This window comes from Bacillus sp. FSL K6-1366 (assembly GCF_037976695.1).
Classification (GTDB): domain Bacteria; phylum Bacillota; class Bacilli; order Bacillales; family Bacillaceae; genus Bacillus; species Bacillus subtilis.
In genome coordinates this window covers 57672-173014 of sequence record NZ_CP150268.1, presented here as the reverse complement: position 1 = coordinate 173014, position 115343 = coordinate 57672, and the positions used below count along the sequence as shown (strand labels likewise).

General features: G+C 43.7%; 76 protein-coding genes, 1 tRNA gene and 1 riboswitch (2 of these 78 cut by a window edge). Of the genes, 54 read left to right on the top strand and 23 right to left on the bottom strand.

The annotated features are described in order from the left end of the window. The 5 genes from MHI44_RS00755 to MHI44_RS00735 all read left to right on the top strand — a co-directional run. On the top strand, positions 1–110 hold the 3' portion of the coding sequence (locus MHI44_RS00755; protein WP_003231406.1) for an N-acetyltransferase. 646 nt of this gene lie to the left of the window's left edge; 110 of the gene's 756 nt are visible here — the last part of the coding sequence; its start codon lies beyond the left edge, outside the window; it ends in the stop codon at positions 108–110. A 39-nt stretch (positions 111–149) separates the two neighbouring features. Then, complete coding sequence (locus tag MHI44_RS00750; protein WP_128992965.1) at positions 150–305, top strand: hypothetical protein; 156 nt, start codon at positions 150–152, stop codon at positions 303–305. Between the two features lie 24 nt (positions 306–329). Further along, entirely contained in the window at positions 330–818 is a 489-nt protein-coding gene (locus MHI44_RS00745; RefSeq protein ID WP_004399262.1) for a YdhH/YoaO family protein, read from the top strand. A 122-nt stretch (positions 819–940) separates the two neighbouring features. After that, positions 941–2119: an oxalate decarboxylase gene (gene oxdD / locus MHI44_RS00740; RefSeq protein WP_131227486.1), complete on the top strand. Its 1179-nt coding sequence runs from the start codon at positions 941–943 to the stop codon at positions 2117–2119. A 232-nt stretch (positions 2120–2351) separates the two neighbouring features. Further along, complete coding sequence (locus tag MHI44_RS00735) at positions 2352–2657, top strand: membrane protein (RefSeq protein WP_004399414.1); 306 nt, start codon at positions 2352–2354, stop codon at positions 2655–2657. Positions 2658–2997: 340 nt separating this feature from the next. On the opposite strand, the gene MHI44_RS00730 is transcribed toward MHI44_RS00735, so the two are convergent. Next, the gene (locus MHI44_RS00730) at positions 2998–3681 is read right to left on the bottom strand and encodes an SOS response-associated peptidase (protein WP_004399422.1); all 684 of its coding nucleotides are present in this window, start codon (positions 3679–3681) and stop codon (positions 2998–3000) included. A 256-nt stretch (positions 3682–3937) separates the two neighbouring features. After that, positions 3938–4975, bottom strand: coding sequence for a polysaccharide lyase family 1 protein (locus tag MHI44_RS00725; protein ID WP_004399365.1), 1038 nt, complete (start codon positions 4973–4975; stop codon positions 3938–3940). Between the two features lie 172 nt (positions 4976–5147). Between MHI44_RS00725 and MHI44_RS00720 the strand changes: the two genes are divergently transcribed. After that, positions 5148–5825 carry a YoaK family protein gene (locus MHI44_RS00720; RefSeq protein WP_004399503.1) on the top strand — a complete coding sequence of 226 codons (678 nt, stop codon included), beginning with the start codon at positions 5148–5150 and terminating at the stop codon, positions 5823–5825. Between the two features lie 269 nt (positions 5826–6094). Continuing rightward, positions 6095–6793, top strand: coding sequence for an expansin ExlX (gene exlX / locus MHI44_RS00715; protein WP_003231419.1), 699 nt, complete (start codon positions 6095–6097; stop codon positions 6791–6793). Between the two features lie 36 nt (positions 6794–6829). Here the strand turns inward: exlX and hpaB are convergent, their stop codons facing one another. Beyond that, a complete protein-coding gene (gene hpaB / locus MHI44_RS00710; protein ID WP_003231423.1) occupies positions 6830–8281 on the bottom strand; it encodes a 4-hydroxyphenylacetate 3-monooxygenase, oxygenase component in 1452 nt (483 codons plus the stop codon). Between the two features lie 324 nt (positions 8282–8605). Between hpaB and MHI44_RS00705 the strand changes: the two genes are divergently transcribed. Then, complete coding sequence (locus tag MHI44_RS00705) at positions 8606–10291, top strand: methyl-accepting chemotaxis protein (RefSeq protein ID WP_339202675.1); 1686 nt, start codon at positions 8606–8608, stop codon at positions 10289–10291. Between the two features lie 114 nt (positions 10292–10405). Here the strand turns inward: MHI44_RS00705 and MHI44_RS00700 are convergent, their stop codons facing one another. Then, positions 10406–10699: a YozQ family protein gene (locus MHI44_RS00700; RefSeq protein ID WP_003231427.1), complete on the bottom strand. Its 294-nt coding sequence runs from the start codon at positions 10697–10699 to the stop codon at positions 10406–10408. A 43-nt stretch (positions 10700–10742) separates the two neighbouring features. Next, positions 10743–10865 carry a hypothetical protein gene (locus MHI44_RS00695; RefSeq protein ID WP_003241887.1) on the bottom strand — a complete coding sequence of 41 codons (123 nt, stop codon included), beginning with the start codon at positions 10863–10865 and terminating at the stop codon, positions 10743–10745. 248 nt (positions 10866–11113) lie between these two features. Between MHI44_RS00695 and MHI44_RS00690 the strand changes: the two genes are divergently transcribed. From MHI44_RS00690 to MHI44_RS00670, 5 genes are all read left to right on the top strand, one after another. Continuing rightward, on the top strand, positions 11114–11239 hold the full coding sequence (locus tag MHI44_RS00690) for a hypothetical protein (protein ID WP_257475318.1): 126 nt from the start codon (positions 11114–11116) through the stop codon (positions 11237–11239). A gap of 317 nt (positions 11240–11556) precedes the next feature. Next, positions 11557–12552 carry a LacI family DNA-binding transcriptional regulator gene (locus MHI44_RS00685; RefSeq protein ID WP_038829997.1) on the top strand — a complete coding sequence of 332 codons (996 nt, stop codon included), beginning with the start codon at positions 11557–11559 and terminating at the stop codon, positions 12550–12552. A 481-nt stretch (positions 12553–13033) separates the two neighbouring features. Next, positions 13034–13963 carry a TIM barrel protein gene (locus MHI44_RS00680; RefSeq protein WP_095843737.1) on the top strand — a complete coding sequence of 310 codons (930 nt, stop codon included), beginning with the start codon at positions 13034–13036 and terminating at the stop codon, positions 13961–13963. 17 nt (positions 13964–13980) lie between these two features. Next, a complete protein-coding gene (locus MHI44_RS00675; RefSeq protein WP_038829982.1) occupies positions 13981–15147 on the top strand; it encodes a Gfo/Idh/MocA family oxidoreductase in 1167 nt (388 codons plus the stop codon). Positions 15148–15204: 57 nt separating this feature from the next. Further along, positions 15205–16641 (top strand): sugar porter family MFS transporter, encoded by a 1437-nt coding sequence (locus MHI44_RS00670; protein ID WP_046381499.1) that lies wholly within the window; start codon positions 15205–15207, stop codon positions 16639–16641. A 77-nt stretch (positions 16642–16718) separates the two neighbouring features. On the opposite strand, the gene MHI44_RS00665 is transcribed toward MHI44_RS00670, so the two are convergent. Together MHI44_RS00665 and MHI44_RS00660 are read right to left on the bottom strand one after the other, a co-directional pair. Then, positions 16719–17039 (bottom strand): hypothetical protein, encoded by a 321-nt coding sequence (locus tag MHI44_RS00665; protein ID WP_003241898.1) that lies wholly within the window; start codon positions 17037–17039, stop codon positions 16719–16721. 108 nt (positions 17040–17147) lie between these two features. Beyond that, complete coding sequence (locus MHI44_RS00660) at positions 17148–19190, bottom strand: molybdopterin oxidoreductase family protein (protein ID WP_339202672.1); 2043 nt, start codon at positions 19188–19190, stop codon at positions 17148–17150. A gap of 147 nt (positions 19191–19337) precedes the next feature. Then, positions 19338–19429: riboswitch (SAM riboswitch) on the top strand. A gap of 83 nt (positions 19430–19512) precedes the next feature. Here MHI44_RS00660 and MHI44_RS00655 point away from each other — a divergent pair. From MHI44_RS00655 to MHI44_RS00625, 7 genes are all read left to right on the top strand, one after another. Then, positions 19513–20547: a 2-hydroxyacid dehydrogenase gene (locus MHI44_RS00655; protein WP_339202670.1), complete on the top strand. Its 1035-nt coding sequence runs from the start codon at positions 19513–19515 to the stop codon at positions 20545–20547. A gap of 17 nt (positions 20548–20564) precedes the next feature. Next, entirely contained in the window at positions 20565–22028 is a 1464-nt protein-coding gene (locus MHI44_RS00650) for an FGGY-family carbohydrate kinase (RefSeq protein ID WP_339202668.1), read from the top strand. 93 nt (positions 22029–22121) lie between these two features. Further along, positions 22122–23366 (top strand): MFS transporter, encoded by a 1245-nt coding sequence (locus MHI44_RS00645; RefSeq protein ID WP_106073465.1) that lies wholly within the window; start codon positions 22122–22124, stop codon positions 23364–23366. Positions 23367–23760: 394 nt separating this feature from the next. Next, positions 23761–24312 carry a MarR family transcriptional regulator gene (locus MHI44_RS00640; protein WP_014479988.1) on the top strand — a complete coding sequence of 184 codons (552 nt, stop codon included), beginning with the start codon at positions 23761–23763 and terminating at the stop codon, positions 24310–24312. Between the two features lie 15 nt (positions 24313–24327). Further along, complete coding sequence (locus MHI44_RS00635) at positions 24328–25266, top strand: ABC transporter ATP-binding protein (protein ID WP_069322625.1); 939 nt, start codon at positions 24328–24330, stop codon at positions 25264–25266. A 9-nt stretch (positions 25267–25275) separates the two neighbouring features. Further along, a complete protein-coding gene (locus MHI44_RS00630) occupies positions 25276–26022 on the top strand; it encodes an ABC transporter permease (protein ID WP_069322624.1) in 747 nt (248 codons plus the stop codon). Continuing rightward, entirely contained in the window at positions 26016–27008 is a 993-nt protein-coding gene (locus tag MHI44_RS00625; protein WP_069322623.1) for an ABC transporter permease, read from the top strand. Before MHI44_RS00630 ends, MHI44_RS00625 begins: the two co-directional genes overlap by 7 nt. A gap of 139 nt (positions 27009–27147) precedes the next feature. Here the strand turns inward: MHI44_RS00625 and MHI44_RS00620 are convergent, their stop codons facing one another. The 3 genes from MHI44_RS00620 to MHI44_RS00610 all read right to left on the bottom strand — a co-directional run bounded on the left by MHI44_RS00620 (position 27148) and on the right by MHI44_RS00610 (position 28870). After that, the gene (locus MHI44_RS00620) at positions 27148–27681 is read right to left on the bottom strand and encodes a GNAT family protein (RefSeq protein ID WP_339202662.1); all 534 of its coding nucleotides are present in this window, start codon (positions 27679–27681) and stop codon (positions 27148–27150) included. 43 nt (positions 27682–27724) lie between these two features. After that, on the bottom strand, positions 27725–28495 hold the full coding sequence (locus tag MHI44_RS00615; RefSeq protein ID WP_085187593.1) for a hypothetical protein: 771 nt from the start codon (positions 28493–28495) through the stop codon (positions 27725–27727). Positions 28496–28561: 66 nt separating this feature from the next. Then, positions 28562–28870 (bottom strand): DUF948 domain-containing protein, encoded by a 309-nt coding sequence (locus MHI44_RS00610; protein WP_339202660.1) that lies wholly within the window; start codon positions 28868–28870, stop codon positions 28562–28564. 150 nt (positions 28871–29020) lie between these two features. Here MHI44_RS00610 and MHI44_RS00605 point away from each other — a divergent pair, with 150 nt between their 5' ends. The 4 genes from MHI44_RS00605 to proB all read left to right on the top strand — a co-directional run bounded on the left by MHI44_RS00605 (position 29021) and on the right by proB (position 32557). After that, positions 29021–29737 carry a 3-ketoacyl-ACP reductase gene (locus tag MHI44_RS00605; RefSeq protein WP_004399223.1) on the top strand — a complete coding sequence of 239 codons (717 nt, stop codon included), beginning with the start codon at positions 29021–29023 and terminating at the stop codon, positions 29735–29737. Positions 29738–30035: 298 nt separating this feature from the next. After that, positions 30036–30404, top strand: a complete 369-nt coding sequence (rtp, locus tag MHI44_RS00600) for a replication termination protein (protein WP_003220337.1) — start codon at positions 30036–30038, stop codon at positions 30402–30404. 147 nt (positions 30405–30551) lie between these two features. Then, positions 30552–31445, top strand: coding sequence for a pyrroline-5-carboxylate reductase (gene proC / locus MHI44_RS00595; RefSeq protein WP_010886524.1), 894 nt, complete (start codon positions 30552–30554; stop codon positions 31443–31445). After that, positions 31442–32557, top strand: a complete 1116-nt coding sequence (proB, locus tag MHI44_RS00590) for a glutamate 5-kinase (protein WP_042975927.1) — start codon at positions 31442–31444, stop codon at positions 32555–32557. Before proC ends, proB begins: the two co-directional genes overlap by 4 nt. A gap of 51 nt (positions 32558–32608) precedes the next feature. On the opposite strand, the gene gltC is transcribed toward proB, so the two are convergent. Continuing rightward, complete coding sequence (gene gltC, locus MHI44_RS00585) at positions 32609–33511, bottom strand: glutamate biosynthesis transcriptional regulator GltC (RefSeq protein ID WP_004399246.1); 903 nt, start codon at positions 33509–33511, stop codon at positions 32609–32611. Between the two features lie 146 nt (positions 33512–33657). Here gltC and gltB point away from each other — a divergent pair, with 146 nt between their 5' ends. Beyond that, a complete protein-coding gene (gene gltB, locus MHI44_RS00580) occupies positions 33658–38220 on the top strand; it encodes a glutamate synthase large subunit (protein ID WP_339202657.1) in 4563 nt (1520 codons plus the stop codon). Positions 38221–38236: 16 nt separating this feature from the next. Further along, a complete protein-coding gene (gene gltD / locus MHI44_RS00575; RefSeq protein ID WP_014479972.1) occupies positions 38237–39718 on the top strand; it encodes a glutamate synthase small subunit in 1482 nt (493 codons plus the stop codon). A gap of 56 nt (positions 39719–39774) precedes the next feature. Here the strand turns inward: gltD and MHI44_RS00570 are convergent, their stop codons facing one another. Then, entirely contained in the window at positions 39775–40764 is a 990-nt protein-coding gene (locus MHI44_RS00570) for a zinc-binding dehydrogenase (RefSeq protein ID WP_339202655.1), read from the bottom strand. A 127-nt stretch (positions 40765–40891) separates the two neighbouring features. On the opposite strand from MHI44_RS00570, the gene yofA reads away from it, so the two are divergent. Continuing rightward, positions 40892–41749, top strand: a complete 858-nt coding sequence (gene yofA / locus MHI44_RS00565; RefSeq protein ID WP_014479970.1) for a LysR family transcriptional regulator YofA — start codon at positions 40892–40894, stop codon at positions 41747–41749. A 101-nt stretch (positions 41750–41850) separates the two neighbouring features. On the opposite strand, the gene ggt is transcribed toward yofA, so the two are convergent. Next, complete coding sequence (gene ggt, locus MHI44_RS00560) at positions 41851–43614, bottom strand: gamma-glutamyltransferase (protein WP_181217109.1); 1764 nt, start codon at positions 43612–43614, stop codon at positions 41851–41853. A gap of 184 nt (positions 43615–43798) precedes the next feature. Here ggt and MHI44_RS00555 point away from each other — a divergent pair, with 184 nt between their 5' ends. The 3 genes from MHI44_RS00555 to MHI44_RS00545 all read left to right on the top strand — a co-directional run bounded on the left by MHI44_RS00555 (position 43799) and on the right by MHI44_RS00545 (position 45015). Then, entirely contained in the window at positions 43799–44029 is a 231-nt protein-coding gene (locus tag MHI44_RS00555) for an excisionase family DNA-binding protein (protein WP_003231472.1), read from the top strand. A gap of 315 nt (positions 44030–44344) precedes the next feature. After that, positions 44345–44890 (top strand): site-specific integrase, encoded by a 546-nt coding sequence (locus MHI44_RS00550; protein ID WP_003231473.1) that lies wholly within the window; start codon positions 44345–44347, stop codon positions 44888–44890. A gap of 52 nt (positions 44891–44942) precedes the next feature. Then, positions 44943–45015 (top strand) — tRNA-Arg (locus MHI44_RS00545). 93 nt (positions 45016–45108) lie between these two features. On the opposite strand, the gene iseA is transcribed toward MHI44_RS00545, so the two are convergent. Beyond that, positions 45109–45654: a DL-endopeptidase inhibitor IseA gene (gene iseA, locus MHI44_RS00540; protein ID WP_004399558.1), complete on the bottom strand. Its 546-nt coding sequence runs from the start codon at positions 45652–45654 to the stop codon at positions 45109–45111. A gap of 285 nt (positions 45655–45939) precedes the next feature. On the opposite strand from iseA, the gene MHI44_RS00535 reads away from it, so the two are divergent. The 20 genes from MHI44_RS00535 (at position 45940) to nrnB (ending at position 99946) form a co-directional block, all read left to right on the top strand. Then, positions 45940–47331, top strand: coding sequence for an MATE family efflux transporter (locus tag MHI44_RS00535; protein ID WP_004399508.1), 1392 nt, complete (start codon positions 45940–45942; stop codon positions 47329–47331). 133 nt (positions 47332–47464) lie between these two features. Then, positions 47465–48442 (top strand): aldose 1-epimerase, encoded by a 978-nt coding sequence (galM, locus tag MHI44_RS00530; protein WP_080529381.1) that lies wholly within the window; start codon positions 47465–47467, stop codon positions 48440–48442. A gap of 33 nt (positions 48443–48475) precedes the next feature. Next, positions 48476–49951, top strand: coding sequence for a D-alanyl-D-alanine carboxypeptidase/D-alanyl-D-alanine-endopeptidase (dacB, locus tag MHI44_RS00525; RefSeq protein ID WP_339202653.1), 1476 nt, complete (start codon positions 48476–48478; stop codon positions 49949–49951). 381 nt (positions 49952–50332) lie between these two features. Next, entirely contained in the window at positions 50333–58018 is a 7686-nt protein-coding gene (gene ppsA, locus MHI44_RS00520; protein ID WP_339202651.1) for a plipastatin non-ribosomal peptide synthetase PpsA, read from the top strand. Positions 58019–58042: 24 nt separating this feature from the next. Further along, positions 58043–65725, top strand: coding sequence for a plipastatin non-ribosomal peptide synthetase PpsB (gene ppsB, locus MHI44_RS00515; RefSeq protein WP_339202649.1), 7683 nt, complete (start codon positions 58043–58045; stop codon positions 65723–65725). A gap of 16 nt (positions 65726–65741) precedes the next feature. Next, complete coding sequence (ppsC, locus tag MHI44_RS00510; RefSeq protein ID WP_339202647.1) at positions 65742–73409, top strand: plipastatin non-ribosomal peptide synthetase PpsC; 7668 nt, start codon at positions 65742–65744, stop codon at positions 73407–73409. A 25-nt stretch (positions 73410–73434) separates the two neighbouring features. Continuing rightward, positions 73435–84246, top strand: coding sequence for a plipastatin non-ribosomal peptide synthetase PpsD (ppsD, locus tag MHI44_RS00505; RefSeq protein ID WP_339202645.1), 10812 nt, complete (start codon positions 73435–73437; stop codon positions 84244–84246). Positions 84247–84253: 7 nt separating this feature from the next. Beyond that, positions 84254–88093 carry a plipastatin non-ribosomal peptide synthetase PpsE gene (gene ppsE / locus MHI44_RS00500; protein ID WP_339202643.1) on the top strand — a complete coding sequence of 1280 codons (3840 nt, stop codon included), beginning with the start codon at positions 84254–84256 and terminating at the stop codon, positions 88091–88093. Positions 88094–88200: 107 nt separating this feature from the next. After that, positions 88201–88593, top strand: coding sequence for a DUF1360 domain-containing protein (locus tag MHI44_RS00495; protein WP_014476970.1), 393 nt, complete (start codon positions 88201–88203; stop codon positions 88591–88593). A 135-nt stretch (positions 88594–88728) separates the two neighbouring features. After that, positions 88729–90261, top strand: a complete 1533-nt coding sequence (locus tag MHI44_RS00490) for a glycoside hydrolase family 10 protein (RefSeq protein ID WP_181217100.1) — start codon at positions 88729–88731, stop codon at positions 90259–90261. Positions 90262–90344: 83 nt separating this feature from the next. Next, complete coding sequence (locus MHI44_RS00485; RefSeq protein ID WP_041055511.1) at positions 90345–90497, top strand: hypothetical protein; 153 nt, start codon at positions 90345–90347, stop codon at positions 90495–90497. After that, a complete protein-coding gene (locus tag MHI44_RS00480; RefSeq protein ID WP_003245257.1) occupies positions 90487–90792 on the top strand; it encodes a DUF5367 family protein in 306 nt (101 codons plus the stop codon). The genes MHI44_RS00485 and MHI44_RS00480 overlap by 11 nt, the downstream gene beginning before the upstream one ends. 90 nt (positions 90793–90882) lie before the next feature. Beyond that, the gene (locus MHI44_RS00475) at positions 90883–92025 is read left to right on the top strand and encodes an acyl-CoA dehydrogenase (protein ID WP_160221624.1); all 1143 of its coding nucleotides are present in this window, start codon (positions 90883–90885) and stop codon (positions 92023–92025) included. 43 nt (positions 92026–92068) lie between these two features. Beyond that, positions 92069–93718 carry an AMP-binding protein gene (locus tag MHI44_RS00470; RefSeq protein ID WP_213407783.1) on the top strand — a complete coding sequence of 550 codons (1650 nt, stop codon included), beginning with the start codon at positions 92069–92071 and terminating at the stop codon, positions 93716–93718. A gap of 9 nt (positions 93719–93727) precedes the next feature. After that, on the top strand, positions 93728–95062 hold the full coding sequence (locus MHI44_RS00465) for an acetyl-CoA carboxylase biotin carboxylase subunit (protein WP_339202642.1): 1335 nt from the start codon (positions 93728–93730) through the stop codon (positions 95060–95062). A 14-nt stretch (positions 95063–95076) separates the two neighbouring features. Next, positions 95077–95298 carry an acetyl-CoA carboxylase biotin carboxyl carrier protein subunit gene (locus tag MHI44_RS00460; protein WP_021479784.1) on the top strand — a complete coding sequence of 74 codons (222 nt, stop codon included), beginning with the start codon at positions 95077–95079 and terminating at the stop codon, positions 95296–95298. A 32-nt stretch (positions 95299–95330) separates the two neighbouring features. Then, entirely contained in the window at positions 95331–96230 is a 900-nt protein-coding gene (gene ldeG, locus MHI44_RS00455; RefSeq protein WP_072174029.1) for a hydroxymethylglutaryl-CoA lyase, read from the top strand. Positions 96231–96250: 20 nt separating this feature from the next. Further along, the gene (locus tag MHI44_RS00450; protein WP_339202638.1) at positions 96251–97033 is read left to right on the top strand and encodes an enoyl-CoA hydratase; all 783 of its coding nucleotides are present in this window, start codon (positions 96251–96253) and stop codon (positions 97031–97033) included. A 10-nt stretch (positions 97034–97043) separates the two neighbouring features. Then, on the top strand, positions 97044–98579 hold the full coding sequence (locus MHI44_RS00445; RefSeq protein WP_339202636.1) for an acyl-CoA carboxylase subunit beta: 1536 nt from the start codon (positions 97044–97046) through the stop codon (positions 98577–98579). A 167-nt stretch (positions 98580–98746) separates the two neighbouring features. Next, positions 98747–99946 carry an oligoribonuclease NrnB gene (gene nrnB / locus MHI44_RS00440; RefSeq protein ID WP_015251991.1) on the top strand — a complete coding sequence of 400 codons (1200 nt, stop codon included), beginning with the start codon at positions 98747–98749 and terminating at the stop codon, positions 99944–99946. A 49-nt stretch (positions 99947–99995) separates the two neighbouring features. Here nrnB and MHI44_RS00435 read toward each other — a convergent pair whose 3' ends face one another. From MHI44_RS00435 to MHI44_RS00425, 3 genes are all read right to left on the bottom strand, one after another. After that, the gene (locus tag MHI44_RS00435) at positions 99996–100592 is read right to left on the bottom strand and encodes a DedA family protein (RefSeq protein ID WP_003231529.1); all 597 of its coding nucleotides are present in this window, start codon (positions 100590–100592) and stop codon (positions 99996–99998) included. A gap of 72 nt (positions 100593–100664) precedes the next feature. Further along, positions 100665–101558, bottom strand: a complete 894-nt coding sequence (gene galU / locus MHI44_RS00430) for a UTP--glucose-1-phosphate uridylyltransferase GalU (RefSeq protein ID WP_014479952.1) — start codon at positions 101556–101558, stop codon at positions 100665–100667. A 6-nt stretch (positions 101559–101564) separates the two neighbouring features. Continuing rightward, positions 101565–102011: a GtrA family protein gene (locus MHI44_RS00425; protein ID WP_014479951.1), complete on the bottom strand. Its 447-nt coding sequence runs from the start codon at positions 102009–102011 to the stop codon at positions 101565–101567. A 594-nt stretch (positions 102012–102605) separates the two neighbouring features. On the opposite strand from MHI44_RS00425, the gene xynD reads away from it, so the two are divergent. Then, positions 102606–104147, top strand: a complete 1542-nt coding sequence (gene xynD, locus MHI44_RS00420) for an alpha-L-arabinofuranosidase (RefSeq protein ID WP_339202634.1) — start codon at positions 102606–102608, stop codon at positions 104145–104147. A 130-nt stretch (positions 104148–104277) separates the two neighbouring features. Continuing rightward, positions 104278–105546, top strand: a complete 1269-nt coding sequence (gene xynC, locus MHI44_RS00415; protein WP_015251993.1) for a glucuronoarabinoxylan endo-1,4-beta-xylanase XynC — start codon at positions 104278–104280, stop codon at positions 105544–105546. A gap of 258 nt (positions 105547–105804) precedes the next feature. Here the strand turns inward: xynC and MHI44_RS00410 are convergent, their stop codons facing one another. The 3 genes from MHI44_RS00410 to MHI44_RS00400 all read right to left on the bottom strand — a co-directional run bounded on the left by MHI44_RS00410 (position 105805) and on the right by MHI44_RS00400 (position 109335). Next, positions 105805–106068, bottom strand: coding sequence for a YnfE family protein (locus tag MHI44_RS00410; protein ID WP_003231535.1), 264 nt, complete (start codon positions 106066–106068; stop codon positions 105805–105807). Positions 106069–106135: 67 nt separating this feature from the next. Then, positions 106136–107635, bottom strand: coding sequence for an endo-1,4-beta-glucanase EglS (gene eglS, locus MHI44_RS00405; protein ID WP_003231540.1), 1500 nt, complete (start codon positions 107633–107635; stop codon positions 106136–106138). A gap of 302 nt (positions 107636–107937) precedes the next feature. Continuing rightward, entirely contained in the window at positions 107938–109335 is a 1398-nt protein-coding gene (locus tag MHI44_RS00400; RefSeq protein ID WP_021479777.1) for an alanine/glycine:cation symporter family protein, read from the bottom strand. Positions 109336–109845: 510 nt separating this feature from the next. Between MHI44_RS00400 and MHI44_RS00395 the strand changes: the two genes are divergently transcribed. After that, positions 109846–110199 carry a hypothetical protein gene (locus MHI44_RS00395; protein ID WP_003245190.1) on the top strand — a complete coding sequence of 118 codons (354 nt, stop codon included), beginning with the start codon at positions 109846–109848 and terminating at the stop codon, positions 110197–110199. A 25-nt stretch (positions 110200–110224) separates the two neighbouring features. After that, positions 110225–110350, top strand: coding sequence for a hypothetical protein (locus tag MHI44_RS00390; RefSeq protein WP_003231548.1), 126 nt, complete (start codon positions 110225–110227; stop codon positions 110348–110350). Between the two features lie 46 nt (positions 110351–110396). Here the strand turns inward: MHI44_RS00390 and parC are convergent, their stop codons facing one another. The 3 genes from parC to MHI44_RS00375 form a co-directional block, all read right to left on the bottom strand. Beyond that, on the bottom strand, positions 110397–112817 hold the full coding sequence (gene parC, locus MHI44_RS00385; protein ID WP_014479945.1) for a DNA topoisomerase IV subunit A: 2421 nt from the start codon (positions 112815–112817) through the stop codon (positions 110397–110399). A gap of 3 nt (positions 112818–112820) precedes the next feature. Continuing rightward, complete coding sequence (gene parE / locus MHI44_RS00380) at positions 112821–114788, bottom strand: DNA topoisomerase IV subunit B (protein WP_014479944.1); 1968 nt, start codon at positions 114786–114788, stop codon at positions 112821–112823. Between the two features lie 399 nt (positions 114789–115187). Further along, positions 115188–115343 carry the 3' end of a CoA-binding protein gene (locus MHI44_RS00375; protein WP_003245606.1) on the bottom strand. The gene runs 252 nt beyond the window's last position, so the window shows 156 of its 408 coding nt (coding positions 253–408); its start codon lies beyond the right edge, outside the window; the stop codon is at positions 115188–115190.

The window sequence follows — 115343 nt, the reverse complement described above, 5'->3', positions numbered from 1 at the left end:
AGTCACCAGCTATTTGGACAACTTTTAGCGTTTTTTTTGATGGGAGATTTGTGACTCACGAGATCATGAGTATAAATAAATTTGAAAAGTTACTTAATACACTAGCTTGATTTTTAATAATAAAAAGCCATTTTAAGGTTCTTGACTCAATGAAACAAAAAATGCATTTAAGAGCTGTTATACGTTTTAATCTTGTCTTTAGAGAGCACTTTAATTTAAGTCAAAAGTTTAGACAGTCATCTGTTAGATCATTAGCCCTTTCTTATTTTCTTTTCGGTAACATTTTGATCGTATTTTCCTACTAAAAAGTTAGGAAAGTGAGGAAAAACATGAGAAAAAAGAACAATATTAAGAAATGGCTATTGATCATTGCTGGATTCTTGATCATCTGCATCATCACATTATTTGTAATGGTGTCAGGGAACAAAGTGAAATATGAGGGCAGCGGGAAAAGCGGACTGTGGATGTCTAACCTTGAAAAATCAGACAAAACTTCAATTGGACCCAATTATTTTCTAAATCTATATTGGCAGGGGAGTAAGAAGGAAGAAAAGTGGACTGTTGTTGAAAGAATTACTCTGTATGTAGATGGCGAAAAGTATCAAGATGATAACGTAGATGAGTACGACTTATCAGAGTACACAGGTGATGAAATGCCGGGTGGGGGACGCATGGAGGACCATATTTCCACCTTTGATTATATGCCTGAAGATGAAGTGATAGGTCATGATGTATTAGTAAAAGTGGAGTGGAGGACAGGCCAGAAAAAACAGACAGAAGCAATCAAATTACATAAGAAGCCATGGTATAAAAAATAGTTTATTTGATGTATTTGTGATCACATTGGTGGTCACTTTTTTATTTGCGGATTCCTAGGCACAGCAATCTAAGATTCTGCATAGGCTGAAATAAAATCTTGTTCATTTCTAAAACGAGGTGCATGCTGTTGGAACAACAACCAATCAATCATGAAGACAGAAACGTGCCGCAGCCTATTCGAAGTGATGGAGCTGGAGCTATTGATGCAGGCCCGCGAAATATGATGCGGGATATTCAAAATCCGAATATACTTGTTCCGCCTGTTACAGATGAAGGTATGATTCCTAACTTGAGATTTTCATTCTCAGACGCTCCCATGAAATTAGATCATGGCGGCTGGTCAAGAGAAATCACTGTAAGACAGCTTCCGATTTCGACTGCGATTGCAGGTGTAAACATGAGCTTAACTGCGGGAGGCGTCCGTGAGCTTCATTGGCATAAGCAAGCGGAGTGGGCTTATATGCTTTTGGGACGGGCACGTATCACCGCTGTTGACCAAGACGGACGAAATTTCATTGCTGATGTTGGTCCCGGCGACCTTTGGTACTTCCCAGCAGGAATTCCGCATTCCATACAGGGATTGGAACACTGCGAGTTTCTGCTCGTATTCGATGATGGAAACTTTTCTGAGTTTTCAACGTTAACCATTTCAGATTGGCTTGCACACACACCAAAAGACGTTCTGTCTGCAAATTTCGGTGTCCCGGAGAATGCTTTCAACTCTCTTCCGTCTGAGCAAGTCTATATTTACCAAGGGAATGTGCCGGGATCAGTCGCGAGTGAAGACATTCAGTCACCATATGGAAAAGTCCCCATGACCTTTAAACACGAGTTGTTAAATCAACCCCCAATTCAAATGCCAGGGGGGAGTGTACGAATTGTGGATTCTTCTAACTTCCCAATTTCAAAAACGATAGCCGCTGCACTTGTTCAGATTGAGCCTGGCGCGATGAGAGAGCTTCATTGGCATCCCAATAGCGATGAGTGGCAATATTATCTAACAGGACAGGGACGAATGACGGTATTTATCGGAAATGGGACTGCCCGCACATTTGATTATAGAGCAGGCGACGTTGGATACGTGCCTTCTAATGCCGGACACTATATACAAAACACTGGTACAGAAACATTATGGTTTTTAGAAATGTTCAAAAGTAACCGCTATGCAGATGTGTCACTCAATCAGTGGATGGCATTGACGCCTAAAGAATTAGTACAAAGCAACTTGAATGCTGGATCAGTCATGCTTGATTCTCTGCGCAAGAAGAAAGTGCCTGTTGTGAAATATCCCGGTACGTAAAGACGTAACAGGTCACACAGCTGCCCTTCATATCTTTTTAAAGTAGATAGAGCTGAATTTTGGCCTGTGTTTTATTAAATCCCTATATATACGTTATGTAGGGTTTTTCTGCTTGAATCGTATTGTAATGAGCTTTAAAATGTTAATGTGGAAATGAAATGGTAACCATTCGATAATGGGGATTCAATGGCCGATTTCTACCAGTTTGATTGGCTTTAAAGGAGGAGAAGAAATGAAAGCACTCATATTTTTATCCAGTTTGACTGCCATTGGGAGCTCTATATTGGGGCGATGGTTAGGGATGCTGGATGATTCTTATGCTGTTGGCGATGCTTGGTTTATAGGTGTTTTAGCTGGATTGATTTCACTTCTAATATTGATTGACAGTCAAACGATGACAAAGAATTACATAGTAAGTTTAAGTACGATACTAGGCATTCTTGGAGTGGGATTTATATATTTTCCAGCTGCATTCATCAACATATTATTAAGTATTACACTGGATAAACAAAAGAAAGAAGACCTTCATGTAAGATGAAAGAAATTTCATTTAATTCTTAGGAGGGAAAGTGTATGGATTTACCTCTATGGGCTTATATCATATTTGCAATCCACAGGTGCGGCAGGTTTCATAAGTTTAATGTGGTTCAGTTTTTTTGCTGACAAAATAGAAAAGTGAAGCGATTTTATAAAAATGTAAACTATATTATATGAAAGGGATAACATTGCTTATTTAAGTTTACATAATAAAATTATTTCAAACTGATGCTAAAGATAACTAATTGATCTATGTACTAAATATTCATAATTACTAGAGGGATTGGCACCTAAGGAACAAAGCTATTTGACAAGTTCTTGCTAGAGAATTTTTTCAATCACTACATATGATTTTCTGCATCAAGAAGCTCAGCTGAATTATTTTTGGGTGAATTTACTAATGATGAAACCTGGTATGCTTCCATGTCATCAGCATCATAAGGCAGCAGCAAGCTTTGCAGATAATCAGGGCTTGTATTTTTGGGGTTAAGCCACTCCTTTTCATGATCATGGGCCAATATAACCGGCATTCGGTCGTGTATATCTTTCATGAACTCATTAGGCTCAGTTGTTATGATGGTGCAGGTATAAAGAGGGTATCCTTGATGTGTGCTCCACTTTTCATATAAGCCAGCAAACGCAAAAAGAGCAGATGATTTCAATTTGATCCGCATTGGGATTTTGGTTTTGGAATCAAGCCGTTTCCATTCATAAAAACTGTCTGCTGGTATGATGCAGCGTTTGCTGACAAGCGGTCTTCGAAAGGCCGGTTTCTCGGTAATTGTTTCGGCTCGAGCATTGATCATTTTATAACCGATCTTTTCATCTTTTGCCCAAGGTGGAATAAGTCCCCATCTAAGCTTGCCTAAGCGATTATTTGATCCATCATTGATGATTGCAAGGATGTTTTGTGATGGTGCGACATTATAGCTTGGCTGGTATTCACCTTTAGGAAAAAATTGATCGATGTCAAACTGGTCAATAATATCATCAAATGCAGAGTACAAAGTAAACCTGCCGCACATATCCATCATCCTTTTTAGGGGTTTTTGAATAGTTTGTGGGACGATCGTTCATTTAATACAGGTTCAGAACAATGATTTCTTTTCACTTGCGATAAACTGGTATAATAAGAAAGCCAGTTAAGAAGTTATTGTGGAAAAGAACATATGCTTTTTAGTTTGACCGACGCTGGATCTTGATGGAATTACAAGGATCGCTTAAAAATAGCCTATAGTATAAAAAGAGGCACAGCGTTTTTAACGCAGGGCCTCTTTTATATCAGTAGCCAAATACCAGAGTTGTACTTTGTGATCCGGCATATTTCGTGACAAATTCTTTTGTATATTCCGGCGTTTGGACACGATAGCTATAGTTTGACCCAGGATTCCAAGAAGTCAGCGGAGAGGTTTGCTTGTTGAGTGATGGATAGCTGCCTATGTCTTTGAAATAACCAGTGCCCTTGTCGTCAAGGATGCCGCCTTTTTCACTGCCTTTCCCAAAGTAATTATATTCGGAATATATTTTTGCTTTTGTAGCAATTGTAATCGCCTGGTTAAAATTATTGCTGTAATTGTTTTTAACATGAAAGTAACCGTATCTCATCAGACCTGGGCCTCTAACATACAAGTTCTCAAAATAATTATTGGCGATTGTCATGTGGGGGTAGCCGTCATATTGATGCTGAGAATCATCCGGGTATCCTAAAATCAAACCGTATTTATGATTCGCAAATTTTGAGTTGCTGATCGTGATATAATCTGCGGATTTTCCGATATACACGAGTTTGTCCAAATCGCTTCCGCTTGCATTATAGCTATGACCTGAGAATGTGACGTGATCAATCCAATAGTTCATACCGGAATCTAAATAAAGCTGGATATCATTATTTCCGTTAATCTGCGGACTGTGTTCAAACGTTAAATTTTGAAAAATGACATTTCCAGAAGCTGATGAAGTTGTTAAATAAATATTTTTCAGCGTTTTTTTCGCGTAAGAGCCCACGAGTGTTTTATTTGAGCCAATGGTAACTGTTGTTTTCGCAGATGCGGAAAGATCATTTTGAAGCACTAAAATTTTCGGAGTGGATCCTCCTAGATGGGTTTTTAAATCATTTACGCTTTGAATGTAAACAATCTGCCCGTTTTTTCCACCCGTTGTGCCCGTTTTAGAGATGCCTTTTTCATTTTTGGCATTTCCGGCAAAACCTAAAAGGCCATTTGTTGAGGTATTCGGAAAATCGACTGCACCTAATGCTTTTCCAGGCAAGAGAACCAAAAACAAGCTAAAGACGGTGAACCATAAACAAAGTCGTTTCATCACAATATGCTTCCTTTCAATTTTAATCATTTCCTTGCGGGGATTATTATTACAGTTAATGGAAAGGAATAATAGGTTCTATCTTCCTAATTAATGTTGGGTTACTTAAAAAATAGAGATTGCGCCAAAAGACATACTAACAATTGAAATAGAAGAAAGGATTGATACACCGTTGACTGCAGCAGCTTATCGAAACACCTTGCTATCACTTTTATGTTTAACAGCTGGAATCGTGGATGTAATCGGGTATTTAAGCCTGGGACATGTGTTCACAGCTAATATGACTGGAAACATTGTATTATTGGGGTTAGCTATCGGCAAATCCATTCAGGTCACTGTTTTTAATTCCTTGACTGCGCTAATCGGATTTATATGCGGCGTGATCATTGCTACATTGATGGTCGGAAAGGCGGAAAATACCCTTTGGCCTTCTGCTGTGACAAAAGCCCTCGCACTTGAAGCATTCATTTTGTTTGTCTTTGCTTGTCTTTCTTTTTACCGGGCATTTGTTCCTGTGCACATTCTAATTATACTCATGAGCATTTCTATGGGGATTCAAACTACAGCAGCAAAAAAACTGGGGATTGCAGGTATTTCTTCAACTGTGTTGACCGGCACTTTGGCTTCTCTTTTAGAGGATATATCCGGCCGTTTGTTTTTTAAGAAGCAAAAGAAGACTTTCTTAAGAGATACTGTGTTAAGAGCACTGGCTATTATTTTGTATTGTGTAGGGGCTATTATTGTTGCTCTGGCTGAGCCTGATTTTTATCACTTCATTATTTGGGTTCCGATTGTGCTGATCTTTGGCATCATGATGACAGCTAAGTTGAAACTGAGCGGGGAAAAATAGCTTTTCCTGTATAGCTGTTATCAGGCCAACAGCCTGTTTCATTTCGTTATTGAAATGCGAATTTTGAGAGGGAAAAATAAGACATTCGGCTGAAGTGCACATTCGTTCATTTGTATTGGCTTTTTCATAAGTACCTACATTTGATATATGAATGATAGTGAATTTGCCTTAAAATCAACTATGAATCTATTTCCTCTTTCAAACCAGATGGATTGAGTCTTATAATGATAATGATTCTCATTTGAAGTCTGGTTTGAGGAGGACCAAATATGAAAAAGATCATGAGTGCATTTGTTGGTATGGTTTTGTTGACGATCTTCTGTTTTTCCCCGCAAGCTTCGGCAGCATATGACGACCTGCATGAAGGTTATGCAACGTATACAGGGTCAGGTTATTCAGGAGGAGCTTTCCTGCTGGATCCCATTCCTTCCGATATGGAGATTACTGCAATAAATCCGGCGGATCTCAATTACGGAGGAGTAAAAGCGGCACTTGCCGGCTCTTATTTGGAAGTTGAAGGGCCAAAAGGGAAAACAACCGTATATGTTACTGATCTTTATCCCGAAGGCGCTCGGGGAGCTCTTGATCTGTCACCTAATGCCTTCCGTAAAATCGGCAATATGAAAGACGGAAAAATCAATATTAAATGGCGTGTTGTCAAAGCCCCAATCACCGGCAATTTCACGTACCGGATCAAAGAAGGCAGCAGCAGGTGGTGGGCAGCAATCCAAGTCAGAAATCACAAGTATCCTGTTATGAAAATGGAATATGAAAAGGATGGTAAGTGGATCAACATGGAGAAAATGGACTATAACCATTTTGTGAGTACGAATTTAGGTACTGGCTCTCTCAAAGTCAGAATGACTGACATCCGCGGAAAAGTTGTGAAAGACACCATTCCAAAGCTGCCTGAAAGCGGAACGTCCAAAGCCTATACAGTACCGGGCCATGTTCAGTTTCCTGAATAAAAAATACGAAACAGCGGATCTTTTCCCGCTGTTTTTTCAATGTTCTGTATCTGCATGTAAAAATGTTTTAATCATGTTCAACTGCTCCTGCTTTGGATAGCTGGTATACAGCCTGCTTGAAATCCGAATAGGATCTCCGAAAAAATATCTTTCGTAGTGAGTTTGTCTAGTTCCGAATGAACTCATTGTTAAATCCCATGCCAAACGGAAAATTTTCACACGTTCTTCAGCATTTGTATTGGTTGCTTGAAGATATTGGTCAAGATCTTCCCGTATCTCTGAGTCAAATGCATTTTCGGTAGGCAGTGTCACCATTCCGCTAGCTCCAATTAATTGTATGATTTCAGTAAATCGAGGATATAGCTTAGGAATGATCGTACTGATGACTTGAAGAGGAATTAAACAGGGGCGCATATAGCCGAATTCATCTAACTGAGCATCATTTTCCGATTTGTCAATGAGGGCTTTGATTGTTTCCAATCCCACAATGATTTCTGAGAGCTTTTCTTGGATGTGCTGATATTCGGAAACATTAATGGTGTCGACAAGAAGCTGTGCAACACCTAATAGAAATTCAATTTTTATCATTTGCCTAATGACAACCTGGTGAAAGGTAAAGGCATGAAAAGAGCTTTTTGTCATAAAATCTTTAGCTGCTTCCACATTATCGTAAAAAAACACACGATTCCACGGCACTAACACATGATCAAAAACCACAATTGAATCCATTTCTTCATACCTTGAGCTTAAGGGATGATTAAAGGAAGAGTCGCTTAATACAAATGATTCTCTTGTGATGAATTTTACGCCTTTTGTATTAGAAGGGATTGAAAAAGCATAAGCTTCATCTGTTTCAAAGAAAAATTTAGGCGCTGAAAAAACCAAGATTTCATCGGTCAACCCGCCTTGTGTTGCAAGCAGTCGTGCGCCATGAATCATTAAACCTTTTTCGGTTCTATCAATGACTTTAGCAGATATCGGTTTTTCACTTAGCCCAAAATAGGACTGTGACCGGTTCACTTGCGGAGTAATGAATGTATGGGTAAAGGAAAGGTCATGCTTAGCAGCTTGTTCATACATATCTAGTATATGTTCAGGAAAGCAATTCTCTTTATCTTTTAGAAGCTCCGCTGACGAAGCAAAGCTCATCATAACCGTATTCATGTAATCCGGACTTCTCCCCATCATTCCATGAGTATGTCTAGCCCAATGTTCAATCATGGTCCTTCTTTTTTTCAAATCATTTTTGGTTTTAGGCTGGAGATAGGAAAGGCCGATTCGATTATGATCTCCAGGAAGGCAATAAGTCATTTCATGTATTAACTCATCCTTTGTTTGCAATTCATAAAGTGAGCTTTTTGTTTTGATTATTCCTTTAAATGCAGGATGCTCAGAAATGTTACCCTTTATTTTTTCGCCATCATACCATATTTCGTTTTCTAGTTTATTCAATCGGTCAATGAATTCTTTACCATTGATGATCCCCATTTAAGTTTCGCTCCTTCATATTATGCTGCGTATTGTATTATATTTTCGAGAAAACAGCCGGTTCAGCCAATTTGAGGTGGGAAAAGCCTTTTTTAGAAAAACGAATAAGAGTGACTTACATACCGCAAAAGACTGCAAATTTTACTTAAGGTTTTTCTGTAAGTTCAGAGACGTAAAGAATTAGCTTATTCATATGAAAATAGCACTATAAAACTTGATAACACGTGTCGATATTATGGACATGAGCGTAAGCGAATTGGATTCAAACGCGCTTGAACATATTTTATTTCAGCCATTACATTGTGCGGAAAGGGAAAACGACACATGAAAGTGAAAACAAAATTGCTGGGGATTATATCAATATTAGTTGTTTCAATTATTGGAATTGGAGGCTCCTCAGTATTTATGATTTCTTCTACTGTGAAAAAGAATGAAGAACTTAAAGACAAAATGGAATTCCAAAAAGAGATAAAACACATCCAATATGAATTGACCGGGTTATCAAATGATGAAAGAGGCTTCTTGATTACCAGAGACAAAGAATACGACGAGGGTATGAAGGAAAAAGCAGACGATGTCTTAAAGAGCCTTGACCGGGTTAATGACTTGATTGATGAAGAGAAGTATCAATCCAATATTGAAGACATTAAGACAAGTTTTACTCAGTATAGAGCTTTGAATCAGCAGGTAGTAACAGCCTACTCTTCAAATCCTAAAAAAGCAGAAACCATCCATTTTGGAGAAGAAAGAACATTAAGAAAAGAAGTCGTAGATCCGGCTGTCAATAAGCTGTCTGATCGCCTGGATCAAGAGGTAGAGGATCTAAAGGATGAAATACAGGGCAATGGGAAAATGAGTCAATCGCTCATTATCATTGTCACAGGGATATCAGTAATATTAGGCATTGTTCTAAGCATAATGCTGTTAAAGTCCATTATGGTGCCACTAAGAAGCATAAATAAGCAGCTAGAGGAAATTGCTCATGGCGACGCTGATTTAACCAAAAAAGTCATTGTGAAAAATAAAGATGAATTTGGTCAGCTTGCCCAATCGTTTAATTCTTTTACTCATTCATTAACTCAAATTGTGAAGCAGATCAGCAGCTCATCTGAACAAGTCGCCGCTGCCTCCGAAGAATTATCGGCAAGCGCGGAAGAATCGAAATCAACATCTGAACATATTTCCCGAGCCATGCAGATGGCTGCCGACAGCAATGTGAAGCAAAGCTCAATGACAGAAAAGAGCGCAGAATCCATCACTGAATTATTAGACAGTATATCATCAGTTGCTTCAAATACAGGGAACATAGCGGATCTTTCTTCTTCGATGAGAGACAAGGCTGAAATAGGCTCTAAGTCCGTCAACAAGATGTTAGATCAGATGAAATTCATAGATAAATCTGTAGATTCAGCCGGCAATGGATTGCAGACATTGGTAGCGAGCACAGCAGAAATCAGCGATATCTCTTCGCTTATCACGACGATTTCAGAGCAGACAAATTTGTTGGCACTAAATGCAGCGATCGAGGCGGCCAGAGCCGGAGAGCAAGGAAAAGGATTTGCTGTGGTGGCAGAAGAAGTTCGGAAGTTGGCGGATGAAACAAATAAATCTGCAAACCACATCCAATCGGTGGTAGCGACCATCCAAAATGAATCGATAGAAACGGTAAATAATATTAAGGTTGTTCAAGAAAATGTGAGCTCAGGTATTGTTCTTTCTCAAGAGGCAACAGGAAATTTCAATGAAATACTGAACCTCGTGGAACAGGTTACTTCTCAAATACAAGAAGTCGCAGCGGCAACTCAACAGCTTACATCAGGCGTTGAAGTGATTCAGCACACAGTTCATACATTGGCTGCTGGTACAAAAGAAACGTCAGCAAATACAGAAGCGGTTGCAAAATCTTCACAGGAGCAGCTTCATTCAATGGATGAAATCTCCTATGCTGCAGAATCTCTATCCCAATTGGCGGAAGAGCTTCAAACCGTCATTAATCGTTTTAACTATTAAACAGGCTACTTACGTGCAACCCCCATCTTATTCGGTGGGGGTTGGCTACTTTTACTGTGGTTGTTTCTACAAACGGAGCTAACTGACTTCTTTTAAGTAGCTCCGTTTGTATGGCTAGTCCAAATTTTGATCGATTGTCCCTTCAAAATAGTCATCGCTCACCTGTTCATGAGTTTCAGCCAATCCTTTTTCTAATTGCGTGCTTCCTTTATAATCTGAGGGCTCAAAGTATTTCCCGGCAACATCTGTTGTGTCATTTTTGTTTTCTTTGTTATGAGTTTGTGTTTCAGTGTTTACACTTTCTGTCTCAGTATTGCTGCGTATAGATTGCTGAAAATCATATTCCTTGTCTAATGAAGAAAATCTTTTATAATCATCAGGTCTGTCTGCACCGTTTTTTTGAGTCACTTTACTTCCTCCAGATTATTGATATTTTAGTGGGGGTAAGAACTTATTTCGTTCTTTTAGGATCGGAACCGTGTTTTTTAGGATCATCTGCTTTAAAAGCTGTTTCAGTCTCATGGTCATTTCTTATTTGTTCAATACTTGAATTTTGAATACCTTTCTTACTCATTGGTTTCACCCCTTTACGAAAAGTGTTGAAATATCAACTCTTCTTATTCTGTCTGTTGGGCAGGTATTCATTCGCTTTTTTTCGTTGACTCTTCCCCATTAGGAAAAGAGCCAGTTATGCCAGGCGTGCATTTGATTTTTGAAACCTTTTGTTAGTACATTGCGTATATGAAGAGGCTGTATAGAACTGGGAACAAATTTGTTAAGGTGAGTAACATTCTTTCTTATCATAAAGGGGAGATATGGGAGATGAGTCTGGTGAAAAATGGAGATTCGATAAAGGTTGTATTTGTGTTTCAAAAAAACGAACAGATTGAAGAAGTTGAGCTTAACTCAGCGCAGCTGTCTGCTTTATTACACTCAAAACAGGTATGAATCGAAACATTCAGCCAGAACCTCAAAATTGAAAACACCGTTTGGTCTTACGTCAATCGTCATGTATCTTTGCAAGTTTACTTAAAATAGAAAATGGTGTTTTGATTGAGAGGATTAGCAGCGATATTATTTGCTTAATGTGTCTTTATCCGTTAATGGGTTAGATAGGGGCTGGACAAGATATTGCAATGCTTCATAAAGTTAAAAAAGATTATTGAAATCTTCACAGTTATCTTTACAATAGCCTATATAGAGCGCTTTCCAAATCGTGCATTTTTTAGCTGGTTACTTGTATGGAGAAAGAGGTTTTTAGCAAAATGAAAACTACAATCTACGATGTTGCAGAAAAAGCCGGCGTGTCCATTTCAACAGTTTCAAAAGTGATCAATCATCAGCCGGTCGGGATGAAATCGAAACAAAAAGTGCTAGATGCCATGCAAGAGCTGAATTATAAGCCAAGTGTGCTCGCTTCAGCATTAACAGGGAAACGGACTTCGACAATAGGATTTCTTTTACCGGACATAGCTAATCCTCTGATTGCAGAAATGGCACGGAGAGTAGAGGATCGGGCACACGAATATGGATTCAATGTCGTCATTTGCAGTACGGATTTCAAGTCAGAGAAGGAAGAGAGATACGTCTCATTATTAAGGCAGAAGCGTGTTGACGGGTTTATTTTAGCTGGGGGGTTTAGGAATAAACAGGTTATTCATGAGTTAATCAGCGATAACATTCCTGTTATCCTTCTTTCGGAATCACAGCCATACTCATCTCTTACAACGGTTACAGTTGATAATTTCTTGGGAGGGTATGAATTAACAGCATATTTAATTTCGCTTGGCCACTCAAGGATTGCGGTGATTGCAGAAGACAATGCAAGCAGCAGAGAACGAATTCGCGGATATTCACAGGCATTACAAGAGTCTGATCTTGATATTCACGAAGATCTGATTGTTGTAACAGATTCAACGGCCGAGTCTGCACAGTCTTTGGCCTCTTCATTATTACAATCTTCAAATCCGCCCACAGCTATGATTTGTTGTAATGATATCTTAGCAATTGGTGCGCTCCTTGCAGCAAGGGAGGAACATGTGTTGGTTCCTGAAGAACTTTCTATCACAGGCTTTGATAATACACTGATATCAAAAAGTAGTGATCCCCCTTTGACAACAGTTGAAGTGCCTGTGCAAAGCATGTGTTCACAGGCAGTGGATTTACTAATTGATGAAATAGAAGGAAAAGCCTCTGAAAAACAAAAAATTTTAGTATTGCCGAAATTAATTGTCCGAAAATCAACAAGCCGTTTTCATTAAAGACGTGTGTTCCAAATTAATAATATTTGTTTAGCAGCTGGAAAGTCCCCGCTGCTTTTTTGTGTTTCACCATAGAATGACAAAAGGGAAGCAAGAAAAACTCAAAAAACAACATTGATAGGTCGTAATATCCTTTTTTAAAGTGGAAGGTGTATATATATTGGTATATTGTTGATTAATTTCTGAAAGTAATTTCAAAAAAACGTTTACAAAATATATTGAATATTATACAATCAACTCACAAAATATAAAGCGCTTTCTATATGCAGGGATATAATTAGTAAAAAAGAAATCTATTTGCTTTTAAAAACGGAGTGTAAAGCGCTTTATATGATTTGTTTCCGGTTTTAGATAAAGTGCACGATTAAGAAGAGAAGATCAACTCGGAGAACCGAAATGAACGTACTTTTAAATCCAGTTAAAAGAAAGCGCTTTATTTTTTGGTTGCGATTCATAATTCATTTGATTAGAGGTGTCTTGGATGAGTATTCACATTGCTGGCGCGCCGTGCTGCTGGGGCGTTGACGATCCGAAAAATCCTTATCTTCCTCCATGGGAAAGAGTGCTGCAAGAAGCATCACAAGCTGGTTATAAAGGGATTGAGTTAGGTCCATACGGCTATATTCCGATGGATATCGAACGTGTCCAAGCAGAGCTTTTGAAAAACGATTTATCCATTATTGCCGGTACGATTTTTGATGATTTAGTATCAGAGTCGCACTTAGGAAATTTGCTGGAGCAAGTTGATGAGATTTGTTCTCTGATTACAAAACTACCTTTCTCTTTTCAGGATAAAGAGGAGCGCTTTCGCTTTTCACCTCCTTATTTGGTCCTGATTGACTGGGGGCATGACGAAAGAGATTATAAGGCGGGGCGTCCTGATCAAGCGAAACGGTTATCTAAAAAGGAATGGAACCGTATGATGTCTCATATTCGGATAATTGCGGAACGGGCGTGGAAGCAATATGGCGTACGAGCCGTCATCCATCCTCATGCAGGGGGATATATTGAATTCGAGGATGAGATTCAGCAATTACTAAAAGATATACCATACGATATTGCGGGGCTTTGTCTTGATACAGGACATTTATATTATTCAAAGATGGATCCGGAACAATGGCTGCGGGACTATGCGGACCGTGTAGACTATATCCATTTTAAAGACATTGATGAACATGTTTATCAACAAGTAATGGGTGAGCATATCCGCTTTTTTGATGCTTGTGCAAAGGGAGTCATGTGTCCGATAGGCCAAGGAATTATTGATTATGAAGCGATTTACAAGTTGCTAAAAGACATTCACTATCACGGCTATATTACGATTGAGCAAGAACGTGATCCGAGAAACTCTGATACTAGTTTAAGAGATGTCAGTCAAAGCCTTGCCTATTTAAAAAATGTTGGTTACTAGTGAGGGAGGAATCAAAAATGATTAATGGTGAAAAAAAGGTAGATAGACCGATACGCTGGGCAATGGTAGGAGGCGGTCGGGGAAGTCAAATTGGATACATTCATCGCTCGGCTGCCTTGCGTGATCATCACTTTCAGTTGGTTGCAGGGGCATTTGACATCAATCCGGAACGGGGAAAAGATTTTGGGATGAATCTTCATGTTACTCCGGAACGCTGCTACTTGGATTTCCAGCAAATGTTTGAAGAAGAAGCAAAACGAGAAGACGGTATTGAAGCTGTTTCTATCGCAACTCCAAACGGCACTCATTATGAAATTTGTAAGGCGGCCCTGAATGTCGGTTTGCATGTTGTATGTGAAAAGCCTCTTTGTTTCACGTTTGAAGAAGCAAAAGAGCTTGAGAATTTGGCAAAGAAAAAGAACAGAGTTGTCGGCATTACATATGGTTATTCTGGGCATCAAATGATTGAACAGGCGCGCCAGATGATCGCAAATGGAGAGTTGGGTGACATCAGAATTATTAATATGCAATTTGCACATGGTTTTCACTCAGATCCTGTAGAAATGAATAATCCAAGCACGAAATGGCGTGTAGACCCGAAATTTGCCGGTCCGAGCTACGTGTTAGGAGATTTAGGAACTCATCCGTTATTTTTATCGGAAATCATGATTCCGGAACTGAAAATAAACAAACTGTTATGTACTCGCCAGAGCTTTGTAAAAAGCAGAGCGCCTCTTGAAGATAATGCTTATACGATTATGGAATACGATAATGGGGCGGTCGGCACGGTGTGGTCTTCATGTGTAAATGCCGGATCAATGCATGGCCAGAAAATTCGTGTGATCGGTTCCAAAGCAAGTATTGAATGGTGGGATGAACAGCCTAACCAGCTGCGTTTTGAAATACAGGGAAAACCTGTACAGATTTTAGAGCGCGGAATGGGATATTTATACCCGGAAGCATTACAAGATGACCGTATTGGAGGCGGCCATCCAGAAGGTCTATTTGAAGCGTGGTCGAATCTTTATTCCCGATTCGCTGTTGCTATGGAAGCTGCTGATCGAGGGAAAGAATTGGAGCACATGTGGTATCCAGGAATTGAAGCGGGTGTGGGAGGTGTACGCTGGGTGGAAAACTGCGTTCGATCCGCGGATAAAGGCGCAGTATGGGTGGACTATCAATAACATGTAGCGATTGTAAGTCCTTTTAAAAGGAGGAGAAAAATGGACCAGCGTGAAAAAATGGATACTGCAGGCGGAAATACCTCGTGTAAACATAAAAAATTTTTCCGCAAGATTACCATCATTTCTACATTCGGAGGCCTTCTCTTTGGTTATGACACTGGAGTAATCAATGGAGCGTTGCCTTTTATGGCACAAAGAGATCAGCTTGATCTAACTCCCTTCACCGAAGGTCTCATCACAAGTTCCCTCCTTTTCGGAGCCGCATTTGGCTCCCTGGCTGGAGGACGGTTAGCAGATCGTATTGGCAGGCGGAAAACCATCTTAAATCTAGCTTTCTTGTTTTTTATTGCTACGATTGGTTGTTCGTTCGCACCAAACACATCTGTTATGATAATATGCCGAAGTTTACTTGGTCTTGCAGTAGGGGCAGCATCTGTCACGGTACCGGCCTTTTTAGCTGAAATGTCGCCAGCGGAACAGCGGGGCAAAACAATTACTCAGAACGATCTGATGATTATTTTAGGTCAGCTTCTTGCATTTACATGTAATGCAGTCATTGGTACATCAATGGGTGAATATGCGCACGTTTGGCGATTTATGCTTATCTTGGCAACACTGCCGGCCATTTTTCTGTGGTTCGGGATGCTTATTGTACCAGAGAGCCCGCGCTGGCTGGCATCGAAAGGGAAGGTGGGGGAGGCGTTCAGAGTTCTTAAGCATGTAAGGGAAGAAAATTGTGCCAAAGCTGAGCTGACTGAAATCAAAGCTTCAATCAATCGAGAGACTGAAATAAATCGGGCGACACTGAAAGACTTGTCAGTCCCGTGGATTCGCCGACTTGTAGGTCTTGGAATAGGAATCGCTGTAGTGCAGCAAATAACCGGTGTTAACTCCATTATGTTCTATGGCACGCAAATTTTGCAGAAAGCTGGTTTTGCCAGAGACGCAGCACTTGTCGCAAACATTGGAAATGGCGTTATTTCAGTGATAGCCTGTACATTCGGCATCTGGATTGTAGGTAAAGTCGGGAGGCGGCCTCTTCTCCTTACAGGACTTGCAGGGACAACAGCTTCTATTTTGCTTATAGCGATTTGTTCCATCACACTTCAAGGAACTCCCGTGCTGCCGTTTATCGTGATTGGCCTGACAATTACGTTCCTGGCTTTTCAGCAGTCAGCGGTATCCGTGGTTACGTGGCTCATGATTTCAGAAATATTCCCGCTCAGATTGCGAGGGCTCGGAATGGGGATTTCAGTGTTTTTCCTTTGGATGATGAATTTTCTTATCGGCTTAACGTTTCCTGTGTTACTAGATCAATTGGGGATGTCGTCAACGTTCTTCGTCTTCGTTGTTCTGGGGGCTTCTGCGATTCTTTACGTGAAAAAGTATCTGCCGGAAACAAAAGGTCGTACTCTAGAAGAGCTTGAAAACGACTTTAGAAGCAATCAAGGTGTTCGAAAAGCATCATCGGGCAAAGGAGAAATAAATATGTAAACGCTCTCTTTTATTATGATTAAAAAGGCGTTGCTTTTGAAGCAAGCCTTTACTTTCAAATGTTTTCCATTAAACAACTAGCAAATCCCGTTTTTCTTAATACTAACTTCATCCTGTTGCTTTTTGACTAATGCAAATATCCATTCTATTAAACTTTGTTTTTGCACATACTTTTTCCCGTTGATTTTAATGTAAGGCAGGTCTGTCATGTCTCCGGCTAACTGTTTTGCCTCAGTTGTCGTTATTCCTAAAAAATGTCCGATGTAAAAGTAAATATCTCGTTCTTTTATAAGCAAGGTATCACTTTTTTCATATGCTTTTGGATGGTTCATTTGCTTTAAGCCTTCACCGATAAAATAGCCAGCCAAAGCAATACCGATTCCTAAAAAAACGTCCATATGCATGCCTCCATTATGTCGATGTTATGTTATACGGGCTTGGCATACTCCGGGTTTCATTATCAACCAAAAAAAACCGCCAGAACATGTTCTGGGCGGTTTTTTCGTTTATGCTTTTTCAATCTGCACGCGTCCTGAAAAAAAGGTGGCGCCGCCGCCCATATCGGACAATCTGTCTGGGGTTAGCGCGTTTACAAGCTGTTTTTTTCCTTGTTCATCCGCCCATAATCCTTGGCTGACAACGACACCTGGCAGCACTTGTTCTCCAACTGCAGCGGTCAGCTCGCATTCTCCCCGGCTGTTCCAAATTCGTACAGGTGCCCCATCAACGATTCCGTGTTCTTCAGCATCTTTTGTGTTGATAAAGAGCTTTGGCGTCTTTTCAAGCTTGATGTGTTTTTCATTATTGGAAAATGTTGAGTTTAAGAAATTATGGTTTGGCCCCGGAACATACATAAACGGATGTTCATTATCGGTTACAAGAGGTGTATATGTCGGTAAAGCCGGGAAGCCGTCTTGTTTCATTTTTTCTGAATATAATTCTATTTTTCCGCTTGGCGTTGGAAGTTCGCCCGGAAACAGCGGCTTTTCGCGTTTTGCTTTCATAAATGAATGCTTAGTGAGTGCATCGTAATCAATCTCTGCCAAATGCGGATTATCTGGATGGTCAAGCGCCTGGCGGATTAATACTTCATCTGAATCTTTAAGCTCCTGGTCTGTGAATCCCATGGCTTCAGCCAGTAATCGGAACACCTCAGTGTTAGACTTGCTTTCCCCATATCTCTCAATCACCGGCTGCTGAAGCTGAATGTAATGGTGCCAGTAGGAGGTGTAAAAATCAGTATTTTCAAAAGCGGATGTTGCAGGCAGTACAATGTCCGCATATGCAGCCGTTTCCGTTAAAAACAAATCATGAACCACAGTAAACAAGTCTTCCCGCAGCAAGCCCTGTCTGACTTTGTTTGCTTCGGGTGCGACGACGGCAGGGTTCGTTCCGTAAATAAATAGAGAGCGAATCGGCGGGTCTGTTTCCAAAAGCACCTTGCCAAGCTGATTCATATTAAACGACCTCGGGGTGCGCCCTTTCAATAAGTCGGGCCGCTGCAAGGCATTTGTGTTATATTCTAAAATTCCGCTGTTATGCTTAATTGCGCCGCCCCCTGTGTGCAGCCATTGGCCGGTGATCGCCGGAAGACAGGCAATCGTCCTGACAATCATCCCGCCGTTATCGTGATGCTGGGGTCCGTTTCCGATTCTGATAAAAGAAGGGGAGGTTTCCCCGTACATTTTTGCCAGTCGGTAAATATCTTCGGTACTGACACCGGTGATCGTCGATACCTTTTTAGGATCATATTGTTTCACGTGTTCACGGAGCTCTTCATAGCCAACCGTGTACTCAGACAGAAATGCTTCATCATGAAGGTTTTCTTTAAATAAAATGTGCATGATGCCAAGAGCAAGTGCACTGTCGGTTCCCGGCTTTATCGGAATAAACCAATCTGCGAGACGTCCTGTTTGATTTTTATGCACATCGATCACGACAATTTTGGCACCTTGTTTTCGCGCTTTTTGGGCGATCGTAATTTGGTGCATATTTGTGCTGACCGCGTTGATTCCCCAAAAAATAAATAGTTTTGTATGAATGGTTTCCTCAGGATCGATTCCCGCGCTTATGCCCATTGTATATTTATAGCCTTCAGATCCCGCTTTGCTGCAAATCGTCCGTTCAAGCTGGCTTGACCCCATGCGGTAAAAAAAGCGGCGGTCCATTCCTTCAGCTGTCAATTTCCCCATATTTCCGTAAAAGCTGTAAGGAAGTATGCTTTCAGCTCCCTCTTCATCAATCAGCTGTTTCCAGCGGGAGGTGATCGTATCGATTGCCTCTTCCCAAGAAATCGGTTCAAATATCGCTTGGCCTTTAGCACCTGTTCGTTTGAGCGGTGTAGTCAGCCGCTTTTCATCATAGATGCGCTCCGTCATATTCCGGACTTTGTTGCATATGTTTCCGGCTGTGACAGGATGATCAGGGTCTCCTTGCACTTTTACGATTTTCCCGTCTTTTTTATGTATTAACAATCCGCACTGATCCGGGCAGTCCAGCGAGCAAACGGATTTGAAAATGCCGTTTTGTTGTGTGGCAAAAGATTTCATGGCCCAGTTCCTCTCTCTAGTTAGATATTTTGTAAGAATTATAACATTTCGGATCATAACGTCAATTCTGAAAAAAGAGATTGACATCAATCTGAGACTTCTTTATGATAAACGTATTCTTTATTCTGAAAATTACATACTCAACATTTTCTATCCAGAGAGGTGGAGGGACTGGCCCTATGAAACCTCGGCAACATTATTGTGCCAATTCCAGCAAGCGTCAGCTTGAAAGATAGGAAAGCAAGGTTTATACCGGCGTCTGCCTGTAACAGAGCGCGCCTATATATGAATCTCTTTCCATCTTCGGAAAGAGATTTTTTTTATGAAAAATACGATGAAAAGGATGTTTTGCACCATGACGGTTTTGGTTACAGCACCGTACAACGAAGAAGGACGAAAAGAGCTAGAAAACTTGTTTGGCTCAGTTGCTTATCAATCTTGGAAGGAACAAGGCCGGGCATATCGGGAAGATGAACTCATTCAGCTGCTAAAAGCAACAAATGCGACAGGCTTGATTACTGAGCTTGATCAGGTAACAGACAGCGTATTTGCTTCTGTTCCCGAATTTTCATTTGTCGGTGTTTGCAGGGGAATGCCCTCCAATGTGGATGTGGCAGCTGCCTCAAAAAGAGGCATACCTGTTTTTTATACACCAGGGCGGAATGCACAAGCCGTTGCTGAAATGTTTATTGGAAATGTGATTACCTTTCTCCGCCATACCAGCGTCTCGAATCAATGGCTGAAGGATGGAGAGTGGGACAGGGATTACTTACAGGCTTATGTCAAATTTAAAGGAAATGAGCTAACAGGAAAAACGGTTGGCATGATTGGGTTCGGCGCAGTCGGGCAAAGGATTGCAAAACTGCTGACTGTGTTTGACTGTAAGATAAAATATTACGATCCATACATTCAAGACGATCATCCGTTGTATGAAAAAGCATCTCTTAAAACGGTGTTTTCAGACAGCGATATCGTTTCTGTCCATCTGCCTCGCACTGAGGAAACACTCGGACTGATAGATCGGCAATATTTTGATCTGATGAAACAGAGTGCGATTTTCGTTAATACTTCAAGAGCAGTTGTTGTAAACCGTGAAGATCTTTTATTTGTATTAAAAGAACATAAAATCAGAGGTGCGATATTAGACGTTTTTTATCATGAACCTCCAGAGGAATCAGATTATGAATTGATTTCATTGCCTAATGTTCTGGCAACACCGCATCTCGCTGGAGCAACATTTGAAGTGGAGGATCATCACGTGACGATACTGAATAAAGCCCTCAAAAAGTGGAAGGGTGAAAAAACTCTTAATATTCCGACAATGTATAACAAGGACGAACTGAAAACAGGGGTATAAGAAAGGAGGCTAACAGAATGAAAAAACAAAAAGGCTATCTCGTTTTTGATATTGGCACAGGCAATGCGAGGGTAGCGGTCGTGAGTGTAACCGGCAGTGTTTTAACAGTTGAATGGGAGGACATCGTGTATTCCACAGAGACGCTTTACCCGGACAGCCGTTATTTTTCTCCTCAGGTGCTGTGGAAGCAGGTGATGAATTTGGCAAAACGTGTGCTATCCCGTTCGTGTGATATTGACATCATTGGTTTGACATCGACGAGCCAAAGACAGGGGATTGTTTTGATTGATCAAAACGGCAATCCTTTTCTCGGGCTGCCGAACATCGATAATCGCGGCCGAGAGTGGGAGGCGGGCATTCCCGATCGGGAAGAGATATACAGCAGCACAGGCCGCCTGCCAACTGCACTTTTTTCTGCGCTCAAGCTTTATGGATTAAAACAGCGCCAGCCCTCTTTATGGGAAAAGACTGCAAGCTTTACAAGCATCAGTGATTGGGTGACGTACCAACTGAGCGGAATATTAACATATGAACCATCACAGGCAACAGAAACCCTGCTATTTGATGTGAAGCAAAACACTTGGTCAGAAGAGATGTGCGACATTTTCGGCTTTTCTCCATCTATCCTTCCGCCTCTTGTAAGAGCGGGAACAGCAATTGGAACGATAGCAAATGAATATGCATCCGAATTAGGCCTTTCAATAAATGCTAAGGTTATAGCAGGGGGCGGGGATACACAGCTGGCTGTCAAAAGCACCGGAGCTGGACTTGAGGACATTGTCATTGTATCAGGGACAACAACGCCAATAACCAAAATTACTGCGGATCATGGCGACACAAAACATAAAGCCTGGCTGAACTGTCATACGGATCAAGGGCATTGGCTTGTGGAAACGAATCCGGGAATTACCGGCTTGAATTATCAAAAATTAAAACAGATTTTTTATCCGAATGAAACGTACGAAGTAATGGAGGAGGAGATTTCTGCACTTGCAAAAGAAGACCATGCATGTGTAGCGGCTCTCGGCTCTTATTTATCGGCTGAAAAGAATGCGTTAACGAGAGGCGGTTTTCTTTTTGATGCCCCGCTGTCAGCACATTTAAAGAGGGCACATTTTGTACGTGCAGCGCTAGAAGAGATCGCATTTTCAATCAAATGGAACTTTGACATTTTAACAGAGGTTACTCCGTTTGAACGTGACTATGTTTGGGTGTGCGGAGGGGGATTCCAAAGCAAAGCGCTCACTCAATATATCGCGGATCTTCTTCAAAAAAAGGTCTATGTCCAAGAGGGATATCATCAGGCATCTGTCGTCGGTGCTGCAGTCATTTGCAATGAAACCTTTCAATTAACGGAGGAGATGTCAGCAAATGTCCGGGTGATCGAACCGAAGGACTGTCAGATAGAATTGGCTTTATATGAGGAATGGAAGCAAACACAGCGCTTTTTTTCAGGATCAGAAAGCAAAGTATTAATTTAAGACGGCATTTCTGCTGTTTTGAGGAATCATTTAATTTTCAACTTTAATAAGGTAATACGGTAATGAATATTAGCATCTAAGGAGGAGACAGATATGTTGGATAAAATAGGAATACCGAAGCGGCTTGCCTGGGGATTTTTAGGGGTTGTTTTGTTTATGATGGGAGATGGCCTTGAACAAGGCTGGCTCAGTCCTTTTTTGATCGAAAACGGGCTCACCGTTCAGCAGTCCGCTTCTATTTTTAGTATATACGGAATTGCGCTTGCCATAGCTTCCTGGTTTTCGGGTGTATGTCTCGAAGCATTTGGCGCAAAACGAACGATGTTTATGGGGCTGTTGTTTTATGTGATCGGTACAGCTGCTTTTATCGTATTTGGATTTGAACAGCTGAACCTGCCAGTGATGTATGTGACTTACTTCGTAAAAGGGTTAGGTTACCCGCTTTTTGCTTATTCTTTCTTGACATGGGTCATTTACAGAACACCGCAAAGCAAACTGAGCACTGCTGTCGGCTGGTTTTGGATAGCATATTGCCTCGGCATGTTTGTGTTCGGCGCTTGGTACTCAAGCTACGCGATCAAAGCGTTCGGTTATTTGAATACGCTTTGGAGCTCTATTTTCTGGGTATGTCTCGGTGCATTTTTTGCATTGTTTATCAATAAAGACCGTTTTGAAAAGAAGAAAAGAAAAAGATCAGAAACAGCCGAGGAGCTTTTAAAAGGGGTTACGATTTTATTTACAAATCCGCGCGTGCTTACAGGCGGAATCATCAGAATCATCAACAGCATTGGTACATATGGTTTTCCAGTCTTTTTGCCGATGCACATGGCCCAGCATGGAATTTCAACCAATGTGTGGCTGCAAATTTGGGGAACGATTTTCCTGGGGAACATTGTGTTTAACCTTATCTTTGGTATTGTCGGCGATAAATTCGGCTGGAAAAATACTGTTATTTGGTTCGGCGGAGTCGGCTGCGGCATTTTCACCCTCTTATTATACTACGCACCTGTTTTCTCCGGCGGAAGCTTAGCGGTTGTCAGCGTGATCGGCTTTATTTGGGGCGGTTTGCTGGCAGGCTATGTGCCTATTGGTGCAATTGTGCCGACGGTGGCAGGAAAAGATAAAGGGGCAGCCATGTCTGTATTGAATTTGGCTGCAGGTTTATCAGCGTTTGTCGGCCCCGCACTCGCTTGGCTGTTCATCGGTCTCGTCGGCGCGCAAGGCGTGGTCTGGATCTTTGCGGCCCTTTACGTTGCGAGTGCAATCATGACGAAATGCATTCATATACCTGAAGAAAAAGCAGTAAAGGAGGATACATCTCCTCAATATGCATCTTAAGTAGAAAGCGCCCTGTTTGAGGGGCGCTTTTTATCATTTGTTCAGCAATGTAAGGATTTCCGATACGGAATGACGCAAAAATGATTGATCTGGACAGGATTTCACCATCACAGTCAGCCGATAAGAAACAGAATATAAGTCTGAGCCGTTTGTTCCACGTTAATTTCACGTCTTAGCTCGCCCGAATGTTCTCTCAAAACAGATTCATAACGCTTTATTCTTCATTGAATTCTCGATGACGAGCCATCAACATTACTCTTTCTGAATCGATCAGAATATTACTATTCTATTAATTATCGAGGGATTCTAAAGAAAAATAGACAACATATTGACAATATAGCGAGAAATGTTATGATTAATAGACAATAAGTTGTCTATTCAAGGAGGGAACATCGTGGATTATTCTAAGGAACTGAAAGATTTATTTTTAATGCAACAGTCTTACGCTACACTTTTTTCCACATTAAACAAAATCCAATCACGCGGAGACGATTATTATGAAAGCTTAACGTCGAGGCAATTTATGACGATGGTTGCCATACTGCATTTACCGGAAGAGGAAACGACATTCAACAACATTGCAAAAAAATTAGGCACTTCAAAACAAAACATCAACAGACTTGTCAGCGGTATTGAAAAAAGAGGTTATGTCATCACTGTACCAAGTAAACGCGACAAGCGTGCAGTTAATGTGAAGATTACTGATTCAGGAAAGCGTGTCATGGAGGAATGCGGTGAAAAAGCGGTGTATTTTATGGCCGATCTATTTAAAGGCTTTTCGACGGAAGAGCTGGAAACATTGTGGATTTTATTGAAGAAACTGTACAGTTTTGATGGAGAAGAACAGGATGGTTTTGAAGAAGACGCTGCTGATTTTGACATTGAACAAAATCGAGACAATTTGAAAACAAATTTATTGCAGGAATTCGCAAAACGGAGAAAGTAAAAAGGAGAACCAACTATGAACAACGTAGCAATAGTAGAAAACTTGAAAATGCAGTATAAAAACAAAACGGCAGTAGATGGGATTTCGTTCGAAGTGAGAGAGGGGGAAGTGCTTGGCTTACTAGGTCCAAATGGTGCAGGAAAAAGCACAACCATTCATATTTTATCAGGAGTATTGTCGGCCAGTTCCGGAAACGTTTCGATATTGGGCCATAGTGTGAAAAAAGGGTCAAAGGAAATGAAGAAAGGCATCGGGATTGTGCCTCAAGATATCGCGATTTATGAGGAGATTTCAGCTGAGAAAAATGTTCGTTTTTTTGCCAGTCTTTATTCTCTTAAAGGAGAAGAACTGAAAGCCCGAGTCAAAGAGGCTTTGGAGCTCGTACAGCTATATGAACGGAAAGATGACAAGCCAAAGACGTTTTCAGGCGGGATGAAAAGAAGATTAAACATTGCGTGCGCCATTGCCCATCAGCCGAAACTGATTATCATGGATGAGCCCACGGTAGGAATCGATCCGCAATCCCGGCATCACATTTTGGAATCGATAAAAGAGCTGAAAACAAAAGGCGCAAGCATCATTTACTCTACACATTATATGGAAGAAGTCGAGGCGATTTCAGATCGTATTATGATCATGAATGAAGGAAGAATTATTGCCAATGGAACAAAAGAAGAGCTGTACAGAGAAGTCAATAAAGAAATAACATACGCTTTTCAACTGGCGCATGTTCAGCGATTAAATAAAAACTCGATTAGAGAAATCATAGGAGTGACAGGAGTTGATTTCTCTGACCATCAACTAAATGTTACCGTTCAAAAGAACCAAGATCACCTGAGTGAAATCATATTAGAATTGAGTGCCCAAGGTTGCAGCATCCTAAACATGAACAAAAAAGAGGCATCGTTAGAAACGGTATTTTTAGAGCTGACGGGAAGAAATTTAAGAGATTAGGAGAGCAAAATGAGTTTGTTAAAATTGATAACATTTGATTTTATGAATATTTTAAGGAATCCGGTTCTTGTAATAGCCAATACGGCCTTTCCTTTCATTCTCATTCTGGTCATGGGCTTTGTTACGAAAAGCAGCTTTGGAGCAGGCGGGGTAAGTTCTTATGATTATTACGGAGTGAATATGATGATTTTCACTGCAGCTCTGATTGCTATGACGACCTCTAATACGTTTATGGAGGAAAAGGTGAAGAAAGCGAACCTTCGTATTGTGTATGCGCCGGTTTCGACAACTAGTATCTATCTTTCTAAATTACTATCAACCTTTATATTCAGTGTCATTATGTACAGCATGAATGTGTTGATAGCCCAAACGATTTTTCATTTGAACTTTGGAGGACAATATCTTACGTATTTCATGCTTTTATTGTATGTATTTTTATTTTTCGGTTGCTGTTTTGGCACAATGTTCTGCAGTTTGTTCAAGAATGAAGAACAGGCGAATGGGATTATGCAAATTCCGATAGCTTTTTTTGTTTTCTTTGGTGGCGTATTTTTCGGAATTCATAGATTTGGAGATACCGTCAATCAGATATCGATTCTTTCTCCGATTAAATGGGTAACAGAATGTTCATTTCGTCTCATTTATGATCATGATTTCAGTATGCTGCAGCCTGTTATGTCAGGACTAATATTGGCTTCAATCATTTGTATTGCCGTTTCTCATGTTGTATTTAAGCCGGAGGGATATATATGCTGAGTTTATTCCAAAACAGGTGGGAGCGAATCCTGACCAAAAAAGCCATTATTATCATTGCATTAATCATTATCCCTCTGATGATTGGCGTTGCGATTATGTTTTCCGGGAAGCCGGTTTTCAAAGAAACAATCGCTTTTGTTACAGAACTGGACGAAGTTCATCATTTGCCGAGTGATTCTGCATTTAGAGTGGTAACGGTACATCAGAAGCCGAAGTTTTCTGATCTGATGTTAGGGAAATATGCAGCCATTGTAGAAAAAAATCAACTTGATTACAAAGTAACCACGTTGAAAAGTAAAGCGGATCAAAAAATGATTCAGCAATTTTTTGAGACTGGAGAAATGCCAGGCAGCTACCGGGGAGAGGATAAATTAAGGACTGAACGGGGAACGGGAACGAATATATTAGGCTTTATCATGATGCTTGTATTGATGCAAGGTGTGGCATTAGCTGCGTTATATCCAGAAGACCGGATGCTCAAAACCTTCAAAAGGATTTTAGTGTCTCCCGTGCATGTGGGGAAATATTTGTTGGTTCAGTTTATCTTTACTTTTTTATGTTTATACATACCCACTTACTTGGCCATCCTAATTACAAATGTACTCTTTCATGCTGAAATTGGTTTCCGTTTAAATATTCTTGCTGGGTTACTGGGTGTTCTTACAGTGCTTGCAACAGCATTCGCTATCTTTATGGCTTCTGTGATGGATCGAAACATCAGTTTGATGACGAGTGGTATCAGTGTGATCACGTGTGTATTGTCAGGCTGTTTTATTTCTTTTGCTCCACATCATCCAATATTGAATGCCCTTTGTGCGATACTGCCGCAAAAAGCGTATATGACTTTCATTCATGGGGTAGAAATGGGGGATTCAATGTGGGAATACAAAACTCAGGTTATTTATATTTTGATGTGGTCGGCTGCGTTTTGTTTCCTTGGGGATTTTATCACAAGAAGAAGAACCAATAAAGGGATTTATGAGTAGGGGAAAAAGTTATTAGCATTGTTTTAAGAGATGAAAATTTTGTAGGGATTGATCAAGAATCAAAACGTCACAGCTGATGCAGGTCATGAATCGGACATTTTAAAGGAAAAGGGATGTGGCACAGACCAAGAGAATACCGTCATTCTCTTGGTTTCACAATAGAGTACACATTTGTATCATTTGGAGTCCCATTTTGATACATGTACTGTCTTAAAACACCTTCTTTTTGAAAACCCATTTTTAGAAGCAGACGATTTGATGCTTCATTAGCAGTAAATACAACTGCGCCAATACGCGTCAGTCCAAGGGCAGAAAATCCGTAAGATACGACCTTTGAAAGGACTTCTGATGCAAATCCGTTTTGCCAATGCTCCGGGATGATTTCATAACCGATTTCCGCGCGCCTATGCTTTTGGGCCAGAGCGTGAAAGCCTATTGTTCCGATCAGTTCTTTAGTGTCCAGTCTTTCAATTCCCCACCGTATACCGCGTTTTTCTTGATAGAGGGCAGCAAAAGTTTGAATCATTGAAATGGCCTGTTCTTTAGATTCCATGTTTTCAAGCCCATAATAGCGTGTCACCTCATCGTTTGAGAAACAAGCAAAAATGGCTTCCGCGTCCTGATCTGTGATTTGCCTAAGTATAAGCCGATCCGTTTCTAATATAGGAAACATTCAACCACTCCCCACATTTGTGTTTTTGTTTATCATATCCCTTTTATTTCCTCTTTTCTATAGCGAAATCAACCAATGCAGCAAAGGAACGAATTTGTGTTTCTAGTTGCTCTTTGTTTTTGTTGAATTGTTTCAAACGATGGCCGTTCGCGCCTGATGGATGGGGAAAGCCGTTAAGGCAAATCAAATTCTGGAGGCTGTGCTGTCTGATCAATGTTTCACATACTGTTTCGGCCGCTTTTCCTAACGGAATGAGAAGAGCTGGTCCCGTCACATGGTTAAGCTCCGCAGGGAAGTGCCCAAAAGCATAAGTGCTTAGAATAGGAGAATGAGTGATAGCCGGTTTGTATCCGGTATAGTTTTTTTGCTGGATAAAGACAGGATATTTAATAACGGAAGTTGTATGGAGCATATGCCGTAATTCTCCAAAAAGTTTTGCGGCGCTTTGAATGCCAAAAGCTTGCGGCAGCCCGCATAAATCCAGCATGGTGATAAGGTTATGTCTCATCGACCCGGAGAAACCCGCTGCTATTTTTGTATCTACCGCCATTTGCTCAAGAGTGCGGCCCTGCCGCAGACTTTCGACTGCTGTTTCGTACGCTGTTTTCATCTGGGAAAAACCCGGCGTGATCCCGGCAATCACAATCGTAGCAGTCCGATTGATATATTCATTATGAGGTGAATAGTAGATGTCAAGTTCATTTTCTTGATGGAGATGAAATGGAGAAATAAGTAAATCCGACTTTGTAAGTGAAGAGGGAAGAGAATGTAGTTTTTCTGCGAACTCCTTTAAGCAACTGTGGTTTACAATCATGCGAAAGCCTCCTCAAAAAATGATATCCCATTGTCCATTCTGATCGAAACAACGGGATATCATTCATCATGACCTGCTATTTAAATGACCAGCCTGCCACACCTCTTTAACAGCTTTAGGAACTTCTTTTACTTCAGCTGCGGTCTGCTGAAACGCGGATTTTTTCATTTGGACATCCTGCTGAATCTTCTTTTGTTTTTGCGTCAGCAGATCTGTTTCTGTTTTTAATCCTTCGATTTGTTTTTGCATAGCCTGCGTAACAGAGGAAAGCTCCTTTAGTGCAGGGTCCATTTTTTTCTTGTTTTGAATCACGGTAACTCCTAAGAAGATAATAGAAACTGCTAATACTGCAAGACTGATATAAACAATAATCATATGTTCACTCCTTTTCTTATGTCATTACCCTGTATCCGTTTTTTTAATCAGAAGAAATGATATTTACACAGTTCGTTTGATTTGCGTATTGGATGTATTGTACTTATAATGTGATATCGTACATATGTAAACAAAGAAAGGGTGCTTCAATTGCAAAGTTTACAACATAAAACTGCACTAATCACAGGCGGAGGCAGAGGAATTGGCCGCGCTACTGCTCTGGCGCTTGCCAAAGAAGGCGTGAATATCGGGTTAATTGGCCGGACTTCCGCTAATGTAGAAAAAGTGGCTGAAGAAGTCAAAGCGCTTGGTGTAAAAGCTGCATTTGCTGCTGCAGATGTAAAAGATGCCGATCAGGTTAACCAAGCTGTAGCTCAAGTGAAGGAACAGCTTGGTGATATCGATATCCTCATTAATAACGCCGGCATCAGCAAATTTGGCGGTTTCTTAGATCTGTCAGCCGATGAGTGGGAAAATATTATTCAAGTCAACCTAATGGGTGTGTACCATGTCACGCGCGCGGTGCTTCCGGAAATGATCGAACGCAAAGCCGGAGACATCATTAATATTTCATCTACAGCGGGCCAAAGAGGAGCAGCTGTAACAAGTGCTTACAGCGCTTCTAAATTTGCCGTTCTCGGGTTAACAGAGTCTCTTATGCAAGAAGTGAGAAAGCATAATATCAGAGTCAGCGCGTTAACGCCGAGCACTGTCGCTAGTGATATGTCTATCGAATTGAACTTAACAGACGGTAACCCTGAAAAAGTTATGCAGCCTGAGGATCTTGCTGAGTACATGGTGGCACAATTGAAATTAGATCCACGCATTTTCATCAAAACAGCGGGATTATGGTCAACAAATCCTTAAAAATGAAAACCTGTCGAAAGACAGGTTTTTTTTATTTGAATGAAATCCGTACCGGTAAAATGCGATATGTAAACCTGACAATCGTTTAAATTGAAGATAGCAGTAAATGCAGGCTATAATAGAACTAAGAAAACTATGTACCAAATGTTCAGTCGAAATTTATTTTTTCCTCTACACTATAATCAGTAAACATGAAATGACTGGACTATCAGTCTTTAATATAAAGAAGGAAAACAATGAAAGAAAATTGAATATTTAGTACATAGTGTTGTCAGTGACAGAAGAAGGAGTGCATATGATGAAAGAAGAAAAAAGGAGTTCAACAGGCTTTTTAGTGAAACAGCGCGCATTTTTGAAGCTTTATATGATAACGATGACAGAGCAAGAGAGACTCTATGGGTTAAAGCTGCTTGAAGTACTTCGGTCTGAATTTAAAGAGATTGGTTTTAAACCAAATCATACAGAAGTATACCGGTCTTTGCATGAGCTTCTTGATGACGGGATACTAAAACAAATTAAAGTAAAAAAAGAAGGGGCTAAGCTCCAGGAAGTCGTCCTCTATCAATTTAAAGATTACGAAGCTGCCAAGCTATATAAAAAACAGCTGAAGGTAGAGCTGGATCGCTGTAAAAAACTGATTGAAAAAGCTCTCTCAGATAATTTTTAATAGAAACAAACACCCGGCGCAGCAGTGTGAACCGGGTGTTTTCTGCTTTTCATTATACATATTTGTCGAAAAGAAACAATACAAATCAATGATGACCTTCAAACTTGACATCATTTCCTCACGTGGTAACATTTTAAACGTGTGAAAATGCGAACAAAAAAGCGAACAAAGGAGATGTTACCGATCTTTGATCAAAAGAAAGTAGCCTTTATAGGAGCAGGATCTATGGCGGAAGGAATGATATCAGGTATCGTTCGTGCCAACAAAATCCCGAAACAAAACATCTGCGTTACAAACCGCAGCAATACAGAGCGATTAACTGAACTTGAACTTCAATATGGAATCAAAGGCGCCTTGCCGAACCAACTATGTATTGAAGACATGGATGTGCTCATTTTGGCAATGAAGCCAAAAGACGCCGAAAACGCTCTGTCATCACTAAAATCACGTATTCAACCCCATCAATTAATATTGTCGGTCCTTGCCGGCATAACCACCTCTTTTATTGAACAATCATTGCTTAATGAACAGCCGGTTGTCAGAGTGATGCCCAACACTTCCAGTATGATTGGCGCTTCTGCAACAGCTATTGCCCTTGGCAAATATGTGTCGGAAGACCTGAAGAAGCTGGCCGAAGCATTGCTCGGATGCATGGGCGAAGTCTATACAATCCAAGAAAATCAAATGGATATATTCACCGGAATTGCAGGCAGCGGCCCCGCGTATTTTTATTATTTAATGGAATTCATTGAAAAGACAGGCGAGGAAGCGGGCCTCGATAAACAGTTATCTCGAAGCATCGGCGCACAGACACTTTTAGGTGCCGCAAAAATGCTCATGGAAACAGGAGAACATCCTGAGATCTTAAGAGATAATATCACGTCACCTAACGGAACGACAGCAGCGGGGCTGCAAGCCTTGAAAAAAAGCGGCGGCGGAGAAGCGATTTCTCAAGCGATAAAGCATGCGGCTAAGCGTTCAAAGGAAATCAGCGAAGATATCGAAAAAACTGCAGCGCCGCTATCAGGAGTGATAAAGTGACGCCTGATACAAGCATGAAAAGAGTCGTTGTGAAGATTGGAAGCAGTTCATTAACAAGCCTTCATGGAGAAATCAGCATTCGTAAATTAGAAGCGCTGGTCGACCAGGTCGTCAAACTCAAAGACGCCGGTTATGAAGTGATTTTGGTTTCCTCAGGCGCAGTGGCGGCGGGATATCGGAAGCTCGGATTTATCCAAAGGCCCGAGAAGCTTCCAGAAAAACAAGCATCAGCTTCAATCGGCCAGGGATTGCTAATGGAGGCTTATTCAAAGCTGTTTTTGGCACACGGCTATGTCGCATCCCAAATTTTAATTACGAGAAGCGATTTTTCTGATGAATATCGATACAACAATGTCAGGAATACAATGAATGTACTGCTCGAGCGCGGCATCATCCCGATCATAAACGAAAATGACACAGTTACCGTCAATCGGCTCAAGTTTGGCGACAATGATACGCTCGCAGCAAAAGTCGCAGGATTGATTGATGCAGATATGCTTGTGATTTTATCAGATATAGACGGATTATATGACGGCAATCCGCGCACAAATCCAGAAGCGAAAAGGATACAGCGGGTGAGTGAAATAACACCTGACATCGAAGCATGCGCAGGTGACACTGGAAGCATCGTTGGCACCGGCGGCATGCGCTCTAAGCTTGATGCGTTTAAAATCGTAATGGCGTCTGGCATTAAAGGTTTCCTAGGTCAGGCAGATGCTGGCGATATTTTATACCACGCCGTTCATGAACAGGCGGAAGGCACCTATTTTGAAGCAGAAGGAACGCTTCCGTTGAATCAAAAGGAGCAATGGATCGCTTTTAATTCCGGTCCGGAAGGTGAAATGATTTTATCAGATGATTGTTCACGAAAAATAACAAACGGACAATCGAGTTTATACCTAGACGGTGTACAGAAGATTAAAGGGAAATTCAAAAGCGGTTCAGTTGTTCGGCTGATGGATTCAAAAGGGACGGAAATCGGCCTTGGAATCGTCAATTACTCTTCTGTACAGCTTCAAGAACCGGAAAAGAAAAAGGAACTGACAAATAGAGCTCTAATTGATCAAGAAGCATTTGTTTGCCATGTGGATTTTTCTTTACCTGTAAATTAATTTGCAGAAAAAAACCCGAAGCTTCTATATAGAAGCTCGGGTTCATTTTTTTTATTGATACTGCTCCAGCTTAGAGAAAAATTGAATGACAAACTCATAAAAATCATTCGCGGAAGGCGCAAGCTCTCTATTTTTCGGTTTAATGATTCCGACAGTCCGTTTTACTTGAGGGAACTCAATTGGAATTTTCACAGTAAAACGAGGTGTTGTTTCAGCAAAAGTACTTTCAGGCAGAAGGGTAACGCCCATTCCTGCGGACACTAACCCTTTGATCGCATCCAAATCCTCACCCTCCGTGGAAACGAGAGGAGCAAAGCCTGCTTGTTTGCAAGTATCGATTGCCATCTCTCTAAGTACAAATCCTTCCGGGAACAATACAAATTGGTCGTTGCGCAAATCGATTAAATGAACCGTTTTTTGTTTAGCAAGCGGATGATTTAATGGAACAAGCGCGTAAATTTTTTCAGTAAATAATATTTTTCCCGTTATGTCAGAGAAATTCGTCGGCACCGGCCCTAATAAGGCCAGATCAATATCGCGGTTTCTGACAGCTTCAATCAGAAACTTATAGGAGCCTTGGCGCAGCAAAAATTCGACGTGCGGATATTCTTCTTTAAACGCTGAAATGACAGTCGGCAAAAGCTGGCTGGCGAGGCTTGTAGGAAAGCCGATCTTTACCGTTCCGCGATGCGGGTCAAGATACTCATCAATTTGCTCTTTCGCATAATCAATGGCTTTCATCGCCGTTTTCACATGAATCAAAAATTCTTTTCCGATTGGCGTGAGTTTGATATTTCTCCCTTCACGCTCAAATAAGGTCACATTTAATTCTTCTTCAAGATTGGCAATTTGTCTGCTGATTGCTGATTGGGCCACATGCAAATGATCAGCGGCTTCTGAAACGTGTTCTCTTTCAGCCACCTCCATAAAATAACGCAGTTGGCGCAGCTCCATGTTTGTCTCACATCCATCTATCTCATTTTGAGATTCTTTTGATCTAAATTATATATTGTTTATATCGTTTTGAAAACCTACAATGATTATAGAGTTGTTAGATTTTATGACCGGTATTATCGGAAATTGATCGGGGGAGAGGAATTATGACGTACAATCAAATGCCAAAAGCTCAAGGTCTCTACCGTCCTGAATTTGAACATGATGCATGCGGAATCGGCCTATATGCACACTTAAAGGGCAAGCAGACTCACGACATTGTCAAACAAGGACTTAAGATGCTTTGCCAGCTAGACCATAGAGGAGGGCAAGGCAGTGATCCGGATACAGGAGACGGAGCCGGCTTACTGGTTCAAATCCCTGATGCTTTCTTTAGAAAAGAGTGCAAAGACATCAATCTGCCAGAAAAAGAACGTTACGGGGTAGGAATGGTCTTTTTCTCACAGAAGGAAGATGAAAGAAAAAAAATTGAAAAGCAAATCAATGCACTGATTGAACAAGAAGGCCAAGTCGTTCTTGGATGGAGAACTGTACCTGTAAATGTCGGAAAAATCGGAACAGTGGCGCAAAAAAGCTGTCCGTTTGTCCGTCAGGTATTTATCGGCGCAAGTTCTGATCTAAAGGACAATTTATCTTTTGAACGAAAATTGTATGTCATTCGTAAACAGGCTGAAAATTGGGGAGTAACGGAAGGTCTTGATTTTTATTTTGCCAGTCTTTCAAGCCAGACCATTGTTTACAAAGGCCTTTTAACACCTGAACAGGTTGATGCATTTTATTCTGATCTGCAAGACGAAGCATTCGTTTCTGCTTTTGCGCTTGTTCATTCACGCTTCAGTACCAATACATTCCCTACATGGGAAAGAGCGCATCCTAACCGCTATTTGGTTCACAACGGTGAAATTAACACCCTTCGCGGAAATATCAACTGGATGAGAGCACGTGAGCAGCAATTTGTTTCTGAAAGCTTCGGTGAGGACTTAAACAAGATTTTGCCGATTCTCAATGCTGATGGCAGTGACTCTTCCATATTGGATAACGCATTTGAGTTTTTTGTGATGGCTGGACGCAAACCGGCACATACGGCAATGATGCTCATTCCAGAGCCTTGGACGGAAAATACGCATATGTCCAAGGAAAAAAGGGCGTTCTACGAGTACCATAGCTCCCTGATGGAGCCTTGGGACGGACCGACAGCCATTTCATTTACTGACGGTAAACAAATCGGGGCGATCCTTGACCGGAACGGTCTCCGTCCGGCCCGTTATTATGTCACAAAAGATGATTATATTATTTTCTCATCTGAAGTAGGCGTTATTGAAGTTGAACAGGAGAACGTTTTATATAAAAACCGCCTTGAGCCTGGGAAAATGCTTTTAATCGACCTGGAAGAAGGCCGTATTATCTCCGATGAGGAAGTCAAAACACAAATTGCAACTGAGTATCCGTATCAAAAATGGCTTGAAGAAGAGCTTGTACAAGTAAATCCTGATCCGGAGTCAAGAGAAGAAGAACAATTTAGTGATCTTCTTACTCGCCAGAAGGCATTCGGATACACATATGAGGATATCCAAAAGTATCTAATTCCTGTTATTAAAGAAGGCAAAGATCCCCTTGGTTCAATGGGGAATGACGCTCCGCTTGCTGTACTTTCTGACCGAGCGCAATCACTGTTTAACTACTTTAAACAGCTGTTTGCACAAGTAACGAACCCGCCAATCGACGCGATTCGTGAGCAGCTTGTCACTTCAACGATGACTTGGCTCGGTGCGGAAGGCGATCTTCTTCATCCAAGTGAACGAAATGTTCGCCGGATTAAACTGTATACACCTGTTTTATCCAATGAACAGTTTTACGCATTGAAAACGATTGTTCATCCTGATTTAAAAAGCCAAAAAATTGATGTGCTGTTTTCAGAGGATCTTGAACGCGGTTTAAAGGACATGTTCACACAGGCAGAGAAAGCCATCAGCCAAGGCGTAAGTTTGTTAATTTTATCAGACAAAAAGATGAACGAACGACTGACACCAATTCCGCCGCTTCTGGCAGTAAGCGCACTGCACCAGCACTTAATCCGCAAAGGGCTGCGTACGAAGGTCAGCATAATTGTGGAAGCGGGAGAAGCACGTGAAGTGCATCACTTTGCAGCGTTAATCGGTTATGGCGCAGATGCGATTAACCCTTATCTCGCTTATGCGACCTACAAGCAGGAAATTGATGAAGGCCGTTTGGATATCAGCTATGAAGAAGCGGTTAGCAAATATGGAAAAAGCATTACTGAGGGCGTTGTAAAAGTGATGTCCAAGATGGGAATTTCAACTGTGCAAAGCTACAGAGGCGCCCAAATCTTTGAGGCGGTAGGAATCAGCCGCGATGTGATCGACCGCTATTTCACAGGTACTGCATCACAGCTAGGCGGCATCGATTTACAAACAATTGCAGAAGAGGCACAGCGCCGCCACCGGGAAGCGTATCAGGATGATTACAGCAAAACGCTTGAACCGGGAAGTGACTTCCAATGGAGAAATGGCGGAGAGCATCATGCGTTTAATCCGAAAACGATTCATACTTTGCAATGGGCGTGCCGCAGAAATGATTACAATCTGTTTAAACAGTATACAAAAGCGGCTGATGAAGAACGCATCGGATTTTTGCGGAACTTGTTCGCATTTGACGGAAACCGCAAGCCTTTGAAGTTGGAGGAGGTTGAATCCGCTGAATCGATTGTCAAACGTTTTAAAACGGGTGCGATGTCATTCGGGTCCTTGAGTAAGGAAGCGCACGAAGCTTTAGCAATCGCAATGAACCGTCTTGGAGGAAAAAGCAACAGCGGTGAAGGCGGAGAAGATCCCAAACGCTTTGTTCCAGATGAGAACGGCGATGATAGAAGAAGTGCGATCAAACAAATTGCATCCGGACGGTTTGGTGTCAAAAGCCATTACCTCGTCAATGCTGATGAGCTGCAGATTAAAATGGCTCAAGGTGCTAAGCCGGGTGAAGGCGGGCAGCTTCCTGGCAACAAGGTATATCCATGGGTTGCCGATGTCCGCGGGTCAACGCCAGGTGTCGGATTAATCTCACCTCCGCCACACCATGACATTTATTCGATTGAGGATTTAGCCCAGCTGATCCACGATTTGAAAAATGCCAACCGTGACGCAAGAATCAGCGTAAAGCTGGTGTCAAAAGCAGGTGTAGGAACAATCGCTGCAGGTGTTGCCAAAGCGACTGCAGATGTCATTGTGATCAGCGGCTATGACGGAGGTACAGGCGCTTCTCCGAAAACCAGTATTAAACATACAGGGCTTCCGTGGGAGCTTGGCCTTGCAGAAGCACATCAAACACTAATGCTGAACGGACTTCGTGACCGTGTTGTATTAGAAACAGACGGAAAGCTCATGACGGGCCGCGACGTTGTGATGGCTGCCTTGCTCGGCGCCGAAGAATTTGGTTTCGCAACGGCTCCGTTAGTTGTACTCGGCTGTGTCATGATGCGTGCCTGCCATTTGGATACATGCCCTGTCGGTGTAGCGACACAAAATCCAGAGCTTCGCAAAAAGTTCATGGGAGATCCTGACCATATTGTAAACTATATGCTGTTCATTGCCGAAGAGGTTCGAGAGTACATGGCTGCGTTAGGCTTCAAGACATTTGATGAAATGATCGGCCGCACTGATGTACTTCATGTAAGTGAACGGGCAAAGGAGCACTGGAAAGCAAGCCAGCTTGATTTGTCTACCCTTCTTTATCAGCCTGAAGGGGTGCGGACGTTCCGATCGCCGCAAAATCATAAAATTGATCAATCGCTTGATATCACAACAATTCTCCCGGCTGTACAAGAAGCCATCGAATCTGGAAAAGAAGCTGATATTTCGATTGAAATCAATAATACAAATCGTGTAGCCGGAACGATAACCGGCAGTGAAATCTCAAAGCGTTACGGAGAAGAAGGTCTTCCTGAAGATACAATCAAGCTGCACTTTACCGGATCAGCCGGCCAAAGCTTTGGAGCTTTCGTTCCTAAAGGGATGACGCTTTATTTGGACGGAGACTCAAATGATTACGTCGGAAAAGGGCTTTCTGGCGGAAAAATCATCGTCAAGTCACCAGAAGGATTCAACTCTGCTTCGGATGACAATGTCATTATCGGCAACGTGGCTTTTTACGGTGCGACAAGCGGAGAAGCATATATTAACGGACGTGCTGGTGAACGCTTTGCCGTTCGAAACAGCGGTGTGAACGTAGTTGTAGAAGGCATTGGCGACCACGGCTGTGAATACATGACTGGCGGCAGCGTTGTCGTTCTCGGTGATGTAGGCAAAAACTTTGCGGCAGGTATGTCCGGCGGAATCGCTTATGTACTGACCGAAGATGTCAAAGCGTTTAAACGCAAATGCAACCTTGAGATGATTTTATTTGAATCATTAGAGGATGAGAAAGAAATCCAGCAAATCAAAGCAATGCTTGAAAGACATACTGCGTATACAAACAGCCAAAAAGCAGAAGATCTGCTAGATCAATGGGAAGACAGTGTGAAAAAATTCGTCAAAGTCATTCCGAAAAACTATAAACAAATGCTCGCAAGCATCGAAGAGCAAAAAGCTGCAGGTTTATCAGATGAAGAAGCCATCATGTTCGCTTTTGAGGCCAACACGAAGCCAAAGCAGAATACAGCAGCATCGGGACAAAAACAAGCGGTAGTACAGTAAGGAAGGGGAGAGGAACATGGGGAAACCAACTGGATTTATGGAGATCAAACGAGAAAAACCTGCGGAGCGGGACCCTCTCACTCGCTTAAAGGATTGGAAAGAATATTCTGCTCCTTTTTCAGAAGAAGCATCGAAACGGCAAGGGGCGCGGTGTATGGATTGCGGTACACCGTTTTGCCAGATCGGTGCGGACATTAACGGATTTACATCCGGCTGTCCGATTTACAACTTAATTCCTGAATGGAACGATCTTGTCTACCGGGGCAGATGGAAGGAAGCATTGGAACGTCTGTTGAAAACAAACAACTTTCCTGAATTCACAGGGCGGGTATGTCCCGCTCCTTGTGAAGGATCATGCACTTTAGCGATTTCAGACCCGGCCGTATCAATTAAAAACATCGAGCGGACCATTATCGATAAAGGATTTGAGAACGGCTGGATTCAACCTAGAATTCCAAAAAAACGAACAGGCAAAAAAGTTGCTATCGTCGGGTCGGGCCCAGCCGGACTGGCGAGTGCTGACCAGCTGAATCAAGCGGGGCATTCTGTCACTGTTTTTGAGCGCTCAGACAGAGCGGGCGGCCTTTTAACATACGGCATTCCAAACATGAAGCTTGAGAAGGGCATTGTAGAACGCCGAATTAAATTGCTGACGCAAGAGGGAATTGATTTTGTCACGAACACAGAAATCGGTGTTGACATTACAGCTGATGAGCTAAAGGAGCAATTTGATGCTGTGATCTTATGCACAGGCGCTCAAAAACAGCGGGACCTCTTAATTGAAGGACGCGACTCAAAAGGAGTCCATTACGCAATGGACTACCTCACACTTGCAACAAAAAGCTATTTAGATTCTAATTTTAAAGACAAGCAATTCATTGATGCCAAAGGGAAAGATGTCATCGTAATCGGAGGCGGAGATACAGGAGCTGACTGTGTGGCTACCGCTCTGCGTCAAAAAGCCAAAAGCGTGCACCAATTCGGCAAACACCCGAAACTTCCGCCAGCCCGCACGAATGACAATATGTGGCCTGAACAGCCACACGTCTTTACGCTTGAATATGCATACGAGGAAGCAGAAGCAAAATTCGGAAGAGATCCGAGAGAATACTCCATTCAAACGACAAAAATGGTCGCGGATAAAAACGGAAAGCTGAAAGAGCTTCATACCATCCAAATGGAAAAAGTGAAAAATGAGCATGGAAAATACGAGTTCCGCGAGCTGCCTGGAACGGAAAAAGTATGGCCTGCTCAGCTTGTCTTTATCGCTATCGGCTTTGAAGGCACAGAACAGCCGCTGTTGAAACAGTTCGGTGTTGATTCAGTAAATAACAAAATCAGTGCAGCATATGGGGATTATCAAACAAATATCGATGGTGTATTCGCCGCAGGGGATGCAAGAAGAGGGCAAAGCTTAATCGTATGGGCGATTAATGAAGGCCGTGAAGTGGCGCGTGAAGTGGATCGATATTTGATGGGGAGTTCAGTTCTTCCGTAAATAAAGGGGATTATCATATAAGAGAAACCGGTCTGGCTGCCAGCCGGTTTCTTTTTTTATTCCATTACGATCCCGATGTTTCCAAACTGTCTGCCTTCCTGCATTCTTTTATATGCTTCACATGCTTTTTCTAAAGGATATATCCGGTCAATTACAGGCCGCAGCTTATGTTTGTCAATGAAAGCGAGCATAGCTTGAAATTCCTCACCGCTTCCCATCGAGGTTCCCAAAACATTGACCTGAGGAAAGAATAGAGAACGCACCGGAAAACTGAGATTATCCCCTGAGCTTGCCCCAAAGCTGACAATACGGCCATTTGGTTTTACATGGCGGAAGTATTCCGAAAAGAGGGCAGGTCCTATGCTGTCAAGAACAACATCCGCCTTTTTTCCCTGCAACTGCTCATCCCAATTGCTGTAGCTGTCAAATGCGTAATCAGCACCTAATTTCAGCGCCTTTTTTCTTTTCTCCTCACTGCGGGAGGTCACGCTTACTGTTGCCCCAATCGCCTTAGCCATCAATAAAGCGTAGGTTGCTACACCGCTGCCGATGCCGGGTATCAATAGATGCTCGCCTTTTTTTAATTGCCCCTTTGTAAACAGAGCCCGATATGCAGTTAAAGCGGATAAAGGTAAAACGCCCGCTTCTTCCCAAGATAAATAAGCAGGTTTTTTGATTGCATTTTGTGAAGGAATGATCACATATTCAGCAAGTGTTCCGTCCGAAGGACCTCCCGGAATCTCAGGTACAGGTGGAACATTTTCTGTCAAATCCCAGTTCAATGTCGGGAAAATGACTACTTCTGTCTGAACAGTAACATTTTTCACGCCTTCACCAATCTCTTCGATGATACCCGCGCCGTCAGAACCCAGTATCATGTGAGGATCTTGTTCAGATTTGTTTTTCATAAGAAACAAGTCACGATGATTCAGGCCTGCAGATTTTAATTTAACCTTTACCTCTCCGTATCCAGGCTTTGTTGATGGAACGTCCTGAACTGATAACCCCAGAAGACCGGCTTTTCCGTTGTGAATTACAGCTTTCATGCTGTCTGCCTCCTCATTAATTGTATTTTCATATCTTTACATATTTTACATAGCGGTTTTCTTCGAGTAAAATGAACAAATATGATAGCCAATATCACTTTTCATCATAGCAAGCAGGTGAGAGCGCGTGGAAAGCGGAGATTTAAAGATTTTTCAGGCTGTTGCTCGCGAAGGAAGCATAACGAAAGCAGCCCAAATGCTGAATTATGTTCAGTCGAATGTGACAGCCAGAGTGCATAACCTTGAGGAAGATTTGAATATCAGGCTTTTTCATCGAACGAATCGGGGAATGAAGCTGACTGCTGCAGGAGAAAATCTTTTACAATATGCAGATCAAGTATTATCGCTGTTAGACCAAGCTGAAAAATCGACCCGAATGAGCAGGCAACCAAAAGGGCCTTTGCGGATCGGATCACTGGAAACAATGGCGGTAACGCATCTGCCTGAGCATGCAGCATCCTTCCTCAGGCGTTTTCCTGAAGTGGATTTATCAGTGAACACAGCTGATACGCATCATTTGATTCAACAGGTTCTTGATCATAAAGTTGATGGCGCTTTTGTATATGGGCCGGTTGAACACGCTGCAGTTAGACAACTCCATGTCTCCCATGATGAATTAGTTTTGATTTCATCACGAGAAGGGACGGCAGAAGACATGCTTCAGCAGCCGATGCTCTTTTTTGGGGCTGGCTGTTCTCATCGTGACAGGGTCAAAAGATTACTAGAGGAAGCAGGCATACACAATCAAAAAATCATAGAGTTTGGCACATTGGAGGCTATTATAAAAGGTGTTTCCGCCGGGATGGGTACGGCGCTGCTCCCAAAGTCCGCTGTTGACTGCTCCGAGCATCGTACAAATGTATGGATTCATCAGCTGCCACCAGCATATCAAGACTTAGAGATCGTCTTTATATACAGGAAAGACTTTTTTATTACGAGTGCGTTTCAGACATTTCTTGATGAGATTAACGAAATGAAAAGATGAAGATAGACGTGCATTAGCAGAATAAAGACGTTTGTCAGTTTTTATTTTAAAGATGTGTATAAAAAAACTGTACTCATTTGAAGCGAGTACAGTTTTTTTATTTATTTACGTTTTAAATTAATGCCGATCGCCGCTCCGTTTCTGCTTGAATCAGCTACACCTTTAAAGGTGCCGTTTTCATGGTCGATCGATATGCTTTGCACGTTTCCGATATCCACCGGACTTGTGCCGAATTTGTGGCCCATCCCGTTTAGCTTGCTGAGGACATCTTTAGGAATTCCGTCTTCGTAACGGTAAGAGCTCATACTGTTTGTGTAAATTCTCGGCTCTTCAACAGCTGCTTTTAATTCCATACCATATTCAATGTGGTAGAGAATGGTTTGCAAAACGGATGAAATAATTGTAGCCCCGCCAGGAGATCCAACAGTGAGGACAGGCTTGTCATCCTTAAATAAAATCGTCGGGGTCATGCTGCTTAAAGGCCGTTTGTTTGGCTGTACTTCGTTAGCTCCGCCTGGTATCGCATCAAAATCCGTTAATTCATTGTTTAGGATGACACCGTAATCAGGGACCATAATACCCGTTCCAAACAACTGTTCGATTGTTGTTGTATAAGAAACAACATTTCCCCATCGATCAGCAACTGTAAAGTGGGTTGTTTGGCCTTCTACTTTGTCTTTCGGCTGTTCAACTTGTTTATAGTTTGCTGATCCTTCTTGGTATTTCCAAGGGTCACCGGCTTTCGGTTTTTTATTCACTTGATCTAGGTTGATTAATTGCTGGCGTTCTTTAATATAATCGGGGTGAAGCAGGCCTTTGAGAGGAACATTTACAAATTCGGGATCACCTGCATAAGACGCACGGTCGGCATATGACAAATGCATCGTTTCAGCAAGCAGCTGATATTTTTCCCATGAGCGGACATCGTATTGTGAAAGGTTAAAATGATCAAGGATTTTTAGCATTTGCAATAAGAAAATACCGCCGGAGCTTGGAGGAGGAGTAGTAGCGATTTGATAGCCTTGATAGTCTCCCCAAATCGGTTCATCAATTGTAATGTCGTAATTTTCTAAATCTTTTTCTGTCATTGATCCGCCGAAATCCTGGACAGTGTCAGAAAGCGTCTTGGCGAATTTTCCTTTATAAAAAGCGTCAGTGCCTTTGGAGCGAATAAGCTTAAATGTTTTAGCCAAATCCTTTTGAATAAGGGTATCTCCTTCTTTAAGCGGTTCGCCATTTGGTAAAAATACATCTTTTGCGGCAGTCCGTGAAAGTTTTTCCTGATATTCAGAAATGGCATCTGCCAACACCGAATCAATCGGAAAGCCTTTTTCAGCGAGTTTAATAGAAGGGGTAATTAATTGCTTCATCGAACGGGTTCCCCATTTATCCAAGGCTTCTTCCAGCCCTTTCAGAGTGCCTGGAACACCAACGGCAGTACCTTTTGTTACACGTTCAGAGAAAGGAATTGCTTTGCCGTTTTCGTCCAGAAACATATCAGGAGTTGCGCCTGCTGGAGCACGCTCACGGCTGTCGATTATCGTTGTATCCTTCGTTTTTCCGTCATACACCATCATAAAACCGCCGCCGCCAATACCTGACATCATCGGCTCTGTTACATTGAGTGCAAATTGAATGGCAACCGCTGCGTCAATAGCATTTCCTCCTTTTTTCAGCACATCAGCACCGATTTCAGAAGCAAGAGGATGTGCGGTCGCAACCATGCCGTCTTTTCCTACATCTACTTGTTTGTACTCATCGTAGCTTTTGGGCGGTTTTTTAGCTTCCGCGTGAAAAGGGACACTTCCAGCGACTAACAGAACACTAAGCAGAGCTGTTAAACAGACGTTCCACGTTCTTTTCATGTTCTCCCTCCTATATGAAGCTGTATTGTTACAATCTTAGCGTAAAAAAATTACAGCGTTTTCACAAGTGACAAATGGTATATTATATAGTGCATAATGCCGTTTTTCTGTGCAAAATTGATTATATTGATATGAGCCATGTGCTATATTAGAATCAGCATACGGATTAAGAAGGGACTGCTATATGTATTTAACGATTGAAGAAACAGCAGAATATACAAATCTTTCAGAGGATTATATTAAAAGCTTGGTGCTCGAAGGGAAAATCAGAGCCGTTCATGACGGAGAGCAATTTTTGATTTATAAAGAGCAGTTCAAAACGCATCTCGAACAGCTGGAGAATTACAAAGCACTTGTGCAGGAAATATTAAATGAACCAATCCCGGAAGATATTGATGTAAAGGATGAGGATTAGGACACAATTTGAAATTGTGTCTTTTTTTGTATATTTTTGCGGAAGCTCTAGAAAATTAGGAGCGTCAGATTTCGTTTTAAGAGGATTTTTGAGGATTAGTAGGGGGATAAGTATCCAAGAGGTTAAAAGCTTTATAAGAGGCTTTAAAGCTTATTTTATAGGGTGAAGGTTTTAAGAAGCTTTTTTAAAAGCTTATGTAACACTATGTATATTATGTTACATAAACGCCGCCGCACTTTGACATTCAACGTTTTTCAGCTATAATAGTAACATAGACCTCAAAACGTTACATAACGGTTTTTAAGGAGTTTTTTGATGCATATTGTACAGCCGATTCGCAGTCTAGAGAAAATCCAAGAAGTCAAACAGTATTTGCTTAACAAAAACAAGCGGGATTATTTTCTGTTTATTTTCGGCATCAACAGCGCGCTCCGCATTTCTGATATTCTGCCGCTGCAAGTGAAGGACGTTCAAAATAAAGATCATTTATGGGCGACTGAAAGCAAAACGAAAAAGAAAAGAAAGATTCTTATTTTAGAATCGCTGAAACAGGAAATATACGAGTATACGAAAGACATGAAGGAAAACGAATATCTTTTTAAATCAGTGCGGACCAGGAAGCCGATTTCCCGCATTCAGGCCTACAGAATTTTAAGAGAGGCCGCTGCGGCGTGCGGACTTGAGGAGATAGGGACGCATACACTCCGGAAAACGTTTGGCTATCATTTTTATCAGCGAACGAAAGACATCGCCGAGCTGCAGAGAATACTGAATCATTCATCACCATCAATTACAATGCGGTATATCGGTATTGATGAAGATACAACTAGAGCCGCATATAAGGTTTTTGGAGGGCTTTAATACAAATCGCTTGAAAATATTGATCATCAGAGCTACTATATAAATACCAAAAGCTCTAGTAGCACAGCGGATAGTGCAGCAGTTTCCTAAACTGCAGGTCGGGAGTTCGAATCTCTCCTAGAGCGTTATATTCACAAAAAGACAACAGGCACTTTTCGCCTGTTGTCTTTCTTTATGCAGACCAAATAAAAAACGCCCGCTTATCCCGGGCGTTTTTCTTATATAACTGCGTCAAATTGATTGACTTTCCATTTTTTATTTTCTTTCACAAATGTCACTTTCCGTTTTGCAGAAGGGGATCCGTCTAATGTAGGGACGGTAAATTCGTATGTGATTGTGCTGCCTTTTTTAGAGATCAGTTTAGCAGTTGATTTTTTCCAATTCAAAAGATTGTCTCCGTCACCGATTGGAACAGCAAGTTTTCCTTTTGAAACAGTGAAATGATAATCTTTAAAGCCTTTTTCGATTGCTGTTTTTGTAAAAATAGGAGTTAAATAATTCACCGCTTTTGCTTTAGTGCCTAGATCACTGCACATGTATACATATTGAAGATTTTGATACTCGAATGTGCCTGATGGGCAAACTGCTTTTTTCACCTTCGGATTGTGGCCGCTCATGGTGTTCCAAAAATGTTCTCTAGCGGATAATGCCAACTGTAATGCTTGTTTTTGTGATAAATCGCCTGATGTATTTTTCGCAAATGCATTTGTGCTTAATGACAGAATAAGTGCAATGGTTGTTAGAAATAGAAGACATTTTTTCATTATCGCTCTCTCCTTCAAAATCTCTTTCTCTTATGTTACAAATGTTACAATAATTACGGATAGATTACAATACTTTTGCATAAATTATTTTTTATTCTTTTACTCACAAAAAATACGCCATTACTTGCTAGTTTATTCTTCATAAGCTAAAAAGATGTGTAAAATTAGAAGAATCGGGAAGGGTTTCATATGTGCAGTGATGAATAATAACATGTTGCATATCCTGTTTTTGTCAAAAAATGAGGGCATGTTTAAAAACGATTTCAAATAAAGGAGTCCTTTAATATGGAAACATCACAAGAACCTCTTGTAACTCAAAAGAAAAGCAAACCATCAGTTTGGCGGTCGATGTCACTCTTTTTAGTGCCGCTTCTGCTGAGCAATGTGCTGCAATCAGTCGGCCAGCTAGTCGGGATGATGGCTGTAGGCAGATGGCTCGGTGTTGATGCAGTGGCAGCTGTATCATCCTTTTTCCCGTTATTTTTTCTTTTAATCTCATTTACGATTGGGATCGGTTCAGGTAGTTCGATTCTGATCGGACAAGCTTACGGAGCGAAAAATGAGGAACGGCTAAAGGCTGTTGTCGGGACGACGCTCACGTTTACATTTTTATTAGGCGTTGTGTTAGCCGTCATCGGCAGTATTTTCACCCTGGATATCCTTCGTTTAATGGGCACGCCTGAAAATGTCATTCATGTCAGCGCTAACTATGCACGTATTTTATTTTATGCTATGCCGTTTATGTTTTTATATTTTGCATATACTACCTTTTTGCGCGGAACAGGGGATTCTAAGACACCGTTTTATACGCTGATTGTGAGCACGGTCATCAACATCGCGCTTTTGCCTGTTTTAATCCTTGGCATGTTTGGTTTTCCGAAACTGGGCATATACGGCTCGGCATATGCAACTGTCATTTCCACGATTGCGACTTTTCTCGTGTTAATGGTGTATTTACGAAAGCGAAAACACCCGCTGCAATTTGATAAAACAGTGCGTCGTTATTTGAAAATGGATAAGGAACTGCTGGTTCTCCTGCTGCGTCTTGGGGTCCCAGCAAGCATCAATATGATTCTTGTCTCATTATCAGAGATAGCGGTTATTTCATTCGTCAATCATTACGGCTCTAATGCAACAGCTGCATACGGAGTGGTCAACCAGGTGGCCAGCTATGTACAGATGCCGGCCGTCAGCCTTGGTATTGCGGTTTCTATTTTCGCTGCGCAATCGATTGGGGCAAACGAGTTTGACCGCTTAAAGCAGGTCATTCGCGTGGGGATTTGGCTGAATTATATCATTGGCGGCGTACTGATCATTCTGATCTATGTTTTTTCACATCAGATTTTGTCGTTATTTTTAACCGAGCAAGAGACGCTTTACATTGCACACCGTCTTTTGATGATTACATTGTGGAGTTATTTGCTGTTTGGAAATGCCCAAATTATTTCTGCAACGATGCGGGCAAGCGGAACAGTTTTATGGCCGACCGTCATCAGTATTTTTGCAATCTGGGGAGTAGAGGTGCCTGTCGCTTTCGTCCTTTCTCACTATACAAAGCTTGAAATACTCGGCGTCTGGGTTGGTTATCCAGCTGCGTTTGCCGTCAGCTTGCTGTTGATTTATGGGTATTATCAATTCGTCTGGAAAAAGAAACAAATCACACGTCTCATCCAATAGCCTCCGAATCACACCGTTCATAAGTTTGAACGGTGTTTTTTTATTTGATAGGGGAAAATATAAAATGGAGGAAATATGGTACAGTACATTGAATTCTTATACTAGCAATGAATCAAGGAGAGGTTGAGTAAACATGGCAAACTTTATTGAGAAAATCACGTATTTGGGAACGCCGGCCATCAAAGCGGGCAACGAACATCTAGAAATGATTGTTGTCCCTGAGTGGGGGAGCAACGTCATTTCTCTCGTGGACAAAACAACAAAAGTCCAGCTTTTGCGTGAACCGGAAACAGCAGAAAGTTTTCACGACACACCAACATTGTATGGCATTCCAATCCTGTTCCCGCCTAACCGCATAAGTGACGGTACATTCAGTTTCCGGGGCAGAACGTATCATTTTGATATCAACGAGAAGGATAAACACAACCATCTTCATGGGTTTCTTTACCATGAAAAGTGGAATGTCGTGACCACGAAGCAAACTGATGAAGGAGTGATTGTTGAAACAGAAATTGATCTTTCTGAGCTTCCCCATGTGCAGAAGCAATTTCCTCATCATGCCGTCGTTCGGATGACATACACGATCAAGGAGAATACCCTATTTAAACATGCGACGGTCATGAACAAAGGAAAGGAAGCGTTTCCTTGGGGAATTGGGTATCATACTACATTTGTGTTTCCGGCAGAAAGCTCGTTATTCTCCCTGACAGCAGATCAGCAATGGGAGTTGGATGAACGCCTGCTGCCGACCGGGAAACTGATGGATGTACCGAATAAAGAAGCTTTGCATGAAGGAATGGATTTGCGCCACAAGCAGCTGGATGATGTCTTTTTATCTTCCTATCAGAAGAGGGGCGGAGAAAACCAGGCAGTCATTTATCATCAGCATGCACATATCAGCATTATTTATAAGGCAGATGAACAGTTTAAACATTGGGTTGTATACAATGCGGACGGAAAACAAGGGTACTTATGCCCTGAGCCTTACACATGGGTGACAAACGCTGTGAATCTTGATTTACCTTCGTCACTCACTGGTTTACAAGTGCTGGAGCCGGGAGAAGAAACGACAGCTAAAAGCAGTATCACCATTGAACTGAATCATCAATAGCCAATGATGAAGCGCAGAGAGGCGGGGAAATTAATGAAAAAAAGCATAAAGCTTTATGTTGCTGTTTTACTGCTTTTCGTCGTTGCTTCGGTGCCTTATATGCATCAGGCTGCGCTTGCCGCTGAAAAACAAGATGCACTTTCCGGGCAGATCGATAAGATTTTAGCTGATCATCCTGCCCTCGAAGGCGCAATGGCCGGCATCACCGTTCGCTCTGCGGAAACAGGTGCTGTTCTATATGAACATTCAGGAGAAACCCGAATGAGGCCTGCCTCTTCTCTAAAGCTTTTGACAGCGGCCGCGGCACTTTCTGTCCTTGGCGAGAACTATTCTTTTACAACCGAGGTCCGGACGGATGGAACACTGAAAGGGAAAAAGCTGAATGGTAACCTTTATTTGAAAGGGAAAGGCGATCCGACACTTTCACCATCTGATTTTGACAAAATGGCTGAGAAATTGAAACATTCCGGCGTAAAAGTAATTAAAGGCAATCTGATCGGTGATGATACGTGGCATGATGACATGCGATTATCACCTGATATGCCTTGGAGCGATGAATACACATATTATGGCGCGCCAATCTCCGCTCTAACAGCGTCTCCGAATGAAGACTATGATGCAGGCACTGTGATTGTTGAGGTCACCCCAAATCAAAAAGAAGGGGAAGAGCCTGCCGTGTCTGTCTCTCCGAAAACCGATTATATAACGATAAAGAACGATGCTAAAACGACTGCTGCCGGTTCAGAGAAAGACCTCACAATCGAAAGAGAGCATGGAACAAACACGATTACAATTGAAGGGAGCGTACCGGTTGACGCAAACAAGACAAAGGAATGGATTTCTGTCTGGGAGCCTGCCGGATATGCCTTAGATTTATTTAAGCAGTCACTAAAAAAACAAGGTATTACTGTGAAAGGGGACATCAAGATGGGTGAAGCACCTAGTTCTTCAGATGTGCTGCTCTCTCATCGCTCAATGCCTTTATCGAAACTTTTTGTGCCGTTCATGAAATTAAGTAATAACGGACATGCCGAAGTGCTCGTAAAAGAGATGGGGAAAGTGAAAAAAGGAGAAGGGAGCTGGGAAAAGGGGCTCGAAGTGTTAAACAGTACGCTTCCGGAATTTGGTGTTGATTCTAAATCACTCGTCTTAAGGGACGGATCAGGAATCTCACATATTGATGCTGTATCCTCAGATCAACTTTCACAGCTGTTATATGACATTCAGGATCAGAGTTGGTTCTCGGCTTATCTAAATTCTTTACCTGTTGCGGGCAATCCTGACAGAATGGTGGGCGGAACGCTGAGAAACCGCATGAAAGACACTCCTGCACAAGGAAAAGTAAGAGCAAAAACCGGATCGCTCAGTACGGTAAGCTCTCTATCGGGGTACGCAGAAACAAAGAGCGGAAAAAAACTTGTTTTCTCTATTCTTCTAAATGGATTGATTGATGAAGAGGATGGAAAAGATATTGAGGATCAAATCGCTGTCATTTTGGCAAATCAATAATAGCGGGAGACCTGTTTTCCAAGAGAAAACAGGTTTTTTTATGTCTGTAATAACGCTTTGTCGAACCTTCCAACAATTAGAAGAATGATGCACAAAAGAAAATTAGTCCGATTAAAAAGTAGTGTATAAGACCTTATGTAAAACAATACTTTTATCACTTTATATCCGGAAATTTGATAAAAAAAGAAACGAAAAATAAAGAAATAATACTATATTCAAAAAAATGTTATAAAAATTTAATGTTTTTTATTGTACTTTAAAAAATATCCGTTAATATAGTGCATATATGGATTATATAGTCATATAATTTCTTTTATTGTCATTTTTCTGCTTTTTTCTACATTTTCTTATCCTCTTATTATGAGAACTGGAGGGAATCCGTTGAGCGAACATACTTATTCTTTAACCCATGCCCAAAGGAGAGTGTGGTTTACCGAACTGCTGGAGCCAGATACCAGCATTTGCAATCTTACAGCTTGTGTGAAATTCAAAGGCAATATTGAGCTTGATACTCTAGAGGGAGCGCTGAATCATTCCATCTCCCGCAACGACGCCATTAGATTTCAGCTGTTAGAAGGAGAAGAGCTTGAGCCGCGATTGCACCTTACTGAATATAAATATTATCCACTTAGAATAATTGATTTTTCAAATGTTGAAATGATAGAAATAGAGCAATGGATTCAGGATCAAGCGAGCATTCCATTTAAACTGTTCAACTCGCCTCTTTATCAATTTTACCTCCTTAGAATTGACTCTCATGAAGTTTGGCTATTTGCGAAATTCCATCATATCATAATGGATGGAATCTCTTTAAATGTGATGGGAAATCAAATTATAGATCTTTATCAAAAAATGAAAAAGAAAGATCCTTTACCTGATCAGCCGGAACCTTCTTACTTGAGCTACATCGAAAAAGAGAGTCAATATCTACAATCTCCGCGGTTTGCAAAGGACCGTTTATTTTGGACGCAAACCTTTGAGCACCCGTTGGAATACCACTCGTTAGCCGACCAGACGTCCTTACAAAAACAGAGCACATCTGCATCCAGAGACACCATCATTCTTTCACCTGATCTAGAGCAAACGATTCGAATCTTCTGCGAAGAACACAAGATCAATATCATTTCCTTATTTATGGCTTCATTTTACATATGCATCAGCCGAATCACTTCTAAAAAAGATCTTGCCATTGGCACCTACTATGGCAACAGAGGTTCAAAGGCTGAAAAAGAAATGCTCGGCATGTTCGTTAGTTCCCTTCCAATCAGAATAACGGTTGATCCTGACACAGATTTTCTTTCCTTTGTCCGCACAATAGGCAGGGAACAGCTTTCTGTTATGCGTCATCAACGGTTTCCTTATAATTTGCTTGTAAATGAATTAAGAAATGAACAGAAGGATTTACACAACCTTATCGGTATATCTATGCAGTATCAGCCACTTCAGTGGCACAATGCAGATGATTTTGACTATGAAACAGCGCTTTATTTCAGCGGATACACCGCGAATGAGCTTTCAGTTCAAATACAAGAACGGATAGACAATGGAACCATTCAATTAAATTTCGACTATCAAAATACCTTGTTTTCTCTTGAGGATATTAAACGAATACAATCTCATCTGCTTACCATACTGGAAAACGCCCTTAAACATCCGCACAGCTTTATAAGAGAATTAGATATGACGAATACAAGAGAAAAGCAAAAATTGTTGTATGAGTTTAACAAGACGGAAGCTGTTTCGCCTAAAGCTTTCACCCTGCATGGGCTGTTTGAGCGACAGGCGGCAGTCACACCGGAGCGGCTGGCCATTCGCTTTTCAGGCGGTTCGCTGACATACGCTGAGCTTGATATGTACGCCAGCCGGCTGGCTGCGCACCTTGCGGCACGCGGCGTCACAAACGAAAGTATCGTCGGTGTCCTGTCTGAACGCTCACCTGACATGCTGATCGCTGTCCTTGCTGTATTGAAGGCCGGAGGGGCCTATTTGCCGCTTGATCCTGCGTATCCAAAGGAGCGGCTGAGCTACATGCTGAAAGACAGCGGGGCATCGCTCTTGCTGACACAGCCGGGATGCTCCGCACCGAACTTTTCTGGAGAGACGCTTGAAGTTGACATGACATCTCTTAAGCGTGAAGAAGTAAAACGTCATGTGTCTGCTTCTGTTAGCGACGGATCTCTCGCCTATGTCATCTATACATCGGGCTCTACCGGGCAGCCGAAAGGAGTGGCCGTTGAGCACCGTCAGGCTGTTTCCTTTCTGACCGGCATGCAGCACCAGTTTCCGCTTTCGGAAGATGACATTGTCATGGTGAAAACCTCTTTTTCCTTTGATGCGTCTGTGTGGCAGCTGTTTTGGTGGACTCTTTCCGGTGCTTCGGCGTATCTGCTTCCGCCCGGCTGGGAAAAAGACCCCGCGTTGATCGTACAAGCCATTCATCAGGAAAACGTGACAACGGCTCATTTTATTCCGGCTATGCTGAACAGCTTTCTGGATCAAGCAGAAATGTTAGCGCTTGGTGACGGGACAAACCTAAAGCGTGTATTCGCCGGAGGTGAACCGCTTGCGCCGCGTACGGCAGCCCGTTTTGCTTCTGTATTGCCGCAGGTATCATTAATCCATGGTTACGGGCCGACAGAAGCAACGGTAGACGCGGCATTTTACGTATTGGATCCAGAACGGGACAGAGACCGTTTGCGGATTCCGATTGGGAAGCCCGTACCCGGTGCGCGTTTGTATGTTTTAGATCCGCATTTAGCCGTACAGCCTTCCGGTGTCGCCGGCGAACTATACATTGCCGGAGCGGGTGTTGCCAGAGGTTATTTGAATCGGCCGGCATTAACGGAGGAGCGTTTTCTTGAAGACCCGTTTTACCTGGGGGAACGCATGTACAAAACCGGGGATGTGGCGCGCTGGCTCCCTGACGGGAATGTTGAATTCCTCGGGCGTACGGATGATCAGGTGAAAATCCGCGGCTACCGGATTGAGCCGGGAGAGATTGAAGCGGCACTAAGAAGCATAGAAGTCGTAAGGGAGGCGGCCGTTACCGTACGGACAGACAGCGGGGAGCCGGAATTATGCGCTTATGTAGAAGGGCTCCAAAGAAACGAAGTCCGAGCGCAGCTTGAGAGACTGTTGCCGGGCTACATGGTCCCAGCCTATATGATAGAGATGGAACAGTGGCCGGTTACACCAAGCGGAAAGCTCGACCGAAACGCCCTGCCAGCTCCTGGCGGAGCGGCAGATGCGGAGACCTACACGGCGCCGAGAAACGTGACTGAGATGAAGCTTTCTCAGCTGTGGGAGGACGTGCTGAAAAATGGCCCTGTCGGGATTCACGACAACTTTTTTGACCGCGGGGGACATTCCTTAAAAGCAACGGCGCTTGTCTCACGGATCGCCAAAGAATTCGATGTACAGGTGCCGCTAAAAGATGTGTTTGCCCATCCGACGGTAGAAGGACTGGCTACCGTTATCCGTGAAGGAACGGACAGTCCATATGAAGCGATTAAGCCCGCTGAAAAACAGGAAACCTATCCGGTTTCCTCTGCCCAAAAGCGGATTTATGTCCTTCAGCAGCTGGAGGACGGAGGGACAGGCTACAATATGCCGGCTGTGTTAGAGCTCGAAGGGAAGCTCAACCCTGAAAGGATGGACAGAGCTTTCAAAGAGCTGATCAAGCGCCACGAGTCGCTTCGAACCGCCTTCGAACAGGACGCAGGAGGCGATCCGGTGCAGCGCATCCATGACGAGGTGCCGTTTACGTTACAGACTACAGTTCTCGGCGCACGAACCGAAGAGGAGGCCGCAGCCGCATTTATCAAACCGTTTGATCTCAGCCAAGCGCCGCTGTTCCGTGCCCAAATCGTAAAGGTATCAGATGAGCGGCACCTGTTGCTGGTGGATATGCATCACATCATTTCAGACGGTGTTTCCGTCAACATTCTGATTCGGGAATTCGGCGAGCTGTACAATAATCGGAAGCTTCCGGCACTGCGCATTCAATATAAAGATTATGCCGTATGGCAAGAAGGATTCAAAACAGGAGACACGTACAAAACGCAAGAGGCGTACTGGCTGAAGCAGCTCGAGGGCGAGCTGCCGGTGCTGGATCTCCCGGCTGATCAACCCCGCCCGCCGGTGCGAAGCTTTGCGGGTGACAAGGTCTCATTTACGCTTGATCAAGAGGCCGCATCAGGGCTTCACAAGCTGGCATGGGAGAATGGAAGCACACTGTACATGGTGCTCCTTGCGGCTTACACCGCGTTCTTGTCACGCTTAAGCGGACAGGAAGATATCATCGTGGGCTCGCCAATTGCCGGCCGGCCGCACAAGGATCTTGAGCCGATACTCGGCATGTTTGTGAACACGCTGGCGCTTCGGACGCGCCCGGAGGGCGGGAAGCCGTTTGTACAGTATTTGCAGGAAGTGCGTGAGACAGCATTGGAAGCCTTTGAGCACCAAGATTACCCGTTCGAAGAGCTTGTCGATAAGCTTGAATTGACACGAGATATGAGCAGAAATCCAGTGTTTGATGCGATGTTTATCCTTCAAAATGTGGAAAAACAGGACATAGATCTGAGAGAAATAAAAGCCCGGCCTGCCAATTTCGCACATCACATTTCTTTATTTGATATCACATTAATAGCTACGGAAATAAGTGGATCTATTTGCTGCGAAATGGAATTTAGTACAGAAGTATTCCTAAAAGCTACGATTGAACGGTGGGCTGATCATTTTATCGAATTTCTGCATGCGGCACTTTCAACCCCTGAAACAAGCCTTGCACAAATAAACATACTTAGTGATAAAGAAAAACAAAAAATAGTCTTTGAATTTAACAAAACTCAGGTTGAATTTGCTCGAAAAGATGTTCCTTTTCATCGCATATTTGAAGCGAAAGCTGAAGAAATTCCAGAACATATAGCTGTTATTGATAACGAAACAGAGATTAGCTATCGCCTTCTAAATGAAAGAGCCAATCGTCTGGCACGAACATTGCAAAACAGAAAAGGACCGAAGCCAACTGTGGCTGTTTTAGCCAAGCGGTCCATTGATGCAATTGTTGGGGTGCTGGCAGTGATGAAAGCTGGCGGAGTGTATATCCCAATCGATTCACATTATCCAAAAGCCCGTATTGAATACATTCTTCGTGATAGCGGGGCAGATATTCTTCTTTTACAGAGAGAGTTGAAGCATTTGATTTCGAACTCGCCTGAATCTAAAATGTCTCACATCTTCCTTGACGATGAGGGCTCTTTTGAAGAAAGTAACTGCAACCTTAACTTATCTCCTGCTCCTGAAGAGCCGGTATATATCATTTATACGTCAGGAACGACGGGTGCGCCTAAAGGTGTTATTGTCACCTATCAGAACTTTACTCATGCTGCTCTTGCTTGGCGTCAAATTTATGAACTGGATCGGAAGCCTGTCAGACTGCTTCAAATCGCGAGCTTTTCATTCGATGTCTTTTCAGGAGATTTGGCGAGATCATTGACAAATGGCGGGACGCTAATCGTTTGTTCAGATGAAAAGAGGCTGGAACCTGCTGAAATATATAAAATCTTGAACTCTCAGAGAATCACGGTGATGGAGTCGACACCGGCTCTCATTATCCCGGTGATGGAGTATGTATACCGTAACCAATTCAAGCTTCCTGACTTAGACATACTGATTCTTGGTTCCGACATGGTGAAAGCTCAAGATTTCAAAACATTGACAGATCGCTTTGGCCAAAGCATGCGCATCATTAATAGCTATGGTGTCACAGAGGCAACCATTGATTCGAGTTTCTATGAAACCAGTATGGGTGGAGAGTGTACGGGAGATAACGTACCAATCGGCAGCCCGCTGCCGAATGTACACATGTACGTACTCAGCCAGACTGATCAAATTCAGCCGATTGGTGTTGCCGGCGAGCTGTGCATCGGCGGGGCAGGTGTTGCGAAAGGCTATCATCATAAACCTGACTTAACGCAAATGAAATTTACAGAAAATCCATTTGTCTCTGGAGAAAGGCTGTACAGAACCGGTGATCGAGCATGCTGGCTTCCAAACGGAACGATCCGGCTTCTTGGCCGAATGGATTATCAAGTAAAGATAAATGGATACAGAATTGAAACAGAAGAAATTGAAAGTGTTCTGCTTCAAACGGGGCTTGTCAGAGAAGCTGCTGTTGCCGTTCAGCATGATAAAAATGGACAGGCTGGTTTGGCAGCATATATTGTGCCTTCAGACGTCAATACGAATGCTCTCCGTGCTGCTTTAACAAAGGAACTGCCAGCGTATATGATTCCTGCATATCTGATTCCTTTAGAAAACATGCCGCTAACCCTAAACGGAAAGCTGGACAGAAATGCCTTGCCGGCTCCAAATAATGTGTTATCGCGTCCATATACCGCACCAGTTAACGACATACAAAAAACGATGGCGTATATATGGGAAGATGTACTGAGCATGTCACGAGTCGGCATTCACGATTCCTTTTTTGAGCTTGGCGGAGACTCAATTAAAGCATTACAAGTGGCAGCACGTCTGGCAGCTGAAGGCTGGAGCATGACAATACGCGACTTATTCCGTTATTCAACGATTCAGGAACTATGCGGACATATCACACCATTGGTATCTCAAGCGGACCAGGGACCTGCGGAAGGTGAAGCTGAACTCACCCCGATTCAGCGAAGATTTTTCGGACAGGTACATGCTTTTCACTATCATTACAACCAGTCCGTCATGCTTTTCAGTGAAAAAGGATTCAATGCTAACGCGCTTCATCTAGCGCTGCGTAAAATAACCGAGCATCATGATGCCATTCGCATGATTTTCCAACGTGACCAAAACGGCCATGTCATTCAGTTTAATCGCGGAATCAATCACAAGGATCATGAACTGTTTGGCCTTTATATTTCAGATTGGACAAAAGCATCGCTGGAAAGGGCTCATCTTGATGAAAAACTTGCCGCTGAGGAAACCGTCATTCAAAGCAAAATGAATGTAGAAAAAGGGTCTTTGCTGCAAGCAGGTTTGTTTAAAACGGCAGAAGGGGATCATTTGCTGATTGCACTTCATCATCTTGTGATAGATGGCGTTTCTTGGAGAATTCTGCTTGAGGATTTAGCTGCAGCATATCAACAGGCTTTAGAAAAGAAAGAAATCCAATTACCGCCAAAAACGGATTCTTATTTATCCTACGCCGATGGTCTTACCCAAATAGCTGAAAGTAAACAATTGCTTTCAGAGAAAACGTATTGGCAAACGATTTTAGACGCTCACACTGCTTTTCTTCCTAAGGACATAGAAAATGTGCCGGACAGACTCCAAATGAACAGCGACGCAGCTGCATTTGTACTATCCGGAGACTGGACTGAAAAATTGCTGTTTGAAACCCAGCAAGCCTATGGTACTGATGCCAACGAACTTTTGCTTACGGCTTTAGGAATGGCGCTTTCTGAATGGACAGGGCATGACCAAATCGTGATCAGCACTGAGGGACACGGCAGAGAAGGGCATGTGCCAAACATTGATATTTCAAGAACCGTTGGATGGTTTACCTCCATTTATCCTATTCTGCTAGACATGGGTATTTCCGAGCCTTTCGAGGATCAGCTCGCATACCGAATTAAGACGACAAAAGATATGCTGAGAAGAGTACCGAACAAAGGAACTGGATACGGATTGTTAACACACATAGGAGAACTGCGGCATAAAGAGCCTGAGGTCAGCTTTAATTATCTCGGTCAATTTAGCGAAGAGAAGGAAGCTGAAACGTTTCAATTATCATATTACCAGCCCCGTTACGAAATAGCGGGTGAGAGAGAACGAGAGTATGAGCTGGACATCAACGCTCTCATTACGGACGGACAGCTTCAAGTAAAAGCGGTATACACCCAGGTGTTCAGCAAACACTCAATTGAGTGCTTTATGGATCGTTTTCACAGGCATCTTATCGAGACGATTGAGCATTGTTCGCAGAAAAAAGCACGCGAAAAAACATTGAGCGATTTCAGCAATAAGGAATTAACGTTGTCTGCATTATCTAGCATCGAAGATCTCGTGAAAGATCTTTAACTTTTGAAAAGGTGTGTGGAATTGATGGCACAATCGGCACAAATTCAAGATATTTATCCGTTATCGCACATGCAGGAAGGAATGCTGTTTCATTCATTAATGGATTTCAGCTCGAAAGCATATATCGAACAGACCTCGTTTACGATCACAGGGAATCTATGCGTCGACTCGTTTCAAAAGAGCTTAAACCTTCTTGTTTCTAGATATGATATTTTCAGAACGATTTTCATTAAAGAAGTACCAGATCTTACAGGTCCGCAGCAGGTAGTCTTATCAAACCGGGAATTGACAGTATATAGAGAAGATATTTCTCGCCTGGCTGATCAAGAACAGCAGACGCTGATTGATGCTTTTATGACTAAGGATCGGGAAAAAGGATTTGATTTGCAAAAAGATCCTTTAATGCGTCTTGCCCTTTTTGATAGAGGAGACAGCCAATATACATGTGTCTGGACACATCACCATATCATCATGGATGGGTGGTGTCTCGGCATTATTCTTAAAGAGTTTTTCAGCATGTATGATTCGCTCAAAAATAACTCACCTGTACAGCTTGGCAGCACGGTGCCGTACAGCCGTTATATTGAATGGCTCGGAGAACAAGATCAAGAAGAGACTGCTGCCTACTGGAGCGAATATTTGAAGGAGTACGGCAATACTGCTTCTATTCCCCGAATAAAGCGCCGCACGGCAGACGGGGATTATAAAGCCGACCAGGTCAGCTTTTCATTAGCGCAGGAAATGGTTGAGAAACTGACAGAGGCTGCCCAAAACTGGGGAGTGACATTAAACACGTTGTTTATGAGTATTTGGGGCGTGCTGCTCCATCGATATAATGCTGCAGATGATGCCGTTTTTGGCTCCGTCATTTCGGGACGCCCGTCAGCGATTGACGGGATTGAATCAATGGTCGGCTTGTTTATCAATACTGTTCCAGTGCGAATCCGATCTGCGGAAGGCATAACGTTTTCTTCGCTGGTCAAAGCCGTGCAGGAGGATATTTTATCATCTGAACAGCATGGGTATTATCCGCTTTATGAGATTCAAAACCATAGTCCATTGAAGCAAGGGTTGATCGATCATATTTTTGTTTTTGAAAATTACCCTGTACAGCTTCATCAGGCGTTAAGCGTGGAGAGTGAAAATGATGAAGGCGCTCTGAAGCTGAGTGACATTTCAATGTCGGAACAAACCAATTACGACTTTAATATCGTTATCGTTCCGGGAGAATCATTTTATATCAAATTCAGCTACAACGCAGACGTTTACGAGCGGGAGGAGATGCTGAGGATTCAGGGGCATCTAAAGCAAGCACTGGATTGCATTTTGACAAATCCCGATGTTGCCGTCAGTGACATCAATATCGTGCCGCCGGAGGAGCAACAGGTTATCCAATCGTTTAACGAAACTGAGCGTCCTTATGTGAAAAAAACGATACCCCAATTGTTCGAGGAACAAGCTCACAAAACACCTGAAGCTGCTGCATTGAAAATGGGAGACGAATGCTGGACCTATCGCCAGTTACAAGTAAGAGCCAATCAGATTGCGCACGCTCTGATAGAAAAAGGCGTTGGATCTGGAGATATCGTTGCTGTAATGATGGGCCGGTCAATGGAAATGCCTGCAGCTCTGCTTGGGATTTGGAAAGCAGGCGGCGCTTATATGCCGCTTGATCCACATTTTCCAGCAGAACGTCTTTCTTTCCTGCTGAAGGACAGTCAAGCGGCTCAATTGCTGATAGAAGAAGACCTTATTTCCTTGATCCCTCCGTCCTATGAAGGAAATACGATAACGATAGAACATACAGAAAGTTACCAAACAGAAGCTCCAAATATGTCGCCAGGTGATCTAGCCTACTTGATCTATACGTCGGGAACGACGGGGCGCCCTAAAGGCGTTTTAGTTGATCATCACGGTATTGCCAATACATTGCAATGGAGACGGGAAGAGTATGGCATGGCCGAACAGGATATATCCCTCCATTTGTTTTCGTACGTGTTTGACGGCTGTGTAACGAGCTTATTTACCCCGCTTTTGTCTGGTGCGTGTGTGCTGCTGACAACAGATGACGAAGCGAAGGATGTGCTGGCCCTTAAGCGAAAAATAGCCCGTTATAAGGTCAGCCACATGATCATTGTTCCTTCCCTGTACCGGGTATTATTGGAAGTGATGACTGCTGACGATGCAAAAAGTCTTCGTATTGTGACATTTGCGGGTGAAGCGGTCACGCCTGATCTGCTTGAGTTGAGTCAAATGATTTGTCCTTCTGCTGAACTGGCAAATGAATACGGGCCCACAGAAAACAGTGTGGCAACAACAATATTGCGGCATCTGAATGAAAAAGAGAGGATCACGATCGGACACCCGATCAGAAACACAAAAGTATTTGTTTTGCACGGAAATCAAATGCAACCGATCGGCGCTTCGGGTGAACTGTGTATTTCCGGCGCGGGTCTTGCGAGAGGATACTACAAACAGCAAGAGCTGACACAGAAAGCATTCTCCGATCATCCATTCCTTGAAGGGGAGCGTTTATACCGAACAGGTGATGCAGGCCGCTTTTTGCCTGATGGAACGATTGAATATATTGGGCGTTTTGATGATCAAGTAAAAATTAGGGGTTACCGTATTGAACTGAGAGAGATTGAAACAGTTCTTCGACAAGCACCGGGGGTAAAGGAAGCCGCGGTACTGGCCCGTGATGTTTCTGCTGAGGAAAAGGAGCTCGTTGCTTATATCGTTCCAGAAAAGGGAAACAGCCTCCCAGATTTGTATCAGCATCTTGCCGGGACATTGCCGTCCTATATGATCCCAGCAAGTATTATCAACATCAGCAGGATGCCATTAACATCCAGCGGCAAGCTTGACAGGTTTGCGCTTCCTGAACCAGAAAACAATAAGAGTGTCACATATATGGCGCCCCGAACCTTAATCGAAGCTGATCTCGCACATATTTGGGAAGATGTGCTGAATAAACAGCACATCGCCATTCGTGATGATTTCTTTCAGTTAGGCGGACAGTCCTTAAAAGCGGCCGCACTAGTATCAAGAATACATAAAAAGCTTAATGTCGAGCTGCCGCTCAGTGAGGTGTTTTCATATCCGACGGTTGAAAGCATGGCGGTCAAATTGATGAGCTTAAAAGAACACGCTTTTACACAGATTGAACCTGCGGATCAAAGAGATGTCTATCCGCTGTCTTTCTCGCAAAAACGATTATATGCTCTTCATCAGCTGGCAGATGACAGCACAGGCTACAACATGCCAGCTGTACTTGAATTACGCGGTAATCTGAATCGCCAGCGGTTGAGAAGCGTTCTCACAGAACTAGTGAATCGGCATGAAGCATTACGGACTGTTTTTGTGCTTGACAGAGACGAGCCTGTGCAGATCATTTATCCAGAGATAGCTTTTGATCTAAAAGAGCTTGAAATGGAATCAGAACAAATGCTTGAGTCTGCAATCGAGACCTTTATCAAACCGTTTGATCTATCATCCGGTCCGCTTTTTAGAGCATGTGTCATTACAATGGGCAATAATCGCGGCTTTTTGCTGCTCGATATGCACCATATTATTGCCGACGGTGTCTCGATGAGCACTCTTGTCCAAGAATTTACTGACTTATATTGCGGAAAAGAGTTGCCAGCTTTAAACCTGCATTATAAGGATTTTGCTGTTTGGCAGCAAGAGAAGTACCCGAAAGAGCTATACAAAAAACAGGAGGCCTACTGGCTCGGTCAGCTTGGCGGGAGTCTTCCTACACTAGAATTACCGCTTGATAAAACAAGGCCGCGTCTCCCTGATTTCAGCGGTGGAACAATTGAAGTCAACATTGATAAAGACATGACTGATGAGCTGCACCGTTTAATGGCTGAAACGGGAACAACATTGTATATGATTCTTCTGGCTGTCTATTCTATTTTGTTATCTAAGCTAAGCGGGCAAGAGGATATTGTTGTCGGTTCGCCTGCTGCCGGAAGACCGCACGCTGATCTGGAGCGCGTCATCGGAATGTTCGTCAATACATTGGCGATGCGCAGCAAGCCCGAGGGCCACAAAACGTTCAGCTCCTATTTGCAGGACATTCGCCACCTGGCTCTGACCGCTTACGAGCATCAGGATTATCCTTTTGAGGAGCTGGCAGATAAGGTCGATACAAATCGAGAGGTAAATCGCAACCCGCTGTTCGATGCGATGCTTGTGCTTCAAAGCAGTGAAGATTTCCGGTTCGAAGTGCCTGGTCTGTCGATTTCGTCTGTCACTCCTAAACATGATATATCCAAATTCGATTTAACATTACACGCTGAGGAGCATCCGAGTGGAATACGCTGCCGTTTTGAATACAGCACTGCTCTTTTTGAAGAAGAAACCATTACGCAGTGGGCATCCTATTTTATTGAATTGGTGAAAGGGGTAACGGCGGATACCGAGATGAGAATTTCGGACATGCAATTGCTTCCTGCTGCAGAGCGTAGGTTGCTCCTTGAAAAAATGGGGCAGTATGCGGCTTATCCGAGAAATGAAAACATAGTAAGCTTATTTGAAAAGCAAGCCGCTCAGTATCCGGAGCATATCGCAGTGGTGTGCGGCCATTCTCAGCTTACGTATCGAGACCTGAATGAAAAAGCCGAGCGGGCAGCTGCTATGCTGATCAAACAAGGGGTCAGAACTGGCGATATCGTCGGTCTGATGCTCGATCGGTCACCTGATATGATCATTGGCATTTTATCGATTTTAAAAGCTGGAGGGGCCTATTTGCCGATTGATCCTGAATATCCCAAGGAGCGTATCAGCTTTATGCTCAATGACAGCGGAGCAAAACTGCTGCTGACAGAGCGCGGTCAAAACAAACCTGCAGACTACATCGGGCAAATTTTGTATATCGATGAATGTGAAAACGACTCAATTCCGGCTGATGTAAACATTCAAGAAATAGTAACGGATCAGCCCGCATACGTGATATACACATCTGGAACGACTGGCCAGCCAAAGGGAGTCATTGTCGAGCACCGCAATGTGATCAGTCTCTTGAAGCATCAAAACCTGCCTTTTGAATTTAACCATGAAGACGTCTGGACGTTATTTCATTCTTATTGCTTTGATTTCTCTGTATGGGAGATGTTCGGTGCACTATTGAACGGAGGTACATTAGTCGTGGTCTCTAAAGAAACAGCCCGTGACCCCCATGCATTCCGTTTATTGTTAAAAAAAGAGCGCGTCACTGTACTCAATCAGACCCCGACTGCTTTTTACGGCTTGATGCTTGAAGATCAAAATCATACAGATCATTTAAACATCTGCTACGTGATTTTTGGCGGCGAAGCCTTACAGCCCGGATTGCTTCAAAGCTGGAATGAAAAATATCCTCATACTGATTTGATTAATATGTACGGTATTACAGAAACAACGGTCCATGTAACATTCAAAAAATTGTCCGCAGCAGACATTGCAAAAAATAAAAGCAATATCGGCCGGCCGCTTTCAACTCTGCAGGCTTATGTGATGGATGCTCATATGAATCTGCAGCCTATCGGAGTTCCAGGGGAGATGTATATAGGCGGCGAAGGTGTGGCACGGGGATATCTCAACAGAGATGAGCTGACCGCTGACCGTTTTGTATCCAATCCTTATCTTCCGGGAGACAGATTATACCGAACAGGAGATCTTGCTAAGCGCCTGTCAAATGGCGAGCTGGAATACTTAGGCCGCATTGATGAGCAGGTGAAAGTCAGAGGGCACCGTATTGAGTTAGGCGAAATCCAAGCGGCACTTCTTCAGTATCCAATGATTAAAGAGGCGGCTGTCATTACCAGAGCAGACGAGCAAGGGCAAACAGCTATATATGCATATATGGTGATAAAAGATCAACAGGCTGCGAATATATCAGACATCCGAACTTACCTAAAAAACGCCTTGCCTGACTTTATGCTGCCTGCCCGTATGATACAAATTGACAGCATCCCGGTGACTGTTAATGGAAAGCTCGATCAGAAAGCCCTGCCAGAGCCTGAAAAACACGCTTATACAGCTGATGATATCAGTCCTAGAAATGAGATTGAAACGGTGATGGCTGAAATTTGGGAGGAGCTTCTTAATGTAGATGAGCTGGGTGTAAGCGCCAATTTCTTTGAGCTTGGCGGAGACTCTATTAAAGCGCTGCAGGTTTGTGCCAGACTGAAGCAGCGCGGATTTGAAACGACAGTACGTGAGATGTTTGAACATCAGACTCTTGGTGAACTGTCCGCCCGGGTTCGAAAAGACGTACGCGCCATTGACCAAGGCCCGGTCGAAGGCGAGATTACTTGGACACCTATCCAGCAGTGGTTTTTCTCGCAATCTCTGGAAAGCCATCATTTTAACCAGTCCGTTATGATCTACCGGGCTGAACGATTTGATGAGGCTGCGCTTAGAAAAGTACTAAAAAGCCTTGTGACTCATCATGATGCACTGAGAATCGTATGCCGGCATGAAGATGGCAGGCAGGTGCAGATAAACAGAGGGATAGATCTTTCAGATGAGGAGCTATATGCACTTGAACTGTTTGATGTAAAGGATAGCCTAACAGAAGCACGGTACACGATTGAGGAAGCAGCCAGCCGGATGCAAGAACATATTCGTTTGGAAACCGGCCCCTTACTTCACGCTGGATTGTTTAGAACCGAGAATGGTGACCATTTATTTCTGACGATTCATCACTTAGTTGTTGATGCGGTTTCCTGGCGCATTTTGTTCGAGGATTTTTCAACGTCTTACAAACAGGCAGTCTCAGGAGAATCTATTAAACTGCCGCAAAAAACAGATTCATATTTAACGTATTCACAAAGAATAGTTGACTACTCTAAAAGCCGCCAGGTGCAGCGCGAAGCAGCGTACTGGGATGAGTGCGAGAGCCGTCACATCCAGCCTATTCCAAAAGACAATGACGCAGCATCTAACACATTCAAAGATACAGAAGTGATTGATTTTGAGCTATCTCGCCATCACACAGAATTACTACTAACGGCTGCACATAAAGCTTACAGTACGGAGATGAATGATATCCTTCTGACAGCTTTAGGTTTTGCTTTGCAGAAATGGACGGGAAATAACCAATTTAAAATCAGCATGGAGGGCCATGGAAGGGAATCATATCTTGAGGACATCGATATTAGCAGAACTGTTGGCTGGTTCACCTCCATTTATCCTGTGTGGCTTGATATGAGAGATTCCGATCATAAGGACAAAGAAGAGCGGCTGGGCCACCTTATTAAACAGACAAAAGATATGCTGCACCGTATACCGCATAAAGGCGCGGGCTACGGCGTGCTGAAATATATCAGCAAAAGATGGGGCTCTGAGAAAAACAGCCCAGAAATCAGCTTTAATTATTTAGGCCAGTTTGATCAGGATATTCAATCAAATGCCTTTGAGGTGTCTGACATCAAGCCAGGAAATGAGATCAGCCCGAACTGGGAGCGTCCTTATGCACTGGATATCAGCGGCGCCGTTTCTTCGGGGTGCCTGAACATGCACATCATCTATAACAGGGTTCAATTTGAGGAAAAAACAATCCAAACATTTTCCAGGCATTTTAAACAGACTCTGGAAAACATCATTGAGCATTGTACCGGCAAAGAAAACCGAGAGTGGAGCGCATCTGATTTCACTGATGAAGACTTAACGCTTGATGAATTGAGTGAGATCATGGGAGCCGTCAACAAACTATAGGAGAGGAGATTCACTGATGCCGCAGCAACCTGAAATACAGGATATATACCCTTTGTCATTTATGCAGGAAGGGATGCTTTTTCACTCATTGTATGATGAGCAGTCGAGAGCTTATTTTGAACAGGCTTCTTTTACGATCAATGGACAGCTTGACTTGGAGCGTTTCCAGAAAAGTATGGATGCTGTTTTTGACAGGTACGATATCTTTCGAACAGCATTCATCTATAAAAATGTAGCCAAACCTCGTCAAGTCGTGCTCAAGCAACGTCATTGCCATGTTCATGTTGAAGATATTTCTCATCTCAATGAAAAAGATAAAGAACATTGTACAGAGGCATTCAAAGAGCAGGACAAATCAAAAGGCTTTGATCTCCAAACGGATGTACTGATGAGAATATCTATTTTAAAATGGGCGCCTGATCATTATGTCTGTATCTGGAGCCACCATCATATTTTAATGGATGGCTGGTGTTTAGGCATCGTCATTAAAGACTTTCTCCATATTTATCAAGCGCTTGGAAAAGGGCAGTTTCCTGATTTGCCTCCCGTACAGCCGTACGGGACGTATATTAAATGGCTGATGCAGCAAGACCGGGAAGAAGCAGCTGAGTATTGGAAAAAGAGGCTTCAGCATTTCGAAAAAGCTTCACCTCTGCCTAAAAGAACAGACCGAATGTCGGATGGGACATTACAGCAGATCACGTTTACCATTCCTGAAAAAGAAACCTCCGAATTACAGAAAATCGCTGCAGCATGTGGTGCGACACTTAACACTGTTTTCCAAGCTTTATGGGGAATCATGCTCCAAAAGTTCAATCGCCGCGACGATGCTGTGTTCGGATCAGTTATATCAGGCAGACCTTCTGAGCTAAAAGATGTGGAAAACATGGTCGGACTTTTTATCAATACCATTCCTATTCGAGTCCAAAGTGATTTTCTGTCTTTTTCTGACCTAGTCAGCGGAATGCAAAAGGACATGACTGAAGCAGAAGCGTATAGTTACTTCCCTTTATATGACATTCAGGCGCAGAGCGCTCTTAAACAAGAGCTGATTGATCATATTATCGTCTTTGAAAATACACCTACTCAACAAGAGATTGAAGAGCTGAATCAAGCTGGATCATTTGATTTCTCCGTAAAAGATTTTGAGATGGAAGAGGTAACTAATTATAGATGCAGTGTCAAAGTGATTCCAGGGCGTACTTTGTACGTTCGGATTCATTTTCATACAGGCGCTTATCAACCAAATATGATGTCTGAGATAAAAGATTATTTACTGCACATGATCTCTGACGTCATCTCTGATCCATCTCTTCCTGTGTCAAAGATGACGTTGCTAGATGAGGACAAAACACGGAAAATCGTTTCTCAAAATAACAGGACAGTATCTGTTTCACCTGAAGCCCCAACCCTGCATGGGCTGTTTGAGCGACAGGCGGCAGTCACACCGGAGCGGCCAGCGATTCGCTTTTCAGGCGGTTCGCTGACATACGCTGAGCTTGACATGTACGCCAGCCGGCTGGCTGCGCACCTTGCGGCACGCGGCGTCACAAACAAAAGTATCGTCGGTGTCCTGTCTGAACGCTCACCTGACATGCTGATCGCTGTCCTTGCTGTATTGAAGGCCGGAGGGGCGTATTTGCCGCTTGATCCTGCGTATCCAAAGGAGCGGCTGAGCTACATGCTGAAAGACAGCGGGGCATCGCTCTTGCTGACACAGCCGGGATGCTCCGCACCGAACTTTTCTGGCGAAACGCTTGAAGTGGACATGACATCTCTTGCGAGCGAAAAAGCAGAAAACCATCTGTTTACTCCTGCTGACGGCGGTTCTCTCGCCTATGTCATCTATACATCGGGCTCTACCGGGCAGCCGAAAGGAGTGGCCGTTGAGCACCGTCAGGCTGTTTCCTTTCTGACCGGCATGCAGCACCAGTTTCCGCTTTCGGAAGATGACATTGTCATGGTGAAAACCTCTTTTTCCTTTGATGCGTCTGTGTGGCAGCTGTTTTGGTGGACTCTTTCCGGTGCTTCGGCGTATCTGCTTCCGCCCGGCTGGGAAAAAGACTCCGCATTGATCGTACAAGCCATTCATCAGGAAAACGTGACAACGGCTCATTTTATTCCGGCTATGCTTAATAGCTTTCTGGATCAAGCAGAAATGTTAGCGCTTGGTGACGGGACAAACCTAAAGCGTGTATTCGCCGGAGGTGAACCGCTTGCGCCGCGTACGGCAGCCCGTTTTGCTTCTGTATTGCCGCAGGTATCATTAATCCATGGCTACGGGCCAACAGAAGCAACGGTAGACGCGGCATTTTACGTATTGGATCCAGAACGGGACAGGGATCGTTTGCGGATTCCGATTGGGAAGCCCGTACCCGGTGCGCGTTTGTATGTTTTAGATCCGCATTTAGCCGTACAGCCTTCCGGTGTCGCCGGCGAAATGTACATTGCCGGAGCGGGTGTTGCCAGAGGTTATTTGAATCGGCCGGCATTAACGGAGGAGCGTTTTCTTGAAGACCCGTTTTACCCGGGGGAACGCATGTACAAAACCGGGGATGTGGCGCGCTGGCTCCCTGACGGGAATGTTGAATTCCTCGGGCGCACGGATGATCAGGTAAAAATCCGCGGCTACCGGATTGAGCCGGGAGAAATTGAAGCGGCACTAAGAAATATAGAAGGTGTAAGAGAGGCGGCTGTTACCGTACGGACAGACAGCGGGGAGCCGGAATTATGCGCTTATATAGAAGGGCTCCAAAGAAACGAAGTGCGTGCACAGCTTGAGAGACTGTTGCCGGGCTACATGGTCCCAGCCTATATGATAGAAATGAAACAGTGGCCGGTTACGCCAAGCGGAAAGCTCGACCGAAACGCCCTGCCAGCTCCTGGCGGAGCGGCAGATGCGGAGACCTACACAGCGCCGAGAAACGTGACTGAGATGAAGCTTTCTCAGCTGTGGGAGGACGTGCTGAAAAATGGCCCTGTCGGGATTCACGACAACTTTTTTGACCGCGGGGGACATTCCTTAAAAGCAACGGCGCTTGTCTCACGGATCGCCAAAGAATTCGATGTACAGGTGCCGCTAAAAGATGTGTTTGCCCATCCGACGGTAGAAGGACTGGCTGCCGTTATCCGTGAAGGAACGGACAGTCCATATGAAGCGATTAAGCCCGCTGAAAAACAGGAAACCTATCCGGTTTCCTCTGCCCAAAAGCGGATTTATGTCCTTCAGCAACTGGAGGACGGAGGGACAGGCTACAATATGCCGGCTGTGTTAGAGCTCGAAGGGAAGCTCAACCCTGAAAGGATGGACAGAGCTTTCAAAGAGCTGATCAAGCGCCACGAGTCGCTTCGGACCTCCTTCGAACAGGACGCAGGAGGCGATCCGGTGCAGCGCATCCATGACGAGGTGCCGTTTACGTTACAGACTACAGTTCTCGGCGCACGAACCGAACAGGAAGCCGCAGCCGCATTTATCAAACCGTTTGATCTCAGCCAAGCGCCGCTGTTCCGTGCCCAAATCGTAAAGGTATCAGATGAGCGGCACCTGTTGCTGGTTGATATGCATCACATCATTTCAGACGGTGTTTCCGTCAACATTCTGATTCGGGAATTCGGCGAGCTGTACAATAATCGGAAGCTTCCGGCGCTGCGCATTCAATATAAAGATTATGCCGTATGGCAAGAAGGATTCAAAACAGGAGATGCGTACAAAACGCAGGAGGCGTACTGGCTGAAGCAGCTCGAGGGCGAGCTGCCTGTGCTGGATCTTCCGGCTGATCATGCCCGCCCGCCGGTGCGAAGCTTCGCGGGTGACAAGGTCTCATTTACGCTGGATCAAGAGGTTGCATCAGGCCTTCACAAGCTGGCACGAGAAAACGGAAGCACACTGTACATGGTGCTCCTTGCGGCTTACACCGCGTTCTTGTCACGCTTAAGCGGACAGGAAGATATCATCGTCGGCTCACCAATCGCCGGCCGGCCGCACAAGGATCTTGAGACGATACTCGGCATGTTTGTGAATACGCTGGCGCTTCGGACGCGCCCGGAGGGCGGGAAGCCATTCGTACAGTATTTGCAGGAAGTGCGTGAGACAGCATTGGAAGCCTTTGAGCACCAGGATTACCCGTTCGAAGAGCTTGTCGATAAGCTTGAATTGACACGGGATATGAGCAGAAATCCGCTGTTTGACGTAATGTTTGTTCTTCAAAACATGGATCAGGAATCGTTGGAGCTGAATGAACTTTGTCTCAAACCTGCAGCACACAATGGGCATCAAACGTCCAAATTTGATTTAACCCTATATACACAGGAACAGCCCCACGGTTTGCTGACGTTCCAAATGGAGTTTAGTACTGACTTATATAAGAAAAAAACGATAGAAAAGTGGCTTCAATACTTCATCAATATGTTACTCTCCATCATCAAAGACAACAAAGCCGCTCTCGGAACAATAAATATCCTGAATGAGGATGAGACCCATTACCTTATCCACGAGCTCAATCGTACAAAAATAGATTATCCAAGAAATGAAACCATCAGCAGACTCTTTGAAATGCAGGCAGAACAAACGCCTAATGCTGTAGCAATTGTCAGCGACACCCAAGTATTCACTTACGAGGACCTGAACAGCTGGGCAAATCAAATTGCCTCAGTTCTACAGATAAAGGGCGTAGGGCCTGATAGTGTTGTAGCCTTGTTGACAGGCAGAACACCAGAACTCATTGCAGGAATGCTGGGCATTCTAAAAGCCGGGGGAGCTTATCTGCCTATTGCTTCTGATCTGCCTGTTGAACGAATAGCTTATATGCTGTCAGACAGCGGGGCGGCATTACTCCTTCAATCTGAAAAAACAGAAAAACAGCTATTAGACATTGAATGTGAACAAATCATAATCGAAGATATTCAAAAGCAAGAAAAAACGAAGAACGTTGATTCTTCAGCAGGGCCACATTCACTCGCATATATCATTTATACCTCTGGATCAACCGGTAAACCAAAGGGTGTCATGATTGAGCAGCGAAGTGTAATTCGTCTTGTTAAAAACAGCAATTATATTACATTTACACCTGAAGACCGCCTTCTGATGACATCATCAATCGGTTTCGACGTTGGGTCATTTGAAATTTTCGGACCGCTGCTAAATGGTGCCGCTTTGCATCTGTCCGATCAACAAACATTTCTCGATTCCCATCAGCTTAAGAGGTACATAGAACATCAAGGAATCACAACGATTTGGCTGACATCTTCTCTATTCAATCATTTGACAGAGCAAAATGAACAAACATTTTCACAGCTGAAACATTTGATTATTGGCGGAGAAGCTTTGTCGCCGAGCCACGTCAATCGAATCAGAAATGTCTGCCCTGAAGTATCTATATGGAATGGATATGGCCCTACCGAAAATACAACTTTTTCGACATGCCTTCACATTCAAAAAACATATGAACTTTCCATTCCGATCGGGCGGCCGGTTGGTAATTCCACCGCTTATATCTTAAATCAATGGGGAGTGCTGCAGCCGGTCGGAGCTGTCGGTGAACTTTGTGTCGGCGGAGATGGCGTCGCCAGAGGATATTTGGGCCGTCCTGATTTAACGAAAGAGAAATTTGTCCCACATCCATTTGCACCTGGCGATCGACTGTATCGCACAGGTGATCTGGCGCGCTGGCTTCCTGACGGCACAATTGAGTACGTTGGCCGTATTGATGATCAAGTAAAAGTCAGAGGCTATCGTGTGGAGCTGGGTGAGATCGAATCAGCACTTCGTCAAATAGACGGGGTCAAAGAAGCCGCAGTGTTAGCACGTACAGCCCAGACCGGGAGCAAAGAGCTGTTTGGCTATATCAGCGTAAAAGCAGGCACGAATGCTGAACAAGTGCGTTCACTTCTCGCGTGTTCACTGCCTAATTATATGATTCCGGCGTATATCATTGAAATGGAGAATCTTCCGCTCACATCGAACGGCAAATTGAACCGGAAAGCACTGCCTGAACCAGATTTCGCATCTAAACAAACATACATCCCGCCACGCAACGAACTTGAAGAGCAGCTGGCATTGATCTGGCAGGAGGTTCTAGGCATCCAGAGGATCGGAATAGAGGATTCATTCTTTGAATTGGGCGGCGATTCAATCAAAGCGCTTCAAGTTTCTGCACGTCTCGGGCGCCACGGGTTAAGCTTGCAGGTAAGTGATTTATTCCGTCGTCCAAAGATAAAGGACTTATCACCATTTATCCGTAAGTCAGAGAGAGTCATAGAGCAAGGACCTGTTCAGGGAGATGTTCCATGGACGCCTGTTCAGCAATGGTTTTTTTCACAAGATATTGAAGAAAGACACCATTTCAATCAGTCTGTCATGCTATTCCATTCTGGACGTTTGTCTGAAAACGCCCTTAGACCAGCCTTGAAAAAACTGGCGGAGCATCATGATGCGCTTCGGATGGTTTATCGCAACGATGATAGGCGATGGATTCAAATCAACCAAGGCATTCATGAGTCACAGCTATACAGCTTAAGAACCTTTGATCTTTCACAGTCAGAAAGCGGCTGGGAGACGCAAATCAAACAAGAAGTTGCAGATCTTCAGCAAAGCATCAATTTGCAGGAAGGACCATTGTTGCACGCCGCTTTGTTTAAAACACTGACCGGAGATTACTTGTTCCTTGCGATCCATCACCTTGTCGTTGATGGTGTCTCATGGCGGATTTTGCTTGAGGATTTGTCAGCCGGATATCAACAAGCTGCTGCAGGCCAGACGATCCAGCTTCCGCCTAAAACGGATTCCTATCAGGAATACGCAAGACGCATACAGGAATATGCCCAAAGCAGTAAGCTGATTCGCGAAGAGGCGTATTGGCGAACTGTAGAAGAACAGCAAGACGCAGAACTGCCCTATGAAATACCGCATCAAGTGAACATCGACTTCAGCAAAAGGGACTCATTAAGCTTTTCACTGACTGAAGCAGACACCGCCGTCTTGCTGCAAAACGTCAATCACGCCTATGGCACAGATACACAAGATATTCTGTTAACCGCAGCATCCTTGGCGATTTGTGAATGGACAGGAGGAAGCAAGCTCCGTATCGCTATGGAAGGACACGGGAGAGAACACATTCTGCCAGAGTTAGATATCAGCAGGACGGTCGGCTGGTTTACATCCATGTATCCGGCCCTCATAAGCTTTGAAAATCATAGGGATGAGCTCGGAACCGCATTAAAAACCGTTAAAGATACACTGGGCCGGATACCAAACAAAGGGGTAGGTTACGGTATGCTGAAATACCTTACACACCCTGAAAATAAAAGCATTACGTTTTCAAAAACACCTGAAATCAGCTTTAACTATTTGGGCCAGTTCAACGACATCGAAAGACAGGACACCTTCCGCCCATCAAGCCTTGGGAGCGGAAAGGATATCACTCATACATGGAAGCGTGAGCAAATCATCGAGATGAGCGCAATGGCAGCAGACAAAAAGCTCCATTTCAATCTTAGTTATCCGCCAGCCCGCTTTCACAGAAACACAATGGAGCAGCTTATTAACAGGATTGAACACTTTTTGCTGGACATTATGAAACACTGCGCCGGTCAACAGAAAACAGAAAAGACACTGAGCGATTTCAGCAGTCAATCATTAACGGCTGAGGACTTGGACAGCATATCCAGCTTGGTGGAAGAATTGTAGAAAATCGTGACAGGGAGACATGAACATGACAAAAGCGAATTCAATTCAGGATATTTATCCGCTGTCTTACATGCAGGAAGGGATGCTTTTCCATTCCCTCCTGCAAAAAGATTCACAGGCGTATGTTGAGCAAGCTTCTTTTACAATTGAAGGAAAAGTCAACCCGCAGTTTTTTCAAAACAGCATCAACGCTCTTGTAGAAAGACATGATATTTTCAGAACGATTTTTATCAGCCAAAATGTTTCCTCTCCCCAGCAGGTTGTTCTGAGAGAACGAAATGTCATCGTACTGGAAGAAAACATTACTCATTTAAACGAGGCGGAGCAATCACAGTTTATCGAGCAATGGAAAGAAAAGGACCGGGACCAGGGGTTTCATTTACAAAAGGATGTGCTCATGCGCATCGCTCTGATTCAAACAGGAGAGAGCCAGTACTCTTGCATTTGGACCTTTCATCATATCATGATGGACGGTTGGTGCCTCAGCATTGTGCTAAAGGAGTTTCTGCATATTTACGCATCTTATGTAAATGCATCCCCAATAACATTGGAGCCGGTCCAGCCATACGGAAAGTATATCAAATGGCTGATGGAGCAAGACAAAGAGCAGGCGGTTTCTTATTGGGACCATTATCTTTCCGGCCACGAACAGCAAACCGTGCTCCCGAAGCAGAAAAAAACAAAGGGAAAAAGCAGGCAGGAACACGTTACATTTTCATTCTCTAAGGAAGAAAGCAGCAGGCTTTCAGAGCTTGCTGCTAGAGAAGAAGTGACACTCAGTACGATTTTTCATACCATTTGGGGCATTCTGCTACAAAAATATAATAATAACGATGACGCCGTATTCGGTTCTGTCATTTCAGGAAGACCCGCAGAAATCGAAGGCATTGAACATATGGTAGGTCTTTTCATTAATACGATGCCGGTTCGGGTGCAGGGGGCAAAAACGCCTTTTCTTCAACTTATAAAAGATATGCAAAAAGACCGTCTTGCCGCTGAAGCGTACAGCTACCATCCTTTATATGAGATTCAATCCCGCTCAGCTGTTAAGCAAGGGCTGATTGATCATATTCTCGTATTTGAAAACTATCCGGTGCAGCAAGAGATTCAAATGCTGAACAAACAGGAACATGCTTCTGATCTTTTTCAGATTCATAATTTCACTGTCGCAGATGAAACCAACTACAGCTTTTATCTTATGGTGGCGCCAGGGGAAGAAATTCATATCAAAATGAACTATGATGCGGAGCAGCACGATCGGTCTTTTGTGCTCTCTGTCAAAGAGCATCTTCTGAATGCTGTATCACAAATCTTAAATAATCCGAATCTTCCACCTGAAGAAATCGATATCACGACAGATACTGAAAAGCGGCAGCTGATTGGAGAAATCACAGATCAAACACCAGTTTACGAAACCATCCATGCCATGTTTGAAAAGCAAGCGGAAAAGACACCAGATGCTCATGCTGTAATTGATCAAGCCTGCTCATTAACATACAGAGAACTGAATAAAGCGGCTAACAGATTGGCACGGCATTTACGAATGAAAGGCCTTGTGAGACAGGAACCCGTTGCGATTATGATGGAACGCTCAGCGGCGTTTATCACAGGTGTTCTTGGTATCTTAAAGGCAGGCGGCGCCATTGTTCCGGTTGATCCGCATTACCCTGCTGACAGAATCCGTTATATTCTGCATGATTGCGGCTGTTCGCATGTTGTTTCACAAGCGCATCTTCCCTCATCGTTAGAAGACAATTACATTATCACTCATCCAGAAGATATCGAAAGCAAAGTAGACGGCAGTAACATAAAGTCAGTCAACAATGCTGACGATCTGCTGTATATGATTTATACATCAGGCACAACAGGTAAACCAAAGGGTGTTCAATTTGAGCATCGAAACATGGCTAACTTGCTGAAGTTCGAATATACTCACTCCGGCATTGACTTTGAAGCAGATGTTCTGCAATTTGCGACGCCTTCCTTCGACGTCTGCTATCAAGAAATATTTTCTGCGCTTCTGAAAGGCGGCACACTCCACATCGTGCCAGAAGCCATAAAAAGAGATGTGCCTCAGCTGTTTGCATTTATAAACAAGCATCAGACGAATATTGTGTTTCTCCCAACTGCTTTTATCAAAATGATTTTCAGCGAGCGAGAACTTGCGAACTCGTTTCCTGATGGCGTCAAACACCTGATCGCAGCCGGGGAACAATTAATGATTTCAGACCTTTTCCAAGATGTGTTGCGTAAACGCGGCATACACCTGCACAATCATTACGGACCTTCAGAAACTCATGTGGTATCTACGTATACCATTCATCCTGGAGACCCTATTCCTGAGCTTCCGCCAATCGGTAAACCGATAGGCTGTACTGATCTATATATTTTGAATCATCAAAAACAGCTTCAGCCATGCGGCGTACCAGGCGAACTCTATATTTCCGGCGCAAGTGTTGCCAGAGGATATGTCAATCACGATAAACTGACAAGCGACAAATTTTCATCCGATCCATTCAAGCCTGATGTGATCATGTACCGGACAGGTGATTTGGCCAGACGGCTTGAAGACGGCAACATCGAATATATCGGACGGGCAGACAATCAAGTGAAAATCAGAGGTTATCGAATTGAGCCGCAAGAAATCGAAGTCACGCTAATGAATCATCCGGACATTAGTGAGGCTGCCATTCTCATCTGGCAAGATCAAAACGGTGAACATGAATTATGCGCTTACTATTGCAGTGTACAAAAGCTGAATGCAATAGATTTACGCAGTTATATGGCTAGTGAGCTCCCAGAATACATGATTCCGGCGAAATGGATATGGGTTGACAGCATACCTCTTACCCCAAACGGAAAAGTAGATCGCGCAGCACTTCCGGAGCCAGATGCTTCAATCAGCGGAAACCCATATACTGCCCCTCGAAATCTGTTAGAGGCAAAGCTTTCGCAACTATTTGAAGATGTGCTAAAGAATGGGCATATAGGCATCCAAGACAACTTTTTTGACAATGGCGGTCACTCGTTAAAAGCAACAGTGCTTATGTCACGGATCGCAAAGGAATTCCATGTGCAAGTTTCACTTAAGGACATCTTTGCTCATCCGACTGTTGAAGGATTAGCTTTAATTATTCGAGAGGCAGAACAAAATCTGTATGCAGCAATTGAACCAGCAGAAAAAAGGGATACATATCCTGTATCTTCGGCCCAAAAACGAATCTATGTGCTTCAACAGCTTGATGAGGGTGTCGCCTATAACATGCCTGCGGTCTTAGAACTGGAAGGTGCACTGGATGTCGCCAAACTGTCTGCTGTATGTAAAGAACTGATCAGCCGGCATGAGCCGCTTCGAACTTCCTTTGTATCCGGAGCTGATGACGAGCCGGTTCAGCGTATCCACACCGAAGTGCCGTTTACGTTAAGTAAAGAGACCACTATCGAGGGATTTGTCCGTCCCTTTGATCTCAGCCAGGCGCCATTATTTAGAGCAGGCCTTATAGAAGTGTCAAACGAGAAGCATGTATTGCTGGTGGATATGCACCATATCATTTCAGATGGCGTATCCGTTCAGCTCCTAATCCGAGAATTTACCGATCTTTATGCAAACCGGCAGCTTAAGCCATTGCGGATCCAATATAAAGATTACGCCGTATGGCAGCAGAAATTTAAAAAGGGAGACTCGTACCAAAAGCAGGAGACTTACTGGCAGCAGCAGTTTAGCGGGGACCTTCCTATACTGGAGCTTCCAACAGATAAACGACGTCCGGCAGAACGGCAATTCATAGGCGGAAAAGTAACCTTTCAATTGGACAAAGAGATCACGGCCCGCATAAAGCGGCTCGCCCATAAAAACAGAAGCACGCTTTATATGACGCTTCTCGCTTTGTATTCAGCCTTTTTGTCTCGGTTAAGCGGTCAGGATGATATCGTGATTGGTTCACCTATCGCCGGACGGCCCCATGCCGACCTTGAAGCTGTTCTTGGGATGTTCGTCAATACATTGGCTCTCCGCACACGCCCGGCGGGTAATAAGACATTTGAGGAATTTCTGAAAGAAGTCAGACAGACGGCACTAGAAGCGTATGAGCATCAGGATTACCCGTTTGAAGAGCTTGTGGACAAACTCGGTGTGCAGCGGGAAATGAGCCGGAATCCTTTGTTTGACACAACGCTAGTCCTTCAGAATATGGAACAGCAAAAGCTAAAAATGAATGATGTACAGCTTCAGTGGAACGACTTGGAGCACCCAATATCAAAATTTGATATTTCCCTATACGTTACAGAGCATGATTCCGAGCTTTTCTGTCAGTTTGAATACAGTACAGCTTTGTTTGAGAAAGAAACCATCCAAAGGTGGGCCAGCCTTTTCACCACGCTTGTGGAACATACAGCTGCCAGTCCTGAAACAGAATTGGACAATATTCCAATCTTAACAAAAGAAGAAGAGCGAGATTTCATTGAATCATGCCATCTGTTTGAGGAGACGGGCTATTCAATGAATCAAACGCTCCACTATGCACTCGAACAGCAGGCAGAAAAAACGCCTGATCAGGCGGCCGTTATCTTCGAAGATGGAGTGATGACCTATAAAGAATTGAACGAACAGGCTAACCGTATCGCCTGGGAGCTGATCGGACGGGGGGTAAAACCTGAAACGACTGTTGCCATTATAGGAAAGCGTTCACCTGAAATGCTGCTTGGCATTTATGGCATTCTTAAAGCTGGCGGCGCTTATCTGCCCATCGACCCGGATTATCCGGAAGAACGAATCAGCTTTCTGCTGGAGGACAGCGGTACAAACATTCTCCTGCTTCAGTCTGCCGGCCTTCATGTTCCGGAATTTACAGGAGAGATTGTCTATCTCAATCAGACAAATAGCGGACTGGCACATCGTTTGTCCAATCCGAATGTGGATGTTCTCCCGCAATCTTTAGCCTATGTCATCTATACATCCGGCTCTACCGGGATGCCTAAGGGTGTTGAAATTGAACATCGATCAGCGGTGAATTTTTTGAATTCCCTACAGTCCCGCTATCAGCTAAAGCATTCAGATATGATTATGCACAAAACATCATATTCATTCGATGCTTCAATATGGGAGCTGTTTTGGTGGCCTTATGCCGGAGCTTCTGTTTATCTGCTTCCTCAGGGAGGCGAAAAAGAACCTGAAGTGATCGCGAAGGCCATAGAAGAACAAAAGATCACAGCTATGCATTTTGTGCCTTCAATGCTCCATGCATTTTTAGAACATATAAAATATCGCTCTGTACCGATTAAGACAAACAGACTCAAGCGAGTGTTTTCTGGGGGAGAACAGCTGGGGACCCATCTTGTCTCCCGATTTTACGAGTTGCTTCCAAATGTTTCAATAACCAATTCCTATGGGCCAACGGAAGCAACCGTAGAAGCTGCATTCTTTGATTGTCCGCCACAAGAAAAACTTGAACGGATTCCAATTGGAAAACCTGTTCATCATGTCAGATTATATATCCTGAATCAGAATCAGCGGATGCTGCCTGTTGGATGTATCGGTGAACTATACATTGCCGGAGCGGGTGTTGCCAGAGGTTATTTGAATCGGCCGGCATTAACGGAGGAGCGTTTTCTTGAAGACCCGTTTTACCTGGGGGAACGCATGTACAAAACCGGAGATGTGGCGCGCTGGCTCCCTGACGGGAATATTGAATTCCTCGGGCGCACGGATGATCAGGTGAAAATCCGCGGCTACCGGATTGAGCCGGGAGAAATTGAAGCGGCACTAAGAAGCATAGAAGGTGTAAGAGAGGCGGCCGTTACCGTACGGACAGACAGCGGTGAGTCGGAATTATGCGCTTATATAGAAGGGCTCCAAAGAAACGAAGTCCGAGCGCAGCTTGAGAGACTGTTGCCGGGCTACATGGTCCCAGCCTATATGATAGAAATGAAACAGTGGCCGGTTACGCCAAGCGGAAAGCTCGAACGAAACGCCCTGCCAGCTCCTGGCGGAGCGGCAGATGCGGAGACCTACACAGCGCCGAGAAACGTGACTGAGATGAAGCTTTCTCAGCTGTGGGAGGACGTGCTGAAAAATGGCCCTGTCGGGATTCACGACAACTTTTTTGACCGCGGGGGACATTCCTTAAAAGCAACGGCGCTTGTCTCACGGATCACCAAAGAATTCGATGTACAGGTGCCGCTAAAAGATGTGTTTGCCCATCCAACAGTAGAAGGGCTGGCTGCCGTTATCCGTGAAGGAACGGACAGTCCATATGAAGCGATTAAGCCCGCTGAAAAACAGGAAACCTATCCGGTTTCCTCTGCCCAAAAGCGGATTTATGTACTTCAGCAGCTGGAGGACGGAGGGACAGGCTACAATATGCCGGCTGTGTTAGAGCTCGAAGGGAAGCTCAACCCTGAAAGGATGGACAGAGCTTTCAAAGAGCTGATCAAGCGCCACGAGTCGCTTCGTACCTCCTTCGAACAGGACGCAGGAGGCGATCCGGTGCAGCGCATCCATGACGAGGTGCCGTTTACGTTACATACTACAGTTCTCGGCGAACGAACCGAACAGGAGGCCGCAGCCGCATTTATCAAACCGTTTGATCTCAGCCAAGCGCCGCTGTTCCGTGCCCAAATCGTAAAGGTATCAGATGTGCGGCACCTGTTGCTGGTGGATATGCATCACATCATTTCAGACGGTGTTTCCGTCAACATTCTGATTCGGGAATTCGGCGAGCTGTACAATAATCGGAAGCTTCCTGCGCTGCGCATTCAATATAAAGACTACGCCGTATGGCAAGAAGGATTCAAAACAGGAGACGCGTACAAAACGCAGGGGGCGTACTGGCTGAAGCAGCTCGAGGGCGAGCTGCCTGTGCTGGATCTTCCGGCTGATCATGCCCGCCCGCCGGTGCGAAGCTTCGCGGGTGACAAGGTCTCATTTACGCTGGATCAAGAGGTTGCATCAGGCCTTCACAAGCTGGCACGAGAAAACGGAAGCACACTGTACATGGTGCTCCTTGCGGCTTACACCGCGTTCTTGTCACGCTTAAGCGGACAGGAGGATATCATCGTCGGCTCGCCAATTGCCGGCCGGCCGCACAAGGATCTTGAGCCGATACTCGGCATGTTTGTGAACACGCTGGCGCTTCGGACGCGCCCGGAGGGCGGGAAGCCATTCGTACAGTATTTGCAGGAAGTGCGTGAGACAGCATTGGAAGCCTTTGAGCACCAGGATTACCCGTTCGAAGAGCTTGTTGATAAGCTTGAATTGACACGAGATATGAGCCGGAACCCAGTGTTTGACGCGATGTTAGTTGTTCAAAATAATGATTACGAGCGATTGCATCTTCATGATTTGCAAATGAAGCCGGCACAAGTTTCTCATCTCGTTTCTAAATTCGATTTGACACTACAGGCATCTGAGGGCGACGGAAACATTCATTTCCTTTTTGAATATTCAACCGCATTGTTCGAGAAAACCACTATTGAACGCTGGGCATCGCATTTAACAAATGTACTTAGCATCATCGGCAAAAATCCGGAGGTGACACTCAACCATATCGACATCCTGACCCAAGAAGAGCGGCACCAGCTGCTTAATGAGTTTAACACCAGGCAAGCGAATCAATACGGAGTTCAAACAATCAGTCAATTGTTTGAGCAGCAAGCTGCACGAACACCAAAAGCTACTGCACTTGTCAGCGGAGACAAAACACTGACGTATCAAGAGTTGGACGAGTGGTCCAATGGAATCGCACGTGCATTGCGCAACAGAGGTGTTAAGCCGGACACACCAGTAGGCATCATGATGCATCGTTCGTTCAGTATGATAGCAGCCATACTTGGTGTGTGGAAAGCAGGCGGCTGTTACGTTCCCATTGATCCTGAATACCCGACAGAACGCAAACGCTATATCCTTAGCGACAGCGGAACGAAACTGCTGATGACAATAAATGAAGCGGATCGGGGAGTACTTGCTGACTTTGAAGGAGAGATCTTGACGATAGAAAGCGTAGAGGAAGACGACAAATCGCCGCTGCCGCAAATGTCGTCTGCCCATCATTTGGCTTATATCATTTATACCTCTGGAACGACGGGCCGTCCAAAAGGGGTAATGGTCGAGCATAAAGGTATTGCCAACACTCTTCAGTGGCGGCGAAACGCTTATGCATTCAACGAGACAGATACCATTCTGCAGCTCTTTTCTTTCTCATTTGACGGCTTTATAACTAGTATGTTTACACCGCTTTTGTCAGGTGCAAAAGCCGTTTTGCTTCATGAAGAGGAAGCGAAGGATATTCTGGCCATTAAGCATCAGCTGTCTCGTCAACGGATTACACATATGATTATTGTGCCTGTTTTATATCGAGCGCTTTTGGACGTAGTGCAGCCGGAAGATGTAAAGACGCTTAGAGTCGTCACACTGGCGGGAGAAGCGGCTGACCGCGAATTGATCGCCCGCAGCTTAGCTATATGTCCGCATACCGAACTCGCCAACGAATATGGACCGACAGAAAACAGCGTGGCGACTACCGTCATGAGACATATGGAAAAGCAGGCATACGTAAGCATCGGCCAGCCGATTGACGGAACTCAAGTGCTGATTTTAAATAGCAATCATCAGCTTCAGCCAATCGGTGTTGCGGGAGAGCTTTGTATAGCAGGAACAGGGCTTGCAAGAGGGTACGTCAATCTTCCAGAACTGACAGAGAGAGCATTCACGCAGAATCCATTTAAACCCGAAGCACGAATGTACCGAACAGGAGACGCCGCCAGATGGATGGCCGACGGTACACTCGAATATCTCGGAAGAATCGATGATCAAGTCAAAATCAGAGGATACCGTGTAGAAACGAAAGAAATTGAATCGGTCATCCGGTGTATAAATGGTGTAAAAGACGCCGCAGTAGTTGCTCATGAAACAGCGTCAGGACAAACCGAATTAAGTGCTTATGTGGTGACAAAACCAGAGTTGAGCACAAATGCTGTACGCTCAGAATTACAAAACAAGCTGCCGGTGTTTATGCACCCTGCGTTTATTGAAAAACTGGACTCACTTCCATTGTCACCAAACGGCAAGCTGGATCGCGGAGCACTTCCAAAACCTGTATATAACCACGAAGGTGAACGTCCATTCCTCCCGCCAGCCAGCAAAATGGAACAAATACTGGCAGATATATGGCAAGAAGTACTGGGGGCAGAAAAGATCGGAACAGCTGATTCGTTCTTTGAACTTGGCGGAGATTCAATCAAAGCGTTACAGGTATCTGCGCGGCTTCACCGGATAGGCAAGCAAATGGCAGTGAAAGATTTGTTTAGCCATCCGACCATTCAAGAATTAGCAGCTTATATCCGTGATTCAGATACAAGTTCCAGCCAAGCTCCGGTTGAGGGAGACGTACAATGGTCGCCTGTTCAAAAATGGTTTCTTTCTCAAGATATAAAAGAAAAACACCATTTTAATCAGTCCGTAATGCTGTATCGAAGCACCTCTGTACAAGAAGACGCACTGCGCAAAACGTTAAAAGCAATAACGTGTCATCATGATGCGCTGCGAATGGTGTTTACACAGAATGAACAAGGAAAGTGGGATCAATATAATCGGCCGCTCAGTCATTCGGACGACGCGTTGTACGGCCTTCAGATGATTGATTTATCAGCTCCGGACGGCACTGATGGAAATAGAGCGTATGAGCCTATTATCAAACGTCATGTACTTGATATTCAGCAGAAAATGGATTTGAAGAATGGTCCGCTGCTGCAAGCCGGTCTTTTCCACACAATTGACAGTGATTTCTTATTTTTATCGGCTCATCACCTCGTCGTTGACGGCATCTCATGGCGGGTTCTGCTTGAAGATTTGGCTTTAGGGTATCGCCAAGCTGCAGGCGGGGAAGAGATTCAGCTGCCTCCTAAAACAAGCTCATTTAAAGCGTATACGAAAAAGCTCTCTGACTACGCTGAAAGCCAGCAGCTAATGAAACAGCTCAAGTATTGGCGCGAAGCCGAAGAGTATCAAACAGAGGCATTGCCTTTTGATCACATCGATGGCACTAGAGCAGACGAGGGACAACGGTCCACGATTTCGTTTACCTTAAACGAGAAAGAGACAGCAGCACTCTTAAAAGACGCCAACAGCGCATATAACACTGATACGCAGGACATGCTGCTCGCTTCTGTCATTCTTGCGCTGCGCCATTGGACCAATCAATCCGCCTTCAAACTATCATTAGAGGGCCACGGGCGAGAGGATGTATTAGAAGGAATAGATGTGAGCCGGACGGTTGGATGGTTTACCGCCATTTATCCGTTATTGGTTAAATTGAACGCAGACTTGCCAGATTCGGAAGAATACATGGTTCATGTGCTAAAAACAACAAAAGATACACTGAGACGTGTACCTGACAAAGGATTCGGCTACGGTGTCATCAAATATTTGACGCCGCCTGGCAAAAAAGACATCAATTTCACAGGTGCACCAGAAATCAGCTTTAATTATCTTGGTCAATTTGAAAGCGGCCGCTCAGTTGAAGTACCTGAGGAGGACGCCTTCTCATTCTCTCCGCTTGGTGCCGGAGGTGATATCAGCACAACATGGAACCGTGAACAGTCGCTGGATATCAGCGCAATCGCTGCAGAAGGAAAATTGACTGTCAATATGACTTATGACAATGCCCGCTTTCAGCGCAAAACCATCGAACAGCTTAGCGAAACATGCCGTCAATTTTTATTACAGCTGATCGAACACTGCCAGAACAAAAGAGAAACAGAAAAGACGATCAGTGATTTTGATGATCAAGAACTGACCGAGGACGCGCTGCAAGAGATTGCTGATATGCTCAGTTTTCACTAATGAAACCGTGAAGAAAGGTGCAGACACTATGGATAACATCAAAAAAATCAAGAACATTTATCCTCTGAGTCATATGCAGGAGGGAATGCTCTTTCATTCCTTCCTCCGTAAAGAGGAGGGGGCATACGTTGAGCAGTCGCTCTTCACCATTAAAGGAAGCCTCAGCTATGAATGGTTTCAGCGCAGCATTCAAGCCATTATCGACCGCCATGATATTTTCAGAACCGTGTTTTTGCCGCACGTCCCGCATTTGTCGGGACCTCGGCAAGTCGTGATGACAGAACGTGAATTCCATTTGTACAGCGAAGACATTTCCCATCTGCCAACAAACGATCAGAATGAGTATATTGAACGCTTTAAAGAGAAGGACAAGCAAAAAGGCTTTGATCTGCAAAAAGACATGCTGATGCGGATTTCTCTATTCAAAACAGCTAAAGATGAACATGTCTGTATCTGGAGTCACCATCATATTTTAATGGACGGATGGTGCCTAGGTATTGTTATGCAGGAATTTATGCAAATTTATCAATCGATTCATGCAGGAAAACCGCTTTCATTAGACCCTGTCCGTCCGTACAGCACCTATATTTCCTGGCTGACAAACCGAGACAAAGAAAAAGCAGCAGCCTACTGGGATACCTATTTAAAAAACTACAGCACTCCATCACCTCTGCCTCGTGTGTCTGATAAAGAAACAAAAGAAGGTTATCACCGTGAAGATTTGATATTTTCATTAAATAAACCACTGACAGACAAGCTGAAAGAGACTGCCAAACAACACGGCGTCACGCTCGCTATCCTAATTCAGGCGGTCTGGGGTGTGATGCTACAGCAATATAATCGCACAGACGACGTTGTGTTTGGCGCAGTTGTATCAGGAAGACCGTCAGAAATCCCGGGCGTGGAGCAAATGATAGGGTTGTTTATCAATACCATACCGATTCGAATTAAAACACATCAAGACGAAACGTTTCACGAGCTGCTCATACGCTGCCAGAAAGAAATGCTGGAAGCTGAGCCGTTTACCTGCCAGCCTTTATTTGATATTCAGGCAAACACCGCATTAAAACAGGAACTGATTGATCACATTATCGTCTTTGAAAACTATCCGTTACAGCAGAAAATCGCCGATTCCGCTGATCAAACCGATTCACCGCTGCAAATCGATCAAGTTCAAGTATCCGAGCAATCAGGATATAACTTTAATCTTGTCGTTGCTCCCGGCGAAGAGCTTGTCATCAAGTTCAGCTATAATGCATTCGTTTACGATGCTGCCTGGATCAGCTGTATCAAGAGGCAATTTACGCAAGCGCTTAGCACAACTGCACAGCACCCTCATATGCCAATTGCTGATTTTTCTTTTCTTGATGCAACAGAAAAAGAGCAGATTGTCACACAGTTCAACAATACAAAAACGGAGTATCCAAAGAATCATACAATTATCGATTTATTTCGCGAACAAGCAGAAAAGACGCCAGACCATACCGCACTTGTGTATGGCAATATGTCTATTTCGTATAAAGAGCTTGATAAACGCTCTAATGCGCTCGCCAGAGAGTTAATTCAAAAGGGATTTCGGAAAAACGAGACAGCCGGAATATTGGCTGCACATTCTCCCGAATTCATGATCAGTGTGCTTGCCGTATTAAAAGCAGGGGGAGCATACCTCCCGCTTGATGCGGAGCTTCCGCTTGAACGAGTCAGCTTTATGCTTGAGGAAACGCAAGCAAAAATGCTGATTGTTCAAAAGGGATTGGAGCAAAACGCTACGTTCTCAGGAACATGTATCATTTCAGATGCGCAGGGATTGATGGAAGAGAACGATTTCCCTATTAATATCAGCTCCAGCCCGGATGATCTTGCGTACATCATGTATACCTCAGGATCAACAGGCCGGCCGAAAGGGGTCATGATCACGAATCGCAATGTCGTGTCCCTTGTCAGAAACAGCAATTACACGTCTGCGTCCGGTGATGACCGGTTTATTATGACTGGATCTATCAGCTTTGACGCCGTCACCTTTGAAATGTTCGGGGCACTTTTAAATGGCGCAAGCCTTCATATCATTGATAAATCGACAATGCTGACACCTGATCAGTTTGGAGCGTATTTGCTTGAAAATGACATTACAGTGCTATTTTTAACGACAGCTCTTTTTAATCAGCTGGCACAGGTACGAGCTGACATGTTTCGCGGACTCTATACGTTATATGTCGGAGGAGAAGCACTCTCTCCTGCTCTGATGAATGCTGTCAGACACGCCTGTCCAGATCTCGCGCTTCATAATATTTACGGGCCTACGGAAAACACGACTTTTTCAACCTTTTTTGAAATGAAGAGAGACTATGCGGGGCCGATTCCGATTGGAAAACCAATCAGCAATAGCACCGCTTACATCTTAGATACAAAAGGACGTCTTTTGCCAATAGGCGTTCCCGGCGAGCTTTGTGTTGGCGGTGATGGTGTCGCTAAAGGCTATTTGAACAGAGATGACCTGACAAATGCTGTTTTTTCTCCTCATCCTTTCTTGCCTGGAGAAAGAATATACCGTACCGGTGATTTGGCGCGCTGGCTGCCTGATGGAAACTTAGAATACATCAGCAGAATTGACAGGCAAATGAAAATCCGCGGAAAACGAATTGAGCCTGCCGAAATAGAAGCGCGCCTGTTAGAAATGGAAGGCGTTCAAGAAGCAGCAGTGACATTGAGAGAAAAAGATGGAGAGGCGCAGCTGTACACTCATTACGTCGGTGATCACAAAAAAACAGATACGGATTTTCGCGCCGATTTGGCGCGTGTGCTTCCAGACTATATGATCCCGCAGCACTGGGTGCGTGTGGAGCGGATGCCGCTTACCGGAAACGGAAAAATAGACCGCAGCGCGCTGCCTATTCCAGAAAATAAGCCTGCCAAACGACAGAACATCATATTGCCAAGAAACTTGGTTGAAGAAGAATTGGCGAACATTTGGAAGCAAGTCCTCGGTGTTAACACAATCAGTATTGATGATGACTTCTTTGCTATTGGCGGACATTCACTAAAAGCACTGCAAGTCATACATACACTAAAACATCAGCAGAACATTGACATACCGATTGATTTCTTGTTCGAACATCCGACAATCGCTCAGCTTGCCGAAAAACTTTATTCTAAACAGCTGAGAGCGGCAGATGAACAGCATGTGATCAAACTGAACCAGCACGGCGCGCAAAATCTTTTCTGCTTCCCGCCGATATCAGGATTTGGCATTTATTTTAAAGACCTTGCTTTATTGCTGAATGAGAAGGCAGCCGTATACGGGTTTCACTTTATTGAACAAGACACCCGCATTGAACAATATGTTAATTGCATGACGGACATACAGCCTGAGGGCCCATACGTTTTATTAGGCTACTCTGCAGGCGGAAACCTGGCTTTTGAAGTGGCACAGGCTATGGAGCGCAAAGGATTGGAAGTCAGCGACTTCATTATCGTGGACGCTTATCTAAAAGAACAGCCTTTGCCTATCGATACCGGGAATGACGAATCTGCAGCATATCTGCCTGAAGCAGTCAGAGAAAAGGTGATGAAGAAAAAAAGAAACTATCAGGCATATTGGGCACAATTGCTGAATGAAGGGCACATCAAAGCAAGCATTCATTTCATCGAAGCTGGAATCCATCCCGAAACCAGCAAGAATACAGGCTTAACGAAATGGGAAGGCGCCTGCGGAAACTATAGTGAGTACACGGGTTTTGGCGCTCATAAAGACATGCTGGAAGGAACATATGCTGAAAAGAATGCTGACATCATCCTCGACATTTTAGAAAAGATCACTTCAAATAAAGCAATCCCGCACAAACAATAGAGCGGATTCGCGGACAGAGGCACTCTCTGTCCGCTTCTTTTTGTATCAAAGAATGGATCGATGACACTAGGGAATGATAACATCATCCTTTTTCTTGGAGGCTTGTCATGGATCATCTATCTTTTCTTACGTTTATCATGCTGATTCTAGCCAGTTACAGGCTGACACATTTGATTGTATTCGACAAAATCACAGAATTTATCCGAAAACCTTTTATGAAAAAGAAAAGGATTGTTGATCAAAACGGGCATGTAGATGAAAAAAGCGTGCCGGCTTCTAACTTTGGATACATGCTCAATTGCTACTGGTGTGCCGGTGTTTGGTGTGCCATCTTGATCGGACTTGGCTATCTATTTTTGCCTCGTATTGCAATACCGCTGATCTTTATTTTAGCCATTGCCGGAGCACAAGCGATCCTTGAAACGGCTGTCGGTGTCGGCGTAAAACTTATTGACGTGTTAAAAAGTCTGCAAACCATGATGAATGATAAAAAGTCCTAAAAGCGGTTCACAACATGCTTTAGGACTTTTTTCGTTTATTTAGTGAGATAGACATTCTGTTAATCACCCTTTTATAGCCCGGGAATACCGTAATAGCGAATAGTGAAAGTGATGTAATGGGGGAGAAGAAACAGAATGAAGGTTTGCCAAAAGTCGATTGTCCGTTTCCTTGTCAGCTTGATCATCGGAACGTTTGTCATTTCCGTTCCGTTTATGGCCAATGCGCAGTCTGACAGGGAGCTGAGAGCCGTATGGATTGCTTCCGTATTAAATATTGATTGGCCGTCCAAAAAAGGGTTATCTGTGAAAGAGCAAAAACAGGAGTATATCAAACTGCTGGACGATGTGCAGAAAATGGGAATGAATGCCGTTATTGTTCAGATTAAACCGACGGCTGATGCCTTTTATCCGTCAGCTTACGGGCCTTGGTCGGAATACTTAACCGGTGTCCAAGGGAAGGACCCGGGCTATGATCCTCTTGCATTTATGATTGAAGAAACCCATAAACGAAATTTGGAATTTCACGCGTGGTTTAACCCTTACCGTATTACAATGAATCATACAGATCTTAATAAATTGTCTGAGAGTCACCCGGCAAGAAAACATCCAGATTGGGTTGCCGCCTACGGAAACCAGCTGTATTATCATCCAGGCATTCCAGAAGCGAGAGATTTTATCGTCAAAGGCATTGAAGAAGTCGTAAAACATTATGATATCGATGCTGTTCATATGGATGATTATTTTTACCCTTATAAAATAGCAGGACAGGAATTTCCTGATCAAGCACAGTACGAACAATACGGAAAAGACGCTTTTTCTAATATCGATGACTGGCGGCGGGACAATGTGAACCAGCTTGTCAAACAAATCAACCAAACAATTAAAGCTGCAAAACCGTATGTCAAATTCGGCATCAGTCCCTTTGGAGTATGGAGAAACGCAGCAGATGACCCGACCGGATCGAATACAAAAGCAGGCGTCAGAAATTATGACGATCTATATGCAGACACAAGACATTGGATCCAAGAAGGCGACATCGATTATATTGCTCCGCAAATTTATTGGAGTATCGGCTTTAACGCAGCGGCTTACGACGTGCTGGCTGATTGGTGGAGCAATGAAGTCAAAAATAGGCCTGTTCACTTATATATTGGCCAGGCAGCATATAAAATCAATAACAATTTTGATCCGCCTTGGTCCGACCCTGAGGAATATGTGCGGCAAATCACTTTGAACCGCCAGCTTGAACTGGTGAAAGGAAGCATGCATTTCAGCCTCAAGGACCTCAACAAAAATCCGCTTGGCATCAAAGAAAGGCTCAGCACTGATCTTTACAGCAAGCCTGCACTGGTTCCGCAAATGCCTTGGCTGGACAGTACCGCCCCAAAAAAACCGAAGCTTACGAAAGTCACCGAAGACAAAAACGGCAATCTTCTGCAGATTAAAGATCACCCATCAAATCAAAAAACGAAAGAAACAGCCTATTATGCGATATACAGAGCCGAAGGGAAAAAGCAGAGAACATTGCTGGCAACGCAAAGAAAAACACATGAGCAGCAAACCTTCTTAGATAACACGGCAGATCCTAACAAGAAATATACGTATTATGTCACTTCAGCAGACCGGCTTCATAACGAAAGCAAGGCTTCCAAACGAACAACAAAATAAGAAATGAGAAGGACGGCTTTCTAAGTCGTCTTTTTTTAAAAGTGATTTTGGAGACAGGAAACGATGGTAAACCGCTGTAGGCGGTGTTTGGACATTTTCCATTATTGGAATCTGAGAAGCTAGTACTAAGTAAAATCGAAGAGAAACACGTACAGGACGTGTTTTACGTTTTCATTTCTAGTCTGGTTAGGTGCCACATTATTTTTTGTGCTGTTCGAAGATGCTGTGTTGACTGATCCGGCTGAAGAAGCCTTTTTGCCGAACTTTCTTCTCTTGGGAGCGGGCACTGCTCTAGTTTTATGCCTTGTGTTCTTTCTCTATCAAAAACTCGATCAATCACAGTTCGCGGTGATCAAGCTAGGTATATGGGGATCAGCGGTCGGTTTATTGATGGATACGATTTCCCTTTGGAATCTTCCCCTCATCTTCCCGGCTTTATCAAAGGGCCAAGTTATTGCGTTTACGATATGGATGGTATGCGCCTACTGCATGTATTTACTCATCCCGCTGATATTATCACATAAAAAATGATTCAGTTTTAATTTTCAGACTTTTCTTGTCAGGGAATGATTATAGAACTCGCCTAATAGGATGTTACAAAGATGTGAAGGAGGAAACGATGTGAATTTTGAGCTGACAAAAGAACAACAAATGGTGCGTGAAATGGTAAAAGATTTTGCGAAAAAAGAAATTGCTCCTCACGCTGAACATGTAGATCAAACAGGCGAGTTCCCGATGCATACATTTAAAAAAATGGGTGAACTCGGTCTGATGGGTATTCCATTTCCAGAAGAATACGGCGGATCTGGCGGTGATACGATTTCATATGCCTTAGCGGTTGAAGAAGTCGGCAAAGCCTGCGGCAGTACTGGATTAAGCTATGCTGCAGCGGTCTCGCTAGGCGCAAGCCCTCTATACTACTTCGGAACAGAAGAGCAAAAACGGACGCATTTGACGCCGCTGGCTTCAGGCACAGCACTCGGATCATTCGGCCTGACGGAGCCAAATGCAGGCTCAGATGCAGGAGGCACTCAAACAAAAGCGATTTCAAATGGTGACGAGTATGTAATCAACGGCGAAAAGTGCTGGATCACTAATGCAAGCTACGCACGCACAGTTATTGTGACTGCAGTAACAGGCAAAAACAAAGATGGAAAAAACATCATCTCCGCATTAATCGTGCCAACTGACACACCAGGACTTACGATTACGAGCCCGTACGATAAAATGGGCGTCCGCGGTTCGAATACAGCGGAAATTTTGCTTGAGGATGTAAGAGTGCCTGCGGCCAACTTACTCGGCGATCCAACAAAAGGGTTTAAACAGTTTCTATATACGCTGGACGGTGGTCGAATCTCCATCGCTGCTCTTGCAGTCGGCATTGCTCAAGCGGCCCTTGACGCATCATTGGCATATGCGAAAGAACGAAAACAGTTTGGACAGCCGATTTCTTCATTTCAAGCGATTCAATTTAAGCTTGCTGACATGGCGATGGAAATTGATCTGGCACGGCAAATGGTGTTAAAAGCCGCCTGGCTGAAAGATCATAACCGCCCGTTCACCAAAGAAGCGGCGTACGCCAAGCTATTCGCATCTGAAATGGCGACAAGAGCTTGCAATCAAGCCATTCAAATCCATGGAGGTTCAGGCTATATGAAAGAGTATGGGGTGGAACGGATGCTGCGGGACGCAAAATTAATGGAAATCGGTGAAGGCACATCTGAAATTCAGCGTCTCGTGATCGCCAGACAGCTTTTAAAATAAAAATGTAAACGCTTTCCTATCATTAAGAAAGGAGGAACAATGAATGGCTGAACTCATCCATTCCACAATCGGCAGGCTGCTGGAACAAACAGCTGATGCGTATCCCGATCGAGATGCTGTTGTGTATCCAGACCGAAATATCCGCTATACGTACGCTCAATTTGACAGTCTGTGCCGTCAAACCGCTAAAGGTCTCATGCGGATGGGGATTGGAAAAGGAGACCACGTCGCCATATGGGCTTCTAATATCTCTGAATGGCTTGCCGTCCAGTTCGCAACTGCGAAGATCGGAGCCGTGCTCGTGACCGTCAATACCAATTATCAAGCACACGAGCTTGATTACTTGTTAAAGCAATCGGATGCCGCGGCGCTTATTATCATGGATTCATACAGGGGCACTTCTTATCCAGACATCGTGAACAGTTTAATTCCAGAACTGCAAGAAGCAAAGCCCGGCCAACTGAAATCTGAACGCTATCCCTTTTTAAAAACGCTGATCTATATTGGCAATAAACGATTGTCTGGCATGTATCATTGGGACGATACAGAGATATTGGCGAAAACAGTGACAGATGCTGAGCTTGAAGAGAGAATGAACAGCCTGGATAAAGACAATGTGATTAATATGCAATACACATCAGGAACGACAGGGTTTCCAAAAGGCGTGATGCTGACCCATTTCAATGTCATCAATAACGCTGCTAATATCGCTGAATGTATGGCTTTAACCTCTCAAGACCGCATGTGCATCCCTGTTCCGTTTTTTCACTGCTTTGGATGCGTCCTTGGGGTTTTGGCATGTGTATCCGTCGGGGCAGCCATGATACCCGTGCAAGAATTTGATCCCGTTACCGTCCTTAAAACGGTAGAAAAAGAGAAATGCACAGCGCTCCATGGTGTGCCTACCATGTTTATCGCCGAGCTGCATCATCCGGATTTTGATGCATATGATCTATCGACGCTCCGAACAGGAATCATGGCCGGCTCTCCCTGTCCAAGTGAAGTGATGAAAGCTGTGATTGAAAGGATGGGCATGAAAGACATTACGATCGCCTATGGACAAACCGAAGCCTCGCCAGTCATTACACAAACGAGAGCAAATGATTCCTTCATAAGAAGAGTCGAAACAACCGGCCGTGCCCTGCCACATACTGAGGTGAAAATTGTAGAACCCGGGACATGTCAAGAAGTTCAAAGAGGCATGCAGGGAGAGCTGTGCACCCGTGGCTATCACGTCATGAAAGGCTATTATAAAGACAAAGAAGCGACCAGAAAAGCAATCAATCATGACGGATGGCTGTTTACCGGAGATCTTGCTGTCATGGATGAAGACGGGTACTGCCGCATCACTGGAAGATTAAAAGATATGCTCATCAGAGGCGGCGAGAACATTTATCCGCGGGAAATTGAAGAATTTTTATACCGGCATCCCGCTGTTTTAGATGTACAGGTCGTTGGTGTGCCTGACGCCAAATTCGGGGAGGAAGCTGCAGCCTGGATTAAACTGAAAGACGGTAAAAGCGTTTCACCTGATGAGCTTAAAGCCTATTGCAAAGGGAAAATCGCCCGCCACAAAATTCCGCGTTATGTTATTTTTACGGATGACTATCCGATGACGGCCTCAGGCAAAATTCAAAAATATAAACTGCGAGAAAAAACGATTGAAATGTTCAACTTATCATCAAGTCAATGAGGTGAAATCATGTTTACAAAAGTACTGATCGCCAACCGCGGAGAAATTGCAATGAGAATTATCCGAACATGCAGCCGTCTCGGCATTAAAACGGTCGCTGTTTATTCAGAAGCAGACAAGGACGCGCCCCATACAAAAGCCGCTACAGAGGCATATTTGATCGGGGAATCGAGAGTCAGTGAAAGTTATTTAAATATAGAGAGAATCATAAAGACGGCGAAAAAAGCAAAAGCCGACGCGATCCACCCGGGATATGGATTGTTATCAGAAAACAGCCGGTTCGCTGAACGCTGCAAGCAAGAAAACATCGTGTTTATCGGACCTTCCCCTGATATCATCGCAAAGATGGGCAGCAAAATTGAAGCGCGAAAAGCAATGGAGGCTGCAGGTGTCCCTGTGGTGCCGGGCGTTTCTGAATCCCTCGGAGATATAGAGGCAGCCTGCCGCACCGCATGTCAAATCGGCTATCCTGTCATGCTGAAAGCTTCAGCGGGCGGAGGGGGCATCGGAATGCAGCGTGTTGAAAATGAAGAAGCATTAAAAAAAGCGTACGAGGGAAACAAAAAGCGCGCAGCAGATTTTTTCGGTGACGGGTCGATGTATATAGAAAAAGTTATTGAACATGCGCGCCACATCGAGGTTCAGCTTTTGGCCGATCAACACGGCCATACAGTACATCTGTTTGAACGTGATTGCTCTGTTCAGAGGCGCCACCAAAAAGTCATTGAAGAAGCACCGTCTCCATTTGTAGACGATGAACTAAGAATGAAGATCGGGCAAACAGCGGTAAAAGCAGCGAAGGCAATCGGCTATACGAACGCAGGCACCATCGAATTTATAGTTGACCAGAAGCAAAATTTTTATTTCCTCGAAATGAATACGAGACTGCAAGTTGAACACCCCGTGACTGAAGAAATAACAGGCCTGGACTTAGTTGAGCAGCAGCTGCGGATTGCTGCGGGCCATACACTCACATTCTCCCAAAAAGACATCCAACGGAACGGGCATGCGATAGAGGTTCGAATATACGCGGAAGATCCCAAGACCTTCTTCCCGTCACCAGGTACGATCACTGCGTTTTCACTTCCTGACCAAAAAGGAGTCAGACACGAATGTGCGGTAGCAAAAGACAGCACCGTTACCCCTTTTTATGACCCGATGATCGCTAAGATGATTGTCAAAGGCCAAACCAGAACAGAAGCAATTGAAAAACTAGAGACAGCGCTTCGCGACTATCGTGTAGAGGGAATCAAAACAAATCTTCCGCTTCTCATACAGGCTGCGGCAACAAAGGCATTTAAAGAAGGGGATGTCACGACTGACTTTTTGAAACAACACCTATAAAGGAGGCAGTTGTCATGACGGTTAACATACAAATGGCAGGAAACCTGTGGAAAGTCCACGTCAAAGCCGGCGACCAAATCGAAAAGGGCCAGGAGGTAGCCATTTTGGAATCGATGAAAATGGAAATCCCGATCGTTGCAGATAGAAGCGGAATCGTAAAAGAAGTCAAAAAAAATGAAGGCGACTTTGTAAATGAAGGAGACGTACTGCTCGAACTGAGCGATTCCACTCAATAATTTGGAGGAAGACCATAATTTGGAGGAAGACCATGACATATCCTAAAAAAGTGACAATCAAAGAAGTCGGCCCGCGTGACGGCTTACAAAACGAGCCCGTATGGATCTCAACAGAGGATAAAATAACCTGGATCAACCAGCTTTCCAGGACAGGGCTTTCGTATATTGAAATCACATCCTTCGTTCACCCGAAATGGATTCCGGCGCTTCGAGATGCTATCGATGTAGCAAAAGGCATCGACCGTTTAAAAGGGGTAACGTACGCGGCACTTGTCCCGAATCAAAGAGGACTGGAGAATGCACTTGAAGGAGGCATTAACGAGGCTTGCGTTTTTATGTCCGCCAGCGAGACGCACAACAGAAAAAACATCAATAAATCCACTTCTGAATCCCTTCATATACTCAAACAAGTAAACAACGACGCACAAAAAGCAAACCTCACAACAAGAGCCTACCTCTCGACTGTTTTCGGCTGTCCGTACGAAAAAGATGTCCCCATTGAACAAGTCATTCGCCTTTCAGAAGCTCTATTTGAATTTGGGATTTCTGAACTGTCGCTTGGAGATACGATTGGAGCGGCTAATCCCGCCCAAGTGGAAACTGTACTTGAAGCTCTTTTGGCACGATTCCCGGCTAATCAAATTGCCCTGCATTTTCATGATACGAGAGGAACCGCTCTGGCCAACATGGTCACAGCACTCCAAATGGGCATCACGGTGTTCGACGGCTCGGCAGGCGGGCTTGGGGGATGCCCATATGCGCCAGGTTCATCAGGAAACGCCGCAACTGAGGATATCGTGTACATGCTTGAACAGATGGATATCAAAACAAATGTAAAGCTCGAAAAACTGCTATCTGCGGCTAAATGGATTGAAGAAAAAATGGGCAAACCGCTGCCGAGCAGAAATTTACAGGTGTTTAAATCATCTTGATAAAAGGGAGGACGCATACAATGGGAGATTCTATTCTTTTTACTGTTAAAAATGAACATATTGCGTTGATCACCTTAAACAGGCCTCAGGCAGCAAATGCTCTTTCAGCGGAAATGCTTAGAAACCTGCAAATGATTATCCAGGAAATTGAATTTAACTCAAACATCCGTTGCGTCATCCTCACAGGCACCGGTGAAAAAGCGTTTTGTGCAGGGGCAGACCTAAAGGAACGGATAAAACTGAAAGAAGATCAGGTTCTGGAAAGTGTATCTCTCATTCAAAGAACGGCGGCTTTACTTGATGCCTTACCGCAGCCGGTCATAGCTGCGATAAATGGAAGCGCATTAGGCGGAGGACTAGAATTGACATTGGCATGCGACCTTCGAATCGCAACTGAATCAGCTGTGCTGGGACTTCCGGAAACAGGGTTAGCTATTATCCCGGGCGCTGGAGGGACCCAAAGGCTGCCCCGGCTGATTGGCAGAGGAAAAGCAAAAGAATTCATTTATACAGGCAGACGCGTGACCGCACACGAAGCAAAAGAAATCGGCCTTGTAGAGCATGTCACGGCTCCTTATGACCTTATGCCAAAAGCAGAGGAACTGGCCGCAGCCATTTCTGCCAACGGGCCGATCGCTGTCCGTCAGGCTAAATTTGCAATCAATAAAGGATTGGAGACAGATCTCGCTACAGGCCTTGCGATTGAACAAAAAGCGTATGAACAAACCATCCCGACAAAAGACAGGAGAGAAGGGCTTCAGGCCTTTCAAGAAAAAAGACGGGCCGTATACAAGGGAATATAAAAGGGAGGCAATGCTCATGGATTATGAAAAGGAACGAACAGAACGGGCTGAACGGATTCGAAAAGGCGGAGCGGAAAAGTATCATCAAAGCAATCGGGAAAAAGGCAAGCTCTTTGTCAGAGAGCGGCTTTCCCTTCTCTTTGACGATGACATTGAGCTAGAAGACGCTTTTTTTGCGGAATGTATGTCAGACGGGCTTCCCGCTGACGGAGTTGTAACCGCTATTGGCAAAATCGGCGGCCAAACCGTTTGCGTCATGGCGAATGATTCAACAGTGAAAGCGGGGTCATGGGGAGCAAAAACAGTTGAAAAAATCATCAGAATTCAAGAAACCGCCGAAAAATTAAACTGTCCGCTCATTTATTTAGTCGATTCGGCAGGCGCCCGAATTACCGACCAAATCAATGTCTTTCCAGGGAGACGCGGTGCAGGAAGAATTTTTTACAATCAAGTCAAATTATCGGGACGCATTCCGCAAATCTGTCTGCTTTTCGGACCATCTGCAGCAGGTGGCGCTTATATTCCGGCCTTCTGTGATATCGTCGTTATGGTAGACGGTAACGCCTCCATGTATTTAGGCTCGCCAAGGATGGCGGAAATGGTTATTGGAGAAAAAGTGTCTCTTGAAGAAATGGGTGGCGCCCGTATGCATTGCTCAATCTCCGGCTGCGGAGATATTCTTGCAGAAACTGAAGAAGAAGCCATACAGCTGGCGCGGGCTTATTTGTCTTACTTTCCGGCAAATTTTCAAGAAAAAGCGCCCATTCATGAGAAACGCCCGCCAAAACACTTCAAAACTCCGCTTGCCGACGTCATTCCGCAAAATCAAAACGCACCTTTTGATATGCATGAGCTGATTGAGCGGGTCATAGATGAAGACTCATTTTTTGAGATCAAAGCCTTATTTGCACCGGAATTATTGACGGGCCTCGCACGAATCCACGGACAGCCTGTCGGCATTGTTGCAAACCAGCCGAAGGTAAAAGGAGGCGTCTTATTCCACGATTCAGCAGACAAAGCGGCTAAGTTTATTACCTTATGTGACGCTTATCATATCCCATTGCTGTTCTTAGCGGATATCCCCGGTTTTATGATTGGCACAAAAGTAGAACAGGCTGGGATTATCAGACACGGAGCGAAAATGATTTCTGCGATGTCGGAGGCAACTGTTCCAAAGCTCTCTGTCATTGTCCGAAAAGCGTACGGGGCGGGGTTGTATGCAATGGCAGGGCCGGCATTTGAACCGGATTGCTGTCTAGCGCTCCCAACCGCCCAAATCGCCGTCATGGGCCCTGAGGCCGCTGTAAACGCTGTCTACGCTAAAAAAATCGCCGAGCTGCCAGAAGAAGAGAGAGCCGCATTTATCAGCAGCAAACGGGAGGAATACAAAGAGGACATCAATATCTACCGTCTGGCTTCAGAAATGATCATTGATGCTGTTATCCCAGCCAATTCGCTGCGTGATGAGCTGGCAAAACGGCTCCAGGCATACATGACAAAGGAAATGACATTTACCAATCGAAAGCATCCAGTTTATCCAGTGTAAAAGCAAGAACTTAGGAGCGTAAAAAGCGCTCCTTTATATATTTACAATAACAACATTATGTCAACTAATTACATTTGCATAAAACGGTTGGTTTTTTAGAATAGTAAATAAAGGCTGCCGCACCTCTAGCGGCAATTGTCAGTTTATCATAAAAAGGGGCCTACATTATGTATCATTTATATTCACATAACGACTTGGACGGAGTAGGATGCGGAATCGTAGCAAAATTGGCGTTCGGAAAAGACATAGAGGTCCGGTATAACTCTGTTAACGGCTTAAACGCACAGGTGCAGTACTTTTTAGAAAAAGCGAAGGAGAGCAACAGACAGGACGCGTTATTCATCACCGATCTCGCCGTCAATGAAGAAAACGAAGAGAGATTGAATGAGTATGTTCATGCAGGGGGCAAAGTGAAGCTCATTGACCATCATAAAACAGCCCTTCATTTGAATGAGCATGAATGGGGATTTGTCCAGGTGGAATACGATGATGGAAGGCTCACATCCGCGACATCGCTTTTATATGGCTATCTCGTTGAAAATGGCTTCATGAAACCGACAAACGCCTTAGATCAATTCACAGAGCTCGTCCGCCAATACGATACATGGGAGTGGGAGCGGTACGATCAAAAACAGGCGAAGCGGCTTAATGATCTTTTCTTTTTGCTGTCAATCGATGAATTTGAAGCAAAAATGATCCAGCGCCTTTCCACGCATGACGAATTTTTCTTCGATGATTTTGAAGAAAAACTGCTTGATTTAGAAGACGAAAAAATCGAGCGCTACCTCCGCAGAAAGAAAAGGGAAATGGTACAAACCTTTGTTCACGAACACTGTGTAGGCATCGTTCACGCTGAATCGTACCATTCAGAGCTGGGGAACAGGCTAGGGAAAGATAACCCGCACCTCGATTACATTGCGATTTTGAGCATGGGGTCAAAACGAGTCAGTCTCCGCACCATTCATGATTACATCGATGTGTCAGAAATCGCCGGCCGATATGGCGGCGGAGGGCATGCAAAAGCGTCCGGCTGTTCAATAACCGATGAAGTATACGAGTTGTTTGTAGCTGAAGCTTTCCGTATTGATCCTGTACGGCCGGATGCCTTCCGTAACATCTATAATCTAAAGGGATCTGCGAATGGATCATTATATGAAAATCGCGCACAAATGAGATTTTTTCTTTTCCCTTTAGACAACGAATGGAATATTCAAATTAACGGAGAAACCCAAGACGAAACATTCGCAGCGTTTGAAGAGGCAGAATGGTTTATTAAGAGAAATTATGCCGCATCGCTCGTGCGGGATGAAGTGTTTGTCGCATTTTTAGCGGAGAATCTGAAGCTGGCAAATCAACATCGCAAGTAAAAAAATATGCATAGGGGAGCGTCAGTCACCCCCTATGCATATCCGCTAGCTATCGTTTAAATATGGCTGTACGTTTCTTAATCACAAAATAAAGGGCTATCACGACAACAGCCAATATCATAATCGGTGTTGTATAAGTGCCCGCTATATTCTCAACATCATCCCACTGGCTTCCTAGCTGTATGCCTAAATAAACAAACAGAATAGACCATGGAATGATAGCAAGCACAGTCAGTACCACAAATTTGAGAAAAGGCATTCTGGCAATACCTGCCGGAATGGATATGGCATGTCTGACAACCGGTATAAAACGAGCCGAGAAGACAACTCCGGCGCCGTATTTCTGAAACCAGTTTTCCGACATGTCGATATGATGCTTTTTAATCAATAAATACTTCCCGTATTTGTCCAGAAATGGCCTGCCGCCATAGCGACCGATCCAGTAAATAAAGATCTGGGCAATGGTACCCCCGATAACACCCGCAATAATTGCGCCAATAAATCCAATCGTGCCTTCCGATACCATATAGCCGCCATAAGCTAATACAATCTCACTCGGAATGATTTCAATCATTAACCCAATCGCAATACCCGCATATCCCATGTTCGTCAGCCATGTTAAAATTTCGCTTATCAAACTGCCCACATTCTTCACAACCTGTCCTAATCTTTTTCACTATTATATGACTGATTGACGAGCAAGATGGTTACAATTTTTTTACCGCAGCATTTCTTTCGTTTCCCGTTTGATCACATCTTCTAAATAGGCCAAAAGCTGAGATCTCATTTCGGAACGCATTAAGCCGATTTCGGTGCTCGCTTTAAAACAGCCTAGCTTATCGCCAATGTCATATCGATTTCCTTCCAGCAGCCGGGCGTGGATCGGCTCCTTACGGCAAACCTCACGAAGCGCATCTGTCAGCTGAATTTCGTTGCCCGCGCCTCTGCCAATTGTCTTCAAAACGGAGAAGATCGAAGAATTCAGCACATAACGTCCCATCACTGCGATTTCCGAAGGTGCTTCTTCAGGAGAAGGCTTTTCCACTAAATCGTTCACTTCGTATACATGCCCTTGAGACCCTGATGTATTTATAATACCATATTTGCTGACATCCTCAGGGAGAACTGACTGTACACCGACAACCTCTGTGCCATAAACGTCATATACATCCATTAATTGCCGAAGAGCCGGTGTTTCAGACACCATAATATCATCACCTAAGAGAACGGCAAAAGGCTCATCTCCGATAAAATGCTCCGCACACAGCACCGCATGGCCTAATCCGAGCGGTTCTTTCTGGCGGATGTAATGAATGTTGGCCAAATCGGCAATCTGCTGCATTTCCTTAAGTGTCTCCGTCTTGCCTTTTTCCCGGAGATTGAATTCCAATTCCGCCGACCGATCAAAATGATCTTCAATCGAGCGTTTGTTTCTCCCTGTAATAATCAGTATATCTTCAATTCCTGACTCTGCGGCCTCTTCTACAATATATTGGATTGCTGGTTTGTCGACGATTGGGAGCATTTCTTTAGGCTGCGCCTTTGTCGCCGGCAGAAATCTCGTTCCTAAACCCGCTGCGGGTATAACCGCTTTTCTCACTTTTTTTCTCATTCATCTTCACTCCTGATCCTGTATGTTTTTCAGCGAATCTCCAAATACCCAGATTCGGTTTCCGATAAAATTCATCATCATTCCGCCGATAGTGGCGGCGAGCTTACTCACCAAAAGCGAGCAGCCGCAATTTTGAAACAAATAAAGCAGCAAAAAGGTGATCCCTGACGCGGCAATATTAATCATGAGAAAACGCACGATCTCTTTCCCGTCAGCCTTACGTTTCACACAAAACGTCCAATTCCGGTTCCACACATAGCTGTTGACGATACCTGCAGTATAGGAGCAGATCTGCGCCGGCAGATAAGAGACATGACAAGCGGTAAGAAGAAAGAAGACACCAAAATCTATCAGCGTATTGCCGACGCCTACGGTGCAAAAACGGCCTAATGTCTTTATTTTTTCTTTCAGCGTAACGGACCTCCCTTCATAAAAGATGCGAGTGGCAGTCATATTTGTTGATATGGATTACTATAGCGGACAGTGTTGAATAAACAATTAATAAAATATGAACAAAACATGAAAAAGCGGGTATACCGCTCAATAGTCTTATACTCTTGAAAAAAACAGCCGCATTGAACGGCTGTTTTTTGTGTCTGAAAACATACAAATATAAACGGAGTGTTAGCCCCATCTTATCAATGAATAAATGTATCCAGTTCCTTTGTAGAATCGAACACTAACTCCTCCAAAAGTTTCTATACACAATTTTTTTAATGATGTAGGATGTTAGATAAAGGGATATCTTGGATAATGATGTAATCTCCGTTCAATGTGATTAGTGGGAGGCCATGAACAATCCTGTCTTTTTATTTTCTGGACAATGGTCGCTAGGAATGGGGAAGTTTTTTTGAACAATTTTGAAGGAGTGGTGCGATCTCCTCGAAGAAAGGAGAGAATGGAGACACATGAAGATGAGCTTTCAGAACAACTGGGAACATTGCTAAACAGCTTCCGGCTAATTTATGCGTGCGATCTTCATGACCTGTTGTCATCAAATTCCAAAAGAAAATCCCCCATTTTAAGGAAAAAGGAGGATGTGAAGTGATGAGGAAAAAGTGTAGCGTATGTTTATGGATTCTTGTTTTACTTTTGAGCTGCTTAGCTGGGAAGTCTGCGTATGCTGCCACAGGTCCTACAATTGCAAAACATATAGGGAATTCAAACCCGCTTATCGACCATCATTTGGGAGCGGATCCGGTTGCGCTGACCTATAACGGAAGAGTCTACATCTATATGTCAAGTGATGACTATGAATATAATAGCAACGGAACAATTAAAGATAATTCATTTGCCAATTTGAATAGAGTATTCGTCATATCTTCAGCGGATATGGTGAACTGGACAGACCACGGAGCCATTCCGGTAGCAGGTGCCAATGGAGCTAATGGAGGCCGTGGAATTGCAAAATGGGCAGGTGCATCCTGGGCACCGTCAATCGCAGTTAAAAAAATTAATGGCAAGGATAAATTCTTCCTTTATTTCGCAAACAGCGGCGGAGGTATCGGGGTTCTCACCGCAGACAGCCCGATTGGTCCATGGACCGACCCAATCGGAAAACCGCTCGTAACGCCAAGTACGCCAGGAATGTCAGGTGTTGTATGGCTTTTTGATCCGGCAGTATTTGTAGATGACGACGGAACCGGTTACCTATATGCCGGCGGAGGCGTTCCTGGCGGTTCAAATCCAACGCAGGCACAATGGGCCAATCCTAAAACGGCAAGGGTCATAAAATTGGGATCTGATATGACGAGTGTTGTTGGAAGTGCATCTACAATTGATGCGCCTTTCATGTTTGAAGATTCGGGATTGCACAAGTATAACGGAACATATTATTACTCCTATTGCATCAATTTCGGCGGCACGCACCCGGCCGATAAACCCCCGGGTGAGATCGGCTACATGACCAGTTCAAGTCCCATGGGCCCCTTTACATATAGAGGGCATTTCCTGAAAAATCCGGGTGCATTTTTCGGAGGTGGCGGAAACAACCATCATGCTGTTTTCAATTTTAAAAACGAGTGGTATGTGGTGTACCACGCGCAAACTGTCAGTTCCGCTCTGTTCGGGGCCGGCAAAGGATACCGTTCTCCCCATATTAATAAGCTGGTGCATAACCCAGATGGATCCATCCAAGAGGTAGCAGCAAATTATGCAGGTGTAACACAGCTTTCCAATTTGAATCCTTATAACCGGGTAGAAGCTGAAACGTTTGCTTGGAATGGACGCATTTTGACAGAGAAGTCCACAGCACCCGGCGGGCCAGTAAATAATCAGCATGTAACAAGCATTCAAAATGGAGACTGGATTGCTGTAGGAAATGCAGACTTCGGAGCGGGCGGTGCCAGGTCATTTAAAGCAAATGTAGCATCCACTTTAGGCGGGAAAATAGAAGTGCGCCTCGATAGTGCAGACGGTAAGCTTGTTGGAACTCTGAATGTGCCTTCAACAGGCGGAGCGCAAACGTGGAGAGAAATAGAAACTGCAGTAAGCGGGGCAACCGGTGTGCACAAAGTATTCTTTGTATTTACCGGAACAGGTACAGGAAACTTGTTTAATTTTGATTACTGGCAGTTTACGCAAAGATAGCACTCGTAATGGGACCGCTTAAAAACGAGGCGGGTGAAGTACGAGCCATCACCGGAACAGCCCGCCATTATGGATATGCCATGCAGATTTTTTAATACCGTAAAAGACACATGACGAAGGAGAGGAATAAATGATTCCACGCATTAAAAAAACAATTTGTGTATTATTAGTATGTTTCACTATGTTGCCAGTCATGTTAGGGCCAGGCGCTACTGAAGTTTTGGCAGCCAGTGATGTAACAGTTAATGTATCTGCAGAGAAACAAGTGATTCGCGGTTTTGGAGGGATGAATCACCCGGCTTGGATTGGGGATCTTACAGCAGCTCAAAGAGAAACTGCTTTTGGCAATGGACAGAACCAGTTAGGATTTTCAATCTTAAGAATTCATGTAGATGAAAATCGAAATAATTGGTATAAAGAGGTGGAGACTGCAAAGAGTGCGGTCAAACATGGAGCAATCGTTTTTGCTTCTCCTTGGAATCCTCCAAGTGATATGGTTGAGACCTTTAATCGTAATGGTGACACATCGGCTAAACGGCTGAAATACAACAAGTACGCAGCATACGCGCAGCATCTTAACGATTTTGTTACCTTCATGAAGAATAATGGTGTGAATCTTTACGCGATTTCGGTACAAAACGAGCCTGATTACGCTCACGAGTGGACGTGGTGGACGCCGCAAGAAATACTTCGCTTTATGAGAGAAAACGCCGGCTCAATCAATGCCCGCGTCATTGCGCCTGAGTCATTTCAATACTTGAAGAATTTGTCGGACCCGATTTTGAACGATCCGCAGGCTCTTGCCAATATGGATATTCTCGGAACTCACCTGTACGGCACACAGGTCAGCCAATTCCCTTATCCTCTTTTCAAACAAAAAGGAGCGGGGAAGGACCTTTGGATGACGGAAGTATACTATCCAAACAGTGATAACAACTCGGCGGATCGATGGCCTGAGGCATTGGATGTTTCACAGCATATTCACAATGCGATGGTAGAGGGGGACTTTCAAGCTTATGTATGGTGGTACATCCGAAGATCATATGGACCTATGAAAGAAGATGGTACGATCAGCAAACGCGGCTACAATATGGCTCATTTCTCAAAGTTTGTGCGTCCCGGCTATGTAAGGATTGATGCAACGAAAAACCCTAATGCGAACGTTTACGTGTCAGCCTATAAAGGTGACAACAAGGTCGTTATTGTTGCCATCAATAAAAGCAACACAGGAGTCAACCAAAACTTTGTTTTGCAGAATGGATCTGCTTCAAACGTATCTAGATGGATCACGAGCAGCAGCAGCAATCTACAACCTGGAACGAATCTCACTGTATCAGGCAATCATTTTTGGGCTCATCTTCCAGCTCAAAGCGTGACAACATTTGTTGTAAATCGTTAAGAGCACAAAGACACACATAAATAATAGAGTGTCTGAATTGGCGATTTTCCGATTGGGAAATCGCTTTTTTATTTTGTTGCTGAATTACAGGAAGAAGAAAGGATGTACATAAAAACAGCAAAGCTTTAATCTTCATCTTTTCTAGTTTACATAATATATATTCTAGGAAGTAAACAAAATAAATAAATTTCTGTCTCAATATCAAAGTATACTTAAGTTAGTGAGACAGAAATTGAAATTTTACTGCTGAATGACAAATCAAAAAAATGGTGTTGTCAATCCATAATAAACGGCTTCTAAATCTTCCAGCGTCATATCGCCATATGCGCATTTGATAACAGAATCAGCAAACACATCATAGTCATAATCTGTAGAAAATCCTTGCTGCAGCTGTTTTTCGTAAACTTCGATCTGATCTTTTTGATGCTGGATGTCTTTTTCCTTACCTGGATAGTCGGGACCATTTATCATATTACTCATTTTTTTATACAGCACCATATACTGTTTCAGTATTTCATCCACAACGCAAACCTCCTATTAGATGATAAAAACGGACATCGTTACTGATGTCCGCCAAAAAAAAGCTTAACTAATTTGGTTCTGTTCCCCAAATCAGTTTTCCTTGATCATATAATGTGATTTTTTTCGTTGTTTTAAACGTATTTGATTTGAAAAAGGAATAATCGCCGCTTTGTGCATAATTGCTCCAGTCATCATTGTGAAGACGGAGCTGAATATTCCCTGTGCTTGCTCCCGGTGCCAACGTTCCGTTTTTAAATCCAAGTTCCAGATAGGTATCTGCACCTTGCTTTGGTTTATGCAACGTCACAAACTTGTGTGTCACATTGCCGCATCCAATCTGCGCGTAGTCACAGTCAAAGTTTTGGCCTTTGTTTTTCGCTTTATACCAGTAACGGGCAGTGACATCTTTTAAATCAACCGTGGTATTGCCGTTATTTTTTATTTGAAGCTGCGGACGGATTTGGTTGCTGTTCATACTCCCATCCCCTGCTCTGTACTGTACAGAAATACCATTTTCCTGTGTGGGTTTATCTTTTGATGGCGTTTCAGGAATGTCCTTCGTCGAATCTTTGGTGCCGAGAATGTTTTCTCTAACGAATGTTCCTGAAGCAGATAAATCTGACAACCGCCAGCCGCCTGTTTTAGATGCCCCCGGCTTTAAAGCTGAGGATGATTCCTGCTTATCAGAAAGATTCCAGTTCACCCAGCTGATGGTCTTGCTGTCGAGATATTTCAGCCATTCCCTCGATTGATCAAGGAATACACCGCCATTGCCAGACGCGTCGCTTGTTCCCCACTCTGTCACAAAAATAGGTGCTCCTTTGCTGAGTGCATAGTTTGCTTTATCCCGTAAAAATTGGCCGTGTGTGCCGGCATAAAAATGAAGTGCGTACATAACGTTTGCATCTTTTAGCTGGTCATCGGCAGCATCATTCACATCCTGGCTCCATGTACCGGTTCCGACAATGATGATGTTGTCTGGATCATTTTTGCGGATAACTGAAATCACTTCTTCCGCATATGGTTTAATATCACGCTTCCAGTTCACATCACCGTTTGGTTCGTTTGCAATTTCATAAATGACGTTTGGCGTGTTTCCGTAAAGGCTTGACATTTCCTTGAAGAATTCTTTTGCCTTCTCTTTATTTTGGTTTGGATTACCGTCATTTAAGATATGCCAGTCAATGATGACATATATCCCAAGCTCTTTTGCCGCTTCAACCGCTTCTTTTACTTTATTTTTCACGGACGGGTTGTCAATATAACCGCCATCTGCCGTATACATCGCTGCACGGAAAACGGTGATACCCCAATCATCTCTCAGCCATTTTAAGCTGTCTTTATTGACATATTCTCCATACCATTGCAATCCGTGTGAACTGATCCCCTTCAGCTGTACCGCTTTACCGTCTCGGTTAACGAGCTGTGTACCTTTTATGCTAAGCTGGCCATTCTTGGCTACTGGCGTTTTTGTCCCTGCTGCTGATGCCGGCGAAGCTATCATGCCGCCCATTGTCAATAACGTAATCAATAAACACGTAATAAAAATAGAGATTGACCGTTTCATATCTGATCTTTTCCTCCTTCGCATCATTTTGGCTCTACACTTCTTATGAGCACGAACTCATTGTAAAAATCTTTCTCATGATTGTCTATCAACCTAATTTCTTGTTTTTGGGAGGTTTAAAAGCCTGTCAATTTGCTCTACCTCCAATGAATAAGACACACATGACACATATAGAACAAAGAAAACTGGACTGAATTGGGACTTTACACGTCATTTTTCATTCGAGTCGAAAAATTAAATTTATTTCCAATAATGAAAAAGCTGCATTCAACTATTGAATGCAGCTTTGTTTTATATTTATATTATGCTTCTTGTTTCTCATCTTCCCATGTTTCAGCGTTTTTCAGCCCTGGGATGTTTTTCGCTTTGAATACAGGATCAAGTCCTTGTTTACGCTGTTTCGCGTAATCTTTATACACTTTGTAGGCAACGTTTGACAGCAGCGTAATCACAATTAAGTTGATCAGCGCCATGATACCCATAAAGAGGTCCGCCATATCCCAAACGATTTGGAAGCCTGATAAAGATCCATACACAACCATAGCAATTACAGCGATACGGTAAATGTTCAGCCATGTTTTGCTTGTTTTAATAAATTCAATGTTTGTCTCGCCATAATAATAGTTGCCGACAACTGAACTGAATGCAAACAAGAACATTGCGACTGCGATGAAAGTCGGCGCCCAGCCTCCAATATGATGGTTAAGAGCAGCCTGTGTGACTTGGATGCCGTCGCCTTTTGGCGTTACACTGTACAGCAAAATAATAAATGCTGTGGACGTACATATGATAAATGTATCGAAAAATACGCCTAATGTTTGAATAAAGCCTTGCTTTGCCGGATGGGATACATGAGCCGTCGCAGCCGCGTTTGGTGCGCTCCCCATTCCTGCTTCGTTTGAAAAAAGTCCGCGTTGCGCACCGATAACGATGATGCCGCCTATTCCGCCGCCGACGACTTGTTCAAAACCTAAAGCATTTTTAACAATTGTAGCGATAACGCCAGGGAAAGCCGTAATATTCGTGATGACAACAAATAAAGCGATAAGAATATAAATGCCTGCCATAACCGGCACAATTAACTGTGAAACAGCGACAACACGTTTTAAACCGCCGAAAATGATAAACGCAGTTAAAACCGCCAGAACTATGGCTACAACTATTTTATTCACATGGAATGCGCCATCCAATGCTCCAGCAATTGTATTTGTTTGAACAGCGTTAAAAATCAAGCCGAATGAGACGGTAATTAAGATTGCAAAAACGATGCCAAGCCATCTGGCACCAAGACCCTTTTGAATATAGTAAGCCGGGCCTCCGCGGAAATCCTCCCCGTCTCTCACCTTATAAAGCTGCGCTAACGTACTCTCAACAAAGCTTGAAGCCATGCCTACTGCAGCTACTACCCACATCCAAAATACAGCGCCTGGTCCGCCTGTCGCAATTGCTAAGGCTACACCAGTCAAATTCCCTGTGCCGACTCGGGATGCGGCCGAAATAAAGAATGCCTGCATAGATGAAACACCTTTATTTCCTTCCGGCTTCTCCCCTACTATTCTGAACATTTCAATAAAATAACGGAATTGGATAAAACCAAAACGTATGGTAAAAAATAATCCAAGCCCTATTAAAATATAAAATAGGTATTTCCAGATGAAATCACTTGGAATATTAATCAAACTATTGAAAAAAGACTCCATATTTACCTCCCGTTTTCATCAATTCAATACGAATTCGATTTTGATGTTAGATTTTTTAACATAACGAGTTTTATTATATCACAATATGACGAATTAGGAAGTTTTTTCGAGAAGAATATTGTCGTAGCCAGATGTTACTCTGTCGACCTCTTCTCTATTATTTTCCTACGAATAAAAACATTCCTTGCAAGCTGGCTTTTATAAAAGAGTGCCCTATTAACAATGTAATCATTTCTTCCCATTCTCTTGCCTTTCTCTTTGATTTAGCACATAAATAAAGTAATAAACCCTAAACAACAAACATATCATTTAAAATATGTTTTTATTCACACCATAAACCGGGTATACATACGCTAATAAAAGAAGTTTTCTCTTTCAAAAATAAGCAAAAAGATATATACTTAACAAGGTTAAATTTATTTTTAAATTTAATAAATCAGGTTTACTTTTAGGATGGATTGGGGTATTATTATAAAAATATTCAGTAATATTAAAGGAGGGGGAGATCATTTGAAAAAAGTAACGATATTGAAAGCATCCATCTTATTCTTGGCGATTGCCAGTTTTCATTTGTTCTCAATTCCCCACGCCTTTGATATCGGCCATCATTATAAAGCCGTAGCCGACCAGCAGGAAATGCATGAGATGAAAGCCGGCCAAAATGCTGATGATGAGAAGAAATCCATCACAGGGGCATTTACGCTGACCGCTTTATGGGCAATGGCTGTTCTGCTGCTGACCGCTGAAAGCAAAAGTACGGGATACTCCCGCAGACGTCAGCGGAAAAAAAGCTTTATACTGGCCAAATTTTATCAATCGTCTTATTTCGGCAAACTTCATGTTCAACATCACCCGATTATGTAACGAAAATATGAGGAGGCTGTTAAACATGTTGTTTATCTTAAGAATGGTGATTTTAGGCTTATTTTCTTTCACAGCGCTGAATTTATTTGTATGGCAGGGAATTGAAGTCATTCATGCTGTAACAGATCTATTCACCAACCATGAAAGCTGATAAAAAACAAACGAAACCCGCTCATATAGTATGAGCGGGTTTTTTATTATTGTTCTGTATGAAGGCGCCAAACAGCTGTAACCTTGCCTGATTCCTCTTCATCAAAAAAGAAAGAGCCATTGCTGTATCTGTCGTTTGTCCGCAACTCTTTTGCCTGCAGTTCTTTTCTGTCGCCTTTTTCTGTTTCTGCCATTAGTCGCTGTTCAAGACCGCAAGCGAACAGTGCTACAACTCGGTGAGGATTCTTTTTCAGTTCCCTTAGCATTACGACACCGCGTTTTGCGCGGGATGTCTTCTCGAACTCAGAAAGACTCATGCGTTTTACCGCTCCCCGCTGTGTGAACAAGACAATTGAATCAGATTGCTGAAGGATCTCACCGGAGACAACAAAGTCATCCTCTTTTAAGTTAATCCCTTTGACACCTGCCGCACGCGCGCCAACTACATTCACTTCATCTTCTCCAAACCATAGACCGTACCCTAAGTGAGTGGCCATAAAGATCTGGCTTTCCCCATTTGTTACATGTACATCAATCAGTTCATCTTCACCCTTCAGATTTAAGGCCACAAGCGCCTTAGAATAACGCTGTGCTTTATAATGGGTGAGCTCTGTCTTTTTCACCATCCCGTTTTTCGTAAAGAATAGAAGATATGCCGACGGATCAAATTCTTTTATCGGTATGGCCTTTACAATCGTTTCATCACGGTCAATAGTGATCAGATTTGAAAAATGCTGGCCCATGTCCTTCCATCTGATATCAGGCAGCTGGTGAACAGGACAATAGATGTAGCTTCCTTTGTTCGTAAAGAGCAGCAGCACGTCTGTCGTATTCATTTCAAACTGATGCAGCATCCTGTCCGTATCTTTCATTCCGAAGTCCTGACCGTTGGAAGCGGCAAATGAGCGCTGGCTCGTCCGTTTTAGGTAACCATCCTTCGTAACGGTTACATATACATCCTCAGATGCAACCATGACTTCGAGATTGATTTTAATTTCTTCAATTTTTTCTTCAATCACGGAGCGTCTCGTATCTGCATATTTCTTTTTCAATGCTTTTAAGCTGTTTGTAATCACTTTTAGCAGTTTTTTATCATTGCTCAGAATAGATTCGAGCTCTTCAATTTTTTTACCGAGCTCTTCTGCCTCTTCCTTAAGCGCTGTAATATCTGTATTGGTTAAACGATATAGCTGCAATGACACAATGGCTTCAGCCTGAGGCTCCGTAAATTCATATTTGGCGATCAAATTGTTTTTAGCGTCACGTTTATCGCTAGAAGAACGGATTGTTGCAATCACTTCATCCAAAATAGACAAAGCTTTCATGAGCCCTTCTACGATATGATGTCTGTCTTTTGCTTTTTGAAGCTCGTAAACGGACCGGTTTGTGACAACTTCCTTTTGGTGTCCGATATATGCATCCAAAATAGACGGCAGGCTCATCAGCATCGGACGGCGGTTATGGATAGCCACCATATTGAAGTTATATGTGATCTGCAAATCAGTATTTTTATATAAGAAATTCAAAATGCCTTTGGCATCAGCTTCTTTTTTCAGTTCAATGACCACTCTCAGCCCTGTTCGATCCGTTTCATCACGAACCTCTGAGATGCCTTCAACCTTTTTATCAATACGGAACTCGTCCATTTTTTTTACAAGGTTTGCTTTATTTACTTCAAATGGAATTTCAGTAATGACAATTTGTTCTCGTCCGCCTCTGATTGTTTCAATTTCAGCCTTTCCGCGGATAATGATTTTTCCTTTTCCGGTTTCGTAAGCTTTTCTTATCCCGTCAACGCCCTGAATAATACCGCCTGTCGGAAAATCAGGCCCTTTAATGACTTCCATGAGTTCATCAACAGAGCAAGATGGCATTTGAATACGCTTAATGACAGCATCAATGACTTCTCCCAGATGATGAGGGGGAATGTCGGTCGCGTATCCTGCTGAAATACCGGTAGATCCGTTGACCAATAGGTTAGGAAACATCGCCGGGAGTACGACAGGCTCCTTGCTTGTGTCATCGAAGTTCGGCACAAATTCAACCGTGTTTTTGTCAATATCCCGAAGAAGCTCAGATGCAATCGGAGATAATCGTGCCTCTGTATAACGCATGGCTGCCGGGGGATCTCCGTCGATACTTCCATTGTTTCCATGCATTTCGATTAACACATTACGAACTTTCCAATCCTGGCTCATCCGCACCATTGCTTCATAAACCGAGCTGTCACCGTGCGGATGATAGTTACCGATGACGTTACCGACCGTTTTGGCCGCTTTTCTGAAGTTTTTATCAAACGTGTTTCCATCTGTATGCATTGCATACAGAATTCTGCGCTGTACCGGCTTTAATCCGTCTCTCGCATCGGGCAGCGCCCTGTCTTGAATAATATATTTACTGTAGCGTCCAAAACGGTCGCCGATCACCTCTTCTAATGGTAAATCATGAAATAATTCTGGCTGTGACAATCATTAAACCTCCTCAGCGACCGATAAGTTTTCATTTTCTAAAATATTGCTTTCTTCATCTAAGCCGAAAGCGACGTTTTTCTCAATCCACTTTCTGCGCGGCTCTACTTTGTCTCCCATTAACGTCGTCACACGTCTTTCTACACGTGCCGCATCGTCAATTTTGACCCTAACAAGTGTGCGGGACTCCGGATTCATCGTCGTTTCCCACAGCTGGTCTGCGTTCATCTCTCCAAGACCCTTATATCGTTGAATGGTATAGCCTTTGCCGACTTTTTTCAGGACATCACCCATCTCTTCATCAGACCATGCATATTCAATGATTTCCTTCTTCCCGCTTCCTTTACTGACCTTATATAAAGGTGGCAGCGCAATGAACACCTTGCCATGCTCAATGAGTGGTTTCATATAGCGATAGAAAAAGGTAAGAAGCAGCACTTGAATATGGGCGCCGTCAGTATCGGCATCGGTCATAATGATGATTTTGTCGTAGTTGATGTCATCGATTGAGAAATCTGCCCCGACTCCCCCGCCGATCGCATGAATGATCGTATTGATCTCTTCATTTTTAAAGATATCAGCAAGCTTAGCTTTTTCTGTATTAATGACTTTACCGCGTAAAGGCAGAACCGCCTGGAATCTGCGGTCTCGTCCCTGCTTGGCTGACCCGCCTGCTGAATCTCCCTCAACGAGATACAATTCATTTTTTGCCGGGTTTCTTGAACCCGCAGGCGTCAGCTTTCCGCTTAAAGTCGCTTCTGATTTTTTTCGTTTTTTGCCGCTTCTTGCTTCTTCACGGGCTTTGCGTGCCGCTTCGCGCGCCTGGCTCGCCTTGATTGCTTTTTTGACAAGAAGCGTTGCGGTGTCCCGATTTTCCTCTAAAAAGTAAGCAAGCTGCTCTGAAACAATCGCATCCACCGCTGATCTTGCTTCACTAGTACCGAGCTTTCCTTTTGTTTGTCCCTCAAATTGAAGAAGCTCCTCAGGTATGCGGACAGAAATAATGGCTGAAAGCCCTTCCCTTATATCGGTGCCTTCAAGGTTCTTATCCTTTTCTTTCAGCAAAGCCACTTTTCGTGCATATTCATTAAAAGCACGTGTCATCGCAGTTTTTGCACCTGACTCATGCGTCCCGCCGTCTTTTGTTCTGACATTGTTGACAAACGACAAAATATTTTCAGAATAACCATCGTTAAACTGGAACGCAAAGTCCACTTCTATAGAATGATGCTCCCCCTCAAACGAGACCACTTCAGACAAGACGTCTTTTTCTTCATTTAAGTAAGCAACAAACGCTTCTATGCCGTTTTCATAATAAAAAACCTCATGCTGGTCATTGCGTTCATCAATCAGCTCAATTTTCAATCCTTTTAACAAAAACGCAGACTCTCTTAAGCGCTCAGAGAGCGTTTCAAAATTATAAGTGGTTGTGCTGAACATCGTTGGATCTGGCTTAAAGTGTGTAAGAGTTCCCGTCTTTTTTGTTTTGCCGATCTTTTCGAGAGAAGTAACCGGTTTTCCTCCATTTTCAAATCGCTGCTGATAGACAAAACCGTCCCGCTCAATGGTAACCGTCAGCCATTCAGATAAAGCATTCACGACTGATGCACCAACCCCGTGGAGCCCGCCGCTTGTCTTATAGCCGCCTTGGCCGAATTTTCCTCCGGCATGAAGCACCGTTAAAATCACTTCAGGGGTTGGTTTGCCGAGCTTATGCATTCCGGTCGGCATGCCGCGGCCTCTATCCTGTACAGAAATACTATTGTCTTTATGTATTTTGACGATTATGTGATCTCCATGGCCGGCAAGCACCTCGTCGACAGAGTTATCTACAATTTCATAAACCAAGTGGTGCAAACCCCGCGCGTCAGTAGAGCCAATATACATACCCGGCCTTTTCCTGACAGCCTCAAGGCCTTCGAGCACCTGTATGGCATCTTCGTTGTAATCAAATTGCTGTTTTCTAGCCAAACGTACAAACCCCTTTCAAAAACTAACATTGTCTTTCTCTTTTTCAGTGTTACACATCATTTGTATATAAGATATTTTTTATAAACCTCGCCTCGAGCCAGTACTGCCTTGGACTCCTCATTATAACCAATATGTTTGCAATCGCAACATAGAGCTAACGAATCAGTTCTTCTCAAAACATCGGCTAGTGCTGTTTTTACACTATGAGAACGTATGTTTGTTTATTATATATAAAGCAGCAGACCTTCGCAAATCGAACGGCCGAAACCCAGCTGGACAAGGTATTCAAAAAAAGCTGTTCAAGCTTTATTGTATCTGTTTCACCGTAATACGCAAACAATATCTTAAAATTAAAAAGCAAAAATCCTTGAATTTACAAGGATTTTTGCAGTTCTGCACCTATTTTGTTACAGCGTGTGCCACTTTTATGCACAGATCCATGATAACCGTTCTGCCTTTTTCTTTTAGCATCTGGTATGCTTCCTCATTAACTAGCCCTTGCTGTGCCCAAAATACTGGCGCATCTGTCTCTAAAAACTCTTCCGCCACTCCAGG

What these genes read in the sequence shown, in the direction of transcription:
- MHI44_RS00625 (WP_069322623.1), top strand. Translation starts at nt 26,016, where the DNA reads ATGCTGAGTTTATTCCAAAACAGGTGGGAGCGAATCCTGACCAAAAAA.
- MHI44_RS00685 (WP_038829997.1), top strand. Translation starts at nt 11,557, where the DNA reads ATGAAAACTACAATCTACGATGTTGCAGAAAAAGCCGGCGTGTCCATT.
- xynC (WP_015251993.1), top strand. Translation starts at nt 104,278, where the DNA reads ATGATTCCACGCATTAAAAAAACAATTTGTGTATTATTAGTATGTTTC.
- MHI44_RS00425 (WP_014479951.1), bottom strand. Translation starts at nt 102,011, where the DNA reads ATGACTGCCACTCGCATCTTTTATGAAGGGAGGTCCGTTACGCTGAAA.
- MHI44_RS00665 (WP_003241898.1), bottom strand. Translation starts at nt 17,039, where the DNA reads ATGGACGTTTTTTTAGGAATCGGTATTGCTTTGGCTGGCTATTTTATC.
- MHI44_RS00645 (WP_106073465.1), top strand. Translation starts at nt 22,122, where the DNA reads ATGTTGGATAAAATAGGAATACCGAAGCGGCTTGCCTGGGGATTTTTA.
- MHI44_RS00695 (WP_003241887.1), bottom strand. Translation starts at nt 10,865, where the DNA reads ATGAGTAAGAAAGGTATTCAAAATTCAAGTATTGAACAAATAAGAAAT.
- MHI44_RS00660 (WP_339202672.1), bottom strand. Translation starts at nt 19,190, where the DNA reads ATGAAATCTTTTGCCACACAACAAAACGGCATTTTCAAATCCGTTTGC.
- MHI44_RS00460 (WP_021479784.1), top strand. Translation starts at nt 95,077, where the DNA reads ATGACGGTTAACATACAAATGGCAGGAAACCTGTGGAAAGTCCACGTC.
- dacB (WP_339202653.1), top strand. Translation starts at nt 48,476, where the DNA reads ATGAAAAAAAGCATAAAGCTTTATGTTGCTGTTTTACTGCTTTTCGTC.
- MHI44_RS00445 (WP_339202636.1), top strand. Translation starts at nt 97,044, where the DNA reads ATGCTCATGGATTATGAAAAGGAACGAACAGAACGGGCTGAACGGATT.
- ppsB (WP_339202649.1), top strand. Translation starts at nt 58,043, where the DNA reads ATGGCACAATCGGCACAAATTCAAGATATTTATCCGTTATCGCACATG.
- MHI44_RS00615 (WP_085187593.1), bottom strand. Translation starts at nt 28,495, where the DNA reads ATGATTGTAAACCACAGTTGCTTAAAGGAGTTCGCAGAAAAACTACAT.
- MHI44_RS00470 (WP_213407783.1), top strand. Translation starts at nt 92,069, where the DNA reads ATGGCTGAACTCATCCATTCCACAATCGGCAGGCTGCTGGAACAAACA.
- eglS (WP_003231540.1), bottom strand. Translation starts at nt 107,635, where the DNA reads ATGAAACGGTCAATCTCTATTTTTATTACGTGTTTATTGATTACGTTA.
- ggt (WP_181217109.1), bottom strand. Translation starts at nt 43,614, where the DNA reads ATGAAAAGAACGTGGAACGTCTGTTTAACAGCTCTGCTTAGTGTTCTG.
- ppsC (WP_339202647.1), top strand. Translation starts at nt 65,742, where the DNA reads ATGCCGCAGCAACCTGAAATACAGGATATATACCCTTTGTCATTTATG.
- MHI44_RS00675 (WP_038829982.1), top strand. Translation starts at nt 13,981, where the DNA reads ATGATTAATGGTGAAAAAAAGGTAGATAGACCGATACGCTGGGCAATG.
- hpaB (WP_003231423.1), bottom strand. Translation starts at nt 8,281, where the DNA reads ATGGGGATCATCAATGGTAAAGAATTCATTGACCGATTGAATAAACTA.
- nrnB (WP_015251991.1), top strand. Translation starts at nt 98,747, where the DNA reads ATGTATCATTTATATTCACATAACGACTTGGACGGAGTAGGATGCGGA.
- exlX (WP_003231419.1), top strand. Translation starts at nt 6,095, where the DNA reads ATGAAAAAGATCATGAGTGCATTTGTTGGTATGGTTTTGTTGACGATC.
- MHI44_RS00550 (WP_003231473.1), top strand. Translation starts at nt 44,345, where the DNA reads ATGCATATTGTACAGCCGATTCGCAGTCTAGAGAAAATCCAAGAAGTC.
- gltB (WP_339202657.1), top strand. Translation starts at nt 33,658, where the DNA reads ATGACGTACAATCAAATGCCAAAAGCTCAAGGTCTCTACCGTCCTGAA.
- MHI44_RS00650 (WP_339202668.1), top strand. Translation starts at nt 20,565, where the DNA reads ATGAAAAAACAAAAAGGCTATCTCGTTTTTGATATTGGCACAGGCAAT.
- MHI44_RS00495 (WP_014476970.1), top strand. Translation starts at nt 88,201, where the DNA reads ATGGATCATCTATCTTTTCTTACGTTTATCATGCTGATTCTAGCCAGT.
- galM (WP_080529381.1), top strand. Translation starts at nt 47,465, where the DNA reads ATGGCAAACTTTATTGAGAAAATCACGTATTTGGGAACGCCGGCCATC.
- MHI44_RS00690 (WP_257475318.1), top strand. Translation starts at nt 11,114, where the DNA reads ATGAGTCTGGTGAAAAATGGAGATTCGATAAAGGTTGTATTTGTGTTT.
- MHI44_RS00670 (WP_046381499.1), top strand. Translation starts at nt 15,205, where the DNA reads ATGGATACTGCAGGCGGAAATACCTCGTGTAAACATAAAAAATTTTTC.
- MHI44_RS00655 (WP_339202670.1), top strand. Translation starts at nt 19,513, where the DNA reads ATGAAAAATACGATGAAAAGGATGTTTTGCACCATGACGGTTTTGGTT.
- gltC (WP_004399246.1), bottom strand. Translation starts at nt 33,511, where the DNA reads ATGGAGCTGCGCCAACTGCGTTATTTTATGGAGGTGGCTGAAAGAGAA.
- galU (WP_014479952.1), bottom strand. Translation starts at nt 101,558, where the DNA reads ATGAGAAAAAAAGTGAGAAAAGCGGTTATACCCGCAGCGGGTTTAGGA.
- ldeG (WP_072174029.1), top strand. Translation starts at nt 95,331, where the DNA reads ATGACATATCCTAAAAAAGTGACAATCAAAGAAGTCGGCCCGCGTGAC.
- MHI44_RS00465 (WP_339202642.1), top strand. Translation starts at nt 93,728, where the DNA reads ATGTTTACAAAAGTACTGATCGCCAACCGCGGAGAAATTGCAATGAGA.
- MHI44_RS00535 (WP_004399508.1), top strand. Translation starts at nt 45,940, where the DNA reads ATGGAAACATCACAAGAACCTCTTGTAACTCAAAAGAAAAGCAAACCA.
- MHI44_RS00490 (WP_181217100.1), top strand. Translation starts at nt 88,729, where the DNA reads ATGAAGGTTTGCCAAAAGTCGATTGTCCGTTTCCTTGTCAGCTTGATC.
- MHI44_RS00450 (WP_339202638.1), top strand. Translation starts at nt 96,251, where the DNA reads ATGGGAGATTCTATTCTTTTTACTGTTAAAAATGAACATATTGCGTTG.
- MHI44_RS00630 (WP_069322624.1), top strand. Translation starts at nt 25,276, where the DNA reads ATGAGTTTGTTAAAATTGATAACATTTGATTTTATGAATATTTTAAGG.
- MHI44_RS00705 (WP_339202675.1), top strand. Translation starts at nt 8,606, where the DNA reads ATGAAAGTGAAAACAAAATTGCTGGGGATTATATCAATATTAGTTGTT.
- MHI44_RS00390 (WP_003231548.1), top strand. Translation starts at nt 110,225, where the DNA reads ATGTTGTTTATCTTAAGAATGGTGATTTTAGGCTTATTTTCTTTCACA.
- MHI44_RS00735 (WP_004399414.1), top strand. Translation starts at nt 2,352, where the DNA reads ATGAAAGCACTCATATTTTTATCCAGTTTGACTGCCATTGGGAGCTCT.
- MHI44_RS00400 (WP_021479777.1), bottom strand. Translation starts at nt 109,335, where the DNA reads ATGGAGTCTTTTTTCAATAGTTTGATTAATATTCCAAGTGATTTCATC.
- MHI44_RS00730 (WP_004399422.1), bottom strand. Translation starts at nt 3,681, where the DNA reads ATGTGCGGCAGGTTTACTTTGTACTCTGCATTTGATGATATTATTGAC.
- gltD (WP_014479972.1), top strand. Translation starts at nt 38,237, where the DNA reads ATGGGGAAACCAACTGGATTTATGGAGATCAAACGAGAAAAACCTGCG.
- MHI44_RS00610 (WP_339202660.1), bottom strand. Translation starts at nt 28,870, where the DNA reads ATGATTATTGTTTATATCAGTCTTGCAGTATTAGCAGTTTCTATTATC.
- MHI44_RS00750 (WP_128992965.1), top strand. Translation starts at nt 150, where the DNA reads ATGAAACAAAAAATGCATTTAAGAGCTGTTATACGTTTTAATCTTGTC.
- rtp (WP_003220337.1), top strand. Translation starts at nt 30,036, where the DNA reads ATGAAAGAAGAAAAAAGGAGTTCAACAGGCTTTTTAGTGAAACAGCGC.
- MHI44_RS00680 (WP_095843737.1), top strand. Translation starts at nt 13,034, where the DNA reads ATGAGTATTCACATTGCTGGCGCGCCGTGCTGCTGGGGCGTTGACGAT.
- oxdD (WP_131227486.1), top strand. Translation starts at nt 941, where the DNA reads ATGCTGTTGGAACAACAACCAATCAATCATGAAGACAGAAACGTGCCG.
- MHI44_RS00725 (WP_004399365.1), bottom strand. Translation starts at nt 4,975, where the DNA reads ATGAAACGACTTTGTTTATGGTTCACCGTCTTTAGCTTGTTTTTGGTT.
- xynD (WP_339202634.1), top strand. Translation starts at nt 102,606, where the DNA reads ATGAGGAAAAAGTGTAGCGTATGTTTATGGATTCTTGTTTTACTTTTG.
- proC (WP_010886524.1), top strand. Translation starts at nt 30,552, where the DNA reads ATGCGAACAAAAAAGCGAACAAAGGAGATGTTACCGATCTTTGATCAA.
- iseA (WP_004399558.1), bottom strand. Translation starts at nt 45,654, where the DNA reads ATGAAAAAATGTCTTCTATTTCTAACAACCATTGCACTTATTCTGTCA.
- MHI44_RS00635 (WP_069322625.1), top strand. Translation starts at nt 24,328, where the DNA reads ATGAACAACGTAGCAATAGTAGAAAACTTGAAAATGCAGTATAAAAAC.
- MHI44_RS00570 (WP_339202655.1), bottom strand. Translation starts at nt 40,764, where the DNA reads ATGAAAGCTGTAATTCACAACGGAAAAGCCGGTCTTCTGGGGTTATCA.
- MHI44_RS00620 (WP_339202662.1), bottom strand. Translation starts at nt 27,681, where the DNA reads ATGTTTCCTATATTAGAAACGGATCGGCTTATACTTAGGCAAATCACA.
- MHI44_RS00745 (WP_004399262.1), top strand. Translation starts at nt 330, where the DNA reads ATGAGAAAAAAGAACAATATTAAGAAATGGCTATTGATCATTGCTGGA.
- ppsD (WP_339202645.1), top strand. Translation starts at nt 73,435, where the DNA reads ATGACAAAAGCGAATTCAATTCAGGATATTTATCCGCTGTCTTACATG.
- MHI44_RS00555 (WP_003231472.1), top strand. Translation starts at nt 43,799, where the DNA reads ATGTATTTAACGATTGAAGAAACAGCAGAATATACAAATCTTTCAGAG.